Origin of the sequence: Sulfolobus acidocaldarius DSM 639, from assembly GCF_000012285.1 — an archaeon.
Taxonomy (GTDB): Archaea; Thermoproteota; Thermoprotei_A; order Sulfolobales; family Sulfolobaceae; genus Sulfolobus; species Sulfolobus acidocaldarius.
This window is the reverse complement of the sequence record NC_007181.1, coordinates 1,888,986-2,004,328: the sequence shown is the minus strand read 5'-3', so window position 1 is coordinate 2,004,328 and position 115,343 is coordinate 1,888,986. Positions and strand designations below refer to the sequence as shown.

Genomic DNA, 115,343 nt, shown 5'->3' with positions numbered 1-115,343 from the left:
CTTTAACCCGCCAAAACCCTATTTTACATTCATTAACATCTCTAGTAAAGTACCATTTATTATTAATGGAAATCAGTTATATAATTTCACAGGATATATAAACTCTCCCATATCGGTTTACTTTTACTCAAATTACTCCTTAAGTAATAATTCTTTTGCATTACTTAATTACAGTTCAAATCAGAAAACTGTAAGATTGGTAATAAATTCATCAACATGGTTTGATTCCTTACAATTCACTCCTAACTATACATTTTACTATAGATTGAACGTAATTTCTTCAATCCCAGCCAGGGCACTCATTAACGGAGTTAATACAACCCTTAAATCCGGCTGGTATGCGGGTAATACCAGGATCATAGTGCTAACCACAAATTACTACTTATCAAATAACACTAGGTATGTGATTACTAGGGTAGAACCCTCAACTAGTATTGTTGTTAATAGACCTTTGAACTTAACTGTGAAGGCTCAACTGCAGTATTTAGTCAATATTAGTGGAATATTGACGTGGGAGAACAATGGATCAGAAATAACTATACCTAATTACAAACCACTACTATACACCATGGTATATGAAGGGACATATAACCTACTACCTGGCGATACGATCACAGTAACCCAACCCATAAGCGAAAGGTTGATTATTCGCCTCAACTACGTAAATATATTAATTGTGTCTATAGGGATTATAACCCTCCTAACAATATATTTGGTAATCAGAAAACCATCTAATTAAAAGGTGTACTATTATAGGACGGAAAGTCAAGATTACCTTTCAATAATCTTTACACAATTTTCCATTCTTACTTAAAACTCGAAAGTCCATCAGTTATAGGTAACTACTACAGGCACCCCTAAACCGGTGTTGAAGTATATAGTTGCACTGTACTCAGACTGTTTAGTAAATGTTATATTTGAATTAGCCTTTATTTCGAATGTCATGGTTTGCGTTTGTCCTGCTTTCAAAACTGAACTTTGTGGATTAACGGGTACAAACTTCATGTTTGCTATCCAGACACTGGTAATATTTACGTCGCTAGTCCCTGAATTCCTTAATGTGACTGTCAAATTATAAACACTACCACTGCCTGTCAGTGTCCCACCACCTATAACTTCCACAGGTTCTTGTCTGGGAATCGTACCAGCTAGACCATAAGTGAACAGTACTACAGCTATAACTGCTATAAGACCTATTATTGTCAATATTAGGGCTATAATAGAGTCTGACATACCTCTTTTAGTCTTTAATTTTATCTCGTCTATTTTCATATCCATTATAAATGAGGTAAAGGATTGATATTAAATTTTTTCTTTCAATTTTGATAAGTAACACTCACTTTTGTGAAAGAAGAATACCGAGATTGTATCAAGTGAGATTTTACAGCCTTTAAAACATGTAATACAATTATAGGGTTTTGAGTACAACCTAACCCATTATACTAAATAAGGTTTATTTATTTTAGTAACTTTTAGAAATTATGCAAGATCTTTTTTGGGAAAGTGCAAATTGCCTTGAGGGAAAAGGTCTGCAATGGTGAAATTTCTTCTGAGGAATTAGTCACTAGATTTTTAGAAAGAGTAAATGAACTAAACCCAAAAGTGAATGCAATAGTTACCCTCAACGATAAGGTAATGGCAGAAGCTAAAGAAATGGACTCCTTAGCCAAAAAAGGGATATGTAAACCTCTCCACGGTATTCCTGTCACGATCAAGGACAATATCTTGACTAAGGGGATCAGGACTACATTTGGAAGTGTACTGTTCAAGGACTTCGTACCAGATGAGGATTCCATCATATCCGAGAGATTAAAAGAGGCTGGAGCTTTAATTTTGGGAAAAACAAATATGCCTGAGTTTGGTCTTGTGGGAATAACAGATAACCCACTCTTTGGAGTAACTAAAAATCCATGGGATTTAACAAGAACTCCTGGAGGATCAAGTGGAGGTTCTGCAGTATCAATAGCCTTGGGTTTCTCTCCAATCTCTATAGGCAATGACGGAGGAGGATCAATAAGAATACCCTCAAGCTTCTGTGGAGTATTTGGTTTTAAACCTTCACCACACGTAATTCCTAAGTATCCACCACCAAATACATTCCGAGGTATAAGTGTGGATGGACCAATTACGAGATATGTGAGTGATGCTATACTTACCATGAGAATACTATCTGGACCTGACCTAAGGGATAGGAGGTCGCTAACTGTGCCTAAAATAAACTTTAGTGAAGAGCTAGATAAAAATGAGGTGAAGAGAATTAGGATTGCGTATTCAAGGAACTTGGGGTATGGAGTAGTAGACAGCAAAGTGGAAAAGACAGTGGAGGATGCAGTTTATAGATTTAGAGAATTAGGGGTGGAAACGATAGACGAGATTAACCCTGAACTTCCCAACTTATACAAAGCTTTAATGACTAAAATTACGGTGGAATTTGCGACCTTCATATATGATAAGTTAGAGGAGTGGAAGAAAGTTACGTATAAGCCTTATCTCAATTTCCTATTACCTTACTTTGAAAAGCTCACCTATCATGATTACGTAAAAGTTGATAATGAGGTAGATAAGCTATGGTCTAAGTTGTCCAATGTATTCCAAAAATACGATTATCTAATTACTCCAACTGTATCTGTTGTCGCATTCAAAATTGAAGAAGGTATTGGTCCTAGCGAGATCAATGGACAGAAGGTTGGCTTTGGAGAATGGTCACCTTTTTCATTTCCATTTAACCTTACTGGTCAACCAGCCTCAAGTATTCCAGTTGGTCTTGTGAACAATTTACCAGTTGGTATGCAGATAATTGGAAAGCCATATGATGACTTCGGTGTATTAAAACTATCTTTATATTACGAGAGGAACTTCTCTTGGCATAAGATGAGACCACAGGTTTAAAATTACCCTGTGGTATGCAAGGGAAGAAGGTGAAGTAACAGTAACTTGTTTCCTGCTATTATACTATTAGTATACAAATCAGAGAAGTAAGACTTTTAACAATTTTATCCTTTTTTATCTAGATAATACTTAACTGCCTTTCGTAGAGCCCTTCTCAGTATCTCTTCCAAAGTAGGAGCCTTGATCCCAAGTTTTTCAGCTAATTCCGTCATGGTTATTCTTCTGTCTACATCAAAGAAACCCATCTTATATGATAATTTCAATATCTCCAATTGCCTTTCTGTCAGTTGCTCTTCATCTAGCTCAGATATGCTACCTACCATAGCCTTTACACCTATCTTGTTGAGCTCATCTATAAGACTCTTCAGAGAGAGTAGATTTGGAACAATTAGTTTATACATAACTGCATCACTTCCTACAACTTTCACTTTCTCAACTACAGCGTCACTTACATAAAGGATTTTACATACCTGGCAACCTTCAGTCCTGATCCAGACGCTATTTTCACTTATCCTCAAGGTTTTTGACCTTCTTTCTTTCAACTCCTTAAGCAACTTTTCAGTTAACTTTAAGGTTGCAATGTGGTCAGTAACACTTTCCCTCATCTTCACATTGTTAATTTCCGCCTTTACATTCATCTCTTCAAATAATTTCATAACTAAGCAGGGGTGATTCTGTAGAATAAGTGTAACATTTATAGGTTTCTTTACATCACCAGCACCCATATCTTCTAATATTAACTTTCCTTATTTATTAAACTTTCTATGTATTCTTTGAGCACAACTGCGTTATTGTATGTGGGGTCTCCTGAGTATAGAAATGTTACGATCTTAGTCATCTTAACTATCATCAATAAAGGTTTAACTTTTGGATTGTACCTCAACTCTTCTAGATATCTTCTCTTAAATTCCTCCCATTTTTGCGGTTCATAATTATACCATGTTATTAATTCTTCAGAAGGGGCAAGATCCCTAAGCCACATATCGATAGAGCCTCTAGTTACAGAGGCTGGCCATGTCCTCTCGACCAATATTCTAATCCCGTCGTTAATCTCTGGTTTGTCATAAACGTTTTTTATTTTTATCATAATGCAGGGGGAACGTCACTGGAAATAAGTTCAGCACCTTAACAGTTAGGGTTGGAAAATAGATAAAGAAGTTTAAATATAAATTTAAAAATCTTCCAAAATTAAAAAGCGTACATAAATAGGAAAGATTAAATAATTTGCGTATGTGCCTTATTAAAGATATTGTTCTACAACCAAATCAACTCTGAACTTTATTGCATTTAACGTCACTCAAGACTAGCTAAGTTAACACTTAGTATATTCTAAACACTTTTTTATGTCATTTACCAATAATTTTTATGCTCATAATAGGTCATAGGGGTGCCCCATTAGAGGCAAAGGAGAACACTATACAGTCTTTTTTAACAGCTAAAAATCTAGGTGTAGATGCAGTAGAGCTGGACGTTCATTTATCCAGTGATAAGAAAGTGATTGTTTTCCATGACGATTCCGTTCTAATAAACAGTAAGATGGTTAAAGTTAGTGAGTTAACATTGGACAGATTGAGAAAAGTTACGGGGATTGAGGTCCCCACCCTTGAAGAGGTATTAGAAACAGTAGGTAATTTTAATTACGTTGTGGAAATCAAAAAGTCAAGTGCCTTTTACCCATCAATTGAAGAAAGAGTTGCAAAGGCAATAAAGGAGAGAGAACTAGTCGATAATGTAAACGTAATATCATTTGATTTTGACTCTATAAAGAGAATAAAGGAAATAGAGGAAAAAATCTCGACAGGGATAATCTTTGTGGGTAGAATAAATTGGTTTTTGGAAATTGCTAAGAAAGTTAAGGCTGACTGGTTAGCATTTTATCATGAACTTGCAACTGAAGAGGACGTAAAAATTGCTCATCAGAGTGGTTTAAAACTGGACGCATGGACAGTTAATGATTTAGATCAGGCTGAACAGCTAGAAAGATCTGGAATTGACGCTCTAACTACGGACAACCCAAGGAAGATGATAGAAGTTTTTAAACGAAGAAAGAAGAGCATATAGTAATGATTCGTTTTACCTGTAATCAAATCACCTAAGTGAATACAAAATGAAAAGTAGACCCTACACTATTATCTTTTCCACAATAAGCATCGATGGAAGACTTGCGACTAAGACAGGTTATAGTGAGCTAAGCTGTCCTATAGATAAACAAAGACAGCACCAGCTCAGAGCCGAGGTTGATGCAATTATGGTAGGTGGAAATACAGTTAGGATAGATAACCCTTCTTTGACAGTGAAATACGCCAAGAAAAAAGACAAGGATCCTATAAGGGTCATAGTAAGTAAAAGTTTAAATTTAGACGTATCGTCCAAGATATTTTCAATTCCACCTTTGACAGTGGTTTATACTAAAAGCGAGAATAGGAGTAAGCAATATGAGCTTGAAAAAAGGGGTGTAGTAGTAAGGAGATTCAATGAGTTAAGTGATGTATTCTCTGACCTCTATGAAAGCTTTAACGTCAGGAGATTAATGATTGAAGGGGGAGGAAATTTAATTTGGAGTGTGATTCACGAGAAACTGTATGACGAAATTAGGGTCACAGTCTCACCCAGGATATTTGGTAATGGAGTAAGTTTAGCTCAGGGAGAAGGTTTTCAGGGAGATGAGTCACCTAGGTTAAGATTAGTAGATGCTAAGATATGTCAGTGCGGAAACGAAATACATTTAGTTTATATTAAAGGACTAATGTAGAAGTAAGATTGACTCAGAGGAGGTAAAAATAGTAGATAACGAGATAGTTGCTGTTGATTATGAAGAAAAAGAGTAAAAGGGTTTTAACTTACAATTTGATTTAGAAAAGTTGTAACATTCTGTACTGTAGGCATAAAATTGTAAAAGTCTACAATAAATAGTTTCAGACCATATGTGGTAAATGCCTCACCTTGAGTCAAATAAAATGTGCCCTTAGAGTAATTGTAGGCAGTATAATAAGCCTCGGCGTTTGTTAGAAGAGGATTTATCATGGACATTGATGTAGTTGAATTATATGTAAATATCTCCAAGACAATCTGATTAGTCCCATTAACTAAATCATATACCTCTAGTTTACTAGATGCAGTAAATAGAATACCGTTACCTGGAGTGTTCAAGATTTGAGAAAGGGGTATAGAAGTCGTAGAGCCATTTAAGTAGGTAATGACTATTGAGTTGTTAGATCTTTGGGCTACACCAGACTCATTCTTTTGTGTCATCCAATTTCCTCCAAAGGAGTTATCTGCCGCGGCACTGAAATTAGGAGTGGATTTGAATACAGAATTAGTGTTTAATAATATAGCTACTACACCAATTACAATCACTATAGCCACGACTGCTGCAATAACCCTAAACAGTGGAAATGGTCTCTTAGGAGATTCTGGTGCAGGTTGAGGTTGTGAAGGTGTTTGTTGTTCAGAAGTTGACTCAGGAAAAGGATATCCACACGCTACACAATACTTTGCGTCATCAGGGTTAGAGTAACCACATTTTTGACAATTTTTCAATCAATTTCGCCACTTAATATCTCAACATACACGTATAAAAATAAACTTCATATCACATGTAAGTAATGATTATTTTTGCACATATATATCGGTTTTACTCCTTGGCAATAAATATATTGACTACTGTCGAAGAATTTCTCAGGTCGCTTATCATGGCTAGTTGATCAGGATAAACTATTAAATAACTCCATATAACCTATCTTAGAGAATGAAGTTAAAATTTTCATTAAAGGGCGAAACGCTGATCCTACTCTTAGCAATTATATTCTTTAATGTAATAGTCAACTTTCTATTCTTTATTAGGCTTTACGACCTATTATCTGGTGCCTTTGACCTAGGGTTATTTATGCAGGAGTTTTACTCTACAATTTATGGTGGAAAAATATTCTATGATGCAGCAAACTTCTTGTCTTTTGGTGCTTTAAGTGGTTTAGCCATTCATCCTTATTTAATACTCTTCTTAGTTATTCCAATCTACTACTTATTTCCTTCATGGTTAACTCTATCAATAATTCAAACTGTGGTAATATCAATCTCTTCCATATATCTTTACAGAATAGCTAATATTGTTCTCGGAAATAATCGGAATTTGAGGCTTCCTTTAATTTTAACCATTTTATATTTATTCAACCCCTTGATAATTTCAGGTTTGCTCTTTGACTTTCACGCTGAAGCTCTTTTTCCGTTATTCTATATGGGAGCTTTTTACTATTATCTAAGGAAAGAATGGAAAAAATTTACGCTTTTTATAGTCTTTTTAATTCTAACAATGGAAGCTGCCTATCCGATCGTGATTTTCTTTATGATTTATCTGATTATGAGAAATAGGAGAACCAAAGAGGAGAATGTTAAGGAAGGATTTTCTTATGATCTAGCTACTTTCATACGAAAGAATAAACTTTTCATAATCATAATCATAGTAACCTTAGCAGTGGGCTTAACAATACCAAAATATTTTAGCACGATTTTTTCAGTATCGCCTCCAACAGGATATTCCTCTTATTACTCATCGAGAATTTCTAGTTTGTATCTCTCTGGAATCTCTTTATTTTGGTATGATAAGATTAATTTCTTAGTAATCCTCCTAGCCTCCTTCGGTTTTCTTCCGATATTTGCGCCCACTGAACTTTTGCCTGGAGCACCTTACATTCTGTTGATCCTTTTTTCCAACCATGTACCCTACTTTGAAATAGGTTGGCAATATCCTCTAATAGGCGCAGGCATGTTTGTAGTTGCCATGGTTTACGCAATAAGTAGATTAATAAAAAACTATAGAATAATAATTGTAAGTATATTTGTAATGTTTATGCTTTCTGTAGCCTTAAATCCCTATCTTTATGATAATTTCCAGCCATCCAACTCATCAAGGATTTTCAGTGGTGGCTATAATCCGAAATTATCATTATCTACTGCTCTAGCAAACTATGAAGTAATAAGTATTATGACATCCTTAATACCTCACAACGCTGTAGTTATAGCCAGTAGTAATCTTTTCCCATTTGTTGCAAATGACGTTAACGCTTATCCAATATATGGCTATTTCAATACGAGCTATATGATAACTTACTTACCCAATACTCCTCAGTACGTATTACTTAGTGGTCAATCAAATGAACTTACTATGTTGAAGGGAAACTATAGTATTATTGCTGAGGGTGATAATCTAATATTGCTAAAGTTGAATTACACAGGTAAGGTAGTCTACTTTAAGCCATTTTCGAAGTTTTTCGGACCTAATTACCTTCTAACAGGAGTAAATACTACAAATAATATTGGTAGATATGAAATTTCGAGTAATAGGCAGGTTGAAATTTTAAAAATCTACAATACTTCTTATAACAAAACATTATGGAATGGACCTTATTATAATTTTGCCATGGGTAATTACGTTGCTCAGTTTTACTTGAAGCTAGGTAACAATTCCAACACAACTCTAAAAGTAGAAGTATTTGACAGCACTCTAAACAAAGTTTTGAACTACTCGATAATAGACAGTAGTCAGCTGGGGTATGGCTGGTCAATTATTAGCCTTCCTTTCTCTATAAAAGACTATTATTCAACTATAGCGTTCATCGGAATATCATTATCAATTAATTCCACAATTTACTTTGGAGGAGTTAATGTAACTCAGGTGAGCCCTTAATTTGTATTGCGAGGATCTAGCTACATTAAAGGTATTTATGTTTCATTGAAATTTACTTCCGTATTCATTATTCAAGTATCACATATAATAACGCAACATTAAACAGGAATATGAACACATACGAAATTAACATTGTCCTCTTATCATCTTTAATTAAGTTAATTGTCCTTATGAATCCCATAATCAGCATAGGAAGAGCTAGAAAATAATACGGATAATATCCATAGGAGTAATATGGTATATAGGAGGAAAAGAGTCCAACAAGTAGGTAAGGTAAAGCTGGAATTAGTTCAAGGGGTGAGAATATGGGCAGAAAAGAAAATACTCCAAATAATATGAACCAATATGTTAGTTTGAAGTACACATTGTCATAAATGTAATTTAAGGACGTATACTGAGGGTATATAGAGGCTATTAGGAGAGATGAAAAATGTTGTAAGGTCTGTGGTATTACGAGAACGCCAATAATTAATGAAACTAGAATTAATACTAAGGATATTTTATTTTCTCTCAATAGAGACCATGATAAGCTTTTCTCGTCAATTCTGTTTCTGATTAAAAGATATACTATGAATGTTATCGCAATTAAATAGGAAAGTGGAGAGGTAAGAGTTAGAGCTACCGTGAAGGCTGTAAATTTCTTCCAATCTTTCTTTAGATAGTAATAATACGACATTAAGTATAACAGGGGTACAAAATAGTATCCTACAGAAGCAAAGCCATAATTTTTGGGTGAGTAAAGTAGACAGAATATAGTCGAGGGATTAAGTAGGAAAATAATTGCTGAAATAAGTGAAATTGAATCTCTCCTCAAAATAATCTTACCAATTCTGTAGACAAAAATAGACGAAATGAATAACGACATGTAGCCGACTATAATTGGCACTAATAGCTCAACTATCTCCCGATTAGATTGAGCCAAGTTCACAATCGTCATATTAACATATGAAACTAAAAGGTAATTTATATTATTCTTTCTACACCTTAGTCATAAAGAAATGCGAGCTCAACATTGTTACTAAAATACTTCAATGAAGTCAATTTTGGAGCATTCAGGTTCGGCTTAATGTTTTATGAATTACTCTATTGTGTAAGGTTTCACTCGTATAATCGCCACAGTTTCAGGCTCATATAGAATTTGTAAAGTCAGGTCTAATAAATTAATTTTGACGAGCTTGTGAATAACCATTATATTAGTCCGTCTTTCCTATTTTCCTTATTTCTCTAGATACAGTTCAGAGTATTTATCTAGGCTTTGATTTGTGTTTTATAGATAATCAGGATTAAAGGTAAATGAAATACATTGACAAGTCTCTACACCTTTAAGCTTTAATTTCAGGTTTTCTATGCGTTAAATGTGGTATTTGATTGTGACGAAGATTACCTTAAACGTGTTTATATAATTTTTACCCACTAAAAAACCTGAAATTCATAAATGAAGAGTACGTACTCGTAGGGTAGAATTACGAAAGTGCCTAATGCATTTTATTCAATCACTATACCGGCGATTACGGTTATCCCTCTCCTCTCAGCTCTTCTCTTTATCCTTTTTTCTATGGAGTTAGCTACAAGAAATTTCTTTATTGGTTTTTTATGTAGAGAGCTTAATATTTTTTCCCTAATTTCCAATTGTTCTATTGCTCCTTCATCTGCGTGATTCTTTATTTCAAAGAGGTAAATAACGCCGTTAGTTTCATAGAAGTCTATTTCATACTTCCTCCCTTTATGAACTATCCCTTCAGTATCCTCAATAACACCATGAGTTACTTTAGAAGAGTCAATTCCATGTAATTCTAAGGCTTCTTTATATAAATTCATAATAGTTCTCTCAATATAATGACCACTTCTAGAGGTGAATGTGGAGAAGGAAATATTAATTCTCTCAATTGCCTTCCATATTTTGGCATTTTCCTCTCTAATCCCCTTTATCTCGTTTTGTGTTGCTTGTATGCTTTCCCATATTCTTTTAGTTTCTTCTCTTTGTTTTTCTATGCTTTCCCATATTTTCTTGTTGTCTTCTTGTATAGCTTTTATCTCGTTTTGTGTTGCTTGTATGCTTTCCCATATTCTATTACTATTAGTTATAAGTTCACTCATTTTCTTCTCTAGTTCTTCAATCTTCTTAACTATTAATTCTTCTTTAACTCTCTCATAGAATCTGTTAAAAAGTGCGTCCATTAATCTAGGATTATTGATTATCTTTTCTACTATGATATCAACGTCGCTACTCATAAAGTTAAATTCACGTCAAAGTTATTTAAACTTATATATGTGCTCTATTTTTATCAAACAAATATCATAAAAGTTCTCTATATTTATCTACTTTGCTTATAATTTAACAAAGAGTCAGTGCTTAACTGTTAATAATCAGTATAAATGTATAGCCTTAAAATAGATGATGAATAAGTCATATACTGCATGATGAAACCTGATCTTTAATAATTGTTATTTCAAACAGTCCTCTCTTATGTTCTCAGTACTAATGAGATCTTTATCGCTAAAGTCTACATAAATTTCGATCTGAAGAATTATGAATTGAAGAGAGCACTGCACTTCAGGCGGGAGGAAATGAGAAATTTCAACATAATTTGATTAGGTCAAGACTTATAATAGAGACATAAGTATAATCAAGACTGATGATGATTTTCACTGGGCAGGGCAAGATTGATGATTGAGCCCTGGATAACTGATTATGTCGACTTATGTAAAATTCTTAAGAGCGTAAAGCATGTATTTACAAGGGTCTTTGGAAGATGAGGTTTTAATGTAATACTCGACTATAGTCAGGTTTCACCAGATCACTATAAAGTAATTTTCCCTTACTGGCTTTTATATGTCTTAGCCGGAAGGACTTCTCTTTATTTAGTATAACTGTATGACAAGTAAAACGGATAAAAACTTGTTTGTCTAAAGTAAAAAGACTGGAGATCCAGGGACTACAAGTCGAATTACTAAGTCGATGTTCACCGAGAAGACTCTAACCTAAACTGGAGTCTGTATTATACATGAGATAAGGTTTTCTCTAAAAACATTTAGCTAAACGTTCAATTGATCTCTAGTTATCAAGTATCCTCACTTAAAGGTCACTTTTCCTTTCCAATTTTAAATCAAGTTGCAATTTGAGGAGCACCTAGCCTTTCAAGGCGGGGAGGAAGTCAGAATCCACTTCATTAAGCCTTCTCCCTGATCTTTGCCGAAAATTTCCCAGTATCCGAAGGGTATTTCCACTTCTTCTAGTATAAGACTCTTGACCACTATAGCCTTAAATCCTCTTTCGCCTCTTTCAAGTCTAATCATAGAGTGTACGGAATGGGAGCCAAATAATGATCCATTAACCTCTCTATCCATATTGCTGAACAAGAATTTTCTGCCCTTAGTCTTTCTTATCGCTGCCACAATCTCTGTGTAGTTCTTACCGTGATGATAAGGGTTAATCAGTATAAACTCGTCTCCCATCTCCTCAATGGTTGGTTTGACATCCTCTATCTTAAATGCTCTTCTGATATAAATATCTCCGTCTCTCTGAAATATTCTCTTAAATCTCTCTATTAGTAAGGGATTTAGCCCTCCTCTTTCACCTACTATAATCACTTTCACGGGAGAGGAGACGACTATTACCCTATGGTAGAACTCATAGAGTAAATTGTAGTCTGTAGAGTAGAACTCAACTATCTCATCTCTTTGTATTATCCTATCTAAGGTCGAGAATCCCGTTGAGAGCAGAGAGTATCACCTCGTAACTTCTCTCTAAATAATGTAGATAATAGAAAATATCTCTTCCTTTATAACCCTTCCTGGCGTCATAAAATCCCCTCACTCCCCTGACATAAGGTTTTCCCTTGACCCATAATACATAGTCCTTTGGTTCTGCATGAGCAACCCGTTGTCTATATCTCCTGTAAATAACGTCAATCTCACCTATATCGATCTGCTCACACGTATCGGCTCTACCCATTACCTCAACCACGTCCTCGAGAAATTCCTTAACGATGTTTGGCATGTTTTTCCTAACTAACCCCTTAACCTTCATCTCTCCGTTCTCTAATTTTCCTAAATACCTCATTGGATATGGGGTTCCGTCTTTAGCGTTAAATAGCATTACCCATTTCATCTTCTCTTCTTTCAGTTTTAGCCCTGTAACCTGCTGTGTGTGATCAATAAACTCCCTAATCTTATCTCCTCTAACTATTAATGAGTCTATAATTCCGTGTAAAACCTCCAGCCCATGTTCTCTAGCTAAGTCTATTGTTCTCCTTAATGTCTTCCGTGCAAAATACGTAACTAACTCATAAGCCTCTATTTTACCGAATTTAGAGTTCCTATACCCTAGGTAACCGAATGAGGCAACGAGAATCCACTTTATCGCCTCTGCTCTCTCCTTATCGAATTTCTTCAACTCCTCTTTTCTATTAACTAACCACTCCAATGCTTCTGGCACTATTCCCTTCTCCTTTAGGCAAATCGTATGACCTATTTCAGTCTCCACATCATTACACTTATCCACTGTCTCAGCAGATATATTGTATTTAACTATTAATGACGGATACATGGAGGAGAAATCAACTTGGTATACATTATTGTAACAACCTACTTTAGGAAAGATAACTAACCCACCCTTATCCACAGCCTTTAATTGATCCAGTGTTCTCATTTTTTCTACCCTTGGAACCACATTTGGTATAATAACCTTTCTCTGGAAGGCAATCCACGCCTCATTCGTGGTTAAGGCTTTACCTATTGTCGAATTCTCTAACTCCCTTATCAAAGTCTTACTTAGTAGAGACCACTCTATTAATCCCTTAATAGATACTGGTGCCTTCTTACTCCTTATCTTCACCGAGGCTTTAACCTTGTCACAGGCAATACCGAAACATTCAGCCACATCAACTTTCAGGTCTAAATCGTCTATCCTCCCCTCCTGTTCTTCCTCCTCTCCATTAATGTTTGCGACATATCTCTTACCGTAAGGCGATGGTCCATACCAGTCAACACTTGTAACTGTTGCAAATGATACTTTTGGAAACTCCTCTGGGTGGAGCTCTATCCTAGTACTAGTGTTACCCACCCTCTCTGCACTACTACTCTTTTCTTTTCCACTCTCCTCTATAGTGATCTTTCTAAATGGTAATGCATTTAGCCTATGTAAGACTTGCGACATAACAGTGGGTAACTCATTTACAGTCTTAACTCTCTTCTTTATGTAATAATACGCATTTATGTCAGTTAGCTCAAATTTGTATAGCCTTATCTGTCTGCCCTCTAAGTCCCTCCATACTTCCTCGTTATAATTCACTACTGAGGGGTGTTGAGCTATCATTTCAGGTCTATCAGTGATAACGTAAATGGGAAATGTTGTCCTCACTTTCACCTTTCTGAATCCATCTAAGACTAGGACTACACTGTTGTAAGACGGTAAAGCATCAACGAGATAGCCTTCCATTACAAGCACCTTCAGCTAACACAGAAATTACCGCAAGAAAGACTATCTCCTGTGGGTCTGTCACTTCATCGTATAAAGCACTCTGAAAATCTCTGACCCTCTTTGTAGCCTCTACTATCACCTCTCTGAAACACGGATAACCAATTCTCTCACTAAGTCTAAGGAGCTTGGCTAACTCGGCGTCAACTGCTCTGGTAAATGACGGTTGCGTTCTACCCATATGATAATCTCTAGTACTAACCAAATAAGATTTTAGAGAGGTAATCGAAATTATTCTTTTAAACTTTTTGTATAATATTTAAAAAGTAATACGATCTAAATTATTATTAAGGTATGATCATTATAAAATATAAAAGCTTCTCTCCTTCAGTATGCAGTTCCCTTCATTACTAGTTTTCCTCCCACTTTTTACGCAACTTCTCTAGGAACATAATTGCAGGCAGTGTAAAATTTATGAGATCGTCCACAGTGTAGTCTGCATGACCTGCATCAGGGACAACGTGAAACTCAAAACTCTTCCCAGCTTTATGTAGCTCTTGGACATACCTTATTACAGGGCTGAGAAAGGTTCTACTATCGTTTTGTGAATGTATAATACATACAGGAGCCTTAACGTTGTTAACGTAAGTGATAGGAGATCTCTCTTTCATTAAGTCTAAATTCTTTCCATTGAAGAGTAGCTCTATGAACCCCTTAAATGTAGAGTCAGATAATTCATACATCTCAATCCAGTCCGCTACTGAGGCTCCTGCCATACCAAAATCCCATTTATCAGGTTCTCTTCCCAGTGCCAATAATGTCATATAACCGCCGTAACTATAACCCATAACTCCCACTTTTTCGGCTATCTTTTTTCCTACGATGTAATCCCTTACCTTAACCACATCCATCAAATCACCACCTCCAGGATCTCCAATATCCATTAAGTAAAACTTACTCCCATATCCGGTTGACCCCCTGAAGTTAGGTGTTACAACATGATATCCAAATAGAAGTAATGAGGAAATTATTGAATTCCACCTATCATCAATTTCTCCCCATGGTCCACCATGCACATACACTACTGCTGTGCTAGGAACTTTTCCCGCTTTAGACTTTATAATCCATGTAGGGACTTCTACTTTATCATAACTCTGTATTTTCACATATTCCACTTGTCCCAGATCTACATGCTCTTCATTATCAACCACAACATCAACCTTACCACCCTCCTTATCTACCCTGTATATTTTATGTGGTGAAACCAATGAGGAGTGTGAAAAGTAAATGTAATTATCAATTACTGTAGCTCCAGTTAGGGTTCCAGGAACAGTATTAATCAGTTTACCGTTCAAAAACAAATTTTCTCTTCCATCCCTCTTACTAATTATTAACTTATCCTCAGGGTCATAAAATATCTCCACAGGCTTATATTGATAGATATCTCTTTCTGGAAAATCCACTCTCTCATAAGTGTTGGAAGCTAAATCATACGTATATATCCAGTAACTCTCACCAATGTTCTCATAGTCGCTCGCTAAGTAAACTTTATTCCCTTTTATCCTATACGGTTGATTCACACTACCCTGCTTAGGTGTTAAGATCTTCAGCTCTCCACTTAGATCAGCAATGAAGAAATCTTGAGATCTTGGGCTAACTACTGATACTCCTGTGATATGATTAGCTTCAATGTCTGTCACAAACGAAAACGGTGGAACGTCATTTAGTTTCTTTAGTTTTCCTCCCTCAATTACATACAGATATGTCCCGTCTTCACTTGAGCCCACAAAAGCAACATTTTTATCATCATAAGCAACACTCATTATCCTTACTCTTGGAGATGCTATTTCATACTCCTCTCCCTTTAAATTACAGGCATAGACTGCATGTTTTTCCTTCCCTCTCTCAATATCTCTGGCAAAAACTAAGAAATCGAGATGTGACTTCGGAGTAGACGGAAAGCTTATGGGCTCCTTTGTGAGTCTAACAACTCTTGTGTTGATTAGTGCAGAGATATTAGTTACACCTTGAGCCGTGGAGAAGAAGACTAAATTATCCCTGAGTTTTCCTAGCACATGGTATTCGGGTATCTTTACCAGTCTCTCTAATCCTTTTATAATTTCTGTGTAATTCATGTTTTAATTAATGTTAAAATAAATATATAAAAATTAATTCCATTCCAAAATAGTCACATATTAATCTAAATATTCATGTCTCAGACATACAGGCTATGAAGGAGAGGTCTTGAGAACTAGACGATTGGATTTCTTTAGTGTGTGTTTTAAGACTTAACAACACATTATACAGGGAATACACTAAGGTTTTGGGCAGACCTGATTGAATTGAAAAATAGTCAGTTGACGTCCATTATGTACTCTACTGGGCTTTTCTGTTCTAATTTTGATGGTATGGTGGGTTTAAAAGTATACAGAGTAAGGAACGAGAGGTAATTAAAGTTTCAAACATGTTAAATTTCCTAATGTCTAAAATGTTAAGAACAATCTATTTATAATCCTTTAGCAATAATCTACAACATGAAAGATCCTGTAGAATTATCAAAAAAGTACGAGGGAAAAATTGAAATATATCCAAAGATTCCGATAACTTCGTATGATGACTTTTCCCTTATTTACACTCCTGGCGTAGCTGAGGTATCTAAGGCTATATATAAAGATCCTGAGAAGAGCTTTGAGCTGACAAGCAGATGGAATACAATTGCAGTAGTTACAGATGGTACAAGGGTATTGGGCTTGGGTAGGATCGGTCCCACAGCGGCAATGCCTGTTATGGAAGGAAAATCACTACTGTTCAAATATTTGGGCGGAGTTGATGCAATACCATTGCCAATAAACGTAAAGAGTGCTGATGAATTCATTTCAGTGGTTAAAGCACTAGAAACCTCATTTGGGGGTATAAACCTAGAGGATATAGAGTCTCCAAAGTGTTTCTACATCCTTGAGAAGTTGCAATCAATGTTGGAAATACCTGTTTGGCATGATGACCAACAGGGCACAGCCGGTGCAATCTTAGCCGGGCTAATAAACGCGATGATACTGACAAATAAAGATCCAAAGGAAAGCAAAGTTGTATTATACGGCGCAGGGGCTTCAAATATAGCTACGGCTAGAATATTGGCTGAGTACGGTTTTAAACTAGAGAATATGATAATGATAGACAGTAAGGGACCATTATACTCGACAAGGGAAGACATTGACCACTTAATGTTACATCATAGATGGAAATACGAGTTAGCTGTAAAGACAAATGGCTATGAGGTCAAGGAGATTAAGGACGCATTCAGTGGGGCTGATGTAGTTATTTCGGCTTCAACTCCAGGTCCAAACGTTATAAAGAAAGAATGGGTAAGCGTGATGAATAAGAACGCGATAGTCTTTGCTCTGGCAAACCCAATACCTGAGATATTACCTCAAGACGCTAAAGAGGCAGGAGCGAAAATAGTAGCCACAGGTAGGAGTGATTTCCCTAACCAGGTGAATAACTCATTAATATTTCCAGCTGTGTTTAGGGGAGTCTTAGACAGTAGGGCTAAAAGTGTGACGGATAAGATGGTAATTTCAGCATCAGAGGCTTTGGCTGAGTTTGCAAGGAGAAAAGGTATTAATGAAAACTACATTATTCCAAGGATGGACGAATGGGAGGCTTATTATGAGGTAGCCTCTGCAATAGCAAGTAAAGCAGTGGAGTTAGGCTTAGCGAGAAATAACAAGAGTAGGGAAGAATTTAGGGAAATAGCGAAGCAGAGAATATTAAGGGCTAGGAAAATAATGGGTTTGGTGGTAACAACATGGTCAGCATAAGACTGGCTAAAAAAGAAGATACAAAAACCATTGTGGACTTCTTCAGCAGGATGTATAGGTTGAATAGTGAATTTGACCCCCTGTTGAGTAATCCGGAGAATCTGGAGGAGAGAGTGTCAAAGAGCGTGGACAAGAGCCTTGAAAATCCAGACGAAATTATTGTAGTAGCCGAGGACAATGGTAAAATTGTCGGTACTGCAAGGGTTGTGGTGCATGAGAGGATCTTCTACTTCCCTGATAGGGAGGCAATAATAGAGGAGTTTTACGTTCATCCTGCATACAGGAGGCAAGGAGTGGGAAAGGATATAATTAGTTTTATTGAAGAGGAGTTAGAGAAGAGGGGAATTCAATTACTATCAGCTAATTTCCCTTCAAGAAACGTAATCGCCTCATCTTTCTACAAGAAAATGGGATTCAGAGAAATTCATTCTAAATACGTAAAAAGAATATATTAGAAATAAGTTGGAGAGATTTGGGAAAGCCAAGAGAAAAAATTTTTAGTTTATCATTATCCTGTTCAGAAATTTCTTTTCGATAGGATCACTGCACTAGATCTTTGCTTAATAACGTAATTTTAAACTAACTGTATATCCCTCCCTAGTACGTCTTTGGGTAGGTAAGCTGTTACTATCCAATTGGGAACATCAACTACTTCGCTCACCCTTAAATTGACAACCGTACTAGCTAACATATACGCCTCTACAGGTGTCATATATTTAGATAGTATGGATATAATCCCCCTCACTGCCTTTTTTGATGCAATCCACAGATCTCTATCTATACCCGGAAATGCTATATATTCATTAAACTCCATTTCCTTTACCCTTTTTGTGATAAACACAGGTTGACTGAGACCCACGTTTTTCAGTAGTCTGATCTTAATTGTAACCTCCATTGGACCTTCAATAGCTGTTCCACATACCTCTCCGTCTCCTTGAGCTAAATGAGTATCACCCACCGAGAGCAACGCCCCATTAACGAATACCGGAAGGTAGAGTTTTGTGCCAATCGTTAGGTGCTTAATGTCCATGTTTCCTCCATTTTCCCTTGGCGGGATAGTACTGAATCTTCCCCTTTGAGGTAAAGCTACACCTATTACTCCAGGGAATGGGTGTAATGGGACTGAAACCTCTAAATCACCAAATTTTGCATAAGCGTACTTATCATCTGCTTTCCATATCTTAAGAGCAGGACCTAAAACATCTATGGGAGACGTGTACTGTTCGTCAGCCAAAAACCCAAATCCAGGAAGTACTCCCGTCCACCCCCATCCCTTATTTCGGAAGTCCAGAAACTCTACCTCTAATGCGTCCCCAGGCTCAGCTCCTATGACCTCTATAGGTCCAGTGAGGGGGTGTATCCTAGAAAAATCTAATTTCAGTAAGTCCTGAACACTAGAGGATGGAGTCACCTGTCCGTCAGATGCCTCTTTAGTCTCTAACGTGATCACATCTCCATCAGAGACCTTAAGAACTGGTTGTAATGAGTTATCCCACTTGTTGTGAGTTATCGCATGTATTGTGTACTGCATAGTACCTATATACTTTTATTAATAACATTAATAAATTCATTATTTCGATAATTTCCTTCCCTAAATGATGTAACAGGTTTTATCGGTATGTGTATATAAAGAGGTGGAGAACGTGTATGTTGCTATATACTATAAAATTGAAGTTCACTTAGAGGTGGTTTTATTCTTATGAATTCTGAGTTTTGTACTTAGGTCTTTGAACTTTCACATACCTGCGTAATAATATTAAGTCTATCAAAACCGTTACGAAGAAAGGTATATAGCATACAACGAGACTGTTAGAGAGTATTCCAACTAAGTTATTAGATAGACCAAAGCCCGTTACATACGCGTCAAAACTCATAGCCACTCTCCTGAAGTCCTCCTTTACTCTGACTCTTGAGCTCAGAAAGTATCCAATAGCCATCCCTCCTATGATTGCTGGAGAAGTCAGGATGGAATAATAAATCACTGCTGGAGAGAATATTCCTAAGGTAAGATATGAGGTGAACGTTGTATAACTCTCTACCACTCTAAGTAACGAGATAGCAAATCTATATTCTTCCTTACTTAAACCCTGATTGTTAACTATTAATGCCAAAGGTGGACCACTTATTGTGGTTACTCCATAGAGGCATCCGATCAGTAGTGTGATGATGGAGCCTAAATATTTCCACGATTTTAATGTAAAAGACCTTCTAAAACCATAAGCCTGTAGTAAAATTAAGGGAATTAAGATTACGTATATTAATATTTTTAGCTGAGGACTTGTTCCTCCTAAGGTTTTAAGTAAATAGGAACCCAGAATCGATCCTATAGCCAGACCAGGACTTGCGAACACTACAAAAAGTATTATTTCTCTCTTAAGTGTATATTTCCCAGAGTTTATTATAACATTTGAAGAATTCTGAAAGAGCTCGATAAAGTTAAGTATAGGGGAAATTTGTTTAGGTGAGTAATCGATCAAGAGAATTGGCGTGGATACCGCAGAGAACCCATATCCTATACCTCCAACAGGTATAGAAGCAATCAAGAATACTATTCCGAGAAATAAAGCGTCTAAATTTGCCACCATTTCTATTTCCGGTAAAGTTATGGCTAGTCATTCCATTTAAATTATCAATATAAATGCAAAAAATACATCTTTCGAAAGTTTTTAAAAGCCACTGATCTTAGCCTGTAAAAGGAGGAATCCATGCTAAACTATTTGAGTAATTTTCAATTAGATAAACTGTGAGGAATTCAAGTGTAACTAAATTACGTTAGCGATAGTTATAGATAACGTTCCTTTCAGCTTAGATATAGTAGGGCTAAATTCTTATTCTAAAATCACGTGTTTACACAGACTACAACCAACAATTGTGTCAGAATCAGGGTACATATAGTTAATATATTCTATCTTCTCCTTCTGTTGTCAAGAGGTTTTACCCTGTCTAAGCTTCATCATCTCCATGATTATCCTCTCCATGTCCTTGAGTGGGGATGCCGGTAATCCACCCTTTAGCTCACTATAGGCTCTAGCCATATTTCCGACTATCCTCTCTTTTGACAGCCAAGAGTCATATTTCCCAAGGCTAACCTCCTTTGACGCTACTACTGGATCCTCAATACCTCGTTTCATGAGTTTTCTAGCCTCATCTCTCACAAATATTAGGTAATCTCTAGCCTCGTAAAGGGGTTTCCTGTCATACGCTATTCCTCCATGTCCAGGTATGTAAACGTCAGCATCTAAACTAGCCAAATCTTCAAGAGTTTTAATGTAACCCTGTAAGTAGCCCATTAAGGCGAAAGGTGTACATGGAGGAGAAAACAGAAGATCTCCCGTGAATACTACCTTTTCGTCAGGAAAGTAGATGAATAGATCGCTTCTTGTGTGGGCAAATCCAGGATGAATTATCTTGATCTCCTTGTCCTTGTCTACCCATAGACTCATTTCACTTTCAACCGTTACGTCTTGGGGAGTATATTTCCAACCCGTGAAATCTACTTCCTTAAATATGTGTTCATAGGGATTTACTCCACTTTTCATACCTTCTATAGTGGTCCGTCTACAATTTTTATGAGATATTGTTGTGGCATTAAACAGATGGTTAGTCCAGATGTGGTCTCCGTGTTCATGTGTGTTTATTAGATACTTTACAGGTTTATCTCCTATTATTTTCCTCATCTCTTCCTTAAATACCTTGGTCGGTTTTTCACTTGTCAAGGAGTCAATAACTACTACGAAGTCCTTACCCACAATAAATCCTGTATTACTCAAAAACCAGTCACCATTACCTTGTATAAATGCATAAGCATTATCGCTCACTCTTTCTAACTTATATTCAATCATAATTTATAGTATAAAATGACAATATTTATTATTTATTTAGACTTATTAATTTACTATGAAACTCGTTAGTTATTTGAGTCAAGGTAGGGTAAGGAGCGGTGTAATTGTTGACGATAAATACATTGCCGATCTCAATAATTCATGCTATGAGTTCTACTTAGAAAGAGGAGAAGATGAAATTTTTGTAGAGAGATTCTGCAATGCGTTAGTCCCATCTGATATGTTGGGTGTAATTCAAGCTGGAGAAAGGGCAATGGAATTGATTAGTAACTTGATCGGCTGGGTTAGGAATAGAGAGGAGCTCCTGTTAAAGATCGATGAAGTTAAACTTAAGGCACCATTACAAAGGGCTAATACGGTTAGAGATTTCTTAGCTTTTAGGGGTCATGTTGAGGCAAGTTATAAGAGGAGAGGGCAACAAATTCCTGAAGAGTGGTTCAAGATTCCAATATATTATAAAGGCGATCCTGCTGCATTTTATGGTCATATGGAGAATGTGCCTTGGCCCTCTTACTCAAATGCACTGGATTTTGAGCTAGAGATTGGAGCTATAGTCTACAGGAAAGGAGTAAATATAGAGAAGAGGAAGGCAAGAGACTATATTTTAGGTTATACTATCTTTAATGACTTCAGTGCTAGAGATATTCAGATGAGGGAAATGACCTGTTTGTTAGGTCCTGCAAAGGGGAAGGATTTTGCAAACGGTCTGGGACCATGGATCGTGACTAAAGATGAAGTGGGCGAGATTAAGGGGCTTAGGGCATATGCTAGTGTGGATGGGGAGAAGTGGTGTGATACTAAGGCTGAGGATATGCAATGGAGCTTTGAGGACATGATTTCATACGTATCTCAAGACGAGTACATTAGACCAGGAGATATATTTGGGTCTGGGACTATATCTGGTTGTTGTGGGCTTGACAATGGAAGACTGTTGAGACCAGGAAGTTTAGTCGAACTTTATATAGAAAAAATAGGAATATTAGTTAACAGAGTAGTTAAGTGATGTTATATTTTCGCTCTTTTACTCTAGCCCAAATGTCGTGAGAAATAGAATTACACGGTTCAAATAAAGATATTATTATTAGATAGTTTTATATTGGTCTTCAATTGATAAGGGACTCCTTGCCATTCAATTTATTTACCTTATTTTTTCGGCACTTAACGGAGGTGTTTTAGGTGGTATTGCATATATAATAACAGTGTCAAGAATTATGTTCTCCATGTCTCAAAACAATTTTATGCCTAGTTTCCTATTCAAAAGTCGTGACAACAGACCATCTAACGCTGAAGTCTCTTTGCTACAATTTGCTTTATTCTCGTTATCGTCTCCATACACTTTTTCGGGACATATTCAACTTTCCTACTCCTAGACGGTCTTACATTACTAAGCTATCTCTTAATTTCAGTTTCAGATAGCTTTTCATTAGTCAGGATACCTGTCGAGAGAACAAGGAAAAAGGAAAAAGAGCTCACATTAGAAAAATTAACTAGCATTATCTCACTTGTTGTCTCAATATACACTATCCAAGAGAATATCCCTGCAATAAATTACATACAATAAAGGTAAAGGAGGAAACTAATGTATTATAATGTATCTTCGGATCTCTTTTCTTTGTAGTTACCGGGGCGCAAGTGGATTTGAGGATATTTAATATGAATATCCTGTTACTTCTATTAGAGCTCACTGGAATCGCATCACTATTCAAGTACTTAGGTGTATTTCCTTTTGCTTACCTTTTTCACTGAGAACTTGAAGACTGCTAACGCTGTTGCACTGGGAATGATCCACAGGAGAGAAACAGGGCTTGTTGTGGCTACCATTGAACTATCTCTTAACGCATTAAATCAGGTGGAATTTCAGGGTTATTGTTTTCATGTCACTCTTTACGACTCTTATAGGTGCAGTGGCATCTAATACAGTGGCAAGAACGGGACATATGTCATGATAAGATTATTTTTAGGCTAAATAAGACCACTCCTCAATGGGACTTATTCTTCTCCTTATCCTGCAGGACCCTCCATAATATTTTTCCAGAACCGCTTTTAGGCAGTGAGTCCACAAACTCTACAACTCTAGGGTACTCATAAGCACTCATGTGCTCCTTACTCCACTTTATAATATCCTCCTCGGTAACTTTACCTCTAAACTCAGGTCTCAACACTACATAAGCCTTTACTTCCTCACCTACTCTAGGGTCAGGTGTCGAAACTACGCATGCCTCCAATATGGCTGGGTGTTGGTATAATTTGTTCTCTACCTTTGTAGGCCACACCTTAAAACCTGCTCTATTTATCATTCTTTTCACTCTATCAACAATAAAGAAATAACCCTCGTCGTCCATGTAGCCTAGGTCTCCAGTTCTAAAATATTCAGTACCATTTATTGTGATAAAGGATTTTCTAGTCTCTTCTTCTTTTCTCCAATAACCTTTAAAGAGACTAGGACATTTGACCACAATTTCTCCTTCCTTATTTGGTGGAAGGACTTCTCCAGTTGAGGCATCCACAACTAGGGCATCTACACCGAAGTGGGGAATTCCTAGACATTGAAGTTTTGGTCTATGTGGTGGATTCACATGTGTTTGAGACATAGTCTCTGTCAATCCATAACCCTCTACATAATCGAGTCCAGTTAGTTCCCTTAATTTCTTGGCAACAGCCTCAGGCATAGCAGCTCCACCTCCTCCTACCATTACCAATGAACTTAGATCCCTCTTCTCAATTCCGGGGGTTGAAAGTAGATCTACTACCATAGTGGATATGTTAGTCCAATGGGTTACCTTATATTTCTCTATGGCATCAAGGGCAGCTTCCCTGTCCCATATGGACATTAAAACTATAGTTCCCCCCACGTACATTGGAGTATTGAGACTGTGGACAAACCCCGTAACATGGAAAAGAGGCAATGATGCTAGACCAATTGCAGAGGGTGTAACCATGTTCCAGAAAGCTGAGCCAATAACTGTTGGCCATATTGTGGAGTGGGTGTGAATACATCCCTTAGGAAACCCTGTTGTGCCAGAGGTATAGGGGATAAGGGCTATGTCCTCGCTAGTTACACTTACTTCTGGTAATGGTTTATTACTACTTATTGACTCCTTCCACTTTATTACATCACCTTGAATCTCAGGTTCCTTTAGCATTAGGGGATGAACCTTAATTTCCGGGGAGGAGGATAGATAATCTCTGAACATTCCGGAAATAACGTTCCTCACTTCAGTTCCTTGGATAGCCTTCATAACTTTAGGCAACTGAGATGAGAGAGTCACGACAGCCACTGAACCCGAATCCTTAAGGATATAGTTGAGCTCGTCTTCAGCTATCAATGGATTTATTGGAACTACTACAGCATTAGCCCTGAGTATTCCAAAGTAAGCTATTATCCACTGAACAGAGTTAGGCATAAATATTGCCACTCTATCTCCCTTCTTTATGCCAAGCTCATTATACAAGAAGGAGGAAAATTTCAGTGTATTACTCAATAATTTTTCATACTTTATCCTTGTCCCATAGTAAATTATTGCATCCTTATCAGGGTATCTGTTAGCTGAGACCTCCAATATATTGAACAGAGGAGCCTTAGGGTAATCCAAAGTCTTTGGTAGTTTGGGAGGCCAATATTTAAACCAAGGTCTATCTTCTTTCATATCAAAATAAATTTAAGCAATAATAAATAATAAATATATCGATCAAGTAAAAAATTAAAAAACATTTAGAAAACACATCCTCACTCTACTATAAAGTGATTAAAAAGGAAGGAGTATATATCTTCCTTGTGTAAAATACATGTAGATTGGTCCTTCTTCAACTAGATATATTTACGATTTATAAGTAGTTCAGCCGTTAGTATACCTCCGCCTGCTGCTCCCCTGACACTATTGTGTATTAAGGACACGAATCTTATGGCGTTATTATCTACCTGAGTTAATCTTCCAACTATTACAGACATCCCAGGAGGATCTCCTAACCATCTGTCAAAATACACTTGTGGTCTGTTATCTTGTTCAGTTAGTACTATGACCTTTTCAGGCGCAGTGGGCAATTTTAAGGCTTGTGGTTCACCAGAAAAATTAACTAAGGACTCTCTGATTTTTCCTAAGTCTACATTTTCCTTAAATGTTACATAGACGACTGCATAATGTCCGTGAATCGTTGGGACTCTATGAGTTGTAGTGGAGATATTAATGTTGGATTCGTCTGAAACATTTCTCTTCGTGGAATTCAACACTTTTGTCATCTCTTTGACCATTTTGGCATCATATTCGTTGCCTAAGGGCAATATGTTGTCAATCACGTCTAAGGAAGCTACCCCTGGATAACCTGCACCGGATAGGGCTTGCATGGTGGTTATGAATACACTTTGAACTCTGAAGTTCTGGTAAATAGGAACTAAGGGAATTAGTACCCCCTGGGCTGTACATAATGGGGTAGTGACTATGAAACCCTCCCAATCCCTTCTCTTCTTTTGCTCTTCGATAAGGTTTAAGGAATGGGGGTTAACCTCAGGTATAATTAATGGTATGTCAGGTTCTAATCTGTGATCTGGAGAGTTACTTATGACCTTGAAACCTAATTTTGCAAATTCGTCCTCTACCTGCGCTGCAGATCCAGCAGGTAATGGAGAGAACACTAGATCTACGTCATCCATTTGTTTTGGATCTGTTGGTCTTATCTCTTGATTTGCTATCTCTTTTGGTATTTGCCCTATGGTTTGCCATCTTACAACTTCACCATATGGTTTCCCCACAGAGCCTCTTCCAGCAAGGTAAGTGGGCTTTATGTAAGGATGGTTTGCTAACATTCTTACATATTCTATTCCTACTAATCCTGTGGACCCTAGTATTGCCGCCTTGTATACTCTTCTCATACTTTTCACTATACATGTTGGTGAACTTGGATATAAACTTTTTGAATAATATAAGTATAACAGTTTTATGAATGATTATTGTTAATAATACAATGATAAATTTTACGTGACGATGAGAGCTTCGCCCTTTGTGATAGAGAGGAAATCAGCTTAACTCTTAATAACTAGCTGACTTTGTGGCTTAAACTCCACGTAAGGGGATAAAATGGGAAAATGAGAGTTAGAACACTTAGACGCATTTTATAGAGCTAGGATTGGGTGATCCATTATCTATTTTGCTGATCTGAACACTTTTTAAAATAAATGTTTGGGTACATGACCTCATTTAGTGTAGGTTTTCAACACCCCTTTAATGCTACCTCTTCTTTCTTTGATCCACAAAGACCTGTAATTTATAACCAGTCCAGACAGCTTCTCCTGGTCTAATCCATTCTATCTCAACGTCATTTTCGTCTAATCCTATCTTATTGGCTAGCAAAGCTTTAGCTGACTTATCGTAAGCCTCATCTACTCTGTCTCTCTTACTCTCTATCTTTATCCTCAGCTTCTCCATCTCCTCCGCATAAACCATTATGTTGAACATTCCAGTCGTATCAGGTATTTCATTTATTGCGTCTTCAATATATATTGGCAACAGCAATTTTCCCTTTACTCTGAACATCCACTCGACTCTCCCTGGTATAGGCTCTACAAATCTGGCATGAGTTATACCGAAGATAGGGTCTGGTTCAGTTATAAACTCATTTTTAACGTAATCACCTAAACTGTACCTAATCAGTGGCATGGTAAAGTGATTAAGTAAAGTTGCTATTAATTCACCCCTCTCGCCCTCAGAGACTGGTTCATTGGTCTTTGGGTCTATTACATCAAAGATCTCCATATCCTCCCATATCACAAGCTCTCCTCTTGAGTTGGGTAATTCTACAGCCATATGTCCATCTGTAGTTCCCCAGACGTTTATTGCCATCTCAGCATTAGGATGTACCTTAAACAGTCTCTTCTTCGTATTTTCAGCAGCTGCACCCCCATGTAATAACAGAACCTTGAAGGGAGTTTCCCATCCTTCCTCTATTGCCATTTCTCCTATTAGTCTGTGTAACCAAGGTGTAGTTGCAAAGACGTCTATCTTCCACAGTTTGAATATTAACAGATGTCTCTGCTTCCAGGAGAAAAACGTCTCTCCTCCCCCAGCAATTGTAGTAGCTCCACATCTCCACATCGCCGTCTCAACTACCGGAGGACCCCAACTGTAAAACCCGCTCATGTTTAAGTAGTTGGCGTATGTTATACCTGGTCTTACTCCAGCGAAACTCCATAGATACCTAGCCTGAGCTTCCTGAAAATAGTCTAATTCCAGTTTCCCCCATCCTTGAAATGTGGGCATTCCTGTGGAACCTGAAGTTGCACCAACAAACCTTATCCTTTTGGCTAAGTCTGGATGAAATATGGTTCCGAAAGGTGGGTGTGTCTGTAAGTCAGTTCTTATATCCTCCTTCCTAAGTACAGGAATTTTCACAATATCTCTCCAGTCCTTGATGTACTCAGGATAGAATCCCCTGTTCTTCCAAAACCTCTTGTAAAATTCGACATTCTCCCATGCCCATTTAACCAGTCTCTTTAGCCTTACTGTCTTTAACTTATCTAACTCGTCTCTAGGCATCTTCATTACTCTTTCATTCCATAGTTTGATGGAGGGATTTGGGGGAAAATCTCTTCTTATGAATCCTTCTTCTACAAGTTCTTTGTGGATTCGTTCATATTCATGTAAACTATCTGCGTTCATCTTATTTAAGTTGTATAAGAAGTTTAAAAAACTTTGTGTTTCTCATGATAAATTATAGGAAACGTATTATAAATGTATTTAAAAGATCTCGTATTGACAAATGTAAACGTGACCTGTTATTCTGTGATGAAAACTGGGCAAGATATTTCAGTTATCAAGGGAATATCATGTCACTATTCATCTAAAGTAAGTACTAAGTTTTCGTGGAGAGGCTAGTGAGGAATAATTAAACTCCTTATTGCGAGCCCCTCCTCTAACAATTTCACAGCCTCGTTGATTTCCTCTAACTTGAATTTTCCTGTAATGAGTTTCTGTGGGTCGTATCTCTTTGTCCTAACTAACTCTACTAGTTTCGGCATATCTACCCTAGGTTTACTGCCATAATTACCTATTATAGTGATTCCATTTCTCACTATCATTGAGACTCTAACTGGAATGAGAGCTGATGTAGGTGGTAAGCCTATCAAAACCACTTTCCCTCCAATTCTAACCCCTTCTAAAGCCATTTGTATAGTCTCTTGGGTTCCCCCAGCCTCAATTATTATATCTGGACCTCCATTAGTCATTTCCTTCAGGGTTTTTACTGGCTCAGATTCCTTGGTGTTTATAAAATCTGTTGCCCCAAGCTCTAGAGCTTTTTCCAATTTCCACTTCTTTGTTCCTAGAGCAATTATTCTCCCTGCCCCCACTGCTCTCAGCATTTGTATAACTGATAGCCCAACACCACCTACTCCTACTACAGCTACACTATCCCCAGGTCTTACGTTGGCAGAGCTAATTGCACCATAAGCAGTTATACCAGAACATCCTAACACAGCTAGTTCCTCTATATTCACGTTGCTGTCTTCCATTCTAGTTAAGGCATTTTCGTGCACTATAGAATATTCCGCAAACCCTCCACCTAAAAATGTCCTTATAGACCTTCCGTCCTTATATTTAACTCTAGTTGTACCGTCAAACATTGTACCTTTCAGTCTGACCGATGCAAAAGTCTCACAAAGATTTTCCATACCAGATATACAATTCTTACACTTTCCGCAGGGTTGAATGAAAGTTGATATAACCCTATCGCCTTCTTTTACCCTACTTACATTATGCCCCACCTTCACAACTCTGCCTGCTATTTCATGTCCTGCTATTACAGGCGTAGGGACGGGAGTTGACCCTAAAAAAACATTTACATCAGAGTGGCACATTCCAGTAGCCTTAACCTCGATCATTACCTCATTTTCCTTAGGCTCCTCTATTTCCACTTCCTCCACAGTTATAGGTTCCTTATAGTTATGAAGCACTCCTGCTAGCATAATATAGTAGAAGTTTAAACTACTTAAAAAGTTTATATTATCATTAATTCATAGTGATCTATTGCTCTTTAATCAAAAAATTTAAATAATATAAACATAATCAATTATTGGGTACCTATATTGAAGGAATATGATATTATAATCGTCGGTGGCGGACCTATAGGATTATTTGCAACGTTTTATTCCGGTCTAAGAGATATGAGTGCTTTACTAATTGATGCACAAGACGAGCTAGGTGGACAGCTGGTCACAATATATCCTGAGAAAATGGTTTATGATGTTGGAGGATATCCTGGTATTTTGGCATATGACCTAGCCCAGAACCTCATAGAACAAGCAAAGATGTTTTCCCCTGATATAAGACTTAAGGAGTGGGTAGATTGGATAACGAGAACACAGGATAATCTTTGGGTGATAAAGACTGATAAGGGAAACGAGTTTAAAGCTAAAACAATATTACTAGCATTAGGTATAGGGAGGATCACTCCATCAAGGCTAGGTGCAGGAGGAGAGATTGAGTATGAAAATAGGGGAGTATACTACACAGTTAAAAGGAAGAAGGACTTTGAGGAAAAGAGAATTTTGATCGTTGGAGGAGGAGATTCAGCTGTAGATTGGGCTATTAACTTGGCTCCAGTTGCAAAGTCAATCACACTAATTCACAGGAGAGATCAGTTTAGAGCACATGAGAGCAGTGTAAAACAGTTGTATAACATCGCTTCAGTTCACACTTGGCATGAGTTAAAGGAAGTAAAGGGGGATGGAAGCAAGGTTACCCAGGCTGTAATATTTGATAACAGGACAAAGGAGGAGAAAACGTTAGATGTTGACGCTGTAATAATAAGTATTGGACATAAGGGAGATCTAGGAAATGTTCCCAGATGGGGTTTAAACATGAAGGGAAGGGATATTTTAGTCAATGCCAAGATGGAAACAAATTTGCCTGGTGTATATGCTGCCGGTGATATCGCAAGCCAAGAAGGGGTGCCAAAGATGGCTTTAATAGCTATAGGTTTTAGTGAAGCTGCTATAGCTACAAGTATGGCGAAGAAGTATATAGATCCAAATGTGTCCATATTTGGCGGACATAGTTCAGAGATAATGAAGTCCAGAAGTTGATTCAGATTAGAAATGGATTCCAATAAGTGATCTAACTACCAGTTTTCATGTAATTTGTAGGTTTGGAGTAATATAATTAGGGGTGTATAATAACTCATTAAATTATATTCTCTGGTATCTGTTTTTATGCTCTTTTAGATTAAACGGGAAAACATTTAGATTAAGATTAAAATAATAGGTTTCTTATTTAAAGCTAGAAATCCCAGAAAATTTTTTACTACTTATCATGTTCCTTTGCTTCTTGTTCTGACTGTGTCTCTCTCCATGGCTCTGGCTTGGTCGTCATCTTTAAATCAGCCTTTCTACCAGCCAATTTCTTCGATATTTCTCTAGCTAGATCAAGATCATAAAGTCTTGAAAACATTATTCTCTGGGCAGCAGGACTTCCAGCGCCGTGAATAGATTCGATCTGGAATGCAACTCCCATGCTTACATTCTCTATCAACCTAACCATTCTAAGCCTGTCCTCTGCAGTGAAGTCCTCAACTCCCTGTAAATATCTCATTATATATTCTTTCAGTTTGGGATTTTTCAAATCCCATTCACTTGGCGCAGTGCCTACCATTCCACCTGCTATATCTATAGCTAACTGGCTGATCTGTGCAGGAAATCTGGCAACTAAATGCTTAGTCACATTAGCGTGCATTGGATTAACCCACCAACAATTATCACATATTTTAACCGCATTGAGACTTGCCGCAATCCCTGCAGAGTACATGGTTTCAGTCAGGAATATCATTTCGGTTAACTTGTCCTGTACATGGGGAGCTTTTTCAACACCAATCTGCCTGGCTAAATCAGCACTTGCCCCTATTATCACATCTCCTAAGCCTGCCTTACACCCCCCATAACCCTGCCTGTGATAAGCAGCAAATATCTCCACTAGTGTACCAGTGTACTCCCATTCTCCGGCAAGAAAAACTCTGTTCATAGGGACAAATACGTTGTCGAATATTACTAATCCTTCATGGTTGTAGAAATATGGTAAACCGTCTATTTCACCCTCTTCCATTCTCCTTGCATCGTTAATTTGCCTCCCGACCACAATCTTAATACCCTCAGTGTCCGTAGGTATTGCAAAGGCTACAGCGTAATCCTTGTCCTCTGGTCCCATAGCCCTAGTAGGTAAGACGACCATCTCCTCAGTCGCAGCAACTCCTGTTATGTTTGCCTTTGCTCCGGACACATAAATTCCGTCCTTTGTTACTTCAGTGACCCTAAGGTAAGCATTCTTATTTGGCTGTTGGCTTGGCTTCAGTGTTCTAATACCCTTCACATCTGTCATGGCTCCTGCAAGGGCTAGATCGTTCTTCTGCACGTATTTTAGATATTCCACAAACCTGTCTCTAGGCTCAGTCCTACCTTTATTTGCCATAATCTTGGTCACTATGTTCAATGTATTTAGAGAGTCCCAACCAACACATCTCTGAAAACATGCTCCAGTCTTATGACTAAGTTTTCTCAGTAGTTTAACCTTAGCAGCTAAGTCCTCTGGGGATCTATGAATGTGATTAAACCTGTTTATCTCTTCCTCAAGATATGGACTCCAGGCTCTTCCTAGCTCCTTTGTGTCCTCATCCCATGCAGCATCAAATGTTGCCTTAAAGGACATCACAGATGGCTTAAGGAATGGGTGTTTCGTTACATCCTTGACCTCTTTTCCCAGAACGTATATTTCCACCTTAGAGCGCTTACTTATAGACGAAACGTATTGATCTCCTGTTCTAATTACCATACTGTATAATAATGTTTAAAGTTTTTAAACTTTAGTATAATTTCATATCACTTGAATAATAATATCACATATAGGCAACAAATTGGTGTTGACACTCTATTAAGCTTCTTACAAGTTAAATAATTCTGCAGGCTTTTTAAGTTATGTAATAAAGCGCTCTCCCATAGGAATATTGGCGTGTAAAGAATTACAATACAACTTAAGATTTAGTTCAATCTCCTGAACGTGGACTTACTTTGCATTAGTCAATCAAGCTTGTATAGACGTGAGGCATTCCGAGATAATATCATTTGCCTTATTTCTTCCTCCTCTTCAATTATCCCTAATGAGACCATTTTGTTCAGAACCATGTCTAAATATCTTGGAAATATCTTAGCTGAAATCCAAGCTATTTCAGGTATATTAAACCCATCACTCCCATACATTATTTTGTTAAAAGGCGCAACCTCCATTATCTCCTCTAAAGCATTTAAAGCCCCTAAAGGCGCAAATGGACAGACCTGAGATAAGTCCAAGTATACTGAAGGAAATATATAACTCATCCATGCAGTTTCCCTGTGGTAAGGGTAACCTGAATGAACAAACACTATTTTTCCTTCATACCTTCTCACAACATTAGTTAAGTAAGCTGGTCTCGACAGTTCAAGCTTTATATCCCTGTCACCAGCACCCGTATGAACCTGCAGTGGTACATCTAACTCTTTAGCTATCTCCATAGTCTTGCATAACAGGTAGTCCCTAAAGCCCTTCTTCTTCTCCCCGTACCAATCCTCATCCCTTGACAAGAAGTCCTCTAACGCTTTCAACTCATTGCAGGTTATATTTAGACCAGTCCTGTAAGCTATTATACTCTTGAACCCCACATATCCTTCCCTTACTTTATTCCTCAATGTTTCCTCAAAGAACTCTATTGCCTTATCGAAGGGCAAGGAGAAGAGACTGGAATTAATTATGCTCTCTATCCTGAAGAGACGCTTATACGGTGCAGGTATTTCCATCTCTTTACTTCCAAATCCCTCATCAATAACAAAAGCTTTAATCTTAGCATCATCAATTAGGAATTTCATGTAACTCACAGGGTCATCTCTTATTAACCTATTCCTCTCTTTGATGAAATCGTCTCCTAAAAGTCTCTTCATCTCTTTCTTTAACATGAGGTAAAATGGTCTCCACTTGTTCATTTCAATTACGTCCGCATTTATCTCCTTCTCTCCCCACGACTCAGCTGATGCCATCATAAACTCCTTTTCATCCATAACTTTAACAGAAAACCAATGGCAATGAGAATCTATTATCATGCTAGATCTTCCTGTAAACCTCGTACTCCCAGTCCGTTACAATAGATTCGAACTCTTCAACCTCAGCACTTTTGATGTTAATGAACTCCCTCACAACCTGTTCCCCTATTCTCTCCTTCAATCTGTTGTCTCTATCTAGCTCACGTAAAGCCTCCCTTAGATTTCTTGGAATATCCTCTATGTCTTTTCTAAGGTAAGCATTTTCGTTCACAGGATTACCGGGTTTCAATCCCCTCTCAATACCATCGAGTCCAGCTTCCAAAACAGCTAATATAACTAGGTAAGGATTAGAAGAAGCGTCAGGAACCCTGTACTCAACTCTCCTGTCATGTGATTCCATTGTGGGATAAGGGGTTGGTATTCTTATCATGGTAGATTTGTTGTTATACCCATAAGATATCTTAGTGGGTGCCCATGAGCCTGGTACTAATCGCTTATATGAATTAACTGTAGGTGCAACTAATGCAGTGAGAGCCTTTGCGTGTTCCAACAGTCCGGCAATGAAATTATATCCTAGTTCACTAAGTCCATATTTGTCCTTAGGGTCATAAAATACGTTTTTCCCTTCTCTCCAAAGGCTTATGTTCAAATGCATACCTGACCCTGGTAGTTTGTTGAAAGGTTTTGGCATGAAGTTAACTTCAATACCTTTTGAGAGGGCAATCTGTTTTGTTATCTCCTTGAATATTACCACCTCATCAGCACTCCTCAATGAGTTCTTGTGAACTATATCAAACTCGTATTGACCAGGTCCGTACTCCTTGATAACCCTTATAATATCTATCCCTGAGTTTGTGAGTACCTTTATCATTTCACTTATTATTGGATTATTGTAAAAAGCAGAGGAGTCGAAGCATCTTGCGTCGTCATATGGTTTCCTATCCTTCACAAGGTAGAATTCCATTTCAAATGATGATCTCACGTCGTAACCTTCTTCCTCCTTAAGTTTCTCCAGTCTCGCATTTAACTTACTTCTCAAATCAAATTCCCAAGGCTTGCCCTTATCTCTAACTTCACATATTACAATAGCTGAGGGAGGAAACACAGTCAAAGTCGATAAGTCTGGGACTATGAAGACATCCTCATCCTGGGGACCAAAGGAACCATAAGGAGATATTATGTCCATCGGGGTAAAGCTGAACATGGCTTTGGTGACGCCAATACCAGTTCTTATTAGCTCTTCCACATGGCTCACTTGGGCTCCTTTGGACCTGATAACTCCATCCAACCCGACCCATGTAAACCTAAGTATCTCCACATTGTAACTTCTCAGCTTGTCCTTTATGGATTGTGACATGAGTTAGATTTTAAGTGTGAAATTATAAGCCTTTAGGTTATTAATTAAATAAACTAATAAATTATCTTTATATTATGTATTTGGACGGCATCTCTATCAATTTTTACATGATAAGAAAAAGGAGAGGATTTTCACTGGGACAAAGAAGATATTAATTGTCCCTTTCAGCTTCGTTGTATATAGTATTTGCAGAGGTATATTGACGTTCTGATCAAGAGATTGAATATCGTATAAGTCTACATGAAATAAGAAGATTTTGTCAGATTCTCTGTTAAATGTTTAGATGTGACCATATGGTACGAAATGTTACTAACCCAATTTGAGATATCAAAAATTTATTCTATCAAATTATTATAATATACTTAAATGACAAAAATTCCTCTTGTAGGAAAAGGTGAAATATCACCTGGAGAAATGGGTTTTACTTTAATACATGAGCATTTAAGGGTCTTCAGTGAACCAGTTAGATATCAATGGCCACATCTTTATAATGAAGATGAGGAGTTAAAAAATGCAGTAAATGAAGTAAAGACAATAATGTCATATGGTGTTAAGACCATCGTGGATCCCACTGTCATGGGTTTAGGGAGAGACATTAGATTCAGTGAGAAGGTCGTGAAAGAAACAGGTATAAATGTGATTGCAGCAACGGGGTTGTATACTTACACTGATTTACCTTTCTTCTTCAATGGAAGATCATTGGAAGAGATTGCAGAATTATTAATACATGATATAAAAAAGGGAATACAAGGGACAAATAATAGAGCAGGCTTCATTAAGGTTGCAGCAGATGAGCCAGGTATAACGAGGGATGTAGAGAGGGCAATAAGGGCAGCTGCTATAGCTCAGAAGGAGACTAACGTACCCATAATAACACATTCAAATGCTCATAACGGGACAGGTCTTGAGCAACAAAGGATTCTAATGGAGGAGGGTGTAGACCCAGGGAGAGTGCTAATAGGTCACTTGGGGGACACTGATAACGTGGATTACATAAAGAAGATAGCCGATAAAGGCTCGTTTGTAGGTCTAGATAGATACGGTCTAGATCTATTCTTACCTATAGATAAAAGGAACGAGGTGTTGTTGAAATTAATTAAAGATGGATACTTGGACAGGATTATGGTGTCACAAGATTACTGTTGCACAATTGACTGGGGGATAGCAAAGCCGGAGTACAAACCTAAACTAGCTCCAAAATGGAGTATGAGTTTAATATTTACAGACGTTATACCCTCAATTAAGAGAGCAGGAGTAACTGATGAGCAGTTGCATGTAATCTTCGTAAAGAATCCAGCTAGACTATTTAGTTAGTTTAGATTATCTCTTTTTTATCTCGATCAAGGATTTTCAGTTTTTTAGTCTAATGTGCTAGCTAAACTATTCCTGTTAATCTGCGGTGAGAGTCTTTAATTTTGCTCTGAGCTAATTAACTTCACAAAAACCTTTTTATTAGAAATTGAGGAATCGCATATGATGTAATTTTTAGTAAGATGTTAGTGTCTTCATTTAAGGTAGTATCATTTTATGTGTTTTCAATCATTTCCATTATTCCTAAATTAGATCCCTTAGTAGAATATCTCTGTAATTCTACACGTTTTTCCATGTATATACAGTTGTCGTATGTGTGTACCACTTACTTAAGCTTTAATCTCATTGGTCGACTATTGTTGGCAACAAAAATAGACGCGATAGGAGAGTTACAAATTAACTTAATTTTAATTTGGTCTCACTAAATGATCTTTTTATTAATTTAACAGTTTTTAGTAATTATAAATTAATAACGTATTTGATGGCTATTTTTTAACGTGAATAAAGTCTCTTATAATTTTACTTTTTATTAATCCACGCTTGAAATTTAACACTGTAAATTTATCATTAGGTAAAAGTTTAAATGATGTTTAATAGTCTAAAATAATATATGAAAGTTGTTAATGAAAACGAAGAGGTAGAGAAAATTGGTCTGACCCTTGAAGAGGACGAGATATTATTAGTAGATCCTAAAGGGCAACACATAAGTAAAGTATCAACTAAACAGATAGTTAAGAAAGCGTTAGAGGAGAAGACATTGAGGTTCAGAATTAAGGAGGCTGTTCAAGTAAAATTAAACAGAGACGAGGAGAAAAAGCTGCCAGATTTAAAGGAGCTAGTTTTCGATACACATCTCTTGTTATATGGTAAGAGGGCTCACGAAGTAAAATACGTTGGACATGTATGTCCATTCTGTGGAATGGAAGTAGATGAACAAGGATATTGTGGTTGCAATACTGGTACAGACTAAGCACAATTAGAAAAGAGGAGGGTCAATGGCTTCATTGTACTGGTTATATTAAAAGCTAATTTTAAGTATACAGTAATTTAATTAATTTTTGAAAGTGAAGGCTAAAAATTTATCAAATATATAATTCTGCTCTATTTCTGGTTATGAGTTTTTATTATTTGGTCTCTCTTAAAACACATCATGCACCTCTTATCTATAGCGATAAATTTAAAGTCTCTTCGGCGTTTGCGATAGTTTTGTGAAAATACTAAAATACCTTATCCCGTACATCATAGTGGGCTCTCTTCAATACTACTTTGCAAAGGATGCAATAACTTATTCTTCCCCTGTGGTTTTCAACCTATTGAGGTATATAATATCTTCGGCGATTTTCTTATCTATCCGTAGGAGAATAGTGTTTAACAGGGACGTATTTCTTCTTGCACTATATACTACAATGAGCTCCTTAACGTGGAGTCTAGGATTAAAATACGTTTCACCTTCTGAGTCTGCTGTCTTAAGCTACACTATGCCCCTATTTTCTATACCCATAGCCTTTTTAATCCTCTCAGAGAGACCCACAGTTATTGAGACTTTAGGTGTGGGTATAGGATTTTTAGGGGTGACACTTTATGGTCTACCCCTAGTTCATGGATTCAGTCTCTTAGGGGCAACTCTGACCATTATAAACGCTGTATTTTGGGCTTTATTCTCAGTATATTATAGGAAATTAAGGAATGAAGACCCAATAGTTGTAAATGCCAGTCAATTCTCCATCGGTTCTGTTATCCTTGCCTTATTATTACCCATAGACCACGACGTAACAATTAATGATAGCTTTATTGAAGGAACTGCATATACTGCAACACTGGGAGGGGCTCTATCTTTCTTCCTGTGGAACATGATGGTCAAAATAGAGAGAGTGCCAAGAGTTACAATTTTCAGTTTCTCAATACCTATCCTTACAACAATAATTCAGGTTGTCGTATTTAATACTAGCGTGTTCTTAATCCAAATAGCCGGAATAGCAATAATATTTATAGGCATAATATTATCGAGGATTAGAGATTTCGTCAAAGTAAAATAATGTGTAATAGGGAAAACCTCAACTTTTAACCCCTACTGAACTACGTTTAGATTAAACTTCTCTCGGTCAAGACCTAATCAATTTCTGTACTGATTATCTGCTTCTCTTATCACTTTGTCCAATGCCTCTACGCCTTTATCAATATCTTCCTTTTCAACAACTAAGGGTGGGGCTATTATGAACCAAGAGGGTCCATTGTATACAAATACTCCACTTTCTAAGGCTTTTTTGGCTAATAGATCAAGTAAAATTGGTTTACCTTCATATTTATCATTGTAGTCAGCAAAGGGAGTGTTTTTACCATCCTTCACTAACTCTACAGCCCAGAACAGACCGACTCCCCTTACATCTCCTATGCTTATGTGCCTTTCCTTGAGCTCATTTAATCTCTTCCCTAAATATTTTCCCATCTCTCTGACGTGCGGAAGTAGGTTGACCCTTTTGTACTCACTGATAACAGCAGGAATAGCAGCTAGGGAGACAGGGTGAGCTTCAAACGTATGACCATGGGCGAAAACATTATCCTCAAAGAAATCTCCGATCTCTTTAGAAACTCCTGTAATACCAATGGGAACATATGATGCTGAAGCCCCCTTGGCGGTGGTTAAAATATCAGGTTCAACACCCCACAGATTTACGGCAAACCATTCTCCTACTCTACCCCATCCAGTCATAACTTCATCTGCAATAAATAATACATCGTTTTCCATGGCGATCTTCCTTAATAAGGGCATGTACTCCTTCGGCGGGACGATTACACCATTTGTACCTGTTATGGGTTCAACTATAATTCCTGCAACGTGCTTTTCCTGTTTTATGATGTAGTCTACGTAGTTTGCGCATGCTATACCGCAATCTGGATATTTCAGTTTCAAGGGACATCTAAAGCAGTAAGGCTCTGGAAATCTTACAACTCCTGGCATTATGTTAGGCTCAACAAACCATCTCCTATAATCTCCGGTCAAAGATATGGATCCCTCTGTAGAGCCATGATAAGATCTGTATCTAGATAGAATCTTGAAAGAGGGTCTCTTGATCAGCCTTATGATCTTTATTGCAGCCTCATTGGCTTCTGTGCCTGAGGTCGAAAAGAAGAATTTAGTTATGTTTTTTGGCATCACTTCTAATAAAGCCCTTGATGCCTCAGCCCTGATACTGACCCCTAATGAAGGATTTATGTATTGTAATGTTTCCAACTGTTTTTCTATAGCCTTAATTACGTTCTCATTTCCATAGCCCAAATTGACATTTATGAACTGAGAGGAGAAGTCCAGGTACTTATTACCTTTGGAATCATAAAAATACGCCCCCTTACCCTCTTTGATTACTAGAGGATCCCAGTTTTTCTGTTTTCCCCATGTCCTAAAAGTATGTTGCTTTATTAAGTTCTTAGTTAAGACATCTTCGTCCATAAGTAATATTCTTCTTAAACAGATTATAAACCTCTTTGAGAGTGATTTGTATTATATACAAACTAACATTCCCTTACTATACTATGCGTACAATTTTAAAAGAGATGATAGAGATTTATACAAAATTTTATATCTATGCTTATATATTGGAAAAAATGTATTATATACAAATGGAGTTAGACGAAATAGATATAAAAATTCTCAAGATACTTCAGGAAAACGCAAAACAGTCTTTAGAAGACATGAGTGAAATGCTCAAACTTCCCAAGTCAACTATTGCATATAGGATTAAGAGGCTCGAATCTCAGGGTATAATAAAGGGTTATTATGCGCATATAGATCCCTATGCTCTAGATCAAGATTACATAGTAATAACATTTGTTAGGGCAAAGTATGGAAAGGATTACCACCTGAACTTAGGCTCAAAATTAGCCGAGATACCGGGGGTCTGGGGAGTTTATTTCGTTTTAGGTGATACAGATTTCGTAGTAATGGCTAGGTATAAAAACAGGGAGGAGTTTATGAAAAATTTTCTTGAGAAGCTTATGAGTATGCCCGAGATAGAGAGGACTAGTACACAAATTGTGGTAAAGACGATAAAGGAGGCTCCAAATATAGTAATTTATTAAGGTGACGAAAATTAGGAAGAAGAGGAGAGATATGATACAATTAAAGTTAAGACCTTATTCTCCTAATTTTTAGGGAATCAAGTTTTTATTCTCTTTATATTTTATATGTTGATTTTATCAGAACTTCGTCAAGTTACATTAATTACTTTCGCTAAGCGAAACCTTCTACAAATACATGTAAGACTATACTATACCATGTTAAATATAGCTTCGGAGATCTATGTTTTAAGTATATTTAATTGTTATAAATTACTGAATATCTCTGCAAATATAGTCATAAAATCAACCTAAAATTATAGGTAAGCTTATTATCAGTAGATGAGATTTTATCTTGTGAGTACTGAGGAGATTTACGTAAAATTAAAGAGTGATAGGGAGTTCATACAGAGAATCGCAGAGGTAGTCTTAGAGACTGTAGTGGTTAAGAAATTAGACGAATTTGAAAGACAGTCCAGGTTCATTAACGATAACTTAGTCTTAATATGGGAGAAACTCGCTGAAAACGACATAAAATTTAACAAAATTCATGAGGAACTAGTGAAGTTGAGGCAGGAGATGAATGATATGAGGAAGGACTTTAACAGTGAAATTATCAAGTTGAGGCAGGAGATGAATGATATGAGGAAGGACTTTAACAGTGAAATTATCAAGTTGAGGCAGGAGATGAATGATATGAGGAAGGACTTTAACAGTGAAATTATCAAGTTGAGGCAGGAGATGAATGATAACTATAAACAGATTGCCAGATTTGTGGAGAACTTAACGACAAGTATAGAGGACGACGCCCAGTATTATTTACAATGGCTTATTGAGAAGAAGTTAGGTTACAAGGCAGAGATAACTAGGTTAGAAATTGACAATGTAGTGGAAATTGATATATTTTCACAGTTTGGAAATTATTTATTAATTGGTGAAGTTAAGAGTAGGGCTAATAAGTCAGTATACATGGAACTAATGAGAAAGGTAGAGAAACTAAAGACAGTCAAACCTGAATTATTTAAAGATAAGAAAGTAATCTTGGTAATATTCTCCCTAAGCGTAACTAAAGACTTATTAGACCTATGCAAGGAGAACAAAGTATATTTGACTACGGGAAGTAGAGATTTGACAAAACTTGAGGAAATAATATAAATTATGAATTATGAACTAAACGAAAGAGATTAAGTGTCTGTCATCACTCTTCCTACTACTTTAGACTAATAGCTTTTCTCCATTTTGCACCAATTCGCTCTTAAATCTAATTTCATGTTAAGTAGGAATTCACATACTAATGATCTATGAACCTTAGACAAAAATTTACTAACTTTTTAGTTCTTCCGAGGAAGATCTCATAAAAAAGTCTACTGACGCAATAACTTGAGCTAAGAGGATCTAAAGGGACAATGATAAGATGCTTAGTCCCTCATATATTATGTTAGCTGCTAGCATTGAGGTTATCTCACTGACATCGTATGGTGGAGACACCTCTACCACATCAAATCCAACTAATTTGTCAAATCTCCATTGCCTTATGAACTCTATTATCTCAAAGCTCGATAGACCTCCAACTTCAGGAGTCCCTGTGCCAGGGGCAAATGCTGGATCAACTACATCTATATCGAGTGAGACGTAAGTGGGTCCTTTAAGTGATTCGATCTCCTTTAATATATCCTTAGGATTAAGTTTTAATTCTCTGATAGTGAAACTCTTTATTCCTAGCTTAACTTTATCACTTAAGTCCTCCTTTGAAAATGTAGATGCCCTTATGCCAGCCTGAATAACGTCTTTGAGTAGACCCTCCTCTAGGGCTCTTCTCAACCAACTTCCATGTGTATACTTTTTACCCCAGTAAGTGTCCCAGAAGTCATAATGGGAGTCTAAATGAATTAAGTTGATCTTACCATATTGCTTATGCATGGCTCTTAATATGGGAAGTGTTATGGAGTGGTCCCCTCCAGCTATAAAGGGAACTAACTTTTTAGATGATATAATGTCGTATACATCTTTCTCTATTATCTTTATGGTGTCCTCAATATACCCCGGTATTATATTCACATCTCCAAGGTCACAAGCATTCAGTTTGTCAAACGGATATGTATCTAAGAACTGATTGTAAGGTCTTAATAACCTTGAACCTTGTCTTACAGCCATTGGTCCAAATCTAGCCCCTGTTCTATATGTTACGGCATCGTCGAATGGTATTCCAAGGAAAGCCGCTTTAACCTCTTCCTGTGGTAGACACATTGGGAGTCTTCCGAAAGTGGAAACTTGGGTAAATCTTGGGGATTTAAGAGCATCGATCTGCCTCATATGAAATAATAGGAGCGTTGATTATAAAAATTAATTATTGTTTCACGGTCAATTTATGACGACCTTTTAAAAAACAAGTGCTCTTCATGGACTATTGATCTGAGATTTCATTTAAGTTTTGAGAGAAGAAACAAGCTTATGATAGAAATTACACAGCCCAGGTCTAAGGCAAACATAGAGAATGCAAAACTCTTAGTTAAAAACAGGACGAATCCCACTAAGCTAGGAGCTATCATAGTTCCCAATTGTGACACTGCATTAGCGAACCCAATTGAAGTACCTGCCCTACTTTCTCCCCCTATCTTCATTATGATGGAGTCTGTAGGGGGTCTATAGGAGAACGAAAACACTCCTAAAAGAAATGCCTCAGCTACTACTAGGTAGGGGTTAAATGTTATTATAATGAGTAAAGTGACTAAGATAAACCCTATTAAATTAATCAGTATGACATTCTTATCTCCCATTACTGCTACCAAGCTTTCCACGCTCAGTATACCTATCAGTTGACCTAATCCGAAGAGGAAAAGGAATGACGCTGATAGAGTTACGGGAATGTCTCTATAAACCACTAACATAGAGAATATCCATGTTGTCGTCCCCCATGTAGCCCACAGTTCACCAAGTCTTATCAAGGTGGCTAATATAATCTTCTTGTTGAAGAGCACACTAAAAGATCTTTTGACCTCGGTGGACTTCGAATTAACCTTTAACTTTAAACTGAGAAGACACAACACACTAAAACCTACGGCAAAGAATAAGAACAAGAATTTCCATGAATCCAGTATAAACGACGAGACCGCTCCAAGAAGCAAGATAGTAATCGGTCCTGCACTTTCTAGGATAGCAACATAAAATGTCAGATGGGAACTTCCCGCATAGGTAATGGCTATTATTTTCATTGCAGATGGAAATATTGAAGACGCAATAATTCCTTCCATCAAGTAAATTATCACTATTAGCACGTATGATCTTAGAAACAAGAACAGTATAAGGTTAAGTGGAACTAAAATAGCAGATGATGTAGCCATAGCCTTGTTAGGACCAATTTTGTCAATTATTAGCCCCCAGGGAATGGAAAACAAGATATATCCTATGTAGAAAGAGGAGGCTACGAACCCTACTTCCACAGGATTCAAGTTAAGTAAAATAGATATAGGTAGGGCGATAACTCCCCAGCTAAGTCTTATGAGAAGTTGCATGAAAGTCCCTAACCAGCCTATAACAACGCTCTTACGCATAATGAAATACATTTTAAAAATCATACATTTTAAGCTTTAGACTTATACGCGTCTTAGTCTACCATTATAGAACTAAAGGAAATCAGTTAAGAATGAAAGTAGTGAAAGAGTATTGTCTGTTTCGTATTCTTCACCTTAATTAAAGAAAGTTTAAAAGAAAGAGCAAAATCAAGGCAGTCATGTTTAGGCGTAACAGGATGGCTTCCTAATTTAATCTCTAAGATATGGGACAGTAAGGGAGAGAGTCTGTTTTAACTGAGTAATTCAGACTCGGAGGGAGATGCGACACATCACTGATACAACTGAACACTCCTCTGTTTTCTCCTGACTGACCTGAAAAGTTATTTGTTAAATAAGGTTAAAAAGGTTAAATAATTCATGTAAAGATAGATATAAGTATGAGCTTTATAGACGAGAATCGTTTCGTGGAAACATTCCATAAACTGAGTAACATTGGATGGACTGAAGAGGGAGCCATGAGGGTAGCTCTGAATGAATATGACATACAAGTAAGGATTGAACTTACCAAAATTCTTTCCTCTTTAGGGGCTGAAATTAAAGTTGATGACGCAGGAAATATAATAGCAAATATAGCAGGTGAAAAAGAGGACAAGATAGCGATAGGCTCACATATGGACTCTGTCCCCTACGGAGGAAAATATGATGGGTTTTATGGAGTAATGGCAGGTTTAGAAATATTAAGAGGATTACGAGAACATGGAGTTCGCACTAATCACACCATTTCGCTTATTGATTTCACAAATGAGGAGGGATCAAGGTTCAAACCCTCACTTATGGGCTCAGGTCTCACAACAGGGGTCTTCAACAGGGAGTACGTATACTCTATAGTTGATAAAGACGGTATTACGTTTGAAAAAGCCCTAGAGAGATCGGGTTTTTTAGGTAATGAGAGTAACAGAATAATTCACGATAAGCCGAAATTTTACCTTGAGTTACACATTGAACAAGGACCAGTACTAGAGGAGGAAGGATACCAGATAGGGATTCCCTTAGGAATAGTGGGGTTAACTGTGTGTGAATTCAAGTTTAAAGGTCAATCTAGTCAGGCGGGACCGACACCAATGGATCGGAGAAGAGACGCACTAGTAGGTGCTTCAAAATTTATCACCAATATAAGGGATTATGCCAGACGTACCAGTGATCTAAGAGCAACTGTAGGTATAGTGAACCTGAAACCCAATATTTATAACGCCATACCTGGTGAAGTGACATTGACTCTTGACCTGAGAAGTATAGAAAAGGAGGATAGAGAAAGAGCGCTAAGAGAGGCTAAGAGGCTAGCTGAAGAGATAGCAGATCAAGAGAAGCTAGAGGTGGAGGAGAAACACTTGTGGACTGCTGAGCAGGTAAAATTTGATAAGGAAGTTGTCAGCGTTATTGAGAAGGCTTGTAATCAACTTGGGTTAAAGTACAAGTTCTTATACAGTTGGGCTGGTCATGATGCTCAATACATGACAAGGGTTTCAAGGGTGGGAATGATATTCATACCATCTCATCTTGGTATAAGCCATTCCAAAGAGGAATATTCGTCTGATAGGGACATGGTCAACGGTTTAAGAGTACTTGCGAAGACTGTAGAATTACTTGATGGTCTTACTTAGTTCTAATAGCGTCAAGCTTAACACTTTGATGCTATCGAAGAAGTCTTTTATTTCCACATATTCATCCGTGGCATGAGCCTGTTCTATTCTCCCTGGTCCATAGTTTATTGATGGAATCCCCTCCTTAACTGTGAATCTCATATCAAAAGTTCCAGGGGATAGTACCAGCCCTGGTTCCCTTTGCCTGACCTCTCTGATTTTCCTCCTCATTACTTCATATATTTCATTTTTAACATCTGATGTGATTGTCTCCACTGAATAAAACTCGTCATAGTCGTATTTAGCCTTAAAGTCCATTGTAACCTTTTCTATGACGTTAATAATTTTACTTCTTACTTCATCTAGGTTTTCCTCTGGGATTAGTCTCCTGACTATACTTAATTCACAATAATCAGCTACTGTATTCATCCAACTCCCACATCTAACAGTTCCAACCAAGACTGAAGGTCTCTTGGAGACCTCAGGTATGATATTGTATTTAGAGACTATCTCTGGTACGGAATTGTATAACTCTTGTATTATTTTCATGGATACTTTCACAGCGTCTACTCCTAGCTGAGGAAGCCCCCCATGGCTTTTCTTTCCATATATTTTCACAATTGCCCATATAGCTCCCCTGTGACCGTAACATATATTGTCAGAACCTGTAGGCTCTGTAAATATGACGTAGTCCACTTTACCTCTCTTTAAAACACCTTTTTCTACGAGGTAATGGGCTCCAGCATTTACGTTTCCGACAGTCTCCTCATCTGGAACAAATGTCTGTATTACCTGTAAATTGGAAGGAAATGATTTCGCCCTTTTTAACAACTCAACGCCATATATCCCTGCAATGATCCCTGACTTCATGTCGGCTGAGCCTCTACCATATAATTTACCATCCTTTACAACAGCTGAATAAGGACTTACATTCCAACCAGATCCTGCGGGAACTACGTCATAATGACCGTTGAACGCAATTTTAGTCCCTCCATTACCTATGTAGCCGACTAGGTTTGGTCGATCACCTTCTCCAAACCTAACCAGTCTCTTTAGTTCCTCTTCAGATGGGTTGAAGATCTCTGTCTTATAGCCTAAATCTCTTAAGATCTCATCAAGCTTATCCACAATCTTTTGGTAGTTTAAACCCGGAGGGTTCTCAGTCGGTATCTTAATAATCTCCTTTAAACGATCTAAAGCCTCTTCCTTGATCTCCTCAAATTTATCCTCTAACAAGTCCATTACCTACACCCCTAACTACACCTTTGGGTCATATCTACCATCTATCGCAGTCCATCCCCCATCCACGTATATTACGGTTCCTGTAATGTATGAGGAGGCAGGCATGGCTAGGAAAAGTGCAACATTAGCAATTTCTTCTGGTGTTGCCCATCTCTTCAATATGGTCTTTTCGGTATATGCCTTAAACCACTCTGGATCACTCTTTATTTGTCTGGTCAGTGGTGTATCTACGACACCTGGAGCTATCACATTTACTCTAATGTTGTACTTACCGTATTCAGCTGCTGCAACTTTAGCTAACTGTATTATTCCTGCCTTGGTCATGGCATAAACACTCTGTCCAGGCTCAACAACGGTTCCCCTAATGGACGAGAATAGAACCACACTACCCCCTCCCTTATTATTTTTCATAACGGAGAGAAATTCCTTTACAACCATGAAATTTCCCTTGAGGTTAACGTTTATAACCTTTTCAAAGTCCTCATAAGTGTAATTCTCAATAGATTTTCTAACATTAATTGAAGGTGTGACATACAGAGCATCTACATTTCCGTAAACGGACAAAGAGAAATTCACTAATTTCTTTACCTGATTGAGGTCAGTTATGTCACATTTCATGTGGTTTACTTCATGACCTCTCGACCTCAGGGAGTCAGAGAGCCTCTTTAACCCTTCTTCATCAATATCGCTCAGTACGACTTTACCTCCCATTTCTGAGAACATCTCAGCTATGGCTTTTCCTATACCACTGGATGCTCCTAAAACAACAGCATTCATGCCTTTTACTGAAAAGAGCCTATCAATGTCCATTTTTGTTCAATTTATAATTTATGTTAGCCAAAATATATTTACACTAAGACTATTGAGTGAAGCAAACATCTCCTAGTTGTGCATTTGCTCTTATCCTACTGTTAAGTCATTTGGGATATACATTACTTCCTTATTGGATCCTCCTTGCCAATATAATATGTCTCTTTGGATATCAAAATACCTATGATCATAGCTATTGATGCAATGGTCAAGTTAATGAACCATGAGTTGAGGAGTCCTATGTAGGTAGAAATTGCGAATATTATACTAATGGAAAACCCTCCAACTATAGCACCTCCATTGTAAGTGAAACCAACACCAGTTGTCCTATATTTTTTGCTGAACTGTTCACTGAGGAAGGAGGGTAGAGTGGAGAATATCATTGCCTCTAGAAAAGCCTGTATACTAAACACCGTAGTTGCAGTTGTAAAGTTGTTAGTAATACCAAAGTATAAAATTGGATAAATAGACACTGTGAACAATATAGCGTAAATTAACATTGGTCTCTTTCTGCCAGAGATCAAGTTAGCCAAAAGTCCTCCAGTCCAAACACCGAAAAGCGAGACAAGGTTTATTATAGCAACTCCAATACCTACCAGTCCTCCTTGAATATCATTGAGAGTCATGACTGTTGGATATATGTTGAAGGTGGCATTATTAATGTAAAGCAATCCGCTGGTTATCAGTAGACCAATCAGTATTTGAATATATGAGTCCTTAAACAGAGTCTTTATAGGAACCTTCAGTATTTCCTCCCTCTTTCTCATTTCCTCAAAGACTGGAGTCTCTTTTGATATTAATCTAATCACAAGAGTCAGAACACCAGGTACAAGGCATGTTAGGAAGAATATCCTCCAGCCTATCGTTTGAAAATCGTTCAAGAACAGGTTGTAAATACCAGAGTAAACAAGACTGATTATGAAGTATCCAGTTCCAAATCCGCTCTGAATAAATGCACCGATAAAAGCTCTTTTATCAATTGGAACATTTTCTAGAGCTAGAGACGTACCTCCCCCATATTCCGCTCCTGCGAACATTCCCTCGAGAAAAAGGACTAAGTAGATTAGGATGGGAGCCAAAATACCAACTTGAGAGTAAGTAGGAAGTAACCCCTTAGAGGCTCCGAATATGGAGAAGCCTAATATGGTAACAGTAAGCATACTTCTTCTTCCTAGTTTATCCCCGATGAAATTACCAAATATTAGGGAGCCAATGGGTCTTGCAATTGCACCAGTGGCTAAACCTCCAAACGTGGCTATGAGGCTTATTACTTGGTTTGATACAGGAAAGAAAAGGTGAGATAGGGTTACAGCAGCCAATGCGTAAGCTATGCTAGTGTAACCATCCATAAGCCATCCTGCCCACGCCCCCAGTACGGATAACCACTGTTCCTTAGTTAAGCCATAAAAAGGCATGTATACATTTTAGGTAAAATGGGTATTTAACTTTCTAATAGCACAGTTACGTTTTACATGGTTCTGTATCGCTCATTGTCCCTCTGAGTATACAGATACTACAGCCTTCCTAGCTGCTTCATAAGCCATTGCGTTCAGCTCATCGAATTTAACTTCGACTCTGTTTGTAGCTATGGCGAAAACAGTATCACCATCCAAGGAGAGGTTATATGGTCTTATAACCGAAGAGAAGCCATTCTCGACTATACTAGCTAATCTACAGGCGTCAGAGTTCGATAGTTTAGCATTTGTAATTACCACTCCTAAAGTTGTCCCCAAAGTATTTTCGTCTACAGATGTGAATTCATTTCCTGCGATCAATTTTCCACTCTCGTCATATATATTGCCGACACTATTGAGTACAACAATAACTCCAACTTTAACATTCCCTTTTCTCAGCTCGTAGTAACCCTGACCTCCAGGTTTGGCATATTTTAGACCTCCTACCTTACCTACCGTACCTCCCTTTCCTGCCCAATATCTTCCTATGGGAATCTCAGTTGATAGTGATTCGAGAGCCTTGAATCCCCACTCCTCTGTTGGAAGGATAGAATTTTCATATAGGTCATATATTGCAGCTGCTGACACTATGGGAATTCGTAGATTTGCTATCTTAAACCCAACTTTTTTATTGAACAACTCTTGAACAACACCTTGTACAGCCCTAAATCCAAATACACTCCTTCCAGTCAGGACAATGGCATTAACTGATTGATCTTGTCTATGACCTGGTCTCAAAAGATCTGTGTTTAAAGTAGCTGGTGAGCCCCCTCTTTGTGAGATGCCAGCTACGTTATCCCCTTCAGTGACTATGACAGTTAAACCTGATTTAGCTCTTTCATCGGTATAACCGCCAACAAGAATTCCCTCAACACTAATTTCCTTTGACATAAACCCACAAGATAATTAGAGCTTAAAGGTCATATAAAGACTTTATATCCCTCTCCAAATCGAGGCTTGATGGGAATAGTAAATACACTTATCTCAAATTAGGCTAACACAAAAGACACAGTGATTTATTATGATCAGAATATTTAAAGATAGGACTATGACCTGCACAGTCTTTCTTTTTACATTAGTTGTAGAAAGCACTCTGCTCGTTGAAAGAGTTCCTCGATAGAGACTTAGTCCCTAAAACTCGTATTTTTTCCTCCATCAGGTCACTATAATATTTTTTATTTTTCCTTATCTATCATCCCCCTTGTCTCCATTGCAAATAAACTGACCGCAATTATGGATGAGCCCAAAATTAGAAGTGCGAGAAATTCTCCTGACGGTAAAACATTAAAATAGGAAGACGGTGATACAACAGTTAACGCTACTAGCGTAGCACCAAAGAAACCCATATTCCAACTCATGGATACTCCTGTCCCTCTTACGTTGGTAGGAAAACTCTCGTTAACAAGTGCAAGTATACCTCCCGCCCCTAAAAATCCCAAAAATGTTAACAAACTAATATATAAAATAACATAATACAAACTATTTAACGAGGCTATGATGAAGTAGATCGGACTAACCAAGATTCCAAGGATTCCTCCTACTAGCGATAGTCTTTTTCTACCAAAGACTTCACTTAGTTCTCCTCCAACAAAGGCAGATACTATACTAACCAATGAATATACTAGTATGACCTCTCTAATTTCACTCTCTGTAAAGTTATTGACGAAGGACAAGAATGTAGGGAGTATTATGCCTATCACAAAGTTGACACTAGCCCACAGAAGACTTAGTAGAAACGCAAACTTCAGATAATTACCGTATTTCTCCAGGATAATCTTCCTAGGGCTTTTCACTTTTTCCTTTAATTTCCTGAACCTAGACGACTCTGGAGCTAAAAGGGATATGGGGACAATGATTAAGGACCCCCAGAATAGAAACCTCCAATTACTCCCTGATATGAGTGAGAGACCTACGGCGACCAGATATGCAGTACCGCTAACTGCAATTCCTATACCACTAAACCAACCTCTGTGCCTCTCAGGTAAGTTTTCCACACCTATGACCTGGACTCCTGCACTTAATGGTCCTGTGAATAAACCTTGAATTGAGACCAGTAGGAAGTACAAAATGATTGAAAATATTCCTATGGAAGTATAAGGAGGAAGAAACCCAATTAGAGCTGTTGCAGTAGAGGAGCCAATTCCTCCTATGATTGTTGCAACTCTTCTTCCTAGCTTATCTGATAGCGGTCCTAATAGACTGGCTCCTGCAATTCTGAAGCCATAAGATAGGACTAAGCTTGTATAAATTCCTATGACTGAAAACGGATAGAGACCATGAAAGATCTCTTGGGCGAGATTTTGGGAAGTGTATGCTATAACACTGCTTGCGTTGTATACCAGAAATGTGTAACTTATAACGTTAAATATGATCAGTTTTATGTGGGTCGCTGTAAGTCTGTCCTCTTTAGACATCTCAGAATTTGATTGATACCAAACTTTTATATCTTATGTATAAGAGGTCTGGGGCGTGATATTTTCAGGTCTCAGCTCGCATATTAACTGTGAAAGTCTAGAGCGTTTGGGAAAAAGGGAATATGTTGCCTTCTCCTCTTTTTACGCTAGTCATTTGAAAATATACACACAAGATTTTCATATTATAACCGACTACAGTTGAAGAGGTAAAAAACTATTATGGCTTAAGGACTCCTCTCCCTGGAATTAAACCTTTACTTAACTCCTCCAAGGCTTTATTTGCTTCGTCCAGGGAGAAAGTTTTAACTCTTACTTTCACTTTACCTTCCACGTATAATTGGACCAATTCACTTAACTCGTTATAGGTTCCCACTAAATTCCCTAACACACTTATTTCCCTACTAATGAAGTCTACAGTTGGATCTCTGAATTCACCACCATATCCCACTATTGAATAAGTACCTCCCTTCTTAATCATTGACACAGCGTCTTTGGGCGTATTATGCTCTCCAACAAAGTCAATGACCACATCGGCTCCCACGTTATCGGTGATCTTTCTTACCTCATGAATAGCTTCCTTGCCATTAACTATGTAGTCTGCTCCTAACTCCTTAGCCATCTTGAGCTTATCCTCATCCAGATCTACTGCTATAATTCTGGCTGACGTGATCGCTTTAGCAACTTGAATTCCTATGTGCCCCAGACCACCTACGCCAATTATTACTAAAAATGTGCCTGGGGTAAGTTCCTTAGACACCTTCTTGACTGCGTGGTAAGCTGTCAAGCCTGCGTCTGCAAGTGGAGCCATTGATATTAGGTCAACACCCTTAGGTACTACAATTGCTGAGTAGGCTGATGTCCTCAAATATTCGGCATATCCACCGTCAGTACCGTCTAGACCAGGAAATTTTCCATTGGGGCAATGCATGTCATTCCCAGACCTGCAAGCTTTACATCTCCTGCATGTTATATATGGATGTAGGATTACCTGGTCTCCAACGTTCAACCAGTCTACATTATCTCCTTTAGTCTCCACAACTCCCACGTTCTCATGACCTATGGTAAAAGGAAGTTTTGGATTGAATATGTCCTTCCAAACTCCCTCTTGAATGTGTAGGTCAGTTCTGCAAACTCCTGCTCCCTTAATCTTTACTATAATATCATAAGGGGATGATATCTTGGGTTCAGGTACATCATCTAACTTTAATGGCTTGTTATACTCATGAATTCTCACAGCTTTCATCTTTCCTTCGCCTCAGCTATTAGTTTACATAATTCTCCATTTATATTTAAAGAAAGTTGTACCAACTTACCGTATTTATTACTCCTCTTCTCCTCAAATGTCCTCTTAACTTTCTCGTATTCATCACCATTCAATGATTCGTTACTGTAACACTCATGAAACTTGAGACCGTTGTTAATACATTCTGAGAGTTTCTTAGAGTCATGATGGTCCTTAACCTCAATGATAGCATCAGGCAGTCTATTTCTAATCTCCTCTAGCATAATGTAGAGGAAAAGAGGAGGGCACCAAAAGGTGGGAGGAGAGATTATCAGGTGTAAGTTTCCTTTATCGTCCTCATAATATCCCTTTAGGAATCTCATCTTATACATGGAGTAATTAGTCTCTGGATCAAATACACTATCTAGTATTTTCTCTACGTCCGTATCTTACCCCTCCATCTTTACATGAAGTAAGTTCCTCCTCCTCGTTATGTCATCTTCCCTTCTCATTACTTCCTCTAGTGGTATATCCCATAGTTTTGAGGCATTCTGGTATAGTAGCTTCTTCTTAGTGTCTAATGTTAACTCGACGCCATACTCCCTCTTGATCTCCTCTGGTAATTCAAATTTCATGAAGTCCTCTATTAGCCATTTAGGGTTCCAAATAGCATAGTCACTACCCCATAAAACCCTGTCTTCTCCCAACCAGAACAGCAACTCCCCAATAATACTAGCGAAATATTTGGGTCTTTTCCTTATGAAAGCTGAGGCTACTGCTAATCCTCCATATACGTTCTTCTCTTGTGTTGCTATCCAGCAAAAGTCATCTAGTCTAGGTAGTCCAACATGGGTTACAACAAACTTAAGTTCGGGGAACGATGAGGCTACCGCGTCTACGTCCTTTACGTCAAATGAGTCTTTATCTAAGGGCCAAACTGTGGGACCCTTATGGGCAACAAAGATGTTTATACCTAATGATTTACTGAACTCAAGGAATTCATAAGCCTCCTTTGAGTCTAACCTCCATCCCCTTGATAACTTTCCGTCAACCTCTTTCCACTCAGCTGTATACAACTTAACATGTCTCATTTGCCATGGTTTGACCCTGTACTTCCTAACGTCTTCCTCCAATTGTCTCTTTCCTTCTTCCCCATCCCTTGGGTCAAATCTGGTGCCTATAACAAAACGATATGGATTCTCTACTGCTAATTTACCAAATTCCTCTGTGTTCCCGAAAGGTTTTTTATAAAAGTAGAGTAGATACTGAGGTTGAGTTATTGCCACGTCAACATATCCATTTATCATTACGTCTTCAATGAACTTCTCATGACCATAGTACTTGAAGGTCTCGAAGTCCATCTTATATTCATCTGGGGTTAAGGCGGTCTGATAATCATAAAAACAACTTATCCACCCCTTTGCTAGCTCTGGTCTTAACCAATTACTTTCGCCAGCTTTCCAAATATGTGCGTGGTAGTCTATTACGGGAATTTCCTCCCTTCTACCACTTTTATACTCAATCACAATCAAATGTACCACCTATTTTTTACTAATATAATTTGTTTATATAAAAATTTTTATTAGTTTGATTATAATGCATTAATATAGAAATAATAAATCATTAAGTATAAAGGTCAATTTAAGATCTTTAGGTTTTGGTTCTTACTATTTTCTTGGTATAAGTAATCCTTCAAATGTATTAGTATGACTTTATTTTTTATTAAAGAAAGCTTATATTTTAATAAAATGACATTATCTAGTATGTGCTACGAAAAATACGAGAAAACTATGATAAAGCAGAGGAGGACAAAGAGAGAGAAGATAACTGTGACACCTACGCCGACATCAAGGTAAACCTTTTTTAAACTTAAGTGACTCCTCTTTTTTAGTACCGTATTTGCCTCAGATTCATCTTTCCTCTCTTTTTCTTTACTCTTTCCTAAAGACTACGTGTAGAAATAATGCGTTGACTAGGTGAGAGTATGTACTTGAAATGGAGTAAAATGAGTGAGACTAACACGAGTAAATACCGAAAATTAACGTTACAGCTTGAATTTTAAGAGCTTAAAAAAGAGTATCTGCAAATATCGTTCAAATGGTCTCCAGTAATAATCTTAAGCTTCTCTTATCAATACTTTCCATATTTATTTCATACAAGTTATCATTACGGTCTATTAGTACAACCTTTTTCTCAAAGACAACTACATTCCTCCTACCCAACGTGAATGTCTTTGAAACTCCTTTATCTGTTACAAGATCCCACTCTAACTGATCTCCCTTTATGTTGATATTATTTATCTTAACAACCTTAAATACAAGGTTGTTGTATAACAGAGCACTTTCTAGTACCTTCAACGATTCGCTATCTAGTTTACTGTAGTCCTCAAGCAGAAATAACTCCTTGCCGTCATCAGTGTAAAATCCTATGAACTTAGGGTTTGTTATGGGAAATAGTGCCTTAGGAATGAGGTCTCTATATATCTCGTTTTCAGCTTCAACAGTAACCCTGCTCCTCCTCTCTGCAGGAGTTATCTTAGTTGACCGGGGATTTAGTATCCTTATGTCATGTATCTCTTTCCCATTACCGTCCTTAGAGAACACGTTCTCCTCGTTTATTTGGTCTTTGAAAATCTTATGGAAGTATGTTTCGTTACGTAATAACTCTTTTGGTTTTCCCCTCTCCATTACCTCGCCGTTATCCAGGACGATTACCTTATCAGCGTTCATTACCTCATGTATGTTGTGGGTTATGAGTATTACAGTCTTATTTCTTGAGACCTCCATCATTGCCTCATAAACTTCCCTTTCACTAACTACGTCTAAATTCGATGTTGCCTCATCAAAAATTAAAACATCAGGGTTCTTTATAATTGCCCTAGCTATGCTCAGCCTTTGCCTTTGCCCTCCTGAGAGATATGTCCCCCTCTCACCTAGAATTGTGTCATATGCGAAAGGCAATCTCACTATCTCATCATGTATTTTAGCTGTTTTACAAGCCCTTACTATATCTACTTCATTCACGTTATCTGAACCATAGGCAACATTATAACCAACAGTAGTGTCGAACAGGACAACGTCCTGAGGAACATATGCAACTTTCCTCCTTAAGTAATCTATATCGATCTCCTTTAAGTCAACACCTCCTATTGTTATTTTCCCCTTATTGACATCATAGAACCGCAATAACAATTTTGCAATGGTGCTCTTACCTGACCCACTCTTACCCACAATTGCAACCTTTTCTCCTGGTCTGATGTTTATGTTTAGGTTCTTTACAACGGGGAAGTGTGGATCATAACCGAAGAATACGTTCTCGAACACTATCTCTGAGGGCATAACTGGTCTTTTGGGGGTTTCAGAATTCGTAATTTGTGGTTTTACCTCTAGCACTTCTCTTATCCTCTCTGCCGATGTGAGGGATTGCTGAATAAAGGGCAAGACGTTACTGAGGTTATTTATGGGGCTGTAAAACTGTGATAGGTAAGCAATGAAGGCTGTTATAACACCTAGTTCAATTACTCCTGATATGACTTCATGACCACCTACCCACCATATTATGACTGTGGAAAGGTTAACCACTAAACCTATCACAGGCCAATAGAGAGAATTTAACCTGTTTATTGTTACACTGGACTCATAAAGTTTATCTAACATGTTTCTGAGCCTTTTACTCTCATATTCCTCTTTCGAGAATGATCTAACAACCAAGAAGTTGGGGATTGTGTCATTTATCCTTGATGTTATATCAGCACTTCTCCTCCAGTTTCTATGGTATAACCTATGTGACTTCTTCCTATATCTTACTACCATGAACAATATTAGCGGTATGGGTATAAGTATAAATGTTGCCAGTAATGGGTTAAGTGTAAAGAGGATCACTCCTATCCCTAGGAGAGTGAAGAAGTTAGTTACTAGTGTAGGTAATCCCCAGACTAGTAACCAGTTTGTGTTCCCAGCGTCTGTGGTGAGCCTGGATAATATTCTGCTGGGGGAAATTCTCTCTATGAACGAGTAGTCATGCTTAATGACATGATTATACAGCATTTCCCTTAGATCGTTTATAATTCTTGAACCTAAATTGTTTAATATCCTTGTTTGCAATGAGGATACCAAGGCTAGGCTAGTGTATGAGGTGATAAGGAGGAGCACTATCAATTGGAATAGTTGTGCAGAGTGATTGTTCGATATCAATACGTTGTCAATCAGTATCTTGAGCAGGTAAGGGGGTACGAGGTTTAATCCGGTTGAGATCAATGATAGTGTTGCACCTAATATCATGGTTTTCCTATATCTAGATGATATGGAGAATAACCACCTGAGTGTATTTACCCCAGGCTTGTGGCTCTTGTCATCTACCTCGTCTTTAATCTCTATTTGCTCTCCGGAGTTGAATGCCTCTGCTAACTTCTTAAACACCTCCTCTTTTCTCTTTGTAAAGTAAGCTAATTCAACGACCTTACCATCTGCCGTGGTTCCTACAAGCTTACTTATAGTTATTCCGCTCTCCACATCAAGTCTAATTACCCCATTCAGAGTAAGTATCTCATTGTGTTTTGAGTCGTAGACTCTGACCTCATTCCCTGTTATCTCGACAGTTTCTTGCTCTAATTTTAGGTCCCTTCCTAAATCGGTGTTGAGCATTGCATGAAAATCAGTTGTTGTTAACTCTCTTTTCATATAAAGATTGGAAGATTTCTATTTAAAAAGACTTTTTATAAACAAGTTGAAAACTCCTATAATATTAGTAGGTAAGTAAATAAATTAATCAGTTTAGATTAAAGGGAAGGAGAAAATAGAGGTTGTGAAGGTCAATTATTTCTTGTTTGTTGTTAAGGGAGAAAGGCGATGATATGAGAAAAACAATGATAAAGTAAAAAGTTCTAGGCTAACATAAAACTTCTGAATTGTAAGTCAAGTTGGGAGACGGTATCACATATCTTCTACTCTGTGAAGTGCTCATACGTTATGGGTGTGAAAAACAGTTAAATAAAGTATAAATACTAACTGCAATATTATATCTATAATTATTACTCAGCGTTTATAACGTTTAACATGTTAAAATAAATACTAATAATTGATAAGCGTCTTACTTATCATAACATGGCGAAATCTAAAGATGAGATAAAAGAGGAAATTGCAAAAGCTATAATTAATCAAGTGTCTAAAACAGACTTGTCTAGAAGAAGAGCACTGTCTACATTAGCAAAGGGCGGTATTATTGCTGGAGTCCTAGCAGCATTCGGTGCAGGATTTGGGTCAGGATACGTAACTGCACCAAAGGGCTCTTCATCTTCAGGTGTTGCTCCCCCACAGCCAGGGTTTATGTATGGGCAAGTTCCAGAGCATCCAACGTGGAAGATTGTCTTTATCAATCACGTAACTACTAATCCCTTCTTCGTCCCAACACAGTACGGTATTCAAGATGCTTGTCTATTACTAGATTGTAACTATCAGTGGACTGGCTCAGAGACCTCAGATACCACTACCATGGTAAATGATATGGAGGCTGCCATATCTCAAGGGGCAAACGGTATAGCAGTTTCTGTTATATCACCTAATGCTTTTGATAAACCTACACAAGACGCATTAAATGCTGGTATTCCTGTGTTTGCATATAACGCTTATATACCTACAGATGATCCAAGTTACTCTCAGTATCATAATCCACCTTATCTAGGCTACATTGGACAGTCGTTATATGCATCAGGTCAGTTATTCGGGCAGAGAATACTTAATTTAGTTCCTTCAGGTTCCAGAGTTGCGTTATTTATAGCTACACCTGGTACAGCTAATATACAACCAAGAATAGACGGAATTCAAAGTGTTATTGAGGGACACTACACTATTGATGTTGTAGCAACTGGCGCCTTAGTAAGTGATGAACAGTCTGCTATAGAGAGTTACTTTAACAGTCATCCTGATGTAAAGGGAATGTTTGCAGTAGATGCAGGAAGCACTCAGGGTGTAGGTAATGTGTTGAGAGAACACGGGATAAAGACTGTATCAAATGGTGGTACAATAGCTGCTGGTGGATATGATCTATTACCTGCAACTATTCAAAACATAGTTGATGGTTACCTGGACTTCACAATAGATCAGCAGCCATACCTACAAGGTTTCCTCCCAACTTTGGCAATATATCTTTACCTAATATCTGATACTTTAGTATATCCATTAAATATTGACACCGGCTCCAAGTTCATAACCAATAGTAATATACAGCCATATTTACTGGCGTCAAGATATGAGGGTTCATCAACAGCTTATAAACCTACATCAACTACCTCATCGTCATCTTCAAGTGGGTAACCTACAATGAATATATTAAATGTAGTTAGAAGATTTGAATTCCAACTTTTTTTAGTAAATGTAATTATTGCGCTGTTTTTCTACTTCGAGAATTCCGCCTATTTTAGCTCAAACAACATAACCACAATATTTCAGTATCTTGCAGAAATTGGGATTATTGCTATAGGTGAAGCTATGCTTATGCTGTGCGGAGAGATCGACCTATCACCTCCCGCACTGGCAAATTTCGTACCGTTAATAACCTTGACCATATATAACTCCATATATCAGGCAATTTCACCCACACCTGCCATAGTGGTCTCAATACTGCTAAGCCTAGGTCTCGCGTCATTAATAGGTCTTATGAACGGTTTGATTACAACTAAGGCTAAAGTGAACTCATTAATAACGACTGTAGGCACACTTTTCCTTTTCAATGGTATAGCATTAATTTACTCAGGTGGATATCCTGAGTCATTTCCGTATTTCAGATTCCTTGGAGGTACTGTTTCAATTCTCCCTGTACCTTTTATATGGTCATTGGGGGCATTGGTCTTTCTAATACTACTATTACACTATACTAAGATAGGAGTTTGGACAATAGCAGCAGGGAGTAATCCTACAGGAGCCTCAGAGGTAGGTGTACCCGTAGATAGGGTGAAAATTATAAATTTCATAATAATGGCAAACATCGGAGCCTTAGTGGGTATAATTCAGGGATCTAGAGTCCTGACTATTGGTGCAACAAACTTCACCGCAGACGTGGTATTGGAGGGTATAGCTGCTGCCGTAATAGGCGGAACATCATTAGTGGGAGGAAAAGGTAGCCTGGTTGGTGCCTTTTTAGGTTCTGTATTTATATCTGAGCTTCTGAATGGATTTAACATACTTGGCATAAATGCCTACGAGTTTGACGCAATCTTGGGAGGAGCCATAGTAGTGGTGATGGTACTTTCGTATTACGCGAAGAGAGCATCATATAAGCTGAAGTCTATAGCTACTGCTACGTCCTCATCCCCTGAAGGCAAAGATAGAATAACAAAAATATTAAAATTTAAAATACAAAAAATATACAGGAGAGTTGAGGAAAATGAGTGACCTACTAGAGATAAGGGATGTTCATAAGAGTTTTGGTGCTGTTAAAGCGTTGGACGGTGTATCAATGGAGATAAATAAGGGTGAAGTGGTTGCTTTACTTGGCGATAACGGAGCGGGAAAATCAACGCTAATTAAAATAATTTCAGGTTATCACAAACCTGACCGCGGAGACTTAGTATTTGAGGGAAAGAAGGTCATATTTAACTCTCCGAATGATGCTAGAAGTTTGGGTATAGAGACTATATATCAGGATTTAGCTCTAATCCCCGATTTACCAATTTATTACAACATATTCTTGGCTAGGGAAGTAACAAATAAGATATTCCTCAATAAGAAAAAAATGATGGAGGAGTCTAAAAAATTACTCGACTCCCTACAGATAAGAATACCTGATATAAATATGAAAGTGGAGAACTTGTCAGGTGGACAAAGGCAGGCAGTAGCTGTTGCTAGGGCGGTCTATTTCTCTGCTAAAATGATTTTGATGGACGAGCCCACTGCAGCATTAAGTGTCGTAGAGGCTAGGAAAGTACTAGAGTTAGCACGAAACCTAAAAAAGAAGGGGCTCGGCGTCTTGATAATTACCCACAATATAATTCAGGGATATGAGGTTGCTGATAGGATCTATGTACTTGACAGAGGAAAAATAATATTTCATAAGAAGAAAGAGGAGACTAATGTGGAGGAGATAACAGAGGTTATGACGAGTTTTGCCCTAGGGAAAGTTAATTTGGGAGAAAAAAGATAACTTAACTTGTATATTAGACATTTCAAAAGTCTGCCATGGGAATTTGTAGAGTTTAAGAAATTCTTGGGACATCTGATTTTTCCTATCTTTTAACGGTAAAATGAAGACACCATCTGGAACTCAGATTATTGTAAGGTGGAAAGTTTTCTGTTTTCGCTGTTAGATTAATAATAGTATTCGTTTTTATTATATCGAAAAACCATAATATTAAGATTAAATTTTACCTTAACAAAGGAAAATGACGTAGTCTCTCAAAAAATTATATATAATCTTGAAATGAGTAAATAACATAATGGTAGTTGACGAGAAAAGGGTAAGAGAGATAGTTAGGGAGGAATTAGAAACTTTCCTTGTGAAGTCACTAGCTGAGAGTCTAAAAGAGTTACACTCAATTAGCCAAGATTTCAGAGAACAGCAGAAGGATTATGATAAAAAGTTTGAAGAAATTGGAAAGGAGCTGGCAGGCTTAAGGGAAATAACAGGGAACTTGGTGAAGAGTTCAGAGGAGAACACAAAGGCTATAGCTGAATTAAGGAAAATGACAGAGGAGAACACAAAAGCCATTATTGAACTTAGGAAGCAAACAGAGGAGAACACAAAGGCTATAGCTGAATTAAGGAAAATGACAGAGGAGAACACAAAAGCCATTATTGAACTTAGGAAGCAAACAGAGGAGAACACAAAGGCTATAGCTGAATTAAGGAAAATGACAGAGGAGAACACAAAAGCCATTATTGAACTTAGGAAGCAAACAGAGGAGAACACAAAGGCTATAGCTGAATTAAGGAAAATGACAGAGGAGAACACAAAAGCCATTATTGAACTTAGGAAGCAAACAGAGGAGAACACAAAGGCTATAGCTGAATTAAGGAAAATGACAGAGGAGAACACAAAAGCCATTATTGAACTTAGGAAGCAAACAGAGGAGAACACAAAGGCTATAGCTGAATTAAGGAAAATGACAGAGGAGAACACAAAAGCCATTATACGTCTAACCAAAATCGTTGATAAATTGGTAAAGTCTGTTTCAGCATTAAACGAGAGAGTAAGTGGACTAGAAAATACATTCGGTCTAATGACAGAGGAGATAATCAGGAGAGATTTCCCTGCTTGGCTTAAAAATCAAGGCATAGATGTCAGTAAAGTAAGCGGAAAAACTATAAAATTCGGAAAAAAGAATTTAGAGTTTGACGTATTTCTAGAGTACAATAACAAAGTCTATCTCGGAGAAGTGAAAGCAACTTTAAGGGAAAGAGACGTAAAGAGATTTTATGCTAAGGTTGAAATGGTTAAGAAGGTATTTAGAGACAAGGAAATTATTCCAATAATTATATTTAGACTTAGAGCAAAAGGAGAGATTCCGATAAGATTAGCCAAAAATTACGGAATCAAGGTACTCAAGTACCTAAAGGGAGGAGAGTTCGATGAACGCTAAGACAAAGGTAATAATCAAAACTTATTCTACTTTTATCACTTATTTCAAGAATTTTTAACAAAGTTTTTGAGTTATTATATCAAGCTACAATTTATCTATTTTCTCTTCTACTCTCAAGAAGAGAAGAGAAGCAATAATCCTTAATCCACCTATTGAGCCTAACATCACATCTATTGTAGTAACCATATTTGAGAAGTAACTCAGTAATAATCCAAAGATAAAGCTACTAAATAGGGATCCTCCTAGTGCAGCTAATCCTGCTAGCATGTTGTATAACGCTATTATTGTCCTTTTATGCTGATAGTCTGAAACATCCAATATGTATGCAGTAAGCGATACTGATGCCGAATTGGTAAACCCTGAAACTAAGCTTGATGCGTAGATCTCATAGGGAGTCGTAGAAAAGGCATAGGCTAATGGGAATGTAGCTAATGCAAATCTGCTGAAAAACATGGTGGCAACTCTGTGTTTATCTATTAATCTACCAACAATTCTTTGTAAAATTACTGTGGACAGGTTGCCTATCACATTAATAATAGCTATCTCAAAACTATCGAGGTGAAACTTATAAACCTGAGCCAATGGGAATAATGGCCATGCCATTGCCCACGTAAATGTAAAAAGAGAGTTTGCCAAAAGAAAATTCCTTAACTTACTGTTTTTGAAAACCTTCATTGGGGATACACTCTTACTCTTAAATTCAACATCTATGTCGATTTTTGAATTGACGTAAGCACCATAAATATACAGTAAACCTGAAGCTATAAAGAAGAATCTCAACACGTTTATATCACTACTAGCTACAAAACCTGTGAATAATGTAGCCAAGAGACCTGCCAAATATACATATAGATTATATTGGGATAAGACTAAACCCCTACTCGTTCCGCTAATCTTATCAAGGATTAAAAGCCATCCAAAATTGGTCACTCCCATAATTAAGGTTATTATCACATACAGAACTACAAAGAAAGTATTTGTTAGTGCTAGCAAGCCTATTAATAGCCAGATTATCCCCTCAGCTAAGGTTCCCCAAAACAATAATTTCTTAGCCTTGATGGAGAGGTTTATTAGAAAGTACTGGGCTATACCGGGGAAAGTAGTTCCTGCTGAAGTAGCTATAGCAAGTACACTCCCTATAATTCCATTTGAGGCTACGAAAAACGATATGAAGGGACTCGTGAGACTGCTAGCTAGGTTTGCGAAAAAAGTATACGCTTTAAGTGGTTTCAATAATGGTCAGTTAACTCTATTATAAGGTAGAGAATTAAAATTTTATTCCTTTGTTTACATAAATATTCATGCCACTCTCTGAAACTAATTTAAGAGGAATAACTTTGAATATTTATAGAATATTTAAGTAAATATGAGGATCTGTAAAGAAAGGAGAGCCAACAAACCGAAACATAGAAATAAAATGTGTATACATGTTTGTTGTGAACAAAAAAACATGAATTTATTCTCCTAGTAACTTTAGCACTAGTTCTGGTTTGACGGGCATGGTGTATATCTTCTTACCTATTGCATCCTCTATAGCACTCACCACAGCAGGTGTTCCAGCTATGGTAGGTAACTCGCCAATACCTTTAGATCCAATTGGGGTATCAGATTTTGTTAATCCAAATGACTTCCACTCAACATTAAATGACTCAACGGCAGTAGGTAGAACGTAATCTGAGAAATTAGAGGTCAGCAAGTTACCATCTTGAGAGTAAACTGCCTCCTCGTACAGGGCTTGACCTATACCCTGAAGTGCACCTCCATGAGTTTGTCCCTCAGCCAATAATGGATTTACAACCACACCTACGTCATCAAATGCCTTATAATCCAGTACTCTAGTAAAGCCTGTGTCCCTATCGACCTCAACCAGAACCATATGTACACCATAAGGGGATGTATAGAGATTCATGACATATGAGTAGTCCTGCTCAGGTAATACTCCCATAAACATGGAAGTCCTTGCAGCCTCCCACAGACTCATGGTCTTGTCTTCATGAATAAACTTACCCTCTCTGTACTCGATCTCTTCAGCTCTCACACCCATTTTCTCCGACACAACTTTCAACAGTTTTTCCTTTAGCCTAACTGCAGCTTCATATACTGCAGATCCACCAACAGTTATCGTTCTACTGCCTGCCGTTAGGTCTCCATCTGATATTAGGTCAGTATCTCCCCAAAGCACATCTACATTTGAAGGGTCAACATCAAATACTTCAGCAGCTATCTGTGTGAAGGCTGTTGCATCTCCTTGACCATGGGGCGTTGTACCAGTTATAACTTGTATTCTACCATTGGGGAGAACTTTTACCTTAGCTGTAGAGTAAGGACCAAATGATGCTATCTCACTTACTATTGCGACACCGACACCAGCTAGTTTGCCCTTACTCCTCAAGCTGTCCCTTCTCTTTATTAAGTCATTGTAGTACGGTTTAGCTATTCTAAGTAACTCTTTGTACTTACCACTATCGTACGTTAATCCTGTGGGTAATTTGGTGAAATTAACGTCGTCCATCACATTTCTCTCTCTTACCTCATATTGATCTAATCCCAGTTCCCTAGCACCTAAAGTCAATATCCTTTCAATAAAATATGTAGCCTCAGGTCTCCCTGCACCCCTGTAAGCACCGATAAAGGCTTTGTTTGTAGCAACACCCAGAACCCTTATTTTGAGGGAATTGACCTTATATCTACCTATTAGCAGCCTCGCTGCTGTAGTTGTCATCCAAAAGGAGTCCCTGTTTATGTCTTCGAAGGGTGCCCCTAAATCATGTATAAGTGTACCCTCTATTCCCAACAGCTTTCCCTCCGAGTCAAACGCAGCCTTAAACCTTAGTCTCATATCCCTGCCGTGGTTTGTTGTCATCATGTCCTCAGTCCTTGAATTAAACCACTTTATGGGTCTCTTTGTTACTACTGAGAGATAGGCTACAACGAACTCCTCAGCATAGTTTATTATTTTGCTACCGAAGGCACCACCGACATAAGGTTGTATAACTCTTATGTCATTAACGCCGTATTCAGATAAGATTTCTGATAAGGACTTCTTAAGGTCAAATGGGGTCTGTGTACTACTCCACACTGTTAACCTTTTACCGTCAAATTGTGCAAAGGCTCCTCTGGGTTCCATGGCAGAGGGGATAACCCTTTGATTAATTAGCTCCCCCTCAATAATTTTATAAGCTCTTTTAAAGTCACTTTGAATATCCCCAACATTAACCTCATCCTGTAAGACGATGTTGGACTCTAATTCACTCATCGCCCTCTCCTTATTACTCAAGGCTTCCTCAACGTCTATTACGCTAGGTAACGGTTCATATTCAACTTCAACCTCTTCTGCTAAGTCCCTTGCCTTATACTCATCATTGGTCAATACTACAGCTATAGGTTGACCTTGATAGACAGCTTCGTTCCTAGCTATTCCTGTGATAGCCTTGGGTAAATCATGGGATGTAAAACACATTGAACCCTCAGGACATTTTACACTTTTTATTTTAGCATGTGCGTATTGACTCCTTACAAAGGATGCGTATAATGTACCCCTTAGGTCTAAGTCATATACAAAGGTAGCCCTTCCAGTCACAAGAGGCGGATCTTCTATTATTCTTTTCAGCGGTTTACCTATATACTTAGGCATAAAGTGGTTTTCTCGTTGTCATTTAATAAACATTACGTTTAAAGAGTTTAAACTTAAATACTATATGAAAATTATTCAGGGGTAAATTAATAATTATGAAGCATATTCTAGTGTAATACGCCTATAGTCTAGTGATATTAAAGTCCTCAATAAAGTAATACTGAGTAAACCGCATCAATTACTTTACGAAGTCGAGAAAGCCTCGTCCCTTATGGTGGGGAGTAAGCCAATGACAAGACGTCAGCAACCTCTTTCAGGTGAGACCGAGGAGTACTACGTTACACAAAGGTTATAATGTAAAGCTAGGCTTAGGATATAATCATTTATTTGAAAATAAAAAATAAATAATATCAATGAAAATAATAAACTATATATAATAACTCGCCCTATATAAAACCAACTATGATGCAAATTTACAAGGTGAGGATGCGGGTTAAACATGATGCTTGTTGGACACAGGAGACATCAGGTTATGATGTTACGGCAAATGTAAAATACCTCTTCCCTCTTGTGGCAAAGAACTCTGTTTTTGAAATAGTTGAGTTATATTCAAACACAAAAACTCAGCTAACAGACTTCATTGACGTGTTAAGTAGAAAGTATAGGAATAACATAAAGATCATAAGGGTTGATAGGAATAAGTCAAGTAAGACAGCCTTACTTTACTACTTTAAGAACTTTGAGAACTCAATTACAAAGGCTATGATGAACAGTAACGCTATTGTGGCGAATCTTACTGTGAGTGATGGTATCGAAGACTGGCAAGTCTACACATTCAACAAGAGAGATCAATTGGAGACCCAAATTAGTGAAGAGCTAAAAAAGATCAATGTAGAGGTTGAAAACCTTGATTTTGATAGGGTAGAAATGGATGAGGTTAAGAGTGAGATGATGATCCTCTCATCGCTTACACCTACAGAGAGACAGATACTATACACAGCGTATAAGATGGGTTTCTTTGATTATCCTAAGAAGACTAAGCTCGAGGAGTTAGCCAAAATGTATGGGGTGACGAAGGTAGCCCTGGACAGACATATAAGGAATGCCATTAGGAAAGTATTGATGCAAGTTTTCGTAGACAACTCTAACAAATTCTGACACTCTCTTTCACACTAAGTCACCTTTAAGTATATAGTAGTAAATATACGTAATAGTGTAAATTATAAGACGTTCGTTGAGGAGAAATATCCCTTAAGTAAAGGTCTCGTGGTAAAGAACTAGAATTAAGCTACCTCGTTCTGAACCATTTTCTTGTAATTAAAATAGATAGACCTCGCAAGAAATAACGCATCACTGTCAAAGTATGCAGCTAACTTAACTACAGAAATTTCAGGATTTTCCTTTATAACCCTGACCACCTCTCTCAGTCTCAACGGAACGTCCTTGTCTTCAGCATTTATAGCCCAATTTTTGAATTTGATCCAAAAATTAGCATACTTCATATATTTTGTATAATAACATATGGCTTATTAGGCTTTAGGCTCATTATGTGCAACAATTCCTTGATCAAAAATACGTTAATTATCCATAAAAAATCAACATAAGTCCACACTTGTCTTGGTAACTTACTGTAAGCTAAATTATTCAATTTCCAAATTCCTTGTGTCGTTCTTTATCTCGTAATTATAAACCAACATCACCTGTGCGTCTGGATCTATCCTCCTCACATTATCGATCATTGCCTTCGCATTCCGTATTGAACCAACAAAGCTCACATCAATTCCTCCTAACGCTCCGGGTATTGTTATGACCGAGAACCTGTTGGTGACTGTTATCACGTCATTAAGCTTCTTTGTAAAGACAGCCAGGAGCATTGAGTCGGCTTTTATCAGGTCAACCTCTGGTATTACTGCAAATCCCTTAAGTTCACTAATCAACCTCCTAACCTTCGATACCTTAAAGTTGAGCTTGTTTGCTATTTCACTTATTTCAGCCCTAGGATTCTCAACTAGTGTCTTTATCAGTAGTAGATATTGCTTTTTAGGCTTTATGGGAGTCTGAGGAGGGATATACTCCATTATGGGTTTTCCTAACTCTGAGGAAATTCCATCCACAGTCTCTTTTATCTCTTCAATACTTTCGCCCTGAAACCCATAAACGTTGAAGTTCTCAAGGCAATTGAATTTCACGAATATCTTATCTGAGTAAGCCTCTCTTAGATTGGGAAAAGCGTAATATGCGAAGTACTTGTTTATTAGGTTTGGGTTTATGAAAACCTTGAAGCCCCTTATTACTCCTTCATCGATCAGTCTTCTGAACCTCGAGTTCAGAGAGGGAGGAGCTAGGTTTATAATCTTAGCTAGTTTGTTCTGGGATATTCTTCCATCCCTGAGCAGATTGAATATTATTAGCCTGTCAGTCTCATCCACACTATTACTTTTGGTTTAGAGCTTAAAAGCTATAAAATTAAAACCACGGTCTCCATTAGGCTTTGGCTAAAACAGTCTTAATATGATCACATGGAGAGGTCACTTTATGAATGGAAAAATTACATTAATTACCTTAGCCTTGACGGCATTCTTAGATTCAGTAGGATTCGGGATAATAATTCCAATCCTACCATATTACTCTCTACAGCTGGGAGCTACTCCAATCGAGTATAGCTTATTAACAGTAACGTACTCAATAGCCCAGTTAGTTTTCTCCCCCTATATCAGTAGACTCTCGGATATAAGAGGAAGGAAGAACATTTTGACTTTGGGAATAGGCTCTGAGGTTGTAGGTTACTTGATAATAGGCTTATCACCATACTTCTATCTCTTACTTTTAGCAAGGTTTATAACAGGAGCCTTGACAAGTAATTTACCAGTTATACTCTCCTATGCCACTGAACTAGGTAAGGATAACTCCCGTAATATTGGGATAATATCTGGCACATTTGGAGTTGGTTTTGTCGCTGGTCCTGTAATTGGCGGTGTACTGTCTCCTCTTGGATATAGGAACACATTTCTGATAGTTGCAGGTCTTGCTTTTCTTAACCTGATTTTAGTATACCTGTTGGTCAGTAACGACAATAAGAAAATTGCCATGAGGCAAGCTTCACTCAAGGAAATTTTCAGAATGTCCAGCTCGTTCTTTACATTAACACTTATTATAGCATTAAGCTTTGCTGTACTTCAAGGGACACTTGCTTTTTACGGAAGATATTTCTACAACTGGGGTCCCTCTCAAATAGGATTAGTATTAGGATTAGTGGGAATAGTCCAAGCTGTAGCCCAATTTCTATTAGTATACAGGATAATAGGGAAGGCAGGGGAAAGGATAGCGACTACTATTGGACTTTCAATAACATTTATAGCCTATATCTTACTCTCATTTCCCTCAAACCAAATCCTAGCTTATGTTAGCCTAGTCCTATTGGCGATGGGAAATGGTATAGCCCAAAACTCTATCTTAACATTACTTAGTAAGACTTTACCGCCCGGGAGTAGGAGTGGTGGATTCGGTTTCGCCCAGTCTTCAACTGCATTGGGGAGTCTAATAGGTTTTCCACTGGGTAATACAATGTTCCAAGTATTGTCTCCAAATTCTGAGTATTTCCTTTGTTCTGCTCTAAGCATTCTCTCCATTGTATATTTTCATAGTATTTACGCAAATATTGTTGTTAAGAATAGAGAAGGCGATAAACCTATAACTAGATAATCTTAAGTTAAATGCTCTTTTAGTAAAGTCCTTCATAAAAAGTACTAACTTTTTATGTTTTCTAGTCTAGAGAGGAGGATATTAAGACCCTCCAATAGGGACTTCACTTGATCATCTTTCAACTCTTTCATAATTTCCTCTGATAATTCTCTATATATTCTAAACCCCTCCTCCATAACTCCTTTTCCTTTCTCTGTTATATATATCAACACTAGCCTTCTATCATCTTGACTCCTCTCCCTTCTCACTAAACCCATGTCCTCCAGTTTATCAACTGTAGAGGTTATTGAAGCTTGGGTAACCAAGTACTTGTTCGCCAGCTCAACCATGGGTTTCGGACCATCCTTTATTCCTCTTAAAACGAGGTAATCAAGGTAAGATATATTTAGCTTAGCTAACTTTTTGTTGAGTTCTCTTTGAAAAGCCCTATTTACCTTAGCGATGGTGACAATTACCTGAAGCCTTTCATCCATTGTAATCTCCATGTTCCTACCCACCACCCCTTAAATTATTTTGAGTATGATAAAAGGCAAATTTACTTGAATAACTTCTTGTAGCATTCATAATCTTTAACTTATTTACACATGGTATTTTTTCACTTATCAACTCTCCCACCATCTCTTTCAATCTCAGCTATTGTTGTTTTCCCTCTCAACGCCGAGGCTATTGCAGCTAAGAAGCACAATATTGCACTTATATAGAATGCTTCCCTCAACGATAGTAGGAAGGATGGAGCAATTGCCGTTGGGAACCACGTGTGTTGTTCCATTATAGCCATAGCCTGAGGAGGTATACTTGAGTAGATTTGAGCAGGTAATGACGACAATATGGTTTTGACAGGATCATATCCCAGAAACGCTGAAAATAGTGCACCAGTCACAGGTATATTTTGCACATAACCAGATAATTGAGGTGCCCCTGCTTGAGATACAGCATTAGCTAGGGCTGAAGGTAAGCTGGAACTCAACGCTATTATAACTATGGTGAAGAATATGGTTATGCTTGCTGTTTGTCCTATATTTTGAATCGTCGCCCTCATCCCTGAGGCTGCACCCCTATATTTAGGCGGTACACTGTTCATTATTGAGGCTGTATTTGGAGAGGCAAACATTCCGTTACCTAAGCCCATGAAGAATATGATTGCTGCAAACTCAGGATAACTGAAGTTATATGGAAGAGTAGTTAACATTAGGAACCCCACACCTACAATAACCATCCCAAGTGTAGCCAACAGCTTCGCACCGTATCTGTCTGATAACCAACCACTTATTGGTCCCATTGATACGAACCCTACCATAAGCGGTATCATGTATATCCCAGCCCAGAAGGGTGTCTCCTCATAACTATAACCGTGTATAGGCAACCATATCCCTTGGAGAAATATAACTAACATAATTGTTAGACCACCATAAGCTATTGATCGTAATAGGCTAGCGAAATTTCCAGCCGCAAACATCCTAATTTTGAATAGTTCTAACCTAAACATGGGGTATTGTACCTTTCTTTCCACATATATGAAAGCACCAATCAAAGCAAATCCAACCACTAGTCCTGCAATTACATACGGATTTCCCCAGCCTAGCTGAGAACTACCATATGGCAATAGACCATAAGTGACAGCAACCAGTATAGATATTAAACCTACAGCTAAAGTTAAGTTACCTACCCAGTCAATACTTTCATTTCTACTAGGCTTTGATATCTCCTTCAACTTAGTGTAACTCCATATTGTTCCCAGTATTCCCACTGGCACACTAACTAGGAACACTAATCTCCAGTTAATCACAGAAAGTATGCCTCCTAGTATTAAGCCTATTAATGACCCCCCTAAGAACGCTATCTGGTTGATACCTAGAGCTTTACCCCTTTCGTTATAAGGAAAGGCATCAGTTATTATTGCCGCACTGTTCGAGAATAGAAAAGCACCACCTACACCCTGAATAACCCTGAAAATTATAAGCTCCAGAGCTCCTAAACTTCCTTGATTTGGTGTGATTGAAAGGAGAATTGAACCTACGGTAAATATTAGGAAACCTAGGTTGTACAATCTTACTCTTCCGTAAATGTCCGAAAGCTTTCCAAAGGAGACCAGGAATGTGGCTGTGACTACGTTATATCCCATCAATATCCATAGGAGAAACTGAAAGGAATCAAAGGGATTAACATTGATACCCCTGAAGATTGCTGGTAATGAAATTATGGTTATACTACCGTTTATAGAAGCCATTAACACTCCAATTGTGGTATTACTTAGGGCTATCCACTTATACTGCATAATTAAAAGCCAAATCATTTAAAGTTTAAATATTTAACTCTTAAGTATTTTTGGCAACTTAAGGTAATTAGGAACGTCTATTTTTGTAAATCATTGAGATATTGAAAGTTATAGGATTTGAATATAACTAACTTTATAACTTGCTTATATGAAACTTAATTTATGGAAAAAATAGTAAAATCAGTAGATGCATCCAAGTGGACTACAGTTCACTCCCTAATGTTCGCGTCAGTTGTGGTAGGCTATTTCATGTGGGGTGTTATATCCTCCATAGCCCCATTGATCTATCCCAGCATTAATAGCGTTTTATTTTTGCTCACACCTACACTTGCAGCATTAGCAGGAAACCTAATCCTATCTTTCTTTTCAGATAGAAAACTAGGGAGAAAGGTTACGTTCTTTATAACCATGACCCTTTACTCGGTAGGTACGATTCTGATAATACTTGCATCTGTACTATCAGGTTTCAACACCAGTAGTTTAGCCCAGTTTCCGTATATCTTACTTATAGTAATAGGCATTATACTTGGGGAATTTGGGGTTGAAGGTGAGGTTCCTATTATGTTGTCATATAGTGCAGAGATGATGCCATTGAACTATAGAGACAGCATCTTAATACTAGGACCAAATTTTGACAATATCGGCGCTACAGTGGCTGCTTTAATAGGTTACCTGACTTATAGCTTATCAAACTCATTTACGATTGAACTTCTCGCCTTGTCCCTAGTTGCGATACTAGGAATCATATTTGGAATCGTAATAAGGTTCCTTTTACCTGAGTCTGTTAGGTGGCTTATGGCTAAAGGGGATATAAGTAAAGCGGAGAGAGAGGCTAATAAGGTCGCTAAGGAAATTGGAGAGATTAATACACAGACTCAAGTCAAGGATGATACTAGTTTAATCTCTAGATACATATTTCTTGTTATTATAGGGGTTACACAATATCTTACATATGGCTTAATGGCATTTACTGTTGCTGACTATTATTTTTCAAGTTCACAGACTCCTTTTATAATATTCATAGCCAATTTAGGGGCATCTGTTTCAGGTTTCATAGCAACTGTTCTTGTAAGAAGGATTAATACTAGAATGTTCTCCTTAATATCCTATATGGGAGGCGCATTAAGTATGATACCGATAGTATTACTCACAATGAATTTTAATGTGGGAATTTTCTACATTCTTCTCTTTATAAATATGTTATTTAGTGAGTTTAGTTGGGCAGTGAGGACTTTATATGAGCCTGTATTAATGCCCAATAACATAAGGGCTTTCATGATAGGACTCGTAAGGATATTTCCAATTGCCGCTTATGGGATTTCTCTTGTTGTTACATCATCATTTTCTCTCCTAGACTATCTAATCCTCAATTTCGGTTTATGGCTTATGGGTGGTATAGCTAGTCTAATCTGGTATAGAAAGGGAGTAGATACCGTAAGGGTGCCTTTGGAAAAATTGGAGAAAAAATAAAAAGTAATTATCATGAAATATTTTTATTTATACGCTCTCCTTCTCTAACTTCTCCACCCAAATGCACCTATAGGTGTGGGCTGACCATTAGTATATTGGAATGGCGTTAGTGGGGCTACTTGATATGCGTATTGACCGGCGAAAAGTATATCCTCCCTGGTGAAGAACCCAGAGACTAAAGCTAATATTGCGACGACCAGTATAATTATTTTCAAGTAATTAGGAAAGTCAATAGGTGAAGGACTTGGAGATTGTGAGCTAGTTTTCCTCAACATTCTCCACATCATTAGATTACCTACACCAGGCACTACAAATGCCAATCCTAGTAATGCTAGGTCTATTACAAACGTTACTGCTGATATCATGTAGTTATAGGCTACTTCGTTGAATACGTAAACGAAATTGACGTTTGCCATGAAGAGGAACCACGTTGCTAGCTCAGCTACTGCAGAGTATGCTAAAAGTTTTGCAGTAAGCCTTCTAGCCCTTATTCCTTCCTCGCCCTTCGTCACTAGACTTATTATATAACTCCATGCACTACCACCTACTATACCTGACGCTAAGAAAAGTGCAGGAAGCCCTCCATTATTCCAGAAAGGTACACCAGTCGCAGCAGATAGTTCAAAACCACTATAAGTCGTGGAAAAAATGCCTGCCACGAGCCCTAAAATTGCAAACACCCATGTGGCAACAACATTTTTCACATCAAGTACCTTAATAGCCATAAAAATCAATGAGAAAACTAGCAGTCCTCCCACGAATTCAATACCTCTTGCCATCCACGAATTCAAAAGAGCCGCGAATGCATTTGCAGGGGCATAGAACCCTCTTATAGGTACTCCTAAATGTATATCAAATGCTACCAGGGATAGGACAGCAAATATAAATACGAAGATTGAGTTTCTCTTCACCAAACTTGGATATCTCCCAGTGAACTCTAGGATTGAAGTTATAGCCATCAACATTCCTGCAAGTCCAGTAAAATAGAGTGCTAGTGCGACTGTTACATCCCATTCAGGATATTGGTTAATCTGCAACAGTGGTGAGTTTATTCCAAAATTAGTACCTGGAGCTGGTGCAGTGAATAGACCCATCCTGTGTAAGTATAATTATTATAATAAATAAACCTTAATTTCATTTTATTGATATTACTAGTCATTCATATTTTCTCCACTAAGTATATTAAATACGATAAAACCTGCATTCTTCACAAGTGTTACCGTGTTTATTAATTCGTTTTTACTTAAGTCCTCTTGATATAATAGCTTAGCAATCTGAATTGTAGTTGGTTTATCTGGTGGCATAACGTAAAATTCCACATTTAGCCTAGCCAACTCTACACCGATCTCCCTCAACACTTTCTTATTCAGTTTAGGTGGGTCAACCTCTATTGCCATAGTCACCACATAGTACTTCGAAAAGGCTGTGGGTCTTATTATAGACACTATGGCGGAGTTTGCAGTTGGTGGAGATATACTGACGTGAAAGTGTAACCCTTGCTGTTTTTCCTCCTTTACCTTCATTCCCAACTCCTTAAATATTTCAACGATTTCTGAGTCGGATATCAAATCACTTACACCTCAATGACGAATCGCCAATTTTGGTGTCGACATAACTCTTACCTGTCAGTTCAACGATCTTCTTAAGGTCCTTAACTTTTATTACATCCACCAGGTTTACGGAATTTATGCCCTCACGGTCTATCATGACCACCTTAAATTGATGTGACTTTGCATTATTTATTGAGAGGGTATTGGAAGTTATGAAATAACCTGTTCCCCTCTGTATTCCAGTCATTCTGTATAAATATTCAAAAAATTTAGGATTTGTGGTAAACATGCCTACATCTTCAGCAGAGACTACTCTGGTAATGAAACTGTCCAGGTTAAACCTGTTTAAGATCTCATAGGCTAATTTAGACGGGACATTCGTAGCTATGAATATCCTCCCCCTATAGGAGAGCTCCTCTAGGAGATAAGCATCAGAGTTCACAGTTATGTTTGTAGGATTAATTTCGACCTTGAAATAATCAGATCCCTCGATTTGCTTCAGGATTTCCTTTAAATTAGGGGCTCTTATCAACGTGTTAAGCAAAGTTATAACGAAGTTCATTTTTTGCTCAACCCCAATGTCTTTTCAACCCACTTTTTACTCATGTTCTTCTGTTTGCAATCGTTACACACGTCAACATAGTCTTCAATGTCATTTATTCCTGAACTCATCAAAATCTCACTTACTCTGTTTTTCACCTTTATTGAATCTAGTGGCTTCCCACAGTACTTGCACTTACCTATTGTTGCCGAGACCACCGACCTGTTACCCAGTTCCTTTATTTTAACAGATCCCACTAGTGTTATCGCCCCCTCTGGACAATTTCTGACACACCTCTGCGAACCTATGCAATATGATAAATCGTGATACAGCGTTGTACTGCTCGAGGTATTTTTAATGTCAAATACCAACATTTGACAAGATCTTACACAAACTCCACAAAGAACGCACTTATCAGGATCTACAACCACCTTAAATACTCCAGGTATCTCGTCTTCCTCATTCAGCTTTGACTGTGATCTGAACTGAGAAATCGACCACAATAGTAAATTCCTCCTTCTACTTCTCGATAAAACTATGTCCTGAGGTATCTCGTTCCTGGTCAACATTAGGGAATTGCTGGCAACATTCCTCAACACGTCCTCTAATTCATTTAGATCCTCCACATAAGGGAATCGTATTTCGGTTCCAGGGAATCTCTTGATAGCAACTTCTGCCCTTATCTTTGCCCTATCTCTCAGTTCACAAGAGCTGTCAGGGGAGTATAGCACGGGGTAAAAACCAGAGACCAGGATTGCTGTCAGGAAAGAGTCGTGAACTGATGAGACACAGGGAGATATAAGAGGATATATGTATGCCTCTTTCAGTTTAGGTATATCTGTAATCCTGTTGCACGTGATCAGGACTATACCGGGCTTATCTGTAGGGGCATACTTACTCAGTGTGTTAATAAATGCAATGACCTGGTCTGTACTGAAGTTAGGCATTTCCAGGTAACCTAAGAACGACATACCTGAGCAAAATCCACAGGAAGTACACTTATCAGGATCGGAGACCTGTGGACCCTCTGGGGTCTTCACCACTAATTCACAAAGTGATGAGAGGTATTTCATCTCCCTTTCAAAGGAGATCTCCTGGGCAAGTACAGGGTAGGGTTTATAATAGTACAGTTTTCTCCTTAAGAGTGATCTCCTGGTTAAGTTCTTGTTTCGTAGTGGTTGAACTCTCCGGGCAAGGAAAGAGAGGGAAGCTTTGCTTATGTAAGCTAATATCAGGGCTTTTGCTTGCTCCCTTGACTGTAGCCAGTTAATGTCTAACACTTCCACGGACAAAGGGTGTATATTGGTTAACTCGTCTATGTTACTCAAAAAGTCCTTGATATTCCTGTTTTCGCTCTCACTAACTACAACTAATGCATTTACGCTATTCTCTTTGAGATCTTTCTCGATGAAGTCCCCATATTCAGCTACATACGCAATCTCTCCATCATTAAATATACTAACTAAAAGTTCATCTCCTAGTATTTCTCTAGCCTTCTTAGATACTATTAGCCCAACATTTAGTCTTATCATCGACAAACAATATCTAGTTTCAGAGACGCTTAACCGGAAAATAATGATTCTTTTCAAAAAACTGAAATTATTTCTGTCCACACATATTTCTTAAGGACTCATAGAACTCCCTTATCACGTTGTTATTGGGATCAAGGCTTAAAGCCTTCTCAGAATCACTTATGGCATTTCCACATTCTCCTGTCATATACTCTGAGAAGGCAAGAAGATAATAATTTTCAGCGGTGGGTCTTATGGATACAGATATCTTGAACTCACTTAGTGCCAACTTGTAGAAATGGGTCTCCAGATAGATCTTACCCTTGAGGGTGTGTAGTGTTTCGTCCTTGTTGTTGTATTCTAAAGCCCTATTTATCTCCTTAAGGGCATCTAGGAATTTTCCTGTTAAGTAAAAACATTGAGCCCGTAATAACCTACTTTCAACATCATCAGGCTTCATCTTTATCACATAGGTGAGAACATCAAAAGCTTGTTCATATTCCTGCATTTCAAACAGTATCCTAGCCTTTAATTTATTATAATCATAAGAATAAGGTAGAATTGAAAGAGCATTATTCACCTCGTCCAATGCATTAACAAGGTCATTATGATTGAAATACAGCAAGGCTAACTCATAATACATATAGTGGGCATAGGGAAATCTGTTTATGCCCTCTTTAAGTTCTCTTATAGCCTCTTCACTTTTTCCCATCTCGATATAGGCTTTGCTCCTCAAGATATAAGCTTCAGGCAAGCTTAAATTACCCAAGACATTTAATGCCTCAGGATAATCCCCTTTCTCAATTAACCTTTCAGCTTCATATATTGGATCCTCTTCTCCTTCCATGTCCACAATTTATGATCACCATTATAAAGTTAAAAATAATTTTTTAACTAATAAAACTTGATCTGAAAACGCTTAAGCCAAGGCTAAGGGCTTTATCAACTACCCTGTCTACACCAATCTTATTTCCTAATATGACCACTGAAAATGGACTTGCAAAAGGATTTTTTGTGAAGTTCTTTGTTAGCTCTAGAATATTTTTATCATGAACTATGATAGTTTTTATCTTCAATGTTTTCAATTTCTTAACAGAGTCCTGGTTCATGCCAATATCCTCGACATACGTAAGGTTATTCTCGTTCTCTCTTACCACCTCACCGAGTTCCCTGTAAACTTTTGAACTAATTTCCAGAATCTTCTCCTTTTCTCTCCTAACATAGGAGTCATCTAAATTAAGTCTCCCCATCACAAACCTGTTGTAGAGAGAAATAAATGCTAACTCACCTAGAGGCTGTATTATGCAATAATCACTGGGTTCAAACTTTCCAAGCTTCGCAATACCCTCACCTAAGCCCCATCCAAATAAGATGTCCTCTCTTTTGAAGTAAAGGTTATCTACAGCTCCCTTAACCACTATGGGATTTAACACCAGACCTCTTAACAGACCGTCATATATCTTAGACTCAGGGGGAAAAGTTATATCAACAATACGCAGTGTGGATGCCGAGACCAGAGCCTCTCCATTTAGCTTTACGCTTCTCTCTATTATGACTTCAAATTTTGGAGAGAAGTAGTGTATATTTATTTTTCCCCTTTTCTCCATTGGTCTACTTGACTTAATGAAAAATAGGCTTACCTCTTCACCTCTCTCTCCATGATAAATCCCAAATTGTTCACTCAGTTCGCATGTTCCTAAAATAGTTGAGGGATTGAAACCTAGTTCCAAGTACTCATTGAGGTAATTCAGCATTTGTGACACTGAGGTACTTTGAAATCTCGGGACAATAATACCTTAATTTTATACCTTCTCTCTTGCACTTTGCTGCAAGTACATAAGGTTTTCCATTATTGTCATATGAGATAATTGCCTTACATCCGTTCCTCAGATCTATTGACGGGAAAAAGTTTATCAAAATATTTGCAATAACCTCTTTCGTCTCCTCCCTTAGCTCATCCTGTTTATTGTATAACATTGTGGCAATAGTTACAGGCTGATTAAAACATATCACAAACGGTGATAGGTTCATACTCTTCAAAACCTTATCTACATCCTCTAGGAAATACTTGAGTTTCTCTTCATCACCATCATAGTTCCACAACTTCTTTAAGACCGACAAACATCTTCTCCTCACATTGCCCTTAGACGTGTTTAAGTAGAGTATTATAGCACCCCTAGCCGTTATTGAAAAGCCCCTTTTATCCTCCCTCTTTACTAAGCCTAATCCTACTAGTCTGTTGAATGTCCTCCACGCCGTTGCATTTGATATCCCTGTAAGCTTGGAGAAACGGTATGAAGTGAGCTGAATGTATAAAATTAACTCCTCCAACACTAGTATGTCATTCGGTTCTAATCTTATCATTATTTTAAATTGTAAGCACTTAATCTTAAATATTTATACTACTATAACTTTTATCAAAAAATAATGATAAATTGTGTGTGAGCTTATTGTTCAAAAAAATTTATCGTGGTTGTGGCTATGAACTAATATGGTAAATATGAATATTCAGTCATATCTTCAAACTGAAGTGAATACTTAAAAAAACTTTATTAAAAATTTAATTAATGAGTCAATTAAAGCTAAGTAGGAGAGACTTTCTAAAAATAAGTGGATTTGCTGGTTTAGGTACTGCAGTTTTCCTCAGCACTCCTTCTGTTGTGGATAAAATATTTAGACCCATTGCCGAGACAACTAGCTACACCCTGAACTATCCCTCTGACGAAATAGTGTACACGAACTGTTTCCAGTGTTTAGGTAGATGTGCAATTCAGGTAACTAGAACTCCAGAGGGATATCCTAGGTTCGTTACTGGGACTATTGGTTGGCACATAAATGATGGCGGAGTTTGTCCTAGAGGAGCAGCTGATGTCTACTACTATTTCGTTCCTTCAAGGTTAAGATATCCTCTACTTAGGGCTGGACCAAGAGGGTCAGGTAAATGGATTGCCATTGACTACGATACTGCTTATGATATCCTTGTGAATGGTGCCAATGCGAACTCTTGGTCCAAGTTAGGTTTGAACCCGGGAAGTTTAGGTATAGGTAACTTTCCTGGTCTGTTGAAGATTAGGGAAACTAATCCCCATTCATTTGTCCTATTTACAGGGAGGGATCAGTTAATCCCTGGAATAACAGCAGGTTTCTTTGCTGGTAACTTTGGTACTGCGAATTCAGGTGCACATGGAGGATTTTGCTCAATGAATGTCTACTCAGCAGGAGTTTACGTTACTGGTGCCCCAGTGTGGGAATATGCAGGACCTGATGAGACGAGAGCCCAATACTTCATTTTAGCCGGTCTTGCTGGGGATCACTTCCCTAATTGGATGAGGAGAATTATAGCTAGGATAAGGGAAAATGGAGGAAAAGTCCTAACTATAGCCCCTGAGAGATTTGGCTTCTACAGTGTCTCGGATGAGCACCTATATGTAAATCCGGCTACAGATGGAGCCTTGTTCATGGGATGGATAAGGGTCTTGGTAGATTTCCACTTTTACGTATATAAGGTTTCTAATGGTAAGACAGTCTTAAATCCCATTACCTTACAACAAGTTTCTCCCTCTTACAGCGGGACAGGACAACTGCTTTTCCAGACTGTTGCACCTAACGGTCAGGTGGTAACTCTTCCTCAATTTGGTGAAATACCAGATACCGCCAATTTCCCTCATATAGACGAGGAGTTCTTAAGGTATTATACTAATTTGTCATGGCTGGTAATACTAAATCCCAATCCTCAGTATGGAGACCCATTAGACCCCTCAGACCCTAACGCGAGTAATAATACAGGTTTACATGTTAGGATGCCAGTGAAAAACAGCCTCTATTCCACATCACAGAAGATTACTGCAACAACGTCCTCAGGCAGTACTGTTTCATTCACTTTCCCTGCTTCGAAATGGCTGGAGGCTGTGTTAGGAAGTGATGGTAATGTTTACTCCTATGTTGATATACCATGGCAAAACGGTGTCATGCCCATCTTGACCCTAGATGAGTTACCTTCAAGTATGATCAGTAATATAGTTCAAGTCTCCTATAGACTGAGAAATGGTCAAATGATAAAAGTTCCTGCAATTCAAGTAACTGTTCCTGCATCACCCGGTAGCAGTAATACCATAACCTTGACTGTTACAACAGGGTTTGAACTTCTGAGGGCTGAGTTAATGAACTATGATCCCTATACCTCACCAGATCAGACGGCTCAATACGGTGCCATAAATGTTTCTAATCTTACTGGAATACCGGAGTACACTGTAGTTAGGATCGCAAATGAACTAGCAGTTGTTGCATTTCAGAAGTCTATTCAACAACCTGTAAAGTGGGTCGATTACCTAGGTAGATATCATGAGTCTATCACAGGTAGACCTGTTTCCATTTACTTTATGAGAGGGCTAGCTGCACATGCAAACGGATTCCAATCTGCAGCTTCAGCTTATTATTTAGTATTAATGTTAGGTGCCTGGGACAATCCAGGGGCTGACGGGTATAAGTATCCATACCCTCACTACTTCCCCGGTCATGGAGTACCTCCACATCCTTTGGCTAATACCCCATCAATAGATCCTGATCTTGCATCCTTGGGCGTAAAGCCCCCAGCTGGTGGTAGGGCTGGTTTTCTCAAGAACGAGTTAATACATAATGACGGAACCGTTGAAATCACCAAAGTGTCAGTGGTTCCCGCAGGTCCCTATGGGTTCCCAGATGGTCCAGACGACTTAGTAATTTATAAAACAGGTAGACCTTTACTGGTTGACCGTGGCTATAGTTGGGAATTACCCCTTACTACACAGAGATCAATTTCAGCAGTAGCTTATACAGCGTATTTGATGAATAAGTACTTCAATAAGGCTATAATACCTTATAATATCCAAGCAATGATGTGGTATTTGACCGCACCATATTGGAATAACGCTTACACATTAAGTGATTTATTGCAAAAGGTTACAGAGACAGACTCGAATGGAAACTATATTATACCATTTACTACAACTATTGACCTCTTTATGCACGAGAACGATAATGTTGTAGATTTAGTTATTCCCGACTTATCATTCCTAGAGGTATACGGTTTTCACTCAACTTTTGATAGACCTACCAGTTTGCCAAATGGACCCTCTGATTCCTTAAATTGGCCTTCACTTCCATCTCTATACCCTGTACTAAGTGCTGGTGATTTTCTACTTACACTCCTATGGTTAGTTAGAGGGTATCCAAACCAAAAATCCAATCCTAACTTATCAATTAGTCCCACTAACAACCCACACTATACTACTCAGGATCCGGTAACAGGTCTACCACTTGTTAGCCCAGTCACCATACATGATCCCGTTACAGGGCAACAAATATTTTCCCAGGGTCAACCAGGCTTAATATCCACAGGAATTTACATCCTAAAATCAGGGACTTTGATAGCGGGATATGGCAAAAACTTTGAATACATATTGAAAAATGAGGCTGAAGCGCAAACTCCAAATCCCCAACAGCTTAAGCTATATGCCTCATTTGTTCCAAATGGCTCTGACCAAAGTACAGTCATAAGCCAAATTACCTCTCAAGTGCCTAGCGGTTCAACGTTCTCTACTGCAACGACTTACACCATAGGTGCAAGTAACAGAAATGGCGGAATTGAGGATTACTTCAGATTACCAGTACAGTTCCAGCCATTACTCCAGAACCTGCTACAAAGTATAATAAATAACTTCGCAGCCGGAAAAATGACATTAAATGACATAAATCCAGGAGTAGTAAAGGTAGGTAAGGGAGGCGCAGTATACGTACTTCCACCGTCAATAAGATACATGAGAAATGTCAATATGTTCTACTTTAGAGGATGGGGAGCTTACATGCCAGGAGGTTATGGTAACGTTGGGTTACCATATATTCACAGAATATATCTTGAGTATTTGCAGAGATTTAGACTTGCTGCAGCTGGAAAATGGACAGGTTATAACGCTGCGTACTACTATTATTACAAGTTAACAAACAACTCTAAGTTCCTCGTTCCATCCACACTGCCTAATGATAGTTACGGTAGTGCTCTCAGGAATAACATATTGGATTACTTCAAACCTTTTGGAGGGTATTACCCGCCTCCCACATGGAAGTCTGATATTACTCAAGATGGTATAGACCTTTCCCAGTATCCGTTGACATTCTTTGTAAGGAGACATGATAGAACATATCACTCCTGGTCTTATACTACTCCGTGGTTAACAGCTATTATACCCTATACCCCAATGGTCCTGAGTTCAGCAGACCCCTATGTTCAGTCAATGGGTATAAATAATGGAGATTTTGTCACTTTCCAGGCTATGAACGAGCCCAAGAGTGGGGGACTAACAACTCAGCTCACTGCATTAGTGTTCCTAGACGAGGCGACTAGACCAGGTTCTGCATGGGTGGTAGTATCCTCTCAGGCATTACCAGGTTTCAGGAGCCAAACTCAGGACTCTCCTCAGGTGAAGTACAGTGTGTTGAATAACTGGGCTAATATTGTATATATGCCTCCCTCTAGAGGAGGAGCATTAGACCCTAACGTGGACAATGCATTTCCCATATTAAACTTAGACCCTATAACAGGACAGACAGCATGGCATGATTCAAGGATAAAGATAGTCGGAAAGGCTAACACAAATAAGGTCAGTGTGTCCTCAAGTACTTTCATTTATATGGGACAGGACTTCAGTAACCAGGATATAATAAGCACAATAGTCTCTCAGATAGGTGGACAAATAAGTGTAAGCAATTCCCCAGTTACACCTGCCTTTGCACAAGCAGTTGATATACCCTATCTACGTTTCAATGCTAACTCAATGCAGAACACAGAAATATGGAGCTTTGTATCCCCTGGCTCTTTAGCCCAAAACGGTTACGTAATTGGTAATTATAAGTTGAGGTATGGTTATGCATCAGAACAAGTTTCCCCATGAGGTGAAATAATATGTCCTCCACAAATAGTACTCAACCCCAACAAATAACCCTAGACATGTATCAAAACGGAGTTGAATATAGGTTACCGTTTAAACCATCTAAGAACTTTGCAATAATAACGGATTTAAATAAGTGCTTTGGCTGTGCAGGTTGCCAGATGTCATGTAAAGAGTGGAACACATCAGGTATGTTCGGACCATTACCTGACCTTAACCCTTACGGAGACCTAGACGTAATGTTCTGGCTGAGAGTGCTAAACGTTGAAGTGGGGAATTGGCCCCAAACTAAGGTTTATAATATACCAATAAACTGCTTCCACTGTATGAATGCCCCTTGTGTACCAGTATGTCCAGTGGGGGCAACTTTCAAGAGAGTTGAAGACGGTATAGTCCTTGTCGACTATAACAAATGCATAGGTTGTAAATACTGCATTTATGGCTGCCCCTATGGTAACAGGTTCTTTGATCCAGTTCAAGGAGTTGTGAAAAAGTGTACCCATTGTTTTGATAGACTATACGATACAACCATACCACCAGAGGAGAGAATTCCAGCATGTATTCACGGATGCATGGTTCAGGCTAGAATCTGGGCAAATATATTGGATCCTACAGATCCAGGAACTATACTGTTTGTGGATAAAGGTGGATTTGTGATGGGACCTGAGACTGGAGCAAATCCTGCCAGCGGTTACTTACCATGGAGAAGTGATTATGCAGGGAATGAGGATGTAGAGTTACTATCCCAAGAAGAGTACTTCAACGTCTGGACTGCAACAGGTGTGGTTCAATTAGGGTCACAGGGAACCAACAGTACAACAACTCAAAGCAATAACTCCAGTAGTTAAGATGTTCTCCTATGTCTAGTGACCAAGGAATTCTAAGATTTTTAGTATATGATATTTTTTCTGAAATCTTTCTGTATAAAATTGAGGACAAGGAATTTAATGATATGTTAGATAAGTTGAATGACGTAACTGAAAAAGTAGGAGGCATATTAAAGGAGTTAGCCAACGTGGATATGTTCGAAATAAGGAAGAAGTTCAAGAGTAAATCGAAGAAGGACTACCTAATTGAGTACACTACATTATTCCTTACCGGTTTTGGAAATAAACCTCTAACTCCGGTAGAAAGTAAGAGAAATTACTTACTTATAGGCGAGGGAATAACGACCTTTAGATACAATGATATAGTTAGATTTTACACTACGAGAGGTTTAGTGATGAAAAGCAGAAGTTTCATGCATGAGCCTGACCATATATCTACTATCTTAGGATTTATGTCATTCTTGATCAGAGAGGAAATAAATTTATCAAAGGATAATGGGGACATATCTAAAATAGTCATGGACGAATATAACTTTATGACGACACATATTATGAGCTGGGTGCCTGAATGGATTAATGATGTATTAAGCGACAGTAGATCAGATATATTTAGACCAGTTTGTGCCAACTTAGGGAGATGGATCAACTATGATTATAGTCAAATGTCAAAGAGGGCTAAATTTGTCGGAACTGTGGACAGTAACTTAGGTCGATCCTCTCATGAATTAAGGTGATAATATCAGGTTTAAATATTTCCGTTAGAATTTTTCAAACCTGTTTTTCCTTTTCCGTTAGAATTTTTTAAATATATTTTTAAAATAGCCTTAGCCATACATGAAAGAAGTGAAATATTGTGAAAAAAGGTAAGGGAAAAATAGAAAAAGCCGTATCTAATACTGTATTCGCCGCAGTAGTTGTAATCTTAATCATAATAGCTGCCGTAGGTTTTGTACTATATGCGACTAAGTCCACTGGTCCAGCCACTACTGTTACCACAACAGTACCAGCTGGAACTACTACAGTTACTTCTACTTTGACTAAGCCTGTTACTGTTAACTCCTCTGGTGCCTTTTACAATGGCCAGGTTATAACATTCCAGTACACTGCCCAGTTCATGTGTACTCCCCCTGCTACAACATTCTTCCCCAATGAGACTAACCAGAGCAAGGTTGCAATGGGTTGTGAAGTCGGTGCTGGTAATATTTCAGCATTCCCCAAGAATGCTGCCCCTGTGTTTGTTTTAGTCCCTGCCTTTGCTGGTCTCTCAATATTTGGTGTTACACAACTTGGTGCAACTTCCCAGGGCTTCCCAACATTTACTTATAACAACGTGACTTATATTATTACTACACAGTGTGGTGCTGCTGGGACAATGACTGCCTGTCCTGACCACATGACCTACATCTACTCCCCAGCCTTTACTGCTGTTGAGCAGGCTTTGGGTTATAAGAATGGTGTGTTTGGCCTACCAGAGGGTGTATTACCAACACCAGCCCACGACCACTTGGTCACATTTACCACAAACCAGAGTATACCGTGGTATATTGTTGTTGTGTTGGTATTTGATCCCAACATATTCCCCAACCCAATAACAGGTCAATGCCAGGCTATAGTGCCATCAAACACAACTAACCCAACAGCAAATTGTTTGAACAATATTCAGGCTCTTGAGAACGCAATGATGACCTATGATAGTGCAGTTGGAATGGCTAATGCTAAGAACCCAATATGGACTACACTTGTTAACACTGACTTACAGGTTGTTGTGCCAGGTATAACATCACCAAGTCAATTAATGTCAGCTACGAACTCGAACATGGTGTTATACTTTAGCGACCCAGCAATATACCCATACCCAATATAAAACAACAAACATCTCGTTCAATATGGTGATTAAAGGTAAATATAATCTGTTTTTTTATTTTTACATAATTGATATTTAATCCAAGTTGGTGATAAGATGGATAATTTGAAGATCCTGAGTAGTTTTGTTGACTACATTTTTAGACATTCGTATATATTTACGATCTTGGTAGTACTACTGATTCCTTTCCTAACTGTACCAGTTACGTTTGCAACTATGGTATTTATTGGATTTCTGTTTCAGAGTGTATACTATAAGAGGTTGTCACTAACAAACTATCCATATAAGCTAATAGACATCTTATCTGTTCTCGTCGTCGTATATTCATTTGAATTTTTATCGCAAGCTTATAATTTACCCATGTACTATACTGTAGTTCTGGGTTTAGTGGTCTCCACATATTTAATGTATAGGGTAAAGTTCGGTATCGAGAGAAAGGTTAATTACCTGAGTAACCCTAGAGTGGCTTTCCTACTTCTCTTCCAGGCGTTTTCTCTTTCTTGGTTTGCCAGTGGAATATTGAATTTTGAAACAGGGATGATAAGTAGTGCTATGGGCTTGTATAGTAATTTTGGTTTCTTTCCTTTGACTAACCCCTTGTTTGCCTTGATGGATTTTCTCTCTGTTTTTGCTACAATAACAGCAAGCCCGTGGTTTATGATAAATATGGGCATATGGTTGGGATTATTAGGTTCATTCAGAGTGTTAGAGCTGAATAAGTTGGAGAACAAGATAAGATATCTATTAATGATGTTTGCGTATGCGTTTTATAGCATTTGGCTACCTACTTTCTCCCCAATATCAAACAGCGTACAGTATATTCCATATATGTGGTTTAATGGTTTAGGGACTTATGGTCCTGTGGAACCGTCATACTTGATTGACGGAATAATAGGAACCTTTGCAGTTACAGCAGTTCTCTCATTTCTATTTGGAGGTAGGCAAATATGCTCTGTCACTTGTACAGCCCCATTCATGTTACAGGGCACATTTCAAGGATCTATGAGGAAATACAATAGGAGTTCTAAGCTGGGGAGAAAGACACTGACCTCTAGGATGGCTAATTGGTATAAGTGGGTTATGATTACAGTTTGGGCGTCTTTGATTGTATTTGCTGTCCTGTCCTATTTCAACTACGAGGGAGTAATTTCATTTTCAGTATTAGGCAATGACGCTACAAAATTCTATGCAAGTCTTTACTTTAATGTTATTTGGTATTTCCAGTTCATGTTTATGCCATTTTTAGGGAACTACGCATGTGTAACTGAGGGTATATGTGCTTGGGGGACATTTAACCAGTTCTTCGGGTATTTAGGTCTCTTTAAGCTGAAGGTAAAGGATCCTCAACAGTGTCTGAACTGTAAAACTGTAGACTGTGCGTTAGCATGTCCTGTTGGACTGACGGACATGAGGGCAAATTTCATCAAAAAAGGAGAATTTAAGTCGTTTAAGTGTATAGGTGTAGGCGATTGCGTAGAGGCTTGTCCACACGACAATATAGTCTTCCATGATGTCAGAAGTTACTTGAAGAGATTTTCAGTTAAGCTGTTACAAAAACAAAGTAAGTAATTTTCAAGGAGAACTCTCAAGTTATTGGAATAATGGTTGTCCACGTTTAACGTAAGAGTGCCACACCTATTTAGCTGTGCTCTAAATAGAGTTAATGAAGTTAGACTCTATCTGTTGTCACAGAGTTCATGTCGTGAAGAGGTTGAACCGTCTTATTTTACTACTCCACGTAGAGAAACTATAACTAAATAAGGTATTTATGTTAGTTATTTAGTTATCCTTAATCGACATATTTTTTATAAAGTGACTAATATTATACTAAAATATGACTAAATACGAGAGTTTTTTGCTCGTTATATCGTCATCGATTTTCGGTATATCCATGGGGGCTAACACTATAATTATGTCCCTTTATCTCCTTTCTTTAGGACTTAGTCCTTTGACCATTGGTGAGCTATTATCAGGGTCAATAATCATTGGTGCACTGATTTCCTTAACCCTCTCTTTTCTAGGGGATATGTATGGGAGGAAAAAGTTCTCCATAATAAGTAGGGGTATAAGTACACTATCTATATTCTTCTTGTTTCTAGGATATCCTTTAGCTTATTTGTTCTATCAGAGTTGGGGATCAGGGAGTTTAATAATGTCTTTACTAGCGGAAAAATCTGAAAGCTTTCAGAGACTTTTAGGAGTTAGGCAAAGTCTATCAATACTGTTATCAGTCGCTGGAAGTCTATTCCCACTAGTACTAACTTATAAGGAGATATTGCTAATTGAGGTAGTCGTTAACTTAATTTCCCTGCTACTACTAATTCCAGTTAAGGAGAGTTATAAAGGCTACAGAAATATCGCTCTTAAGAGTCTAGGGACAATAGGAAAGTTCTCAACGGAGGCTTTAATAGGTCTAGGGGCAGGACTAGTGATCCCACTTATGTCACTCTGGTTTAACCTCAGATTTGGGGTAACTAGTTCACAGATGAGTCCAGTGTTTGCAATAGCAGAACTGACATTGGCTTTTAGCACTTATTTCTCAGTTATTATAGCTGAGAAGATTGGAGGAGTGAAAACAATAGTATACTTACATGCGACTGCAATTGCCCTACTTTTCTTACTTCCTTTTTCTCCATCATTCATCATCGGTTCAATAATTTTTGTGACAAGAAATGCATTGATGAATATGACCTCTCCTGTATTCCAGGCTATGGTGCTGAAGTTAGTCCCAGAGAACGAAAGAGGTAGGGCGAACGGAATAGTTAACTTGATGAGCTCCATTCCCAGAGCCTTTGGACCTAGTATTGGCGGTTTTTATTTTAATATAGGTAATTACGTATTACCCTTCATAATAACTGGATCACTCTATAGCCTAGCAACAGTTCTTTTCTTCTTGTTCTTCAGGAATGTTAGAAATTAAAATCTCTTGGGTGAAATAGAACTAGATGCAATGAAAAAGAGTAACTTAAACCGAATTTATTTTAAGAATTTTTATGTACAAAAAATTTTGGATAAAGTATATAAAGAATGTGCCTATTCATGAACCTATGAAGACCTCGACAATAGTCATAATAGCGGTCGTAGTAATTATCGTAATAATTGCAGGTGTTTTCGCCATAATGAGTTTTAACCATGGAACACCAACCAGTAGTACTACATCGTCCAGTAGTAGTATGAGTAGTATCTCATCTACTAGCTCAAGTACGACTACAACACCCACAACAACGAGTACTTCATCAATGTCATCTTCCACGTCCTCTTCTTCCACTACTACATCAAGTACATCTACCACTAGTTCCACCACGACCACATCAACTACAACAACTACTACGTCTACTACTACATCAAGTACGTTACCCCCAGGAGCCTATCAACTACAGTATAACCCCAGTAATAAAACAGTGTTCATTTATCTAGTTGTACAAGGAAGTTCCCTAAACTATAATGGCACTTCTAATGGTCAAATGAGAATTTACGTACCTGCAGGATGGAACGTGTTAGTGAAATTAACTAACCCTCAATCTTTACCCCATAACGCCCTTATAGTGCTAAATAATACAGTAAAGCCCAATAACCTGAATATATCAGCTGATGGTAAGATCATGCTGTATGTAGGAGCTAATGCTACAGACTATTATGGCAATGGTATATATGGAGGACAGTCTGCTGTAGGAGTACTACCTAATATTCCAGCCGGTTACTACTGGATAGCATGTGGAATCTACTCTCATGCTGAGTCTGGTATGTGGGTGGTGTTAGTTGCTTCCAATTCCGTTACTGTGCCATATGCAATTGTGATTAGTTAACTATTTCTGAGAAAGTACAAGATAAAGCAAAAAGTTTTTCTTTGCCTATCCTTTTCAATTTTTATCACTCAAAAGGTTTTTGTAATTTTTAATCATAGTATAAAACGCGGAAAGTATAAGTAATATTTTAAGTTATTTTTCAGTTAACTTCGTTCTTATAAGAAAATATTGTTAATGATTACCGTGATCTTATAATTAGTATTCAGTCCCCTGAGTCGGCTTCAACACTGCTTATAAATAAATTTCGTTCCACGAACTACATATTTTATAAACCACTATTTAGTTCTTATTTCAATATATAAATATATTTAGTTAATAATACGAAATATTTATATCTACTGCAATTAATCATAACACAGAGATACTATGAGTAAACCCTTCAAGCCTTTAGATGAAAAGAACCTGAGCTGGTTTCACTTTAAGTCAATGATAACTACAGGGATGGGAGTGTTCACAGATGGTTATGATCTATCCTCTATAGGCATAGTATTGCTGACCGTGTTACAGACTTTTGGAATAACAAGGGCTAACCCAGACTACTCATTATATGTCTCCTTGATAACTGGTTCAGCCCTCATGGGATCAGCAGTTGGAGCCATACTTTTTGGATTTTTATCGAACAAGGGAAGGAAGACCTTTTACGGAGTAGACGTTGCGATTTTGACGATAGGTGCAATACTTCAAGCCCTCGTTGTTGACCCAGTACAACTGATTATCGTTAGGTTCATATTGGGGCTAGGTATAGGCGCAGACTACGTGCTATCACCAATGATAATGGCGGAGCACTCAAATGCTAGGGATAGAGGGAAGATGTTGGCGTTAGGCTTTGGTTTATTTTGGGGGTTTGGAGCAACGACATCAGCGCTATTATACTTAGGTCTTTCGAGTATGGGACTTAGCCCTCAACTTCTGTGGAAAGTAGTCTTGGCAGCAGGAGCAATACCTGCAGCGTCTGTGATTTACCTCAGGAGGAAAATACCTGAGACTGCCAGATACCTGGGGAGAATTAAGGGAGATCTAGAGGAGTTAAACAGTGTCATAAAAAGTGTGACTGGAGAGACTTATCCAGTGAACACCGATTTAAGAGACAAAAACAGTTTCAGATTCTATCTAACGAAATTTTGGAGGCAGTTTTTAGCTGCTTGTGTTCTATGGTTTCTGTTTGATATAGTAGCTTATGCCGGAAATCTATTCGGTCCTTCGCTCATAGCCTCAAGCCTAGGTATTAACTCTGGAGTATTTCAGATAATGATAGAAGGACTGTTTGTTATCCCAGGAGGAATAGTTGCCCTTATGTTAGTTGATAGGATAGGTAGGAAACCAATGCAGACAATAGGCTTTTTTGGAATGGCATTAGCTCTCTTAGGTTTTTCGTTGTACAAGAGCTTCGCATTGAGTTTTTCACCCATAGTAGCTTTCCTAATATACGGTCTCAATAACTTCGCAAGTCAAGCTGGACCTGGTTCAGTTAGTGCAGTGGGAATTTTAGGTGTAGAGTTAGCTCCAACTAAGATACGAGGATTTGTCCAGTCATTGACCGTAGCCTCTGGAAGGATAGGAGCTGCCTTAACTGCCTTTGTGTTTCCATCGCTCTTCACAGAGTACGGAGAGGCATTTGCTATAGGATTCCTAAGTGCAGTAGCCATAGTGTCAGCTATAGTTACGCTGATCTCAATACCTGAGACAAAAGGCAAGTCCTTGGAGGAGACTTCAGGAGAGGTTGAGATTTTAAGTGCATGAAAAAGTTCAATCTGTAGACTGAGTGGGAGCAAGAAAAAATGGTGAGCAACATATAATCTACAGCCCCATCAAAAACTCCACACACATCTTTTTCTTCTTATTCTCCTTAATCTCAACCATTTGTTGGGGAAGACTGAGTTTAGTGTTAGCTGATATCCTTATTTCACGTATATTACGCCTAATCGTAAAAAATATAAATCATGATGTCTATACATCACTATGAGTATTAATGATGTCGCAAAGTTGTTTGGTTCTGCATGGATAGTAATGATGGCTGATGTTGACGCCGCTAGTATATTGACAGGAGTTGCAGACGGACAAACATATGGTTATAGGTTGATAATTTTGTTGCTAGTTCTCACACTTCCTCTTTACATAGTTCAAGAGGCTGCAGGGAGGGTAGGGGCTGTAAATAATGGAAAAGGGTTAGGAACTCTCCTAAGGGAAAAGTTCTCACAGAAATTCGCCTTAACTGCTGCAATTCCCATGTTTTTGGTTGACCTTTTCACTTATGTGGTCGAGTATGTAGGAATAGCTGTAGGGTCATTAATGATAGGCGTTCCAGTTTACATAAGCCTACCACTATTCTTTGTGATTCATTTATCTATTGTGCTTACAAGGACTTATGAAAAAATGGAGAAGACGTTATTAGGTATATCGTTTTTTCTTGTTATTGCATTCATAGTTCAAGCCTTTCTAAGAGGAGTTTCCCCAAACCAACAACTGTTATATTTTTCCGCTTCTAAGTCCTTCCTTTTTTTCTTGGCAGCAAACATAGGAGCAGTTGTGATGCCCTTCATGATATTTTATCAAGCCTCTGCCACTGCCTATAAATATAATAACTCAGCTCTTAGCAAGGATGTTAAGGTAAAGTGGTCATCAATGGAGACATTTATAGGGGCTTTAGTGTCAGAATTGCTGATGGTTGCTATCGAGATATCAACAACAGGATTGTCCTCTTCTATTGATCCCTTAAATTACAGGGAAATGTCGTATGCCCTATCAGCTATAAGTGGTATATATTCACCATATGTGTTCGGAATAGGTCTAATATGTGGTGGGTTACTAGCTTTGATAGTTGAGTCTTTAGGAAGTGCTTGGGGGACTTTAGAGGCATTAAACAAACATAACCACAGGAACACGACTCTTCTGTACGTTTTTGAGTCTGTTCCAGCAATTATTATTGCCTCTATCTTCAGCCAGAATTATGATCAGATAGTTAACACTGTATTATCCCTGATGTCTGTAACGCCTATAATAGTCTTTATCCCCGCCTTTTTCGTAGGGCTTTTGGTCGGTGATGAAAAGATTATGGGTAAGTATAGTTACAGCAGAAGAAGGATGGTAATTTATTGGATAACTGTAGTTATACTTTTAATAAGTGGAATAATGTCCCTTTTGTGAGAAAAAATTGAATTCTGCGCCTTTAGATATTTAGTCGGTTAAGTTAAATGGTTTCGGCTGATATACGCTCGAACAATTAAGTGGCTTATGCTCCAATAACCTGGGCTATTGACCCTGCTAAAATCATCATAGAAATTGAGAGCAACAGGAACACAATATTAAATTTTGAGAGTGTAGATATTGAATTTCTGATCTCCAGTCCCACTACATCACCTTCTCTAAGGTTCATTAACTGCCTTATTCTGTTACTAATTACTATACCTGAACCAAAAGCTAAAAGACCGAAGGCTCCGCCCACGAGGTTTAGGAAGGCTCTAATTCTTATGTTTAGACTGTCGTGCAATACGGCATTCACTATGAACAGGTTCCCGTTATAGGGTATGAGGTATATATAAGCAAATATTATGATACCAGTCACAATTGTTATAACAGACGATATAAGGAAGAATTTTCCTATTCTGACAAATTGCTCTTTTTCTCGTGGTTTTACCAGGAAGTTTAAGAATGCTGCACCTGCCCATAAGGCACCGAAGAAACCATGAACTTCATTTAATATATCAAATATTATCGTCATGAATGTAAATTTACTCATTATAAATATAAGTTTTTGTGGCACATAGTCTCTCCGTCTGTCGTTGTCAAAACTTTACGAGATAGCGAAATTTGAAGTTTTAATAAATTTAATAAAAAATATATATTGTATAAGGTGTGATTCGACCATATAAGAAATATTTAATAAAAATTTTTTAATTCGAAAAATCTAAATAAAATAACACAACAAAAAATCAAAGTCAAATGGAATAGAAGAATATAGATGAAGTGCAAAATAGAGATCCGAAGAATCCAAGAGCCATCAGATATGAGTAATCTGGGTTGAGTATTCCATAAAATGCTAGACCACCTGCAGCAGCTATCCCTATAAAAATCATGTTGAGGATTGACAGGATGTAAATATTTCTTATGCCCTCTCTAATTGCTTGAGCTAAAATTGCAACTCCAAAGAATCCAACAAGCATTGCAAATATTATATGACCTGATAATATAAGCGCCTCACTATATTGGGTAAGTGGGAACTTATCATAGAAAAGTGTCGATATTCCCTCAAAGAACAGCCCTGCCAGGAGAAACGTTTCAACTAGAGATGTGTATAACATTAACCTACTAGGTCTTATTTTATTTTCTGTTGCGACCACATCACTCACCTCTCTTTATGGCATATATTAAACAACCAGATGCAGTAATAACTGCAAATACAAACCCCATACCCATCTGCATCAAATAGGATACATCAACTATACCGCCAAAGTAGAATGACCCCTCGAAGGCGGCGAAGAGTATTGAAAGAACATTGAGGAAAGAAATGAGTATTGCCCCCTTATCCCTATAATTAACAGCTGCTGCCAAAAGACCCAGACTTAACACAGCCACTAGTATTGCACCGTATAAGTGCATTATGAGTAATGGTCCCTCAAGAGGTAAATTATATATAGCTAACCCCATTCCTCCGCTGTATAATATAAGGAGTAAGGCTATTTCACCAGAAGCGATTGCCGGAATGTAGTTCATTTTTGACATTAACCTTGTGGTTTCCATGTATTTTTCATACATATAATCAAATATAGAGGTCTTCACACCTATCATCCCTGAAAAGTATTTCCATAGTTTTGTACTTCCGAGTAACAATTTGAAGGCGTCTGATTACTCTTCAAAAGTAGCTTTTTGCAACCAGTAGACTCGTCGTAGGAGGATAAGTAGGCATAACCTGAAAGATCTGACGAATGTCCAAGTATAACTGGTGCTTTTAGATTCATGCTAACGGCATATAAGAAGTCTGTATTAGAGTCCCAATACAACTGGACATAAGGAAGTGGTCTAACCGTTGGTCCAGTCAGTACAGAGGCACCGTGATATGGATCGTAAGAAGAACCGTGACAGTCACAGTGAATTATACCTGGTGCATTAGCCTGTTGAGCTGCTTGCAAAGCCACGCCAGGCAAATAATTAGGTGTTGGAAGTCCTACCTTCATGTATTTTGGAGGATAGAAGTGTATTTCAGGAGGGGCACAACCAAGGTGCTGGCATATAGCTGAATAAGCAACAATGGACTTGTTTGGACCTACTCCTCCAGGGAATGAGTATGTGACACCATTTTCAGGTATTGTGACTGTAGTTGGAGGTACTTGAATTGGATTGTCGTTTTCATCTCCAAGGTTCAAGAGGAAAGTTATGTCTCCCTCCATTGGGTACTGGAATATCAAGATCTCTGGGTTATTTACTTTTAATTGCGAGGCTTTTATAGGATTACCACTTGAGTCAACTATAATGATCCAAGGAAAAGTATTCAAAGAAATTTCAGGTTGGTTAAGGTAAGAGACAATTGGCACAGCACTAGCAACTGCTGCTACACCAATTCCAATAAGAACAGCCTTTAAAAAGGCTCTCCTACTGGGATCTAAAGGACCCACGTTCTTTTCTGCATAGTTAAATAGATAATCTCTACCCTTCTTTACAAATTCAACCTCATCAAATCTAGTCTTTGGGTTTCTCATCTTTCTTACTAATTTCAATGAGAATATAAGATCATCCCGCTTTATAATTGGAATTCCTCCAGATCTAGGTCTCATTGCTAACCTATATTATCTTATCCTTATAAATTTTAATAAAAGTTTTGATTATACTCCGAGATTCTAATTCCATTTTTAAGGATAATCAGATATTTATACATAAGTAAATAAATTAATGTATTAGAACTTCGTACTTGAAAAAATTCAAAAAATTAAAGGAAGGGGGGAGTTAATGAATTCTAACTATTTTTCCTGTTAATTTTTATGAAAACTGTTAATAAGGAAACTTTTCATGTAAATTATTATTACTGAATATTTATCTTATAAACCAATAAAATACATTTTTGATATCAGAGAGGGGTAAATATTAAATAAACTCTCTTGACGGATATTTTTTATATTTTACAATAAAATTCATTTCAGTATATAATTTTATTAAAAAAGATCAATACACTTAGTGTTGATAAAGTACTTAAAGGCTTTATTGTTTAAATACTATATTTATTTAAACTCAAAATATTGTAATTCTTCAATAACAAAGACTTATAAACCCTATAGGAGATGTATAATAAGGTGTTTAGGGTTTATGGATATTAAGGAACATGCTGAAGAAGTCTGGTTCATCGTCATGCTAGTTCTAGTACTAATATTCTTCAGTTGGAACGTATACTACTTATCCACAGGAAAGAGCTTCTCACTTGATTATGGTTTACCAACATATTCCGGCTTACCTGAACAAGCCCAAAAAGCAGTCCAATACTTTGACTCCCACCCTCCATCACCAGGACAATACTCCGAAGTAATAAACGGGATGTTGGTAGTTAATCTTACCGCAACACAGTACAAATGGACCCCTGATCTAATAGTAGTGAATAAGAGCGAACCAGTGGTCTTAATCATAAACTCTCCACAAGTCGACACTGGGTTCTACTTAAGGACACCTGACGGGGTTATTAACCTCAATAATGTGGCTGGGATCACAAGTTATGCTTACTTTGTAATTAATCAGCCAGGTAACTACACGTGGAGGGACGCTGAGTATGCAGGATATAATTCATCTTACATGACTGGGACAGTAGAGGTGGTAGGCTGATGAGTCTTATAGAGAGAATAAAGAATGTGGTTTGGCCAAAAGATACTCTAAGTGTGGTTTGGTTATACACTATTGGCTCTATATTTTGGTTAGGAGTATTAGGAATAGCTGCAATGAACTTAAGGACGTTTCTAACCTATGACCAGAATTCCCCTAATGTGGGTGAACTGTATTACAGTGCTCTAACGATACATGGATGGGCTGCAATGATAGCCTTTGTTCCCATGGCTGCAGCAGCAGTAATAGGTTTCTCCCTATATAAGAGCAAATTGTCCATAATCCATACTAAACAGATGGCAATATTCTTCTGGTTATCAAATGTACTTCTAGGAATAGCAATGGCTGGTTCTCCAGACATGGGCTGGTATATGTATCCTCCATTAGCAATCGAGTCAAACAGTCAATTTCACGCTTTCCTGTTTTACACAACACCCCAGTTAATGGGAATGGCTTATTTGGTAATGTCAATAGCAGTTATATTGCAGACTGCAGCGTTTGTTACGCTTATTGCAGATGCCTACGCAACAAAGCCTAAGGGTGAAAGACTAAACATATTCGCAGCTTATGGTGTAGCATTCTCGATCGTAATAGCGGTTACCCTACCTGCTCTAGCAGCAGCGACACTATGGTATACTTTATACTTCTTCGCAAATGTGCCTGTAAATAACTTACTTTGGGCGATCCTTTTCTGGTTTTATGGTCATCCTGTAGTTTATTATGTACCATTCCCTCTATTCGGTGCACTGTACTATTATATACCTCAGTATGCCGGTAGATCGCTTTATAGCGAAAAGTGGGCTAGATGGAATATATATCTCCTTGCAATAGGTACAATGGGTGTCTGGGTTCACCACCTACAGACATGGCCATTACCAATTGTGTTAAGGGAATGGGTGAACTTATCCACACTCATATTGGCAACAGGCTCCGGACTAACAGTGCTTAATCTAGGACTGACTATATTTACCTCAAGAAAATATGACTGGAAGGATCCTGTTGGAATGGGTGCTTTAATATCTTTGATAGGTTTCATACTAGCTGGAGCTCAAGCACTAGTTTTACCTGAGAATTCAATAAATCCTCTATTCCACAACTCCTACTACGTAGTTGGACACTTCCACCTGATGATATGGACATTAATAATTATGGGATACACAACAGTATTTCTCGACATGTTAAGGACGAGTTTTGCTGGGTTTAACTTTAGCGCAACATCTTCCAAGTGGATGAGGATAGGTATGATATGGTGGACCGCTCCCTTCATGGGTGTGGGGTATGCCATGTCAGTTGCGGGTTATTTAGGATTTTTAAGAAGGATGATAGCTTATCCTGTCATATTCCAACCTTATAATTTAGTGGAATCATTCTTAGCCGAAATAGGAATACCTGGTCTACTCCTCACATTATTCGTGGGGATGTTCGATGCTTTAGCATATGCATCAAAACAACCTGTTTTTTCATCACCATCTGTAAGTAGTTTTAGTATGCAGGTTGATAAGGGTGAACTGGTAAAGAAAATTGATAGTGAAAAAGGGGTGAATAATGTTGGTTGAAGAGAAGAAATCAGGAATAATAGATTCAATTTTAGAAAGATTAGGGATAAATGAGGCACCCCTGTTCAGGACTCCAGATTACATGTATAATATATCTTATTGGCTCGGAGCTATGGTCGCTGCGTCATTTGCCTACACAATAATAACTGGGCTGTTCCTCCTCCTCTACTACCAGCCTGCATTTGCATATCAGTCAACTCAAACTATTATTAATAGTGTACCCTATGGTTCAGTTTTACTGTTCAGTCACCTGTATGGTTCATATATTATGATTCTTCTAGCTTACATCCACATGTTCAGAAACTTCTACAAAGGAGCATACAAGAAACCTAGAGAGTTACAGTGGGTGACTGGAGTTCTATTACTTGCACTCACTCTGGGGGCTTCCTTCTTTGGATACAGCCTAGTGAGTGATGTCTTAGGAGTAAATGCAATTGATATCGGTGATCAGCTTTTAGTGGGTACTGGTATACCTGGGGCAACAGCAATAGTAGGATGGCTATTTGGACCTGGAGGTAGTGCTGCGTTATCCTCTAATCCCCTAGTGAGGTCTGAGTTATTTGATAGACTTTTAGGTTGGCACATAATTATGGTGTTCTTGCTAGGTGTACTCTTCCTATTTCACTTTATGCTTTCAGAGAGATATGGAATGACCCCTGCGACAAGGGAGAAACCAAAGGTCCCTTCCTACTACACTAAGGAGGAACAAGAGAAGTTTAACCCCTGGTGGCCAAGAAACTTCGTTTACATGCTGTCAATAGTACTGATAACTTGGGGAATTATCCTGTTTGTACCTAACCTTTTAGCTAACATAAATGGGTTGCCAATAGTTATTAACCCATACCCTGCTCCACAGGCTGGGTCTCCTCAGGCAGTAAGCGTTCAGCCTTATCCACCATGGTTCTTCCTGTTCCTGTTCAAACTGGTAGACTTCCTGTTGCCTAACGGAATACCAATAACCCCAATACTTACTATAGCCTTACTTGTTGTAGGGTTAGTGATATTGATGTTGCTTCCATTCCTAGACCCATCAGACTCACTTTACGTAACGAGAAGGAAATTCTGGACATGGATAATGACCACATTGGCTGTTTACTTGGTAGAGCTCTCTGTGTGGGGATATCTTGAACCTGGAGTTCCAGAGCCAACATCTGCTCAAATTGAGTTCCTTGGACCTCCATTAGTCATAATAGGTATAATTGTGTATTTATGGCCCACTGAGAGAAAAACTAAGACTGTGAGCACAACTGCAACTGACTCTAGGGTGATAAAGATGAATATAACTCCAATGGAGATATTACTAGGTGCTGTGGGAACGTTATCATTCGCAGCTACATTATTCAATTTCATACAGTTCCCAACACTTATTAATGGTATAATACTAGTACCTCTTGGTCTATTTGCCATATATGCATTGAGGAGGATATCATTTTACGTTTTAGGAGGCAAGCCTGTCGCTTCCGTAGGAAATACTAGTTCCAGGATAAGTTTAAGGAAGAAGATTGCCTTCTTTGGCATTATTGCTTTGTTTGTGGTCTCTCTTGTGTTATTAGGTCTCATGTGGACTTTACCAAGCGTAGGTCCTCAAGCCACATATGCTGGTATGGATCTTGGTGTGATATTGCTTTTATGGGGAGTTGCTATACAGCTTTACCACTATGAAATATTTGTTAAGGAGTGATGAGAGATGAACAGGTTAGGTTTGGTAATTCTGGGATTAATTTTCGGTGCAACCGCATTTATGGTAGGATTCATGACATACAACCTTTTATGGGATTCAGTAAAACTAATAACCTTACTGGTGAGATGAGTTGAAGAGAATGACTGTTGCTGTACTTATAACTTCTATAATCGCAATTTTTTTCATAATACTGTCAATTCCTTTAAATCTACTATCCTCAAATACTATAGGTAGCTCAAATACGTCCATTATAATGGCAGCGACTTACTTAATATTAGCCTCCATTATATTTCTAGTAGTTTATCGTGGTATAAATAAGATGGGAATATAAAGTTAAATCTTCTTTTTTTAATTTTTAGTATCCTGTCTAATTATCAACATTCTTAATATATACAGGTTGATCACTGAAAAATGAATAATTTTCTCGGTTGAGTTATAAAAAATTTTCTAAGGAAGGTATTTAAAGCAGTAAAGCTCCGCACAGTAAAGAGGTAAGGTGAAGGATTTTTCGAAAAAAGGAATAAATATTAACTCAATGTAATCCTATTTTATGAATTCTAATAACCTGTCCTTATTTGTGGTGGTACTTGGAACTCTTATGTCAGCAATTGATACTACAATAGTGCTTTTAGCAATTCCAACTATAGCCCAAGAATTAAGGGCAGACCTGTCCATAATTATATGGGTTATAATCATATACTTACTGGTAATAGCAGTCTTTACAACTCAGTTAGGTCGAATTGGAGACATATATGGTAGGTCTAGGTTGTACAACATGGGTTTTCTAATTTTCACCATAGGTTCTGCCTTATGCGGTGCATCCCTCTCAGCAGTTGATCTAGTCGCCTTTAGGGCAATTCAAGGACTAGGAGCAGCAATGATGCAGGCTAATAGCGGCGCAATCATTGCAGACATATTTCCTCCCAATAAGAGGGGTAGGGCTTATGGTTACACATCGATAGGCTGGAACGCAGGGGCTACGTTGGGAATAGTCCTAGGGGGGTTCATTACAACATTCATAGGTTGGAGGTATATATTTTACATCAACGTACCAATTGGAATACTAGCGATATTACTGGGTTTAAGATATATTAAGACAAACGAGAGACGAAAGGTGAAACTGGATATATTAGGGATGGCATTCCTTTTAGCTTCCCTGTCGTTAATAGCATATGGAAGTGCAGACATTGCTGGTGCAGGGGTGAGGTCATTAAACATTTACCTTATCTCTGGTGGAATTATTCTCCTACTCATATTCTTCCTCTTGGAGAGGAGACAAGAGTTTCCGATCATAGACCTTAAAGCGTTTAAGGGTAGTAGAGTGTTTACATACTCCCTTTTAGCCTCTTTCTTGCAGACGACAGGTTATTTGGCTACGGCATTTATAATCATCATGTACCTGCAGGGGATTAGGGGGCTCTCTCCATTCGACGCTTCAGTGCTATTGGTCCCTGGTTATGTCTTAGCCAGTATTGTCTCTCCATTCACAGGGAGATTATCAGACAGGATAGGGGCTAGGATACCTGCAACAATAGGCTTGGGGTTGATGATAATAGCTGTACTCATATACCTGTCTATTGGATTAGACACTCCCTTATACGTTGTGGTTATTGCCTCAGTAATAGGGGGTTTAGGCTCTTCTCTTTTCTTCCCTGCAAATAATAGCGCTATAATGGCTAATGCACCAAGGGGATTTTACGGTGGTGCCTCAGGGTTGTCTAGGACTTTGGCAAATATAGGGACATTGTTAAGTTATGCTATTGTATTAAGTGTAGCCTCTGTAACAATACCAAGAGAAGTCGCCTTTGAGGTCTTCTTAGGTACAACTAACCTCATAGGCGGTGTGGCTAGCTCTTTCCTGATAGGTTTAAAGTCTGCATTTTACGTCTCAATAGGGATTTTGGTTGTGGCACTTATCCTATCAGCACTTAGAGGAAAAGAAGCTAGAGCACAACTGTCTACTGACAAGAGCTAATAAAGTCCCAAATTTTTCAGGTTTTAGCTCTTCCCTTCAAATATTCGTAATAGATTAAGCGTCCTCCTCTATTTCCTAGTTTTATCAAGGGTCACTGTGAATTATAACCAAGCAATACGTGGGTCAATGAAAGCGGGGATGTTCTGTTTTGGAGTAACATTTTAATTTGTAAATAGTGACTTTATTGTATGTCCTATTTTAACCCTGAAGAGATAAAGAAATTGATAAATAAGAACAACTCAGTTTTAGTAGTCTGGGATGTTCAAGATACATTAGTAAATTCTATATTCAATAAGGAGGAGTTTATAGTTAAGACTAAGGAGCTTATTGAAGCTGCTAGATCAAGTGGAGTACCAATTGTGTATACTATGATCACTCCTTATCCTGAACGTTTTCAACCAAAGGTAAACTTAAGGAGAATCCTTAACCCAGGGGATATAAATAAGGAGGTTTATCCTAAGGAAGGAGACGTAATATTAAGGAAGAATACCCCTAGCATCTTTGTTGGAACAAACTTTGAATTAATGTTAAGGCACGGTGGTTATGTCGCGATTGTGTTTACTGGTATAGCTACTGAAATAGGTGTTGAAACATCTGCAAGGCATGCACAGGCATTGGGTTTTATTCCTGTTATAGCAAAGGAAGCAGTGTCTTCAGCAGACAAGCAAGCCCATGAGAGATCACTTGCCAATATGACTAAATTATCTCTCGTACTTAGCAACAAAGAGATAATAGAGTTGTGGCAGAAATAAGCTGGGTTTTTAAGAAAAAATATATGTACTATTTTTTAGTTTTCCCTCCTCTTATTAAGTCTGTAAACTAGGCTTATCTGATAGAGCTATAGGGAAGTTACTGATTAAGGTTGAAATGTTACATTAACATCCAAAGTCCTCCCTGACGCTAAGTTAAGTCTGATCACATAAATACTGTTAGGCATAAGGTTAAGTGGAACATTGAAGTTGACTGTTAGATTATTGAAACCAGGCTGTAACATATTTGGAACTATTAAACCGGTGAGATAGTTTGTACCTAATATTTGGGCTGATACTACTTGTTCCTGTGTTTGTAAGTAAATGTTTAAATCAGCTGTACCATTTCCTCTTAAGACTCCACTACCAGTCTGTTGAGATGGTATTTGTGATGAAGGAGGAAGAGGAGGTCTCATACCGAACTCTCTCTGTATTTGTCCTACCCCTACATATGTCATAATCATCCCTATAAACGCTGTAATATCTATCAATGGAATAGCCACAAGAATTCCTCCAATCTTCGTTAAGGAGTTGTTATAAATCTCACCTATTCTGTAGATCCCAATACCTAGTAGTATCTGCCCTACGAATATTAGTATGATACCTATTATATCTAGAAAAGGTATTATTAGTAGGATAGCACCCACAAGTATCAGCGTAGTGCCAGTCTTCCCAATTCCCACATCTCTGCCTATTGCCTGTAATATCGAAAACCCATCCCTAAACCTCAGAAATGATAATATTATGAATACGAGGATTACAATACTGACTATAACTGCAACTACAATAACTCCTATAACAGCTGACAAAATGCCTCCTGCAGCAGCACTTGCTGAGCTGGCATTTGGGTTACTTAAATTACTTGATATACTGGATATAGAGACTATTAGGGGTATAAATACGGCAAAGACTGCAACTAATGTAATTAAGATTGCAACAATGTAAAATAAGGCTGCACTCCTTATCCTTGCAATTCCTTCAGCCTCTCCCTTTTGACTCATAGTGTAATTTGAAACAGAGACTTTAATAAATATTTCTTTGCAGATAATAATTAGATGAAGAATAGTTTAAGATATAGAGCTTCTTAAGGTGGAATAAACAACGTGGCGTTCTTTAAGCTAATTATGGTTATGGCATAAGGGCTATCTCTATAACAGAAATAACACCTTTGTTCCCTCCTTTAACATTAAGTGGAGAAACCTCTCTGCATTATTCATTACTCTTCAACCTGACCACTAGTCTCTTATAACCATTCAGCACTTCATTTGGAACTTTTTCAGTATCCAATATCTCAATGTGCCTAAACCTTTTTGAAAATTCCTCAATTGCTATTCTTGCCTCTAATCTAGCCAAAGGAGCACCTAAACACAGATGTATTCCAGACCCAAAGCTTAAGTGTGGGTTCGGATTCCTGTCAGGGATGAACTTCTCTCCGTCATGAAACACCTCCTCGTCCCTGTTTGCTGAGGCTATCCATACTCTAACGTACTCTCCCTCTTCAATAGTCTGATCACCCAATTTCACTCTTTCCTTAGTCTTTCTTACAGTCCTCATCACAGGAGGAGAATACCTTAAAGCCTCTTCGATAGCCTTAAGGTAGAGGTTCTCTTCCCTTATCCTCTGCCACAGGTTAAACCTAGTGAAGTCAATAACAGAGTTTGATATTAAGTTAGTTGTAGTCTCATTACCCGCTATGAGAAGTAAAATAATGTATCCGAGTTTCTCTATGTCTGAGAGGTTTGAGTTGACAACTCTGCTGACCACTTCGGTCCCTGAATTTAGATGATCCTTCACATAACCTATTAACTCAAGGTACTTCTTACCTAGCTCAAATATTTCTCCAGGCTTACCCAACCTGAATGCGACTAAGTCTGACCACTCTTTGAACTTCTCCTTATCTTCAATTGGGAGACCCAATATTTTTGAGATAACTATTATTGGTAGTGGAACAGCTAACTTCTTCACTATGTCGTCTTCCCTAGGGTCAATTGAGTCTAATAGGCTTCTGGTGGTCTCCCTAATAAATGTCTCAAGTGTCTGTAGCTTTTGAGGCGAGAATATATCTGCTGACATTGATCTTAACTCATCATGGAGAGGGGGATCTGAGGTCAGCATGGTATACCTAGTGGGGATGTCGAACCTTATTTTACCGTTCCTTAGGTCCTCAAGCCTTTCGTGGTAACCTGTAAGATCTGAGGAGAATTTCGAAAAGTTGTTTAAAACCTCCTTTGTGTACCTATAGGAAAACACCTGCCATATGTTTCCGTCATAATACACTGGGTCTTTCTTTCTCATCTCACTAAACCAGTCATACATAGGTAATACCTTGGGAATTCAGATAAATAAATAGATATATCTTAACTTAAAGTATAGATATAGAAAAAATACGATATTTAAATGGTTTTAAATTATTTTTATTAGTTGATTTAAAAATAACTGGGGGAGAGAACAAGTATATAAGTTGTCAACAATTGAATGTATTGTATAGTTTAACTTCTACCCTTATTATCATATGGTGTGCAGATGCTCATAAGATCTCCTTCAACCTTATCGCTCCATATTTTATCAAGTCACGGTCTAAACTGACTAAAGTCAGGTTCATCCTCAGTGAAGTTACCAGGTAAGCAGCGTCATAATATGTTATTCCCTTGTCAACGCTTTCCTTAAGTATTTGGTAATCCAGTTTAACATCAATGACATTCATTAAGGAGAGAAGACCGGTTAATGCATCTAACACTGTTTTAACGTTAATTTCGTTTCTGTATTTCCACAAAACGTTCCCCAGTTCATAATAAGCCAAATTTATCGTACTCTCTTCCCTTAACACGTCTATTGCCTTACTACCTAAAGACTTCAAAGCCTCGAATATTGCACTTGAATCGAATAAGTATTTCAACCTCACCTCTTCCTCCTCATCTCCTTAATCCAATCAACTACTTCCTCTGTACTGACCTTCTTCAACTCCTCTGCAGCTATTGTTAATTTCCTCTTCAACTCCTCCTCTTCTCTCCTTCTTACCTCTTCCTCCAAGGCGTTCCTTAATACTTCACTAACATTAATCCCATATTGTCTAGCCTTCTCCAATACTTCCCTCCTAACCTTAGTGGAAACAGTAGCCCAGTTACCCACAATATCAGTTATTACTTTCTGTGTAATAAAACTTATGTAGTAAGGCTACATTATTACATGGAAATAAAGGCAGTCAACCTCTGGACAACTATGTCTAGACAGTGTCGCTTTGATATAGAGGAAATAAGTTTAGTTCACAATCGAGTATTATAGGTAGTCAGCTAATTAGTCTAATCTTTGATTTCTCTTGTCCATTTTATACCACAGTACGATTATTGGTAAACAGCTGATAGAAACGACGAGCGAGATTATCTCTGTTGACACGAGGGAAATATTATGAGATAACTGATAATACGCTGCTACTGAGTCGACCATTCCATAAGGCATGGAGACTGATAAATACTTAATGTTCTTTTTGCTGGCTGATAGGGCGGAAGAAAAACCCCAAAATAAATGGAGTATAAAGGACGATATCCTCTCTAGACCGTAAAGAGCTAATGATAGTACAGAAAACTGTACACTGAGCAACAGGTAGTTCGGAAGGCTAAGCAGTCCCAAAAATATGGCATTTTCATAGAAGGCTAAGTAAGACCCATATGATAGACCTAGTTGTCCATTTACTTTAGCCTTTGTTAAGACTAGATATAAGTAAGCAAAACCTGGTTCAAAGATTGCTGTCAATATACCGTAACTCAGGTAGGTCGGAAGAGTAGGTGTGATGAAAAAACTTCTGAAAGAGAGCTGTATTATCTCCTTGAGTATTATGGCAGTGAAGTATGAGGCAGCAGCTATGCCTAAGAGATAGGCGTTTCTTTTGAAGATGAAGAGTGGAACTACACCAATTACTATGGAGATTAGCGGGTAGAGTAATGAAAACATATTTGTCATATAACAAATATAACAATATCCTTATTTAAAGTTATGGCTTATATAGGTTGTTGACGAGCTATAAATAGGCTAAGGGTCCATACGTACATTTGAGGATAGAAGGAGGGCTTTGCATGTTAAATATCATAAATTTAGATGGAAGTACTTATCTTTGGAAGTGTTGATGTAGAAGAGTAAGATTTAGATGTTTACAGATCTAGGTTAATCTACTTGAAACTTTCTCATCTGTTCTCTCAATAATTTTACCTCCAACTATTGTACAAGTCATCACATGTCTATGCAGAGTTGAGGAAACAAAATCCTATATATAGATAAAAGAATATCTGTTCAAAATAAGTAAGTAGTTTATATATATTCAGAACTAATAGTTAACTTGAGTAATCTTTATAAAAGTCCGTCTAATGATTACATTCTGATCCTTATGAAAACACGGGTTTTAGCCATAATCGTTCTAGTAGTTGTAATAGCAGTTGTTGTATCTTTCTTGTATCTTAATGGATACTTGAATGTCTCACCAACAAATACTAAAACTATGACATCCAAGAGTTCTTCAGTTACTAACTCGACTAATGAGCTAACAACATCATCCTCTACGACTCAATCAACGGGAACTTCAGGATACAAAAATAATACCCAATCTGAGATAACAATAAGCCCTAGATATATGATAATAGATCGACAGGACGCAGTGCAGTTGGCGAATTCGCTTACGCAGAGCGGTGTATATTCTCAGAGCGAACTAAACTCCTTACAAAACGGTTATTTCGTAATAATAAAGGCATCAGTAACCAATAATGAAGCTCAGAATTTTACGTTATATCCATCATCATTTGAATTAGTTACTAATAACGGAAGCGTTTATAGTTACTTTATCTTGCAACACTCCTCAAGTGTATCTTACTATTACTCATTTAACTCTTTACTGAATACCAACTATCAATTAGCTCCTTTATTTCTGACTGCAACAGAAAATATCACTTTAGGTTATCAGGTTACGGCAAATAGAGACCTGATCTTTCTTATTCCCCTGAATACAACTCCTTCTACATTGAGAGTAGTTGATAATGGTAAGATCATAGGTCAGGTTAGTTTAGTGAATGTAACTACCGATTATCTAAAAGTCATTAAGGTCAATACATTTACCAATGACTCGGAGGTAAGTTTAAGTCTAAATAGTGCTTCGACTATATACACGATAAACGATACGATAACTTTGTCACTTAATGTTCAAAACAGTGAAGGCTTAATGCCATTAACTGTAACTAAAATAGGAGTTTACCCTTCTGCTTTTAGTATAATAAAAATTTCTCCGGACATAGTAAATTCCACTCTGACGCCGGGGCAATATTCAGTTGTAACAGGTTCATCTTTCCCAAGAAGTCAGAATGTTATAATATTAGTCAAGTTACCGAATGAGTCATACAATGGAAACGTTAACGTATTTATGAATGTTACTTATAAACCATCATTTCAAGCTGTTGTAACTCAAGCAATAAATGACAGAGCCGAGGCTTTATTACAATATTCTCAAGGTGGACCAGGACAGCTGGAAGTCTCCACATATTTGGTTGCAAATCTATCAATCATGTATAACGGTAGTGCAAGTGTGGCATTCAATCCAGGTAATATACACTTAGTTACTAATAAGGGAATATACAGTAATCTGTATGGTCCTACATCCCCGTTTATTTATTTATACGCAGTCACTAACCATATACCTTATATAAACACTATAGTTAACGGACAAATTATTCAGGGACAAGTTGCTTTTCAGATACCACTTGGAGCAAAACCCCTTTACATAATCTATGTAAGTGAAAACAATCAGACACTATTCTCTGCTCCCATTCCCTCAAAAATCTACAACTTTAGCATTTTTGCAATTAATTATGAAGTAAATAATCAGTCCTTGGCTTATGTATACGGTACTCCATATCATTTCATTAGTTATGTATACGGAATTAGTGGTGGTAATTTTACTATAAATTTGCAGGCTTACAAATACTCATATTACCAGAATAGTATCGTGGAAGTTTACAATATAAGTTTGAGTCCTTCCATCTTCGAAATATTGAGTATATCACCTAACCTAATAGGAAGATATTTAAACACTTCACCTACCTACTGTAATATCACAATTGGGTTTCCTAACCAAAGCTTCTATGGTCAACTTACAATAAACGTATACGTAAAGATAGTAGGTAACGTAACAATTAGCAATCCCGCGTATATTCAGAAAATACAGTCAAAATCTTTATTAAACGAAAAAGTTGGAATTAAGAATCCCAATACTTATTATATGATAGGCTCTACAACATCACGTGACATTAGTAATTTAGCGTAAAAATACGTTATATCATTTTTCCCCTTTGCTCATACTTTTTGTACTTTTAGAAATTCTCCGGGAATATAGTCTACTTTATTCTACTCCATTATTTCTCTACAACGAGTGAAAATCAATATATACTAGGTAATTCTAATTATATAATGATATGGCAAAGAAAATGAAGGATAAAATAGAGGATGCGGCAAAGTCCGCAGCTGAAGGTGCAAAGAAAGCCGGAGAGAAAGCTAAAGATATGGCAAAAGAAGGAGTAGATATGGCTAAGAAAGAGGCTAAGAAAGCTAAGGACGAAGTTAAGAAGGAGAAAAAGAAGTAGATATTTGAAAGGCAAATTTATTTTTTAACATCACATCAATTCTTGATTACACTATAAGTGTCATCTACTTGTTTGGTTTTTGGAGTTTCGAAGGTTGAACCAGAGGACGAAAAAGGGTATTCACTTTATCTCTCTTTCATATAGCCACAAGCTTATGGTAACTTATTAAGGAGATAATTCCTCTACCTTTATTTGTGATGCTTTTGGACCCAATATACCCACATCTAACGCAACAACTATTGCTATAATGAAGATAGCCAAGAACATGGCGAATGGACCATAAGCCACTAGAATCTTAGGTAAATATGTCTGCCATATAAAGTTACCAAGCCTACTAAGGCTGTACTGGGCACCAGTAGCGAATCCCCTAATTCTAGTTGGGTACAGTTCAGCTCCATATTGGTGGAACGCATTTGAAAATATATTCGCCATATTTGCCAATATAAAACCTGAGGTCAGTAATATAGGCACATTTAGAGAATACCCGAATATTAACCCGTCAATACCTATCAGTATGATCATTGTGACTATTTGCCATTTCCTATCAAACTTCTTACTGTCAATTATGAACACAGAGATTAGTGACCCTGTAAAATACCCGGTATAGATTATCAGTGAGTACTGTAGAGTGGAGACTATAGTAAATCCCTTAGTCAGCAGGACTGTTACAGCTAAACTAGTGAAACCATAATAAGCTGCAGTTTGAAAGAATTCGAATATCCAAAGCATTGTAGTCCTTTTCCTGTATTCCTTACTAAATATAGTTGAGATGGGTATCTTCTCCGCTTTTACAACTTTTATTTCTGATAAAGGTGGTAGAGAGCCATACTCCTTCAACGCTCTCTCCTCAAATTTACTCACTATCTTCTCAGCCTCTTCAAATTTCCCTTTAACTTCTAACCATCTTGGGGATTCAGGTATCAGGAACCTTAAGGGTATTATGCTCAGTATACCTAACCCACTTATTATGTAAAGCCATTGCCATCCAGGTATGATAAAGGTTCTAGGTATAATGAATATTGACAGAACAGCTATGACAATTGGAGATGTCCAGGCAAGTGTGTACCCTAGAGCTAATCTTCTCCCTCTTATTCTAGCAGGGAAAAACTCTGTGCTCATGATGTCTAACACTAGCACTGCCTCTGGTCCAACTCCTAAACCTGATATAAACCTGAACAGACCGTATAATCCTATATTAGATGCCAAGGGTATTAGGAGCTCACCTATAGAAAGTAGAAACATGTTAAGCACTATTGCAGTTCTCCTTCCATAAGCATCTCCTATAAGTGTAAATAGTAGACAACCTACAAAGGCTCCCAAAAATAGCAGTGCCACAGTGTAGAAGACAGCATCTGCCCTACCCACCTTGTAGTAAGCTGCAACGGAGGGAACAACGAAACCTCCTATGAACAAATCAAATAGGTCAAAAAACTCACCTATTGCAAGTAAGATTAGTAGTTTCGTATGGAGGGACGTCCAGGGTAGTCTCTCCAATCTTGCGGTATAGTTTCCTTTATTTTCCATAATCCGAATATAAATATTTATATTTATAAGAATATGTATATATTTATAAATAATAACTATATATCTATTAATAGCTAACTTAATAGTAGTTATAGGTCGAGGAGTGAATTGTTATATTATCCTTCAGCTCTCCAGAGATGAGGTAATACCCTCATGATAGGGAAGAATCTAATTAAAAGTAAGACGTCAAAATATTTAATATACTTTTTCCGATCTAATACTTTCGGTTTGCTCTTCATTAACAAATTAAAAGGTCTATTTTAAATAATAATACGGATGAATATACAAACTATGATTACATTTGAAAACTTCAGGATTTCTCGTCTAATTTATTGCTTTATGAAGAGATATCCAAGAGATGTCGCACATTCATTAGCTTTCTTAGTTGCTATTAGTAAGAGAGAAAGTGACCTGTCGGGATTTGAATTAAATAATGGTTATGTGAAATATGTGGAGTATGTAGAGGATTCCTACGACTGCAAGGGAATTGATTTAGATGTAGACCCTGGGATAGTGAAGAGCACTTCTACAAAGATGTGGAATTATCTTACTGGAAATAAGGTTGAGTTTGACGATAAAGAGAAGGAGCTATTGCGAAAGTTAGGGATAGATAATGGTTAAACTGATTAGGGATCCTATTTATGGTTACATTCGGGTAAATGATGAAGACTTAAGAATAGTTGATTCTCCCTTTTTTCAAAGGTTAAGGTATATAAGACAAAACGGTATGGCATACTTAGTTTTTCCATCAGCAACACATTCAAGATTCGAGCATAGTCTTGGCGTTTATCATGTAGCAGACTTGATGTTTAACAGAATAAAGGATGTTAATGAAGAGACTGTAACACGAGAAAATATAAGGAGACTAGCTCTAGTACACGATATTGGACACCTTCCTTTTTCTCACACTTTTGAATTTGCACTTAAATATATTGAATATATGGATAACGGGATTTATTCTACGTTTAGAAATGAATTCTTTAAAGAGGTGAAAGTTGCTAAACTGCATGAATTGGTGGGAATTCATGTAATTCAGAAATGTATGAATAATGATGATTTGAGTAGATGGATGAAAAGAGTCTACGTCGAGAATTCGGAAGACACAAAAACTATTAAAGCTATACTTAACTCGAGCTTAGATGCAGATAGGTTGGACTACCTGCAACGAGATTCATATTATTTTGGTGTTAAATATGGACAAATTCCTTTAGATAGAATATTAGAGACAGTTGAAATAAGGGGTTCTGACGGTAAATATGTGTTTAACATAAAAGGAAGAGACGATTTAGAGGAATATTTAATGGCAAGATATCACATGTACTCCGCTATTTATAACCATCCTGTTGTTGGTATATTCAACTCAGTTATGGCATACACTATCGCAAAAATGATGATGGACCAGATTATAACTGTTGATAATATAAAGGAATGCGATCAATTTCTAGGTTTCACAGACAACTTCATTATTAGTAAACTTCATGAAATAAGAGATAGAAGCGAAACATACAGTAGATTATATGAAACCCTTTATAAAAGGGTAAAATACAGGAAAAAAGTACTCGAATATGATCAAGCTAATTTTTTCTCCATGGCCATGAATGATAGAGATAGAGAGAGGGAGCTCTACAATTTTATAAAGGATGTGAAGGGTAAAGTACTTGTTTATTCAGCCGACGTCAGTATGCCAACAGATAATATTGTCTTAAGCCTCGGCAATAATGTTTTTATTGATTTAGAGAAGCATGACGATGCTAGCAGATACATAAATATTCCATCATTAAGGAGAAAGGTAATCATAGGTTACTACGATGACAAATCATATCAAAAATTTTCGGAACAATTTCTTCCTAAGCAGTAAAAATAAATGATTATATTTTCATGACGCAGAATTTTACACAACTTTGGTACTAAATTCATTAATAATTAGCACAGTTAAACATGAGAATTCAATACTTTATCAAATCGAATCTCAATTAGTAAATAACACAACTTTATTACATCTTGGCAGTTTCATTATATAAAATGAACAACATAAATAAGTTAGCCCTAATAGGCGGATTTAGGTCATTCAGTGGATCCATTATTTGGCCATATGTTGGGTTTGCCCTTTATAAGGTGTATGGACTGCCCTTATCAGTGGTGTCATTATTCTATCTGGTTCAGGCAGTTGTGAATGTCATAGCCTCCATATCTGGAGGAATCATAACAGACTACTTGGGAAGGAAAAGGAGTATGGCTCTTTCAATTCTATTTTCATCTATTGCATTACTTCTTGCATACGTCCTAAACATGCCTCTCTATGTGATGGTATTTATTTTGTTTCAGAGTTTCTTTAATACAGTATACAACGTTTCGTCCACAGCCATAGTAGGGGATATGTATAAGGGCACTAGCCAACTGATTAAAGCTTACAGCAGACAGAGGGTAGGGATAAATGCTGGATGGGCGTTAGGACCTCTAGTAGGTGGTTACATATTCACATTCTTTAGCTTTAGGACGCTATTACTGATCTCTTCATTACTAGTCTTAATTATTATACCTATAGTTAAAATACTACCTGATTTTAAGGGAGCTGGTAGTATTTTGAACTTTAATCTTAATAAAGAATTTTTAACGTTCCTAATACCAACTTTCCTGACATTTGCGATAGTAGGTCAGTTAGGTTTCTCCATACTCACTTACTACAATACTATACTGCACTTTACTGAATTTGAAGTGGGAATACTGTTTGCCATAAATGGACTGCTTATTGTAGCCTTTCAGGATTTAGCAGGTAGACTGATAGGAAGTAAGGTTAAGCTAATTTCTTTCGGGATGGTAATGTACGGCTTGGCTTATCTAGCCATAGCTTTCATTACTAATTTATATGTTGCAATGTTAGATGTGGTATTCATAACGATTGCTGAAATGATCGTTACCCCAATTTCTCAGGCTCTAGCGAACACTTTAGCCAATAAGGACACAAGAGGTAAGCAAATGGGACTCTACAGTATGGTTACTGGGCTGGGAAGAGTTATCGGGTCCTCTGTATCCAGTGAGTTGATGAACTATTACCTTTATTATCCATTGGGACTGTGGGGCTCAATTTCCCTCTTTGGGTTCTCATCTGCAGTTCTATACTACATAATTCTGAGAAGGCTGAAAAGTATCGTAGTATAGTAATTGAGTTGGATAAGTTTTTACTGTCTAGAGGGTAATATACATTATCGTATAAAAGTATTAGGTTCTGGTTGCCTTTAGCTCAAATGTTTAGCAAGGAATTAGCTTATATTTTAATTATCGTGATTAAGCCCTAAATTAAAGCAAGCAACAAGACTCAAGGGAAAAGTTATCTTACCCATAGTGAATAGGTATAGACCTAAATACTGAGAGTCCACAATTTACGGTTAACATACTCTGCGTCCTTCTCTCAACCTCACTCCAGTTATAATCAAAAATCTCCATTTTAAAATGTTAACATAACATTGAAATACAAGTTTAAAAACAACAAAAAGTTTAAATTTTTATAATACAAATATATAAAGTTAAGAATATGTCCAAACCTAATACAAAATACGTTGACCTCACTAGACTAGATGAGCAAGAGTGTAAGTTTAGAGTCCTTAAGGCGTTTCTAACTTCAAAGCCTATAATCTTAGTGCATGTTAAAGCTGACAACAGAGATCTAGTTGAAATGATAAGAAAGTTGATTGAAATGATAGGGTACTACGGAGAGGAAAGAGATGAAAACGGAAGAGTTGTCTTCAAAGTTGAAAGAAGGAATGAGCAACTCAAGGTTAGTCTTTCCACTGAAGTGGCATTGCCCTATAACGTGAATAAAGTTATTAGTAGGCTCTCAAATGCCTTTATTTTCAAGACCTTTATACCTGAGTTGGAGTCTGTTAACAGGGTAAAGAGAAATTCCTATCTGATCGATTTTAAGTTCTCAGGACTTATAAGTGTGAAAAACGTTCCATATGTAATGAATAGGGTGAAGGGAGCTAACAAATTCCTCATTAAATATATTGGCTTTAAGGGAAGTCTAATGTTAATACTGACCGAGTTTCTAGTGAGTAAGAGGGAATTAGGGAGTATGGTGAGGTTGACAGTGAGGTATAATGGCTCTCTACCCAAGTCC

99 protein-coding genes (2 of these 99 cut by a window edge) are annotated in these 115,343 nt (G+C 37.7%); 44 read left to right on the top strand and 55 right to left on the bottom strand.

Going from position 1 to position 115,343, the window contains the following annotated elements:
- Positions 1-739, top strand: partial view of a thermopsin family protease gene (locus tag SACI_RS10495; RefSeq protein ID WP_011278962.1) — the final stretch only. 908 nt of this gene lie to the left of the window's left edge; only the last 739 of its 1,647 coding nucleotides appear in the window; the start codon falls outside the window, past its left edge; it ends in the stop codon at positions 737-739.
- 89 nt (positions 740-828) lie between these two features.
- On the opposite strand, the gene SACI_RS10490 is transcribed toward SACI_RS10495, so the two are convergent.
- The gene (locus tag SACI_RS10490) at positions 829-1,278 is read right to left on the bottom strand and encodes a hypothetical protein (protein ID WP_230937910.1); all 450 of its coding nucleotides are present in this window, start codon (positions 1,276-1,278) and stop codon (positions 829-831) included.
- Between the two features lie 225 nt (positions 1,279-1,503).
- On the opposite strand from SACI_RS10490, the gene SACI_RS10485 reads away from it, so the two are divergent.
- Positions 1,504-2,889 carry an amidase gene (locus SACI_RS10485; protein ID WP_011278960.1) on the top strand — a complete coding sequence of 462 codons (1,386 nt, stop codon included), beginning with the start codon at positions 1,504-1,506 and terminating at the stop codon, positions 2,887-2,889.
- 104 nt (positions 2,890-2,993) lie between these two features.
- On the opposite strand, the gene SACI_RS10480 is transcribed toward SACI_RS10485, so the two are convergent.
- Both SACI_RS10480 and SACI_RS10475 read right to left on the bottom strand, forming a co-directional pair.
- The gene (locus tag SACI_RS10480) at positions 2,994-3,614 is read right to left on the bottom strand and encodes a helix-turn-helix domain-containing protein (RefSeq protein WP_011278959.1); all 621 of its coding nucleotides are present in this window, start codon (positions 3,612-3,614) and stop codon (positions 2,994-2,996) included.
- 11 nt (positions 3,615-3,625) lie between these two features.
- On the bottom strand, positions 3,626-3,976 hold the full coding sequence (locus tag SACI_RS10475) for a DUF488 domain-containing protein (RefSeq protein ID WP_011278958.1): 351 nt from the start codon (positions 3,974-3,976) through the stop codon (positions 3,626-3,628).
- Positions 3,977-4,254: 278 nt separating this feature from the next.
- On the opposite strand from SACI_RS10475, the gene SACI_RS10470 reads away from it, so the two are divergent.
- Together SACI_RS10470 and SACI_RS10465 are read left to right on the top strand one after the other, a co-directional pair.
- Positions 4,255-4,950: a glycerophosphodiester phosphodiesterase gene (locus tag SACI_RS10470; protein WP_011278957.1), complete on the top strand. Its 696-nt coding sequence runs from the start codon at positions 4,255-4,257 to the stop codon at positions 4,948-4,950.
- A 46-nt stretch (positions 4,951-4,996) separates the two neighbouring features.
- Positions 4,997-5,641 (top strand): 2,5-diamino-6-(ribosylamino)-4(3H)-pyrimidinone 5'-phosphate reductase, encoded by a 645-nt coding sequence (locus SACI_RS10465; RefSeq protein ID WP_011278956.1) that lies wholly within the window; start codon positions 4,997-4,999, stop codon positions 5,639-5,641.
- Positions 5,642-5,724: 83 nt separating this feature from the next.
- On the opposite strand, the gene SACI_RS10460 is transcribed toward SACI_RS10465, so the two are convergent.
- Positions 5,725-6,429, bottom strand: a complete 705-nt coding sequence (locus tag SACI_RS10460) for a zinc ribbon domain-containing protein (protein ID WP_011278955.1) — start codon at positions 6,427-6,429, stop codon at positions 5,725-5,727.
- 208 nt (positions 6,430-6,637) lie between these two features.
- Here SACI_RS10460 and SACI_RS10455 point away from each other — a divergent pair, with 208 nt between their 5' ends.
- Positions 6,638-8,572: a DUF2079 domain-containing protein gene (locus tag SACI_RS10455; RefSeq protein ID WP_011278954.1), complete on the top strand. Its 1,935-nt coding sequence runs from the start codon at positions 6,638-6,640 to the stop codon at positions 8,570-8,572.
- Positions 8,573-8,639: 67 nt separating this feature from the next.
- Here the strand turns inward: SACI_RS10455 and SACI_RS10450 are convergent, their stop codons facing one another.
- The 6 genes from SACI_RS10450 to SACI_RS10425 all read right to left on the bottom strand — a co-directional run bounded on the left by SACI_RS10450 (position 8,640) and on the right by SACI_RS10425 (position 16,126).
- Positions 8,640-9,509 carry a DUF2079 domain-containing protein gene (locus tag SACI_RS10450; protein WP_230937911.1) on the bottom strand — a complete coding sequence of 290 codons (870 nt, stop codon included), beginning with the start codon at positions 9,507-9,509 and terminating at the stop codon, positions 8,640-8,642.
- A gap of 548 nt (positions 9,510-10,057) precedes the next feature.
- The gene (locus SACI_RS10445; RefSeq protein ID WP_011278952.1) at positions 10,058-10,804 is read right to left on the bottom strand and encodes a flagellar protein FlgN; all 747 of its coding nucleotides are present in this window, start codon (positions 10,802-10,804) and stop codon (positions 10,058-10,060) included.
- 906 nt (positions 10,805-11,710) lie between these two features.
- Positions 11,711-12,295: a hypothetical protein gene (locus SACI_RS10440; RefSeq protein ID WP_048054413.1), complete on the bottom strand. Its 585-nt coding sequence runs from the start codon at positions 12,293-12,295 to the stop codon at positions 11,711-11,713.
- Positions 12,264-14,012, bottom strand: a complete 1,749-nt coding sequence (locus SACI_RS10435) for a DNA polymerase domain-containing protein (protein ID WP_015385782.1) — start codon at positions 14,010-14,012, stop codon at positions 12,264-12,266. The genes SACI_RS10440 and SACI_RS10435 overlap by 32 nt, the downstream gene beginning before the upstream one ends.
- On the bottom strand, positions 13,993-14,232 hold the full coding sequence (locus tag SACI_RS10430) for a hypothetical protein (protein ID WP_015385781.1): 240 nt from the start codon (positions 14,230-14,232) through the stop codon (positions 13,993-13,995). Before SACI_RS10430 ends, SACI_RS10435 begins: the two co-directional genes overlap by 20 nt.
- 169 nt (positions 14,233-14,401) lie before the next feature.
- The gene (locus tag SACI_RS10425; protein ID WP_011278950.1) at positions 14,402-16,126 is read right to left on the bottom strand and encodes an alpha/beta hydrolase family protein; all 1,725 of its coding nucleotides are present in this window, start codon (positions 16,124-16,126) and stop codon (positions 14,402-14,404) included.
- 399 nt (positions 16,127-16,525) lie between these two features.
- Here SACI_RS10425 and SACI_RS10420 point away from each other — a divergent pair, with 399 nt between their 5' ends.
- The gene (locus SACI_RS10420; RefSeq protein WP_011278949.1) at positions 16,526-17,809 is read left to right on the top strand and encodes an NAD(P)-dependent malic enzyme; all 1,284 of its coding nucleotides are present in this window, start codon (positions 16,526-16,528) and stop codon (positions 17,807-17,809) included.
- On the top strand, positions 17,797-18,264 hold the full coding sequence (locus SACI_RS10415) for a GNAT family N-acetyltransferase (RefSeq protein ID WP_011278948.1): 468 nt from the start codon (positions 17,797-17,799) through the stop codon (positions 18,262-18,264). The genes SACI_RS10420 and SACI_RS10415 overlap by 13 nt, the downstream gene beginning before the upstream one ends.
- 119 nt (positions 18,265-18,383) lie before the next feature.
- On the opposite strand, the gene SACI_RS10410 is transcribed toward SACI_RS10415, so the two are convergent.
- The 3 genes from SACI_RS10410 to SACI_RS10400 all read right to left on the bottom strand — a co-directional run bounded on the left by SACI_RS10410 (position 18,384) and on the right by SACI_RS10400 (position 21,654).
- Positions 18,384-19,340: an acetamidase/formamidase family protein gene (locus SACI_RS10410; RefSeq protein WP_011278947.1), complete on the bottom strand. Its 957-nt coding sequence runs from the start codon at positions 19,338-19,340 to the stop codon at positions 18,384-18,386.
- 166 nt (positions 19,341-19,506) lie between these two features.
- Complete coding sequence (locus SACI_RS10405; protein WP_011278946.1) at positions 19,507-20,394, bottom strand: sulfite exporter TauE/SafE family protein; 888 nt, start codon at positions 20,392-20,394, stop codon at positions 19,507-19,509.
- Between the two features lie 339 nt (positions 20,395-20,733).
- Positions 20,734-21,654 (bottom strand): MBL fold metallo-hydrolase, encoded by a 921-nt coding sequence (locus SACI_RS10400; protein WP_176586703.1) that lies wholly within the window; start codon positions 21,652-21,654, stop codon positions 20,734-20,736.
- Between the two features lie 52 nt (positions 21,655-21,706).
- Between SACI_RS10400 and SACI_RS10395 the strand changes: the two genes are divergently transcribed.
- Entirely contained in the window at positions 21,707-22,654 is a 948-nt protein-coding gene (locus SACI_RS10395) for a fumarylacetoacetate hydrolase family protein (RefSeq protein ID WP_011278944.1), read from the top strand.
- 976 nt (positions 22,655-23,630) lie between these two features.
- Here the strand turns inward: SACI_RS10395 and SACI_RS10390 are convergent.
- From SACI_RS10390 to SACI_RS10375, 4 genes are all read right to left on the bottom strand, one after another.
- Positions 23,631-25,298 (bottom strand): long-chain fatty acid--CoA ligase, encoded by a 1,668-nt coding sequence (locus tag SACI_RS10390; RefSeq protein ID WP_011278943.1) that lies wholly within the window; start codon positions 25,296-25,298, stop codon positions 23,631-23,633.
- 161 nt (positions 25,299-25,459) lie between these two features.
- Complete coding sequence (gene asd / locus SACI_RS10385; RefSeq protein ID WP_011278942.1) at positions 25,460-26,518, bottom strand: aspartate-semialdehyde dehydrogenase; 1,059 nt, start codon at positions 26,516-26,518, stop codon at positions 25,460-25,462.
- 355 nt (positions 26,519-26,873) lie between these two features.
- Positions 26,874-28,301 carry a phenylacetate--CoA ligase gene (locus SACI_RS10380; RefSeq protein ID WP_011278941.1) on the bottom strand — a complete coding sequence of 476 codons (1,428 nt, stop codon included), beginning with the start codon at positions 28,299-28,301 and terminating at the stop codon, positions 26,874-26,876.
- 212 nt (positions 28,302-28,513) lie between these two features.
- Entirely contained in the window at positions 28,514-29,605 is a 1,092-nt protein-coding gene (locus tag SACI_RS10375) for a zinc-binding dehydrogenase (RefSeq protein ID WP_011278940.1), read from the bottom strand.
- 120 nt (positions 29,606-29,725) lie between these two features.
- Here SACI_RS10375 and SACI_RS10370 point away from each other — a divergent pair, with 120 nt between their 5' ends.
- Positions 29,726-30,724, top strand: a complete 999-nt coding sequence (locus SACI_RS10370; RefSeq protein ID WP_011278939.1) for an NAD(P)/FAD-dependent oxidoreductase — start codon at positions 29,726-29,728, stop codon at positions 30,722-30,724.
- Positions 30,725-30,941: 217 nt separating this feature from the next.
- On the opposite strand, the gene SACI_RS10365 is transcribed toward SACI_RS10370, so the two are convergent.
- The 3 genes from SACI_RS10365 to SACI_RS10355 all read right to left on the bottom strand — a co-directional run bounded on the left by SACI_RS10365 (position 30,942) and on the right by SACI_RS10355 (position 35,054).
- Positions 30,942-32,459 carry a 4-hydroxyphenylacetate 3-hydroxylase family protein gene (locus tag SACI_RS10365; protein ID WP_011278938.1) on the bottom strand — a complete coding sequence of 506 codons (1,518 nt, stop codon included), beginning with the start codon at positions 32,457-32,459 and terminating at the stop codon, positions 30,942-30,944.
- Between the two features lie 245 nt (positions 32,460-32,704).
- Positions 32,705-33,715 (bottom strand): amidohydrolase family protein, encoded by a 1,011-nt coding sequence (locus tag SACI_RS10360; RefSeq protein ID WP_011278937.1) that lies wholly within the window; start codon positions 33,713-33,715, stop codon positions 32,705-32,707.
- 43 nt (positions 33,716-33,758) lie between these two features.
- Positions 33,759-35,054, bottom strand: a complete 1,296-nt coding sequence (locus SACI_RS10355; RefSeq protein WP_011278936.1) for a glutamine synthetase family protein — start codon at positions 35,052-35,054, stop codon at positions 33,759-33,761.
- A 366-nt stretch (positions 35,055-35,420) separates the two neighbouring features.
- Between SACI_RS10355 and SACI_RS10350 the strand changes: the two genes are divergently transcribed.
- The 3 genes from SACI_RS10350 (at position 35,421) to SACI_RS10340 (ending at position 38,401) form a co-directional block, all read left to right on the top strand.
- Positions 35,421-36,368 carry a phosphotriesterase family protein gene (locus tag SACI_RS10350; RefSeq protein ID WP_011278935.1) on the top strand — a complete coding sequence of 316 codons (948 nt, stop codon included), beginning with the start codon at positions 35,421-35,423 and terminating at the stop codon, positions 36,366-36,368.
- A gap of 607 nt (positions 36,369-36,975) precedes the next feature.
- The gene (locus SACI_RS10345) at positions 36,976-37,335 is read left to right on the top strand and encodes a hypothetical protein (RefSeq protein WP_011278934.1); all 360 of its coding nucleotides are present in this window, start codon (positions 36,976-36,978) and stop codon (positions 37,333-37,335) included.
- Positions 37,336-37,573: 238 nt separating this feature from the next.
- Positions 37,574-38,401, top strand: a complete 828-nt coding sequence (locus tag SACI_RS10340; RefSeq protein WP_011278933.1) for a DMT family transporter — start codon at positions 37,574-37,576, stop codon at positions 38,399-38,401.
- Positions 38,402-38,478: 77 nt separating this feature from the next.
- Here the strand turns inward: SACI_RS10340 and SACI_RS10335 are convergent, their stop codons facing one another.
- Positions 38,479-39,813, bottom strand: coding sequence for an aspartate aminotransferase family protein (locus SACI_RS10335; RefSeq protein WP_011278932.1), 1,335 nt, complete (start codon positions 39,811-39,813; stop codon positions 38,479-38,481).
- Positions 39,814-39,968: 155 nt separating this feature from the next.
- Between SACI_RS10335 and SACI_RS10330 the strand changes: the two genes are divergently transcribed.
- Entirely contained in the window at positions 39,969-40,442 is a 474-nt protein-coding gene (locus SACI_RS10330; protein ID WP_230937913.1) for an Lrp/AsnC family transcriptional regulator, read from the top strand.
- A 333-nt stretch (positions 40,443-40,775) separates the two neighbouring features.
- Positions 40,776-41,573, top strand: a complete 798-nt coding sequence (locus SACI_RS10325) for a DNA repair ATPase (protein ID WP_011278930.1) — start codon at positions 40,776-40,778, stop codon at positions 41,571-41,573.
- Positions 41,574-41,813: 240 nt separating this feature from the next.
- On the opposite strand, the gene speB is transcribed toward SACI_RS10325, so the two are convergent.
- Positions 41,814-42,731 carry an agmatinase gene (speB, locus tag SACI_RS10320; RefSeq protein ID WP_011278929.1) on the bottom strand — a complete coding sequence of 306 codons (918 nt, stop codon included), beginning with the start codon at positions 42,729-42,731 and terminating at the stop codon, positions 41,814-41,816.
- Between the two features lie 107 nt (positions 42,732-42,838).
- A complete protein-coding gene (locus SACI_RS10315; RefSeq protein ID WP_011278928.1) occupies positions 42,839-43,969 on the bottom strand; it encodes an MFS transporter in 1,131 nt (376 codons plus the stop codon).
- Between the two features lie 407 nt (positions 43,970-44,376).
- On the opposite strand from SACI_RS10315, the gene SACI_RS10310 reads away from it, so the two are divergent.
- Complete coding sequence (locus SACI_RS10310; RefSeq protein WP_176586702.1) at positions 44,377-45,591, top strand: M20 family metallo-hydrolase; 1,215 nt, start codon at positions 44,377-44,379, stop codon at positions 45,589-45,591.
- Here SACI_RS10310 and SACI_RS10305 read toward each other — a convergent pair.
- The 9 genes from SACI_RS10305 to SACI_RS10265 all read right to left on the bottom strand — a co-directional run bounded on the left by SACI_RS10305 (position 45,571) and on the right by SACI_RS10265 (position 57,391).
- A complete protein-coding gene (locus tag SACI_RS10305; RefSeq protein ID WP_011278926.1) occupies positions 45,571-46,812 on the bottom strand; it encodes a M20 family metallopeptidase in 1,242 nt (413 codons plus the stop codon). The two genes, SACI_RS10310 and SACI_RS10305, sit on opposite strands and share 21 nt — an antisense overlap.
- A 15-nt stretch (positions 46,813-46,827) precedes the next feature.
- Complete coding sequence (locus SACI_RS10300; protein ID WP_011278925.1) at positions 46,828-47,622, bottom strand: SDR family NAD(P)-dependent oxidoreductase; 795 nt, start codon at positions 47,620-47,622, stop codon at positions 46,828-46,830.
- A gap of 122 nt (positions 47,623-47,744) precedes the next feature.
- Positions 47,745-49,037, bottom strand: coding sequence for an MFS transporter (locus tag SACI_RS10295; protein ID WP_011278924.1), 1,293 nt, complete (start codon positions 49,035-49,037; stop codon positions 47,745-47,747).
- A 72-nt stretch (positions 49,038-49,109) separates the two neighbouring features.
- Positions 49,110-49,967, bottom strand: a complete 858-nt coding sequence (locus SACI_RS10290) for a P1 family peptidase (protein WP_011278923.1) — start codon at positions 49,965-49,967, stop codon at positions 49,110-49,112.
- Positions 49,968-50,251: 284 nt separating this feature from the next.
- Entirely contained in the window at positions 50,252-51,490 is a 1,239-nt protein-coding gene (locus tag SACI_RS10285) for an MFS transporter (protein WP_011278922.1), read from the bottom strand.
- 217 nt (positions 51,491-51,707) lie between these two features.
- Positions 51,708-52,733, bottom strand: a complete 1,026-nt coding sequence (locus tag SACI_RS10280) for an NAD(P)-dependent alcohol dehydrogenase (RefSeq protein ID WP_011278921.1) — start codon at positions 52,731-52,733, stop codon at positions 51,708-51,710.
- Positions 52,730-53,095, bottom strand: coding sequence for a metal-sulfur cluster biosynthetic enzyme (locus SACI_RS10275; RefSeq protein ID WP_230937915.1), 366 nt, complete (start codon positions 53,093-53,095; stop codon positions 52,730-52,732). The genes SACI_RS10280 and SACI_RS10275 overlap by 4 nt, the downstream gene beginning before the upstream one ends.
- A 66-nt stretch (positions 53,096-53,161) precedes the next feature.
- The gene (locus tag SACI_RS10270; RefSeq protein WP_015385777.1) at positions 53,162-54,238 is read right to left on the bottom strand and encodes an amidohydrolase family protein; all 1,077 of its coding nucleotides are present in this window, start codon (positions 54,236-54,238) and stop codon (positions 53,162-53,164) included.
- A gap of 567 nt (positions 54,239-54,805) precedes the next feature.
- The gene (locus tag SACI_RS10265; RefSeq protein WP_011278918.1) at positions 54,806-57,391 is read right to left on the bottom strand and encodes a DUF1854 domain-containing protein; all 2,586 of its coding nucleotides are present in this window, start codon (positions 57,389-57,391) and stop codon (positions 54,806-54,808) included.
- A 423-nt stretch (positions 57,392-57,814) separates the two neighbouring features.
- Here SACI_RS10265 and xylF point away from each other — a divergent pair, with 423 nt between their 5' ends.
- The 4 genes from xylF to SACI_RS10245 all read left to right on the top strand — a co-directional run bounded on the left by xylF (position 57,815) and on the right by SACI_RS10245 (position 62,283).
- The gene (gene xylF / locus SACI_RS10260) at positions 57,815-59,023 is read left to right on the top strand and encodes a xylose/arabinose ABC transporter substrate-binding protein XylF (RefSeq protein WP_011278917.1); all 1,209 of its coding nucleotides are present in this window, start codon (positions 57,815-57,817) and stop codon (positions 59,021-59,023) included.
- A 6-nt stretch (positions 59,024-59,029) separates the two neighbouring features.
- Positions 59,030-60,100 (top strand): xylose/arabinose ABC transporter permease XylH, encoded by a 1,071-nt coding sequence (gene xylH / locus SACI_RS10255; RefSeq protein WP_011278916.1) that lies wholly within the window; start codon positions 59,030-59,032, stop codon positions 60,098-60,100.
- Positions 60,093-60,848: a xylose/arabinose ABC transporter ATP-binding protein XylG gene (gene xylG / locus SACI_RS10250; protein WP_015385776.1), complete on the top strand. Its 756-nt coding sequence runs from the start codon at positions 60,093-60,095 to the stop codon at positions 60,846-60,848. Before xylH ends, xylG begins: the two co-directional genes overlap by 8 nt.
- A gap of 292 nt (positions 60,849-61,140) precedes the next feature.
- Positions 61,141-62,283, top strand: coding sequence for a hypothetical protein (locus SACI_RS10245; protein ID WP_011278915.1), 1,143 nt, complete (start codon positions 61,141-61,143; stop codon positions 62,281-62,283).
- Between the two features lie 84 nt (positions 62,284-62,367).
- Here the strand turns inward: SACI_RS10245 and SACI_RS10240 are convergent, their stop codons facing one another.
- Together SACI_RS10240 and SACI_RS10235 are read right to left on the bottom strand one after the other, a co-directional pair.
- On the bottom strand, positions 62,368-63,516 hold the full coding sequence (locus SACI_RS10240; protein ID WP_011278914.1) for an MFS transporter: 1,149 nt from the start codon (positions 63,514-63,516) through the stop codon (positions 62,368-62,370).
- A 223-nt stretch (positions 63,517-63,739) separates the two neighbouring features.
- A complete protein-coding gene (locus SACI_RS10235) occupies positions 63,740-65,917 on the bottom strand; it encodes a xanthine dehydrogenase family protein molybdopterin-binding subunit (protein WP_011278913.1) in 2,178 nt (725 codons plus the stop codon).
- 402 nt (positions 65,918-66,319) lie between these two features.
- On the opposite strand from SACI_RS10235, the gene SACI_RS10230 reads away from it, so the two are divergent.
- Positions 66,320-67,015: a helix-turn-helix domain-containing protein gene (locus tag SACI_RS10230; RefSeq protein WP_015385775.1), complete on the top strand. Its 696-nt coding sequence runs from the start codon at positions 66,320-66,322 to the stop codon at positions 67,013-67,015.
- Between the two features lie 125 nt (positions 67,016-67,140).
- On the opposite strand, the gene SACI_RS10225 is transcribed toward SACI_RS10230, so the two are convergent.
- Both SACI_RS10225 and SACI_RS10220 read right to left on the bottom strand, forming a co-directional pair.
- Positions 67,141-67,359 carry a hypothetical protein gene (locus tag SACI_RS10225; protein WP_011278911.1) on the bottom strand — a complete coding sequence of 73 codons (219 nt, stop codon included), beginning with the start codon at positions 67,357-67,359 and terminating at the stop codon, positions 67,141-67,143.
- Between the two features lie 138 nt (positions 67,360-67,497).
- Positions 67,498-68,286 carry an Lrp/AsnC family transcriptional regulator gene (locus SACI_RS10220; RefSeq protein ID WP_011278910.1) on the bottom strand — a complete coding sequence of 263 codons (789 nt, stop codon included), beginning with the start codon at positions 68,284-68,286 and terminating at the stop codon, positions 67,498-67,500.
- A gap of 106 nt (positions 68,287-68,392) precedes the next feature.
- Between SACI_RS10220 and SACI_RS10215 the strand changes: the two genes are divergently transcribed.
- Complete coding sequence (locus SACI_RS10215; RefSeq protein ID WP_015385774.1) at positions 68,393-69,559, top strand: MFS transporter; 1,167 nt, start codon at positions 68,393-68,395, stop codon at positions 69,557-69,559.
- Between the two features lie 44 nt (positions 69,560-69,603).
- On the opposite strand, the gene SACI_RS10210 is transcribed toward SACI_RS10215, so the two are convergent.
- On the bottom strand, positions 69,604-70,044 hold the full coding sequence (locus tag SACI_RS10210; protein ID WP_011278908.1) for a MarR family winged helix-turn-helix transcriptional regulator: 441 nt from the start codon (positions 70,042-70,044) through the stop codon (positions 69,604-69,606).
- Between the two features lie 110 nt (positions 70,045-70,154).
- Positions 70,155-71,834 carry an MFS transporter gene (locus tag SACI_RS10205; RefSeq protein ID WP_230937916.1) on the bottom strand — a complete coding sequence of 560 codons (1,680 nt, stop codon included), beginning with the start codon at positions 71,832-71,834 and terminating at the stop codon, positions 70,155-70,157.
- A 162-nt stretch (positions 71,835-71,996) separates the two neighbouring features.
- Between SACI_RS10205 and SACI_RS10200 the strand changes: the two genes are divergently transcribed.
- Positions 71,997-73,304: an MFS transporter gene (locus SACI_RS10200; RefSeq protein WP_011278906.1), complete on the top strand. Its 1,308-nt coding sequence runs from the start codon at positions 71,997-71,999 to the stop codon at positions 73,302-73,304.
- A gap of 44 nt (positions 73,305-73,348) precedes the next feature.
- Here SACI_RS10200 and nrfD read toward each other — a convergent pair whose 3' ends face one another.
- The 7 genes from nrfD to SACI_RS10165 all read right to left on the bottom strand — a co-directional run bounded on the left by nrfD (position 73,349) and on the right by SACI_RS10165 (position 79,270).
- Positions 73,349-74,398, bottom strand: a complete 1,050-nt coding sequence (gene nrfD / locus SACI_RS10195; RefSeq protein ID WP_011278905.1) for an NrfD/PsrC family molybdoenzyme membrane anchor subunit — start codon at positions 74,396-74,398, stop codon at positions 73,349-73,351.
- 57 nt (positions 74,399-74,455) lie between these two features.
- On the bottom strand, positions 74,456-74,872 hold the full coding sequence (locus tag SACI_RS10190) for a DUF2299 domain-containing protein (protein WP_011278904.1): 417 nt from the start codon (positions 74,870-74,872) through the stop codon (positions 74,456-74,458).
- A 1-nt stretch (position 74,873) separates the two neighbouring features.
- The gene (locus tag SACI_RS10185) at positions 74,874-75,416 is read right to left on the bottom strand and encodes an HAD family hydrolase (protein WP_011278903.1); all 543 of its coding nucleotides are present in this window, start codon (positions 75,414-75,416) and stop codon (positions 74,874-74,876) included.
- On the bottom strand, positions 75,413-76,927 hold the full coding sequence (locus SACI_RS10180; RefSeq protein ID WP_011278902.1) for a 4Fe-4S dicluster domain-containing protein: 1,515 nt from the start codon (positions 76,925-76,927) through the stop codon (positions 75,413-75,415). Before SACI_RS10180 ends, SACI_RS10185 begins: the two co-directional genes overlap by 4 nt.
- A gap of 67 nt (positions 76,928-76,994) precedes the next feature.
- Positions 76,995-77,753, bottom strand: a complete 759-nt coding sequence (locus SACI_RS10175) for a tetratricopeptide repeat protein (RefSeq protein ID WP_230937995.1) — start codon at positions 77,751-77,753, stop codon at positions 76,995-76,997.
- A 43-nt stretch (positions 77,754-77,796) separates the two neighbouring features.
- On the bottom strand, positions 77,797-78,660 hold the full coding sequence (locus SACI_RS10170; protein ID WP_011278900.1) for a hypothetical protein: 864 nt from the start codon (positions 78,658-78,660) through the stop codon (positions 77,797-77,799).
- A complete protein-coding gene (locus tag SACI_RS10165) occupies positions 78,641-79,270 on the bottom strand; it encodes a MarR family transcriptional regulator (RefSeq protein WP_011278899.1) in 630 nt (209 codons plus the stop codon). The genes SACI_RS10170 and SACI_RS10165 overlap by 20 nt, the downstream gene beginning before the upstream one ends.
- Before the next feature lie 203 nt (positions 79,271-79,473).
- Between SACI_RS10165 and SACI_RS10160 the strand changes: the two genes are divergently transcribed.
- From SACI_RS10160 to SACI_RS10115, 9 genes are all read left to right on the top strand, one after another.
- Entirely contained in the window at positions 79,474-83,832 is a 4,359-nt protein-coding gene (locus SACI_RS10160) for an oxidoreductase (RefSeq protein ID WP_011278898.1), read from the top strand.
- A gap of 11 nt (positions 83,833-83,843) precedes the next feature.
- The gene (locus SACI_RS10155; RefSeq protein WP_011278897.1) at positions 83,844-84,677 is read left to right on the top strand and encodes a 4Fe-4S dicluster domain-containing protein; all 834 of its coding nucleotides are present in this window, start codon (positions 83,844-83,846) and stop codon (positions 84,675-84,677) included.
- Positions 84,678-84,688: 11 nt separating this feature from the next.
- A complete protein-coding gene (locus SACI_RS10150) occupies positions 84,689-85,390 on the top strand; it encodes a TorD/DmsD family molecular chaperone (protein ID WP_011278896.1) in 702 nt (233 codons plus the stop codon).
- A gap of 119 nt (positions 85,391-85,509) precedes the next feature.
- Positions 85,510-86,520, top strand: coding sequence for a hypothetical protein (locus tag SACI_RS10145; protein WP_011278895.1), 1,011 nt, complete (start codon positions 85,510-85,512; stop codon positions 86,518-86,520).
- Positions 86,521-86,616: 96 nt separating this feature from the next.
- Positions 86,617-88,089: a 4Fe-4S binding protein gene (locus SACI_RS10140; protein WP_015385772.1), complete on the top strand. Its 1,473-nt coding sequence runs from the start codon at positions 86,617-86,619 to the stop codon at positions 88,087-88,089.
- 265 nt (positions 88,090-88,354) lie between these two features.
- Positions 88,355-89,440, top strand: coding sequence for an MFS transporter (locus tag SACI_RS10135; protein ID WP_011278893.1), 1,086 nt, complete (start codon positions 88,355-88,357; stop codon positions 89,438-89,440).
- 127 nt (positions 89,441-89,567) lie between these two features.
- The gene (locus SACI_RS11760) at positions 89,568-90,326 is read left to right on the top strand and encodes a sulfocyanin-like copper-binding protein (RefSeq protein WP_088899932.1); all 759 of its coding nucleotides are present in this window, start codon (positions 89,568-89,570) and stop codon (positions 90,324-90,326) included.
- Between the two features lie 366 nt (positions 90,327-90,692).
- Entirely contained in the window at positions 90,693-92,066 is a 1,374-nt protein-coding gene (locus SACI_RS10120) for an MFS transporter (protein ID WP_011278891.1), read from the top strand.
- Positions 92,067-92,285: 219 nt separating this feature from the next.
- Entirely contained in the window at positions 92,286-93,470 is a 1,185-nt protein-coding gene (locus SACI_RS10115) for an NRAMP family divalent metal transporter (protein ID WP_011278890.1), read from the top strand.
- An 85-nt stretch (positions 93,471-93,555) separates the two neighbouring features.
- On the opposite strand, the gene SACI_RS10110 is transcribed toward SACI_RS10115, so the two are convergent.
- The 4 genes from SACI_RS10110 to SACI_RS10095 form a co-directional block, all read right to left on the bottom strand.
- Positions 93,556-94,044 (bottom strand): hypothetical protein, encoded by a 489-nt coding sequence (locus SACI_RS10110; RefSeq protein ID WP_048054411.1) that lies wholly within the window; start codon positions 94,042-94,044, stop codon positions 93,556-93,558.
- A gap of 217 nt (positions 94,045-94,261) precedes the next feature.
- Positions 94,262-94,624, bottom strand: coding sequence for a hypothetical protein (locus SACI_RS10105; protein ID WP_370685268.1), 363 nt, complete (start codon positions 94,622-94,624; stop codon positions 94,262-94,264).
- A gap of 40 nt (positions 94,625-94,664) precedes the next feature.
- The gene (locus SACI_RS10100; RefSeq protein ID WP_015385767.1) at positions 94,665-95,111 is read right to left on the bottom strand and encodes a hypothetical protein; all 447 of its coding nucleotides are present in this window, start codon (positions 95,109-95,111) and stop codon (positions 94,665-94,667) included.
- A complete protein-coding gene (locus tag SACI_RS10095; protein WP_011278886.1) occupies positions 95,108-96,094 on the bottom strand; it encodes a twin-arginine translocation signal domain-containing protein in 987 nt (328 codons plus the stop codon). The genes SACI_RS10100 and SACI_RS10095 overlap by 4 nt, the downstream gene beginning before the upstream one ends.
- Positions 96,095-96,620: 526 nt before the next feature.
- Between SACI_RS10095 and soxA the strand changes: the two genes are divergently transcribed.
- The 7 genes from soxA (at position 96,621) to SACI_RS10070 (ending at position 103,088) form a co-directional block, all read left to right on the top strand.
- Entirely contained in the window at positions 96,621-97,127 is a 507-nt protein-coding gene (soxA, locus tag SACI_RS10090; RefSeq protein ID WP_011278885.1) for a proton pump complex quinol oxidase subunit SoxA, read from the top strand.
- Positions 97,127-98,680 (top strand): proton pump complex quinol oxidase subunit SoxB, encoded by a 1,554-nt coding sequence (soxB, locus tag SACI_RS10085; RefSeq protein WP_015385766.1) that lies wholly within the window; start codon positions 97,127-97,129, stop codon positions 98,678-98,680. The genes soxA and soxB overlap by 1 nt, the downstream gene beginning before the upstream one ends.
- Complete coding sequence (gene soxC, locus SACI_RS10080) at positions 98,670-100,361, top strand: proton pump complex cytochrome B SoxC (protein ID WP_015385765.1); 1,692 nt, start codon at positions 98,670-98,672, stop codon at positions 100,359-100,361. The genes soxB and soxC overlap by 11 nt, the downstream gene beginning before the upstream one ends.
- 6 nt (positions 100,362-100,367) lie before the next feature.
- Positions 100,368-100,490, top strand: coding sequence for a hypothetical protein (locus SACI_RS12355; protein ID WP_011278882.1), 123 nt, complete (start codon positions 100,368-100,370; stop codon positions 100,488-100,490).
- A 10-nt stretch (positions 100,491-100,500) separates the two neighbouring features.
- Positions 100,501-100,692 carry a hypothetical protein gene (locus SACI_RS11755; protein ID WP_011278881.1) on the top strand — a complete coding sequence of 64 codons (192 nt, stop codon included), beginning with the start codon at positions 100,501-100,503 and terminating at the stop codon, positions 100,690-100,692.
- A 219-nt stretch (positions 100,693-100,911) separates the two neighbouring features.
- Entirely contained in the window at positions 100,912-102,336 is a 1,425-nt protein-coding gene (locus SACI_RS10075) for an MFS transporter (RefSeq protein ID WP_011278880.1), read from the top strand.
- A 188-nt stretch (positions 102,337-102,524) separates the two neighbouring features.
- Positions 102,525-103,088: an isochorismatase family cysteine hydrolase gene (locus SACI_RS10070; RefSeq protein ID WP_011278879.1), complete on the top strand. Its 564-nt coding sequence runs from the start codon at positions 102,525-102,527 to the stop codon at positions 103,086-103,088.
- Between the two features lie 104 nt (positions 103,089-103,192).
- Here the strand turns inward: SACI_RS10070 and SACI_RS10065 are convergent, their stop codons facing one another.
- The 5 genes from SACI_RS10065 to SACI_RS10045 form a co-directional block, all read right to left on the bottom strand.
- Positions 103,193-104,086, bottom strand: coding sequence for a DUF973 family protein (locus SACI_RS10065; protein WP_011278878.1), 894 nt, complete (start codon positions 104,084-104,086; stop codon positions 103,193-103,195).
- A gap of 208 nt (positions 104,087-104,294) precedes the next feature.
- On the bottom strand, positions 104,295-105,401 hold the full coding sequence (gene cyp119 / locus SACI_RS10060) for a cytochrome P450 Cyp119 (RefSeq protein ID WP_011278877.1): 1,107 nt from the start codon (positions 105,399-105,401) through the stop codon (positions 104,295-104,297).
- 211 nt (positions 105,402-105,612) lie between these two features.
- A complete protein-coding gene (locus SACI_RS10055; RefSeq protein WP_015385763.1) occupies positions 105,613-105,987 on the bottom strand; it encodes a type II toxin-antitoxin system VapC family toxin in 375 nt (124 codons plus the stop codon).
- Entirely contained in the window at positions 105,984-106,214 is a 231-nt protein-coding gene (locus SACI_RS10050) for a type II toxin-antitoxin system CcdA family antitoxin (protein ID WP_011278875.1), read from the bottom strand. Before SACI_RS10050 ends, SACI_RS10055 begins: the two co-directional genes overlap by 4 nt.
- Positions 106,215-106,379: 165 nt before the next feature.
- A complete protein-coding gene (locus SACI_RS10045) occupies positions 106,380-107,042 on the bottom strand; it encodes a hypothetical protein (RefSeq protein ID WP_011278874.1) in 663 nt (220 codons plus the stop codon).
- A 421-nt stretch (positions 107,043-107,463) separates the two neighbouring features.
- Here SACI_RS10045 and SACI_RS10040 point away from each other — a divergent pair, with 421 nt between their 5' ends.
- Positions 107,464-109,386: a hypothetical protein gene (locus SACI_RS10040; protein WP_015385898.1), complete on the top strand. Its 1,923-nt coding sequence runs from the start codon at positions 107,464-107,466 to the stop codon at positions 109,384-109,386.
- 148 nt (positions 109,387-109,534) lie between these two features.
- Positions 109,535-109,702: a hypothetical protein gene (locus tag SACI_RS11960; RefSeq protein WP_015385897.1), complete on the top strand. Its 168-nt coding sequence runs from the start codon at positions 109,535-109,537 to the stop codon at positions 109,700-109,702.
- A 165-nt stretch (positions 109,703-109,867) separates the two neighbouring features.
- Here the strand turns inward: SACI_RS11960 and SACI_RS10035 are convergent, their stop codons facing one another.
- On the bottom strand, positions 109,868-111,226 hold the full coding sequence (locus tag SACI_RS10035; protein ID WP_011278872.1) for an MFS transporter: 1,359 nt from the start codon (positions 111,224-111,226) through the stop codon (positions 109,868-109,870).
- 339 nt (positions 111,227-111,565) lie between these two features.
- On the opposite strand from SACI_RS10035, the gene SACI_RS10030 reads away from it, so the two are divergent.
- The 4 genes from SACI_RS10030 to SACI_RS10015 all read left to right on the top strand — a co-directional run.
- Positions 111,566-111,847, top strand: coding sequence for a hypothetical protein (locus SACI_RS10030; protein WP_011278871.1), 282 nt, complete (start codon positions 111,566-111,568; stop codon positions 111,845-111,847).
- Positions 111,840-113,084 (top strand): HD domain-containing protein, encoded by a 1,245-nt coding sequence (locus SACI_RS10025; protein WP_011278870.1) that lies wholly within the window; start codon positions 111,840-111,842, stop codon positions 113,082-113,084. Before SACI_RS10030 ends, SACI_RS10025 begins: the two co-directional genes overlap by 8 nt.
- 164 nt (positions 113,085-113,248) lie before the next feature.
- A complete protein-coding gene (locus SACI_RS10020; protein WP_011278869.1) occupies positions 113,249-114,385 on the top strand; it encodes an MDR family MFS transporter in 1,137 nt (378 codons plus the stop codon).
- 373 nt (positions 114,386-114,758) lie between these two features.
- A protein-coding gene (locus tag SACI_RS10015) for a hypothetical protein (protein WP_011278868.1) crosses the window boundary here: on the top strand, positions 114,759-115,343 show its 5' portion. Its footprint extends 69 nt past the window's final position; only the first 585 of its 654 coding nucleotides appear in the window; its start codon is at positions 114,759-114,761; its stop codon lies off the right edge, out of view.

Excerpts from the sequence above, each read along its gene's own strand:
- SACI_RS10490 (WP_230937910.1), bottom strand. The coding sequence starts at position 1,278 with ATGGATATGAAAATAGACGAGATAAAATTAAAGACTAAAAGAGGTATG.
- SACI_RS10480 (WP_011278959.1), bottom strand. The coding sequence starts at position 3,614 with ATGGGTGCTGGTGATGTAAAGAAACCTATAAATGTTACACTTATTCTA.
- SACI_RS10475 (WP_011278958.1), bottom strand. The coding sequence starts at position 3,976 with ATGATAAAAATAAAAAACGTTTATGACAAACCAGAGATTAACGACGGG.
- SACI_RS10470 (WP_011278957.1), top strand. The coding sequence starts at position 4,255 with ATGCTCATAATAGGTCATAGGGGTGCCCCATTAGAGGCAAAGGAGAAC.
- SACI_RS10465 (WP_011278956.1), top strand. The coding sequence starts at position 4,997 with ATGAAAAGTAGACCCTACACTATTATCTTTTCCACAATAAGCATCGAT.
- SACI_RS10455 (WP_011278954.1), top strand. The coding sequence starts at position 6,638 with ATGAAGTTAAAATTTTCATTAAAGGGCGAAACGCTGATCCTACTCTTA.
- SACI_RS10450 (WP_230937911.1), bottom strand. The coding sequence starts at position 9,509 with ATGACGATTGTGAACTTGGCTCAATCTAATCGGGAGATAGTTGAGCTA.
- SACI_RS10445 (WP_011278952.1), bottom strand. The coding sequence starts at position 10,804 with ATGAGTAGCGACGTTGATATCATAGTAGAAAAGATAATCAATAATCCT.
- SACI_RS10435 (WP_015385782.1), bottom strand. The coding sequence starts at position 14,012 with ATGGAAGGCTATCTCGTTGATGCTTTACCGTCTTACAACAGTGTAGTC.
- SACI_RS10430 (WP_015385781.1), bottom strand. The coding sequence starts at position 14,232 with ATGGGTAGAACGCAACCGTCATTTACCAGAGCAGTTGACGCCGAGTTA.
- SACI_RS10425 (WP_011278950.1), bottom strand. The coding sequence starts at position 16,126 with ATGAATTACACAGAAATTATAAAAGGATTAGAGAGACTGGTAAAGATA.
- SACI_RS10420 (WP_011278949.1), top strand. The coding sequence starts at position 16,526 with ATGAAAGATCCTGTAGAATTATCAAAAAAGTACGAGGGAAAAATTGAA.
- SACI_RS10415 (WP_011278948.1), top strand. The coding sequence starts at position 17,797 with ATGGTCAGCATAAGACTGGCTAAAAAAGAAGATACAAAAACCATTGTG.
- SACI_RS10410 (WP_011278947.1), bottom strand. The coding sequence starts at position 19,340 with ATGCAGTACACAATACATGCGATAACTCACAACAAGTGGGATAACTCA.
- SACI_RS10405 (WP_011278946.1), bottom strand. The coding sequence starts at position 20,394 with ATGGTGGCAAATTTAGACGCTTTATTTCTCGGAATAGTATTCTTGATT.
- SACI_RS10395 (WP_011278944.1), top strand. The coding sequence starts at position 21,707 with ATGAAACTCGTTAGTTATTTGAGTCAAGGTAGGGTAAGGAGCGGTGTA.
- SACI_RS10390 (WP_011278943.1), bottom strand. The coding sequence starts at position 25,298 with ATGAAAGAAGATAGACCTTGGTTTAAATATTGGCCTCCCAAACTACCA.
- asd (WP_011278942.1), bottom strand. The coding sequence starts at position 26,518 with ATGAGAAGAGTATACAAGGCGGCAATACTAGGGTCCACAGGATTAGTA.
- SACI_RS10380 (WP_011278941.1), bottom strand. The coding sequence starts at position 28,301 with ATGAACGCAGATAGTTTACATGAATATGAACGAATCCACAAAGAACTT.
- SACI_RS10375 (WP_011278940.1), bottom strand. The coding sequence starts at position 29,605 with ATGCTAGCAGGAGTGCTTCATAACTATAAGGAACCTATAACTGTGGAG.
- SACI_RS10365 (WP_011278938.1), bottom strand. The coding sequence starts at position 32,459 with ATGGTAATTAGAACAGGAGATCAATACGTTTCGTCTATAAGTAAGCGC.
- SACI_RS10360 (WP_011278937.1), bottom strand. The coding sequence starts at position 33,715 with ATGGATGAAAAGGAGTTTATGATGGCATCAGCTGAGTCGTGGGGAGAG.
- SACI_RS10355 (WP_011278936.1), bottom strand. The coding sequence starts at position 35,054 with ATGTCACAATCCATAAAGGACAAGCTGAGAAGTTACAATGTGGAGATA.
- SACI_RS10350 (WP_011278935.1), top strand. The coding sequence starts at position 35,421 with ATGACAAAAATTCCTCTTGTAGGAAAAGGTGAAATATCACCTGGAGAA.
- SACI_RS10345 (WP_011278934.1), top strand. The coding sequence starts at position 36,976 with ATGAAAGTTGTTAATGAAAACGAAGAGGTAGAGAAAATTGGTCTGACC.
- SACI_RS10335 (WP_011278932.1), bottom strand. The coding sequence starts at position 39,813 with ATGGACGAAGATGTCTTAACTAAGAACTTAATAAAGCAACATACTTTT.
- SACI_RS10330 (WP_230937913.1), top strand. The coding sequence starts at position 39,969 with ATGTATTATATACAAATGGAGTTAGACGAAATAGATATAAAAATTCTC.
- speB (WP_011278929.1), bottom strand. The coding sequence starts at position 42,731 with ATGAGGCAGATCGATGCTCTTAAATCCCCAAGATTTACCCAAGTTTCC.
- SACI_RS10315 (WP_011278928.1), bottom strand. The coding sequence starts at position 43,969 with ATGCGTAAGAGCGTTGTTATAGGCTGGTTAGGGACTTTCATGCAACTT.
- SACI_RS10305 (WP_011278926.1), bottom strand. The coding sequence starts at position 46,812 with ATGGACTTGTTAGAGGATAAATTTGAGGAGATCAAGGAAGAGGCTTTA.
- SACI_RS10300 (WP_011278925.1), bottom strand. The coding sequence starts at position 47,622 with ATGGACATTGATAGGCTCTTTTCAGTAAAAGGCATGAATGCTGTTGTT.
- SACI_RS10295 (WP_011278924.1), bottom strand. The coding sequence starts at position 49,037 with ATGCCTTTTTATGGCTTAACTAAGGAACAGTGGTTATCCGTACTGGGG.
- SACI_RS10290 (WP_011278923.1), bottom strand. The coding sequence starts at position 49,967 with ATGTCAAAGGAAATTAGTGTTGAGGGAATTCTTGTTGGCGGTTATACC.
- SACI_RS10285 (WP_011278922.1), bottom strand. The coding sequence starts at position 51,490 with ATGTCTAAAGAGGACAGACTTACAGCGACCCACATAAAACTGATCATA.
- SACI_RS10280 (WP_011278921.1), bottom strand. The coding sequence starts at position 52,733 with ATGAAAGCTGTGAGAATTCATGAGTATAACAAGCCATTAAAGTTAGAT.
- SACI_RS10275 (WP_230937915.1), bottom strand. The coding sequence starts at position 53,095 with ATGAGATTCCTAAAGGGATATTATGAGGACGATAAAGGAAACTTACAC.
- SACI_RS10265 (WP_011278918.1), bottom strand. The coding sequence starts at position 57,391 with ATGAAAAGAGAGTTAACAACAACTGATTTTCATGCAATGCTCAACACC.
- xylF (WP_011278917.1), top strand. The coding sequence starts at position 57,815 with ATGGCGAAATCTAAAGATGAGATAAAAGAGGAAATTGCAAAAGCTATA.
- xylH (WP_011278916.1), top strand. The coding sequence starts at position 59,030 with ATGAATATATTAAATGTAGTTAGAAGATTTGAATTCCAACTTTTTTTA.
- xylG (WP_015385776.1), top strand. The coding sequence starts at position 60,093 with ATGAGTGACCTACTAGAGATAAGGGATGTTCATAAGAGTTTTGGTGCT.
- SACI_RS10245 (WP_011278915.1), top strand. The coding sequence starts at position 61,141 with ATGGTAGTTGACGAGAAAAGGGTAAGAGAGATAGTTAGGGAGGAATTA.
- SACI_RS10235 (WP_011278913.1), bottom strand. The coding sequence starts at position 65,917 with ATGCCTAAGTATATAGGTAAACCGCTGAAAAGAATAATAGAAGATCCG.
- SACI_RS10230 (WP_015385775.1), top strand. The coding sequence starts at position 66,320 with ATGATGCAAATTTACAAGGTGAGGATGCGGGTTAAACATGATGCTTGT.
- SACI_RS10225 (WP_011278911.1), bottom strand. The coding sequence starts at position 67,359 with ATGAAGTATGCTAATTTTTGGATCAAATTCAAAAATTGGGCTATAAAT.
- SACI_RS10215 (WP_015385774.1), top strand. The coding sequence starts at position 68,393 with ATGAATGGAAAAATTACATTAATTACCTTAGCCTTGACGGCATTCTTA.
- SACI_RS10210 (WP_011278908.1), bottom strand. The coding sequence starts at position 70,044 with ATGGAGATTACAATGGATGAAAGGCTTCAGGTAATTGTCACCATCGCT.
- SACI_RS10205 (WP_230937916.1), bottom strand. The coding sequence starts at position 71,834 with ATGCAGTATAAGTGGATAGCCCTAAGTAATACCACAATTGGAGTGTTA.
- SACI_RS10200 (WP_011278906.1), top strand. The coding sequence starts at position 71,997 with ATGGAAAAAATAGTAAAATCAGTAGATGCATCCAAGTGGACTACAGTT.
- nrfD (WP_011278905.1), bottom strand. The coding sequence starts at position 74,398 with ATGGGTCTATTCACTGCACCAGCTCCAGGTACTAATTTTGGAATAAAC.
- SACI_RS10185 (WP_011278903.1), bottom strand. The coding sequence starts at position 75,416 with ATGAACTTCGTTATAACTTTGCTTAACACGTTGATAAGAGCCCCTAAT.
- SACI_RS10180 (WP_011278902.1), bottom strand. The coding sequence starts at position 76,927 with ATGATAAGACTAAATGTTGGGCTAATAGTATCTAAGAAGGCTAGAGAA.
- SACI_RS10175 (WP_230937995.1), bottom strand. The coding sequence starts at position 77,753 with ATGGAAGGAGAAGAGGATCCAATATATGAAGCTGAAAGGTTAATTGAG.
- SACI_RS10170 (WP_011278900.1), bottom strand. The coding sequence starts at position 78,660 with ATGCTGAATTACCTCAATGAGTACTTGGAACTAGGTTTCAATCCCTCA.
- SACI_RS10165 (WP_011278899.1), bottom strand. The coding sequence starts at position 79,270 with ATGATAAGATTAGAACCGAATGACATACTAGTGTTGGAGGAGTTAATT.
- SACI_RS10160 (WP_011278898.1), top strand. The coding sequence starts at position 79,474 with ATGAGTCAATTAAAGCTAAGTAGGAGAGACTTTCTAAAAATAAGTGGA.
- SACI_RS10155 (WP_011278897.1), top strand. The coding sequence starts at position 83,844 with ATGTCCTCCACAAATAGTACTCAACCCCAACAAATAACCCTAGACATG.
- SACI_RS10150 (WP_011278896.1), top strand. The coding sequence starts at position 84,689 with ATGTCTAGTGACCAAGGAATTCTAAGATTTTTAGTATATGATATTTTT.
- SACI_RS10140 (WP_015385772.1), top strand. The coding sequence starts at position 86,617 with ATGGATAATTTGAAGATCCTGAGTAGTTTTGTTGACTACATTTTTAGA.
- SACI_RS10135 (WP_011278893.1), top strand. The coding sequence starts at position 88,355 with ATGACTAAATACGAGAGTTTTTTGCTCGTTATATCGTCATCGATTTTC.
- SACI_RS11760 (WP_088899932.1), top strand. The coding sequence starts at position 89,568 with ATGAAGACCTCGACAATAGTCATAATAGCGGTCGTAGTAATTATCGTA.
- SACI_RS10120 (WP_011278891.1), top strand. The coding sequence starts at position 90,693 with ATGAGTAAACCCTTCAAGCCTTTAGATGAAAAGAACCTGAGCTGGTTT.
- SACI_RS10115 (WP_011278890.1), top strand. The coding sequence starts at position 92,286 with ATGAGTATTAATGATGTCGCAAAGTTGTTTGGTTCTGCATGGATAGTA.
- SACI_RS10110 (WP_048054411.1), bottom strand. The coding sequence starts at position 94,044 with ATGACGATAATATTTGATATATTAAATGAAGTTCATGGTTTCTTCGGT.
- SACI_RS10105 (WP_370685268.1), bottom strand. The coding sequence starts at position 94,624 with ATGTTATACACATCTCTAGTTGAAACGTTTCTCCTGGCAGGGCTGTTC.
- SACI_RS10100 (WP_015385767.1), bottom strand. The coding sequence starts at position 95,111 with ATGATAGGTGTGAAGACCTCTATATTTGATTATATGTATGAAAAATAC.
- SACI_RS10095 (WP_011278886.1), bottom strand. The coding sequence starts at position 96,094 with ATGAGACCTAGATCTGGAGGAATTCCAATTATAAAGCGGGATGATCTT.
- soxA (WP_011278885.1), top strand. The coding sequence starts at position 96,621 with ATGGATATTAAGGAACATGCTGAAGAAGTCTGGTTCATCGTCATGCTA.
- soxB (WP_015385766.1), top strand. The coding sequence starts at position 97,127 with ATGAGTCTTATAGAGAGAATAAAGAATGTGGTTTGGCCAAAAGATACT.
- soxC (WP_015385765.1), top strand. The coding sequence starts at position 98,670 with ATGTTGGTTGAAGAGAAGAAATCAGGAATAATAGATTCAATTTTAGAA.
- SACI_RS12355 (WP_011278882.1), top strand. The coding sequence starts at position 100,368 with ATGAACAGGTTAGGTTTGGTAATTCTGGGATTAATTTTCGGTGCAACC.
- SACI_RS11755 (WP_011278881.1), top strand. The coding sequence starts at position 100,501 with ATGACTGTTGCTGTACTTATAACTTCTATAATCGCAATTTTTTTCATA.
- SACI_RS10075 (WP_011278880.1), top strand. The coding sequence starts at position 100,912 with ATGAATTCTAATAACCTGTCCTTATTTGTGGTGGTACTTGGAACTCTT.
- SACI_RS10070 (WP_011278879.1), top strand. The coding sequence starts at position 102,525 with ATGTCCTATTTTAACCCTGAAGAGATAAAGAAATTGATAAATAAGAAC.
- SACI_RS10065 (WP_011278878.1), bottom strand. The coding sequence starts at position 104,086 with ATGAGTCAAAAGGGAGAGGCTGAAGGAATTGCAAGGATAAGGAGTGCA.
- cyp119 (WP_011278877.1), bottom strand. The coding sequence starts at position 105,401 with ATGTATGACTGGTTTAGTGAGATGAGAAAGAAAGACCCAGTGTATTAT.
- SACI_RS10045 (WP_011278874.1), bottom strand. The coding sequence starts at position 107,042 with ATGACAAATATGTTTTCATTACTCTACCCGCTAATCTCCATAGTAATT.
- SACI_RS10040 (WP_015385898.1), top strand. The coding sequence starts at position 107,464 with ATGAAAACACGGGTTTTAGCCATAATCGTTCTAGTAGTTGTAATAGCA.
- SACI_RS11960 (WP_015385897.1), top strand. The coding sequence starts at position 109,535 with ATGGCAAAGAAAATGAAGGATAAAATAGAGGATGCGGCAAAGTCCGCA.
- SACI_RS10035 (WP_011278872.1), bottom strand. The coding sequence starts at position 111,226 with ATGGAAAATAAAGGAAACTATACCGCAAGATTGGAGAGACTACCCTGG.
- SACI_RS10030 (WP_011278871.1), top strand. The coding sequence starts at position 111,566 with ATGAAGAGATATCCAAGAGATGTCGCACATTCATTAGCTTTCTTAGTT.
- SACI_RS10025 (WP_011278870.1), top strand. The coding sequence starts at position 111,840 with ATGGTTAAACTGATTAGGGATCCTATTTATGGTTACATTCGGGTAAAT.
- SACI_RS10020 (WP_011278869.1), top strand. The coding sequence starts at position 113,249 with ATGAACAACATAAATAAGTTAGCCCTAATAGGCGGATTTAGGTCATTC.